This is a genomic window from Mycobacterium gordonae, assembly GCF_002101675.1.
GTDB classification, from domain to species: domain Bacteria; phylum Actinomycetota; class Actinomycetes; order Mycobacteriales; family Mycobacteriaceae; genus Mycobacterium; species Mycobacterium gordonae.
Map to the genome: position 1 here is coordinate 1 of NZ_LQOY01000015.1, position 115,343 is coordinate 115,343.

96 protein-coding genes, 4 pseudogenes and 1 riboswitch (1 of these 101 running past the window's edge) are annotated in these 115,343 nt (G+C 67.9%); of the genes and pseudogenes, 50 read left to right on the top strand and 50 right to left on the bottom strand.

All coding sequences use genetic code 11. The features are described 5' to 3' along the window. The coding region (locus tag AWC08_RS38910; RefSeq protein ID WP_419196904.1) for a PGRS repeat-containing protein at nucleotides 1-2,853 on the top strand (2,853 nt) is incomplete at its 5' end. Here AWC08_RS38910 and AWC08_RS02010 read toward each other — a convergent pair. After that, nucleotides 2,850-3,512 carry a TetR/AcrR family transcriptional regulator gene (locus tag AWC08_RS02010; protein WP_065135578.1) on the bottom strand — a complete coding sequence of 221 codons (663 nt, stop codon included), beginning with the start codon at nucleotides 3,510-3,512 and terminating at the stop codon, nucleotides 2,850-2,852. The two genes, AWC08_RS38910 and AWC08_RS02010, sit on opposite strands and share 4 nt — an antisense overlap. A 310-nt stretch (nucleotides 3,513-3,822) precedes the next feature. Here AWC08_RS02010 and AWC08_RS02015 point away from each other — a divergent pair, with 310 nt between their 5' ends. Continuing rightward, the gene (locus AWC08_RS02015) at nucleotides 3,823-6,051 is read left to right on the top strand and encodes a SulP family inorganic anion transporter (protein WP_065135579.1); all 2,229 of its coding nucleotides are present in this window, start codon (nucleotides 3,823-3,825) and stop codon (nucleotides 6,049-6,051) included. Here AWC08_RS02015 and AWC08_RS02020 read toward each other — a convergent pair. The 6 genes from AWC08_RS02020 to AWC08_RS02045 form a co-directional block, all read right to left on the bottom strand. Then, nucleotides 6,037-6,477, bottom strand: a complete 441-nt coding sequence (locus tag AWC08_RS02020) for a response regulator (protein WP_065135580.1) — start codon at nucleotides 6,475-6,477, stop codon at nucleotides 6,037-6,039. The two genes, AWC08_RS02015 and AWC08_RS02020, sit on opposite strands and share 15 nt — an antisense overlap. Further along, nucleotides 6,474-8,006, bottom strand: a complete 1,533-nt coding sequence (locus AWC08_RS02025; RefSeq protein WP_083271136.1) for a sensor histidine kinase — start codon at nucleotides 8,004-8,006, stop codon at nucleotides 6,474-6,476. Before AWC08_RS02025 ends, AWC08_RS02020 begins: the two co-directional genes overlap by 4 nt. 74 nt (nucleotides 8,007-8,080) lie before the next feature. Then, nucleotides 8,081-9,271, bottom strand: coding sequence for a PP2C family protein-serine/threonine phosphatase (locus AWC08_RS02030; protein WP_069433638.1), 1,191 nt, complete (start codon nucleotides 9,269-9,271; stop codon nucleotides 8,081-8,083). A 254-nt stretch (nucleotides 9,272-9,525) separates the two neighbouring features. Next, the gene (locus AWC08_RS02035) at nucleotides 9,526-10,695 is read right to left on the bottom strand and encodes an acyl-CoA dehydrogenase (RefSeq protein ID WP_069433637.1); all 1,170 of its coding nucleotides are present in this window, start codon (nucleotides 10,693-10,695) and stop codon (nucleotides 9,526-9,528) included. Nucleotides 10,696-10,716: 21 nt separating this feature from the next. Then, the gene (purE, locus tag AWC08_RS02040; RefSeq protein WP_174900749.1) at nucleotides 10,717-11,238 is read right to left on the bottom strand and encodes a 5-(carboxyamino)imidazole ribonucleotide mutase; all 522 of its coding nucleotides are present in this window, start codon (nucleotides 11,236-11,238) and stop codon (nucleotides 10,717-10,719) included. Between the two features lie 100 nt (nucleotides 11,239-11,338). Continuing rightward, nucleotides 11,339-12,613: a 5-(carboxyamino)imidazole ribonucleotide synthase gene (locus AWC08_RS02045; protein ID WP_069433641.1), complete on the bottom strand. Its 1,275-nt coding sequence runs from the start codon at nucleotides 12,611-12,613 to the stop codon at nucleotides 11,339-11,341. Between the two features lie 99 nt (nucleotides 12,614-12,712). Between AWC08_RS02045 and AWC08_RS02050 the strand changes: the two genes are divergently transcribed. Then, the gene (locus AWC08_RS02050; RefSeq protein ID WP_065131901.1) at nucleotides 12,713-13,414 is read left to right on the top strand and encodes a GtrA family protein; all 702 of its coding nucleotides are present in this window, start codon (nucleotides 12,713-12,715) and stop codon (nucleotides 13,412-13,414) included. On the opposite strand, the gene AWC08_RS02055 is transcribed toward AWC08_RS02050, so the two are convergent. From AWC08_RS02055 to AWC08_RS02070, 4 genes are all read right to left on the bottom strand, one after another. After that, nucleotides 13,369-13,887 (bottom strand): PH domain-containing protein, encoded by a 519-nt coding sequence (locus AWC08_RS02055; protein ID WP_065131900.1) that lies wholly within the window; start codon nucleotides 13,885-13,887, stop codon nucleotides 13,369-13,371. The genes AWC08_RS02050 and AWC08_RS02055 overlap by 46 nt on opposite strands. A gap of 11 nt (nucleotides 13,888-13,898) precedes the next feature. Continuing rightward, nucleotides 13,899-14,711 (bottom strand): biotin--[acetyl-CoA-carboxylase] ligase, encoded by an 813-nt coding sequence (locus tag AWC08_RS02060; protein ID WP_069433635.1) that lies wholly within the window; start codon nucleotides 14,709-14,711, stop codon nucleotides 13,899-13,901. 48 nt (nucleotides 14,712-14,759) lie between these two features. Continuing rightward, nucleotides 14,760-16,493 (bottom strand): PE family protein, encoded by a 1,734-nt coding sequence (locus AWC08_RS02065; protein ID WP_069433634.1) that lies wholly within the window; start codon nucleotides 16,491-16,493, stop codon nucleotides 14,760-14,762. A gap of 102 nt (nucleotides 16,494-16,595) precedes the next feature. Further along, a complete protein-coding gene (locus tag AWC08_RS02070) occupies nucleotides 16,596-18,176 on the bottom strand; it encodes an FAD-binding protein (RefSeq protein WP_069433633.1) in 1,581 nt (526 codons plus the stop codon). Between the two features lie 63 nt (nucleotides 18,177-18,239). Here AWC08_RS02070 and AWC08_RS02075 point away from each other — a divergent pair, with 63 nt between their 5' ends. The 5 genes and pseudogenes from AWC08_RS02075 (at nucleotide 18,240) to AWC08_RS02095 (ending at nucleotide 21,850) form a co-directional block, all read left to right on the top strand. After that, a complete protein-coding gene (locus AWC08_RS02075) occupies nucleotides 18,240-19,880 on the top strand; it encodes an acyl-CoA carboxylase subunit beta (RefSeq protein ID WP_065133672.1) in 1,641 nt (546 codons plus the stop codon). A gap of 59 nt (nucleotides 19,881-19,939) precedes the next feature. Continuing rightward, nucleotides 19,940-20,155 (top strand): annotated as a pseudogene (locus AWC08_RS02080) (acyl-CoA carboxylase subunit epsilon); the annotation flags it as partial. Beyond that, the gene (locus AWC08_RS02085; protein ID WP_069433632.1) at nucleotides 20,152-20,793 is read left to right on the top strand and encodes a Maf family protein; all 642 of its coding nucleotides are present in this window, start codon (nucleotides 20,152-20,154) and stop codon (nucleotides 20,791-20,793) included. The pseudogene AWC08_RS02080 and the gene AWC08_RS02085, both read left to right, overlap by 4 nt. A gap of 27 nt (nucleotides 20,794-20,820) precedes the next feature. After that, a complete protein-coding gene (locus tag AWC08_RS02090) occupies nucleotides 20,821-21,294 on the top strand; it encodes a hypothetical protein (RefSeq protein WP_069433631.1) in 474 nt (157 codons plus the stop codon). Between the two features lie 67 nt (nucleotides 21,295-21,361). Further along, nucleotides 21,362-21,850, top strand: coding sequence for a hypothetical protein (locus AWC08_RS02095; protein WP_065133668.1), 489 nt, complete (start codon nucleotides 21,362-21,364; stop codon nucleotides 21,848-21,850). A gap of 54 nt (nucleotides 21,851-21,904) precedes the next feature. Here the strand turns inward: AWC08_RS02095 and AWC08_RS34825 are convergent, their stop codons facing one another. Beyond that, nucleotides 21,905-23,086, bottom strand: a complete 1,182-nt coding sequence (locus AWC08_RS34825) for a hypothetical protein (protein ID WP_142283371.1) — start codon at nucleotides 23,084-23,086, stop codon at nucleotides 21,905-21,907. After that, the gene (locus AWC08_RS02105; RefSeq protein ID WP_065133666.1) at nucleotides 23,087-23,383 is read right to left on the bottom strand and encodes a hypothetical protein; all 297 of its coding nucleotides are present in this window, start codon (nucleotides 23,381-23,383) and stop codon (nucleotides 23,087-23,089) included. It abuts the gene before it with no gap. Between the two features lie 59 nt (nucleotides 23,384-23,442). Between AWC08_RS02105 and AWC08_RS02110 the strand changes: the two genes are divergently transcribed. From AWC08_RS02110 to AWC08_RS02130, 5 genes are all read left to right on the top strand, one after another. After that, nucleotides 23,443-23,931: a pyridoxamine 5'-phosphate oxidase family protein gene (locus AWC08_RS02110; RefSeq protein ID WP_065133665.1), complete on the top strand. Its 489-nt coding sequence runs from the start codon at nucleotides 23,443-23,445 to the stop codon at nucleotides 23,929-23,931. A 14-nt stretch (nucleotides 23,932-23,945) separates the two neighbouring features. After that, nucleotides 23,946-24,836 (top strand): sulfurtransferase, encoded by an 891-nt coding sequence (locus AWC08_RS02115; RefSeq protein ID WP_065133664.1) that lies wholly within the window; start codon nucleotides 23,946-23,948, stop codon nucleotides 24,834-24,836. Then, complete coding sequence (locus tag AWC08_RS02120; RefSeq protein WP_065133663.1) at nucleotides 24,836-25,255, top strand: SufE family protein; 420 nt, start codon at nucleotides 24,836-24,838, stop codon at nucleotides 25,253-25,255. Before AWC08_RS02115 ends, AWC08_RS02120 begins: the two co-directional genes overlap by 1 nt. Before the next feature lie 128 nt (nucleotides 25,256-25,383). Continuing rightward, entirely contained in the window at nucleotides 25,384-27,177 is a 1,794-nt protein-coding gene (locus AWC08_RS02125) for an acetyl/propionyl/methylcrotonyl-CoA carboxylase subunit alpha (protein ID WP_065133662.1), read from the top strand. Between the two features lie 299 nt (nucleotides 27,178-27,476). Continuing rightward, nucleotides 27,477-27,863 (top strand): STAS domain-containing protein, encoded by a 387-nt coding sequence (locus tag AWC08_RS02130; protein WP_069433630.1) that lies wholly within the window; start codon nucleotides 27,477-27,479, stop codon nucleotides 27,861-27,863. Here AWC08_RS02130 and AWC08_RS02135 read toward each other — a convergent pair. The 3 genes from AWC08_RS02135 to AWC08_RS02145 form a co-directional block, all read right to left on the bottom strand. Next, nucleotides 27,834-28,622 carry an RNA polymerase sigma factor SigF gene (locus tag AWC08_RS02135; protein WP_065133660.1) on the bottom strand — a complete coding sequence of 263 codons (789 nt, stop codon included), beginning with the start codon at nucleotides 28,620-28,622 and terminating at the stop codon, nucleotides 27,834-27,836. The genes AWC08_RS02130 and AWC08_RS02135 overlap by 30 nt on opposite strands. Before the next feature lie 7 nt (nucleotides 28,623-28,629). Continuing rightward, on the bottom strand, nucleotides 28,630-29,067 hold the full coding sequence (locus tag AWC08_RS02140; protein WP_065133659.1) for an ATP-binding protein: 438 nt from the start codon (nucleotides 29,065-29,067) through the stop codon (nucleotides 28,630-28,632). Between the two features lie 518 nt (nucleotides 29,068-29,585). Further along, nucleotides 29,586-29,975 (bottom strand): hypothetical protein, encoded by a 390-nt coding sequence (locus tag AWC08_RS02145; RefSeq protein WP_065133531.1) that lies wholly within the window; start codon nucleotides 29,973-29,975, stop codon nucleotides 29,586-29,588. 230 nt (nucleotides 29,976-30,205) lie between these two features. Between AWC08_RS02145 and AWC08_RS02150 the strand changes: the two genes are divergently transcribed. From AWC08_RS02150 to nei2, 3 genes are read left to right on the top strand one after another with little or no spacing between them, the layout of a single operon-like run. Continuing rightward, nucleotides 30,206-30,883 carry a TetR/AcrR family transcriptional regulator gene (locus AWC08_RS02150; RefSeq protein WP_065133530.1) on the top strand — a complete coding sequence of 226 codons (678 nt, stop codon included), beginning with the start codon at nucleotides 30,206-30,208 and terminating at the stop codon, nucleotides 30,881-30,883. 33 nt (nucleotides 30,884-30,916) lie between these two features. Next, a complete protein-coding gene (locus AWC08_RS02155) occupies nucleotides 30,917-35,455 on the top strand; it encodes an ATP-dependent helicase (RefSeq protein WP_069433629.1) in 4,539 nt (1,512 codons plus the stop codon). 4 nt (nucleotides 35,456-35,459) lie between these two features. After that, nucleotides 35,460-36,209, top strand: a complete 750-nt coding sequence (gene nei2 / locus AWC08_RS02160) for an endonuclease VIII Nei2 (protein WP_065136204.1) — start codon at nucleotides 35,460-35,462, stop codon at nucleotides 36,207-36,209. Nucleotides 36,210-36,219: 10 nt separating this feature from the next. Here the strand turns inward: nei2 and AWC08_RS02165 are convergent, their stop codons facing one another. The 3 genes from AWC08_RS02165 to pstS form a co-directional block, all read right to left on the bottom strand. Then, the gene (locus tag AWC08_RS02165; protein WP_069433628.1) at nucleotides 36,220-37,137 is read right to left on the bottom strand and encodes a CE1 family esterase; all 918 of its coding nucleotides are present in this window, start codon (nucleotides 37,135-37,137) and stop codon (nucleotides 36,220-36,222) included. 23 nt (nucleotides 37,138-37,160) lie between these two features. Further along, nucleotides 37,161-38,372 carry a PPE family protein gene (locus tag AWC08_RS02170; RefSeq protein ID WP_069433627.1) on the bottom strand — a complete coding sequence of 404 codons (1,212 nt, stop codon included), beginning with the start codon at nucleotides 38,370-38,372 and terminating at the stop codon, nucleotides 37,161-37,163. Nucleotides 38,373-38,471: 99 nt separating this feature from the next. Continuing rightward, on the bottom strand, nucleotides 38,472-39,545 hold the full coding sequence (pstS, locus tag AWC08_RS02175; protein ID WP_069433640.1) for a phosphate ABC transporter substrate-binding protein PstS: 1,074 nt from the start codon (nucleotides 39,543-39,545) through the stop codon (nucleotides 38,472-38,474). Nucleotides 39,546-39,822: 277 nt separating this feature from the next. Here pstS and AWC08_RS02180 point away from each other — a divergent pair, with 277 nt between their 5' ends. After that, the gene (locus AWC08_RS02180; RefSeq protein ID WP_069433626.1) at nucleotides 39,823-40,149 is read left to right on the top strand and encodes a DUF732 domain-containing protein; all 327 of its coding nucleotides are present in this window, start codon (nucleotides 39,823-39,825) and stop codon (nucleotides 40,147-40,149) included. Nucleotides 40,150-40,237: 88 nt separating this feature from the next. Next, a complete protein-coding gene (locus AWC08_RS02185; RefSeq protein WP_069433625.1) occupies nucleotides 40,238-40,450 on the top strand; it encodes a hypothetical protein in 213 nt (70 codons plus the stop codon). A gap of 2 nt (nucleotides 40,451-40,452) precedes the next feature. Here the strand turns inward: AWC08_RS02185 and AWC08_RS02190 are convergent, their stop codons facing one another. The 3 genes from AWC08_RS02190 to AWC08_RS02200 all read right to left on the bottom strand — a co-directional run bounded on the left by AWC08_RS02190 (nucleotide 40,453) and on the right by AWC08_RS02200 (nucleotide 45,318). Then, a complete protein-coding gene (locus tag AWC08_RS02190; protein ID WP_085087333.1) occupies nucleotides 40,453-43,356 on the bottom strand; it encodes an arylsulfatase in 2,904 nt (967 codons plus the stop codon). Continuing rightward, nucleotides 43,353-44,219 carry a pseudouridine synthase gene (locus tag AWC08_RS02195; RefSeq protein WP_069434467.1) on the bottom strand — a complete coding sequence of 289 codons (867 nt, stop codon included), beginning with the start codon at nucleotides 44,217-44,219 and terminating at the stop codon, nucleotides 43,353-43,355. Before AWC08_RS02195 ends, AWC08_RS02190 begins: the two co-directional genes overlap by 4 nt. A 100-nt stretch (nucleotides 44,220-44,319) precedes the next feature. Beyond that, nucleotides 44,320-45,318 (bottom strand): magnesium transporter CorA family protein, encoded by a 999-nt coding sequence (locus AWC08_RS02200; protein ID WP_069434468.1) that lies wholly within the window; start codon nucleotides 45,316-45,318, stop codon nucleotides 44,320-44,322. 222 nt (nucleotides 45,319-45,540) lie between these two features. Between AWC08_RS02200 and AWC08_RS02205 the strand changes: the two genes are divergently transcribed. Further along, nucleotides 45,541-46,152, top strand: a complete 612-nt coding sequence (locus AWC08_RS02205) for a DUF5994 family protein (RefSeq protein ID WP_069434458.1) — start codon at nucleotides 45,541-45,543, stop codon at nucleotides 46,150-46,152. Here AWC08_RS02205 and AWC08_RS02210 read toward each other — a convergent pair. The 3 genes and pseudogenes from AWC08_RS02210 to AWC08_RS02220 form a co-directional block, all read right to left on the bottom strand. Then, nucleotides 46,149-47,678 carry an FMN-binding glutamate synthase family protein gene (locus AWC08_RS02210; RefSeq protein WP_069434459.1) on the bottom strand — a complete coding sequence of 510 codons (1,530 nt, stop codon included), beginning with the start codon at nucleotides 47,676-47,678 and terminating at the stop codon, nucleotides 46,149-46,151. The two genes, AWC08_RS02205 and AWC08_RS02210, sit on opposite strands and share 4 nt — an antisense overlap. A gap of 49 nt (nucleotides 47,679-47,727) precedes the next feature. Beyond that, a complete protein-coding gene (locus AWC08_RS02215) occupies nucleotides 47,728-49,476 on the bottom strand; it encodes a glycerol-3-phosphate dehydrogenase/oxidase (RefSeq protein WP_065136196.1) in 1,749 nt (582 codons plus the stop codon). Nucleotides 49,477-49,494: 18 nt separating this feature from the next. Continuing rightward, nucleotides 49,495-50,972, bottom strand: a pseudogene (locus AWC08_RS02220) (NAD(P)H-quinone dehydrogenase); the annotation flags it as partial. Between the two features lie 58 nt (nucleotides 50,973-51,030). Here AWC08_RS02220 and AWC08_RS02225 point away from each other — a divergent pair. Continuing rightward, entirely contained in the window at nucleotides 51,031-51,516 is a 486-nt protein-coding gene (locus AWC08_RS02225; RefSeq protein ID WP_065136194.1) for a gamma-glutamylcyclotransferase family protein, read from the top strand. 103 nt (nucleotides 51,517-51,619) lie between these two features. Here AWC08_RS02225 and AWC08_RS02230 read toward each other — a convergent pair whose 3' ends face one another. The 4 genes from AWC08_RS02230 to AWC08_RS02245 all read right to left on the bottom strand — a co-directional run bounded on the left by AWC08_RS02230 (nucleotide 51,620) and on the right by AWC08_RS02245 (nucleotide 55,674). Further along, nucleotides 51,620-52,507, bottom strand: a complete 888-nt coding sequence (locus AWC08_RS02230) for a PDDEXK family nuclease (protein ID WP_069434460.1) — start codon at nucleotides 52,505-52,507, stop codon at nucleotides 51,620-51,622. Between the two features lie 122 nt (nucleotides 52,508-52,629). After that, on the bottom strand, nucleotides 52,630-53,799 hold the full coding sequence (locus tag AWC08_RS02235) for a M20 family metallopeptidase (RefSeq protein WP_065136192.1): 1,170 nt from the start codon (nucleotides 53,797-53,799) through the stop codon (nucleotides 52,630-52,632). Further along, entirely contained in the window at nucleotides 53,796-54,980 is a 1,185-nt protein-coding gene (locus tag AWC08_RS02240) for a M20 family metallopeptidase (protein WP_069434461.1), read from the bottom strand. Before AWC08_RS02240 ends, AWC08_RS02235 begins: the two co-directional genes overlap by 4 nt. Before the next feature lie 22 nt (nucleotides 54,981-55,002). After that, nucleotides 55,003-55,674, bottom strand: a complete 672-nt coding sequence (locus tag AWC08_RS02245; RefSeq protein WP_232008000.1) for a cutinase family protein — start codon at nucleotides 55,672-55,674, stop codon at nucleotides 55,003-55,005. Between the two features lie 48 nt (nucleotides 55,675-55,722). Here AWC08_RS02245 and AWC08_RS02250 point away from each other — a divergent pair, with 48 nt between their 5' ends. Beyond that, entirely contained in the window at nucleotides 55,723-56,511 is a 789-nt protein-coding gene (locus tag AWC08_RS02250; RefSeq protein ID WP_069434462.1) for a purine-nucleoside phosphorylase, read from the top strand. Between the two features lie 3 nt (nucleotides 56,512-56,514). Then, nucleotides 56,515-58,074: a phospho-sugar mutase gene (locus tag AWC08_RS02255; protein WP_069434463.1), complete on the top strand. Its 1,560-nt coding sequence runs from the start codon at nucleotides 56,515-56,517 to the stop codon at nucleotides 58,072-58,074. A 1-nt stretch (nucleotide 58,075) separates the two neighbouring features. On the opposite strand, the gene upp is transcribed toward AWC08_RS02255, so the two are convergent. Then, on the bottom strand, nucleotides 58,076-58,699 hold the full coding sequence (upp, locus tag AWC08_RS02260; protein ID WP_065136187.1) for a uracil phosphoribosyltransferase: 624 nt from the start codon (nucleotides 58,697-58,699) through the stop codon (nucleotides 58,076-58,078). A gap of 91 nt (nucleotides 58,700-58,790) precedes the next feature. On the opposite strand from upp, the gene AWC08_RS02265 reads away from it, so the two are divergent. The 4 genes from AWC08_RS02265 (at nucleotide 58,791) to AWC08_RS02280 (ending at nucleotide 62,332) form a co-directional block, all read left to right on the top strand. Further along, nucleotides 58,791-59,654, top strand: a complete 864-nt coding sequence (locus AWC08_RS02265) for an alkaline phosphatase family protein (RefSeq protein ID WP_065136186.1) — start codon at nucleotides 58,791-58,793, stop codon at nucleotides 59,652-59,654. 33 nt (nucleotides 59,655-59,687) lie between these two features. Further along, nucleotides 59,688-60,998 (top strand): protein export chaperone SatS, encoded by a 1,311-nt coding sequence (gene satS, locus AWC08_RS02270; RefSeq protein WP_069434464.1) that lies wholly within the window; start codon nucleotides 59,688-59,690, stop codon nucleotides 60,996-60,998. A gap of 229 nt (nucleotides 60,999-61,227) precedes the next feature. Beyond that, the gene (locus AWC08_RS02275) at nucleotides 61,228-61,752 is read left to right on the top strand and encodes a PE family protein (RefSeq protein WP_069434465.1); all 525 of its coding nucleotides are present in this window, start codon (nucleotides 61,228-61,230) and stop codon (nucleotides 61,750-61,752) included. Nucleotides 61,753-61,843: 91 nt separating this feature from the next. Beyond that, nucleotides 61,844-62,332 (top strand): PE family protein, encoded by a 489-nt coding sequence (locus AWC08_RS02280; protein WP_069434469.1) that lies wholly within the window; start codon nucleotides 61,844-61,846, stop codon nucleotides 62,330-62,332. Here AWC08_RS02280 and AWC08_RS02285 read toward each other — a convergent pair. After that, a complete protein-coding gene (locus AWC08_RS02285) occupies nucleotides 62,329-63,216 on the bottom strand; it encodes an alpha/beta fold hydrolase (protein ID WP_069434470.1) in 888 nt (295 codons plus the stop codon). The genes AWC08_RS02280 and AWC08_RS02285 overlap by 4 nt on opposite strands. Before the next feature lie 17 nt (nucleotides 63,217-63,233). After that, nucleotides 63,234-63,383: a hypothetical protein gene (locus AWC08_RS37785; RefSeq protein ID WP_156781413.1), complete on the bottom strand. Its 150-nt coding sequence runs from the start codon at nucleotides 63,381-63,383 to the stop codon at nucleotides 63,234-63,236. A gap of 229 nt (nucleotides 63,384-63,612) precedes the next feature. On the opposite strand from AWC08_RS37785, the gene AWC08_RS02290 reads away from it, so the two are divergent. Continuing rightward, nucleotides 63,613-66,870, top strand: coding sequence for a helix-turn-helix transcriptional regulator (locus tag AWC08_RS02290; RefSeq protein WP_085087336.1), 3,258 nt, complete (start codon nucleotides 63,613-63,615; stop codon nucleotides 66,868-66,870). Between the two features lie 3 nt (nucleotides 66,871-66,873). Here AWC08_RS02290 and AWC08_RS02295 read toward each other — a convergent pair whose 3' ends face one another. The 3 genes from AWC08_RS02295 to AWC08_RS02305 are packed head-to-tail and all read right to left on the bottom strand — an operon-like array spanning nucleotide 66,874 to nucleotide 69,637. Continuing rightward, complete coding sequence (locus tag AWC08_RS02295) at nucleotides 66,874-67,956, bottom strand: adenosine deaminase (RefSeq protein WP_069434908.1); 1,083 nt, start codon at nucleotides 67,954-67,956, stop codon at nucleotides 66,874-66,876. Then, nucleotides 67,956-69,239 (bottom strand): thymidine phosphorylase, encoded by a 1,284-nt coding sequence (locus tag AWC08_RS02300; RefSeq protein ID WP_069434909.1) that lies wholly within the window; start codon nucleotides 69,237-69,239, stop codon nucleotides 67,956-67,958. The genes AWC08_RS02295 and AWC08_RS02300 overlap by 1 nt, the downstream gene beginning before the upstream one ends. Then, entirely contained in the window at nucleotides 69,236-69,637 is a 402-nt protein-coding gene (locus AWC08_RS02305) for a cytidine deaminase (RefSeq protein WP_065136180.1), read from the bottom strand. Before AWC08_RS02305 ends, AWC08_RS02300 begins: the two co-directional genes overlap by 4 nt. 275 nt (nucleotides 69,638-69,912) lie before the next feature. On the opposite strand from AWC08_RS02305, the gene sdhC reads away from it, so the two are divergent. The 5 genes from sdhC (at nucleotide 69,913) to AWC08_RS37305 (ending at nucleotide 73,859) form a co-directional block, all read left to right on the top strand. Further along, nucleotides 69,913-70,251 (top strand): succinate dehydrogenase, cytochrome b556 subunit, encoded by a 339-nt coding sequence (gene sdhC, locus AWC08_RS02310; protein WP_065136216.1) that lies wholly within the window; start codon nucleotides 69,913-69,915, stop codon nucleotides 70,249-70,251. Beyond that, entirely contained in the window at nucleotides 70,248-70,715 is a 468-nt protein-coding gene (locus AWC08_RS02315; RefSeq protein ID WP_069434910.1) for a succinate dehydrogenase hydrophobic membrane anchor subunit, read from the top strand. The genes sdhC and AWC08_RS02315 overlap by 4 nt, the downstream gene beginning before the upstream one ends. Nucleotides 70,716-70,761: 46 nt before the next feature. Then, entirely contained in the window at nucleotides 70,762-72,516 is a 1,755-nt protein-coding gene (gene sdhA, locus AWC08_RS02320) for a succinate dehydrogenase flavoprotein subunit (RefSeq protein ID WP_065136215.1), read from the top strand. Next, on the top strand, nucleotides 72,516-73,310 hold the full coding sequence (locus tag AWC08_RS02325) for a succinate dehydrogenase iron-sulfur subunit (RefSeq protein ID WP_065136178.1): 795 nt from the start codon (nucleotides 72,516-72,518) through the stop codon (nucleotides 73,308-73,310). Before sdhA ends, AWC08_RS02325 begins: the two co-directional genes overlap by 1 nt. Before the next feature lie 84 nt (nucleotides 73,311-73,394). Further along, complete coding sequence (locus tag AWC08_RS37305) at nucleotides 73,395-73,859, top strand: hypothetical protein (RefSeq protein ID WP_069434911.1); 465 nt, start codon at nucleotides 73,395-73,397, stop codon at nucleotides 73,857-73,859. A gap of 7 nt (nucleotides 73,860-73,866) precedes the next feature. On the opposite strand, the gene AWC08_RS02335 is transcribed toward AWC08_RS37305, so the two are convergent. Further along, nucleotides 73,867-76,329, bottom strand: coding sequence for a serine/threonine-protein kinase PknD (locus AWC08_RS02335; RefSeq protein WP_142283372.1), 2,463 nt, complete (start codon nucleotides 76,327-76,329; stop codon nucleotides 73,867-73,869). Nucleotides 76,330-76,372: 43 nt separating this feature from the next. Here AWC08_RS02335 and AWC08_RS02340 point away from each other — a divergent pair, with 43 nt between their 5' ends. After that, complete coding sequence (locus AWC08_RS02340) at nucleotides 76,373-77,233, top strand: SCO6745 family protein (protein WP_065136176.1); 861 nt, start codon at nucleotides 76,373-76,375, stop codon at nucleotides 77,231-77,233. On the opposite strand, the gene AWC08_RS37790 is transcribed toward AWC08_RS02340, so the two are convergent. Continuing rightward, a complete protein-coding gene (locus AWC08_RS37790; RefSeq protein ID WP_232008072.1) occupies nucleotides 77,145-77,702 on the bottom strand; it encodes a condensation domain-containing protein in 558 nt (185 codons plus the stop codon). The two genes, AWC08_RS02340 and AWC08_RS37790, sit on opposite strands and share 89 nt — an antisense overlap. A 59-nt stretch (nucleotides 77,703-77,761) precedes the next feature. Between AWC08_RS37790 and AWC08_RS02350 the strand changes: the two are divergent. From AWC08_RS02350 to AWC08_RS02360, 3 genes and pseudogenes are all read left to right on the top strand, one after another. Next, nucleotides 77,762-78,379: pseudogene (locus tag AWC08_RS02350) on the top strand (carboxymuconolactone decarboxylase family protein); the annotation flags it as partial. Between the two features lie 361 nt (nucleotides 78,380-78,740). After that, the gene (locus tag AWC08_RS02355) at nucleotides 78,741-80,144 is read left to right on the top strand and encodes a PE domain-containing protein (RefSeq protein ID WP_069434912.1); all 1,404 of its coding nucleotides are present in this window, start codon (nucleotides 78,741-78,743) and stop codon (nucleotides 80,142-80,144) included. A 495-nt stretch (nucleotides 80,145-80,639) separates the two neighbouring features. Then, complete coding sequence (locus AWC08_RS02360; RefSeq protein ID WP_069434913.1) at nucleotides 80,640-81,590, top strand: ABC transporter ATP-binding protein; 951 nt, start codon at nucleotides 80,640-80,642, stop codon at nucleotides 81,588-81,590. 151 nt (nucleotides 81,591-81,741) lie between these two features. On the opposite strand, the gene AWC08_RS02365 is transcribed toward AWC08_RS02360, so the two are convergent. Further along, nucleotides 81,742-82,653, bottom strand: a complete 912-nt coding sequence (locus AWC08_RS02365; protein ID WP_085087351.1) for a sigma-70 family RNA polymerase sigma factor — start codon at nucleotides 82,651-82,653, stop codon at nucleotides 81,742-81,744. Between the two features lie 75 nt (nucleotides 82,654-82,728). On the opposite strand from AWC08_RS02365, the gene AWC08_RS02370 reads away from it, so the two are divergent. Together AWC08_RS02370 and AWC08_RS02375 are read left to right on the top strand one after the other, a co-directional pair. After that, complete coding sequence (locus AWC08_RS02370; protein ID WP_085087339.1) at nucleotides 82,729-85,329, top strand: helix-turn-helix transcriptional regulator; 2,601 nt, start codon at nucleotides 82,729-82,731, stop codon at nucleotides 85,327-85,329. 22 nt (nucleotides 85,330-85,351) lie between these two features. Continuing rightward, the gene (locus AWC08_RS02375) at nucleotides 85,352-86,677 is read left to right on the top strand and encodes an aspartate aminotransferase family protein (RefSeq protein WP_069435127.1); all 1,326 of its coding nucleotides are present in this window, start codon (nucleotides 85,352-85,354) and stop codon (nucleotides 86,675-86,677) included. Nucleotides 86,678-86,813: 136 nt separating this feature from the next. On the opposite strand, the gene AWC08_RS02380 is transcribed toward AWC08_RS02375, so the two are convergent. From AWC08_RS02380 to AWC08_RS02400, 5 genes are all read right to left on the bottom strand, one after another. Then, the gene (locus tag AWC08_RS02380; RefSeq protein WP_082986625.1) at nucleotides 86,814-87,263 is read right to left on the bottom strand and encodes a YqhA family protein; all 450 of its coding nucleotides are present in this window, start codon (nucleotides 87,261-87,263) and stop codon (nucleotides 86,814-86,816) included. Between the two features lie 5 nt (nucleotides 87,264-87,268). Further along, nucleotides 87,269-88,483, bottom strand: coding sequence for a cytochrome P450 (locus AWC08_RS02385; protein WP_065136171.1), 1,215 nt, complete (start codon nucleotides 88,481-88,483; stop codon nucleotides 87,269-87,271). Further along, nucleotides 88,480-88,935, bottom strand: a complete 456-nt coding sequence (locus AWC08_RS02390) for a 2,4'-dihydroxyacetophenone dioxygenase family protein (protein WP_065136170.1) — start codon at nucleotides 88,933-88,935, stop codon at nucleotides 88,480-88,482. Before AWC08_RS02390 ends, AWC08_RS02385 begins: the two co-directional genes overlap by 4 nt. 105 nt (nucleotides 88,936-89,040) lie before the next feature. Then, the gene (locus AWC08_RS02395; protein ID WP_083271377.1) at nucleotides 89,041-91,314 is read right to left on the bottom strand and encodes a VIT domain-containing protein; all 2,274 of its coding nucleotides are present in this window, start codon (nucleotides 91,312-91,314) and stop codon (nucleotides 89,041-89,043) included. Next, the gene (locus tag AWC08_RS02400; RefSeq protein ID WP_069435128.1) at nucleotides 91,311-91,877 is read right to left on the bottom strand and encodes a MerR family transcriptional regulator; all 567 of its coding nucleotides are present in this window, start codon (nucleotides 91,875-91,877) and stop codon (nucleotides 91,311-91,313) included. Before AWC08_RS02400 ends, AWC08_RS02395 begins: the two co-directional genes overlap by 4 nt. Nucleotides 91,878-92,005: 128 nt before the next feature. Between AWC08_RS02400 and dacB1 the strand changes: the two genes are divergently transcribed. The 3 genes from dacB1 (at nucleotide 92,006) to AWC08_RS02415 (ending at nucleotide 96,763) form a co-directional block, all read left to right on the top strand. After that, a complete protein-coding gene (gene dacB1 / locus AWC08_RS02405; protein WP_065136168.1) occupies nucleotides 92,006-93,241 on the top strand; it encodes a D-alanyl-D-alanine carboxypeptidase DacB1 in 1,236 nt (411 codons plus the stop codon). 196 nt (nucleotides 93,242-93,437) lie between these two features. Continuing rightward, the gene (locus AWC08_RS02410; RefSeq protein ID WP_069435130.1) at nucleotides 93,438-93,854 is read left to right on the top strand and encodes an MmpS family transport accessory protein; all 417 of its coding nucleotides are present in this window, start codon (nucleotides 93,438-93,440) and stop codon (nucleotides 93,852-93,854) included. Further along, nucleotides 93,851-96,763 carry an MMPL/RND family transporter gene (locus AWC08_RS02415; RefSeq protein ID WP_085087343.1) on the top strand — a complete coding sequence of 971 codons (2,913 nt, stop codon included), beginning with the start codon at nucleotides 93,851-93,853 and terminating at the stop codon, nucleotides 96,761-96,763. The genes AWC08_RS02410 and AWC08_RS02415 overlap by 4 nt, the downstream gene beginning before the upstream one ends. A gap of 23 nt (nucleotides 96,764-96,786) precedes the next feature. On the opposite strand, the pseudogene AWC08_RS02420 reads toward AWC08_RS02415, so the two are convergent. Next, nucleotides 96,787-97,995 (bottom strand): annotated as a pseudogene (locus tag AWC08_RS02420) (MFS transporter); the annotation flags it as partial. Nucleotides 97,996-98,214: 219 nt separating this feature from the next. On the opposite strand from AWC08_RS02420, the gene AWC08_RS02425 reads away from it, so the two are divergent. From AWC08_RS02425 to nagA, 3 genes are read left to right on the top strand one after another with little or no spacing between them, the layout of a single operon-like run. Further along, nucleotides 98,215-98,538: a hypothetical protein gene (locus AWC08_RS02425; RefSeq protein ID WP_065136165.1), complete on the top strand. Its 324-nt coding sequence runs from the start codon at nucleotides 98,215-98,217 to the stop codon at nucleotides 98,536-98,538. Further along, nucleotides 98,538-99,890, top strand: a complete 1,353-nt coding sequence (locus tag AWC08_RS02430; RefSeq protein ID WP_069434922.1) for a sugar porter family MFS transporter — start codon at nucleotides 98,538-98,540, stop codon at nucleotides 99,888-99,890. The genes AWC08_RS02425 and AWC08_RS02430 overlap by 1 nt, the downstream gene beginning before the upstream one ends. Continuing rightward, nucleotides 99,887-101,002 (top strand): N-acetylglucosamine-6-phosphate deacetylase, encoded by a 1,116-nt coding sequence (gene nagA, locus AWC08_RS02435; RefSeq protein ID WP_069434918.1) that lies wholly within the window; start codon nucleotides 99,887-99,889, stop codon nucleotides 101,000-101,002. Before AWC08_RS02430 ends, nagA begins: the two co-directional genes overlap by 4 nt. A gap of 18 nt (nucleotides 101,003-101,020) precedes the next feature. Here the strand turns inward: nagA and yhjD (AWC08_RS02440) are convergent, their stop codons facing one another. Genes yhjD (AWC08_RS02440) through trpS form a run of 3 tightly spaced genes read right to left on the bottom strand, consistent with a single transcriptional unit; the run spans nucleotide 101,021 to nucleotide 103,960 of the window. Beyond that, the gene (gene yhjD / locus AWC08_RS02440; RefSeq protein ID WP_069434917.1) at nucleotides 101,021-102,052 is read right to left on the bottom strand and encodes an inner membrane protein YhjD; all 1,032 of its coding nucleotides are present in this window, start codon (nucleotides 102,050-102,052) and stop codon (nucleotides 101,021-101,023) included. Continuing rightward, a complete protein-coding gene (yhjD, locus tag AWC08_RS02445) occupies nucleotides 102,049-102,933 on the bottom strand; it encodes an inner membrane protein YhjD (protein ID WP_065136162.1) in 885 nt (294 codons plus the stop codon). Before yhjD (AWC08_RS02445) ends, yhjD (AWC08_RS02440) begins: the two co-directional genes overlap by 4 nt. A 7-nt stretch (nucleotides 102,934-102,940) precedes the next feature. Then, nucleotides 102,941-103,960, bottom strand: coding sequence for a tryptophan--tRNA ligase (trpS, locus tag AWC08_RS02450; protein WP_065136161.1), 1,020 nt, complete (start codon nucleotides 103,958-103,960; stop codon nucleotides 102,941-102,943). Between the two features lie 271 nt (nucleotides 103,961-104,231). Between trpS and AWC08_RS02455 the strand changes: the two genes are divergently transcribed. From AWC08_RS02455 to AWC08_RS02475, 5 genes are all read left to right on the top strand, one after another. Next, nucleotides 104,232-105,029, top strand: a complete 798-nt coding sequence (locus AWC08_RS02455) for an alpha/beta fold hydrolase (RefSeq protein WP_065136209.1) — start codon at nucleotides 104,232-104,234, stop codon at nucleotides 105,027-105,029. Between the two features lie 57 nt (nucleotides 105,030-105,086). Further along, a riboswitch (SAM riboswitch) is annotated at nucleotides 105,087-105,203 on the top strand. Nucleotides 105,204-105,323: 120 nt separating this feature from the next. After that, a complete protein-coding gene (locus tag AWC08_RS02460) occupies nucleotides 105,324-106,676 on the top strand; it encodes a bifunctional o-acetylhomoserine/o-acetylserine sulfhydrylase (protein ID WP_082986622.1) in 1,353 nt (450 codons plus the stop codon). Nucleotides 106,677-106,687: 11 nt separating this feature from the next. Beyond that, on the top strand, nucleotides 106,688-107,827 hold the full coding sequence (gene metX, locus AWC08_RS02465; protein ID WP_065136160.1) for a homoserine O-acetyltransferase MetX: 1,140 nt from the start codon (nucleotides 106,688-106,690) through the stop codon (nucleotides 107,825-107,827). Then, a complete protein-coding gene (locus AWC08_RS02470) occupies nucleotides 107,824-108,555 on the top strand; it encodes a class I SAM-dependent methyltransferase (RefSeq protein ID WP_069434921.1) in 732 nt (243 codons plus the stop codon). The genes metX and AWC08_RS02470 overlap by 4 nt, the downstream gene beginning before the upstream one ends. Nucleotides 108,556-108,820: 265 nt before the next feature. Further along, complete coding sequence (locus tag AWC08_RS02475) at nucleotides 108,821-110,281, top strand: PPE family protein (RefSeq protein WP_069434916.1); 1,461 nt, start codon at nucleotides 108,821-108,823, stop codon at nucleotides 110,279-110,281. Here AWC08_RS02475 and AWC08_RS02480 read toward each other — a convergent pair. Together AWC08_RS02480 and AWC08_RS02485 are read right to left on the bottom strand one after the other, a co-directional pair. Beyond that, nucleotides 110,262-110,822 (bottom strand): carboxymuconolactone decarboxylase family protein, encoded by a 561-nt coding sequence (locus tag AWC08_RS02480; RefSeq protein WP_069434915.1) that lies wholly within the window; start codon nucleotides 110,820-110,822, stop codon nucleotides 110,262-110,264. The two genes, AWC08_RS02475 and AWC08_RS02480, sit on opposite strands and share 20 nt — an antisense overlap. After that, the gene (locus AWC08_RS02485) at nucleotides 110,819-111,133 is read right to left on the bottom strand and encodes a hypothetical protein (RefSeq protein WP_232008074.1); all 315 of its coding nucleotides are present in this window, start codon (nucleotides 111,131-111,133) and stop codon (nucleotides 110,819-110,821) included. Before AWC08_RS02485 ends, AWC08_RS02480 begins: the two co-directional genes overlap by 4 nt. Nucleotides 111,134-111,192: 59 nt before the next feature. Here AWC08_RS02485 and AWC08_RS34835 point away from each other — a divergent pair, with 59 nt between their 5' ends. Further along, entirely contained in the window at nucleotides 111,193-111,531 is a 339-nt protein-coding gene (locus AWC08_RS34835) for a hypothetical protein (protein ID WP_142283373.1), read from the top strand. A gap of 178 nt (nucleotides 111,532-111,709) precedes the next feature. On the opposite strand, the gene AWC08_RS02490 is transcribed toward AWC08_RS34835, so the two are convergent. Further along, on the bottom strand, nucleotides 111,710-115,343 hold the 3' portion of the coding sequence (locus AWC08_RS02490) for a serine/threonine-protein kinase (protein ID WP_085087346.1). Its footprint extends 1,136 nt past the window's final position; 3,634 of the gene's 4,770 nt are visible here — the last part of the coding sequence; its start codon lies off the right edge, out of view; its stop codon occupies nucleotides 111,710-111,712.

Consider the following 115,343-nt stretch of genomic DNA (forward strand, 5'->3'; position numbering starts at 1 on the left):
AGCGGTGGCTGGCTCTACGGCGACGGCGGGGCCGGCGGGGCCGGCGGCCGGGGCGGTACGGCCGGCGTCGGCGGCGAGGTCAGCGGAAATTCGGGCGCCGTCGGCGCCGACGGCGGAAACGGCGGTGCCGGTGGAACGGGCGGCGCCGGCGGCTCCACGGGTCTATTCGGCGACGGCGGGGCCGGTGGCCAGGGCGGCCGCGGCGGAACCGGCGGGGCCGGCGGCGTCGCCACCGACCAGGAAGCCGTCGGAGGCGGTGGCGACGGCGGCACCGGTGGGCTCGGCGGTGGCGGCGCGATCGGCGGCGCCGGTGGGTGGCTGCTGGGCACCGGCGGGGCCGGCGGCGGTGGCGGTGCCGGGGGCGACGGTGGAGCCGGCGGCGTCGGCAATGTCGGTGCGCAGGGCGGCTACGGGGGTAACGCCGGCGCCGGCGGCAGCGGAGCGACCGGCGGCGCCGCCGGGCGGCTGTACGGCACCGGAGGAGCCGGCGGCGGTGGCGGGAACGGCGGCAACGGCGGGGCCGGCGCCCTCGGCGGCACCAGCACCGTCGGTGGCGGCGGCACCGGTCCTGAAGGAGGTGGCGGCGGCGACGGCGGGGCCGGCGGCTTGGCCGGCGCCGGTGGTGCCGGGGGCTGGCTGTTCGGCGACGGGGGCGTCGGCGGCGGCGGCGGCAGCGGCGGCCACGGCGGGGCCGGCGCCCCGACCAACAGCAACTTCGACACCGGCCGCACCGGCTTCGGCGGCGCTGGCGGCGACGGCGGCGACGGGGCCATGGGCGGCGCCGGCGGGGCCAGCGGCTGGCTGATCGGCGACGGCGGTGCCGGCGGGAGCAGCGGCCTCGGCGGCGGTGGCGGGAACGGCGGTGCGGGCAACGGCACCAACACCTACGGCGGCGACGGTGGCAACGGCGGCAATGGCGCGACGGGCGCGGCCGGCGCGGACGCCGGACGGTTGTTCGGCAGCGGCGGGGCCGGCGGGGCCGGCAGCGACGGTGGCGCCGCCGGACAGGGCGCCTCGGGTAAGGCCGGCGGTGGCTCCGCGGGCAACATCGGCGCCAACGGCGACGGCGGGGCGGGCGGGTCGGCGACGCTGTTCGGCGATGGCGGCAACGGCGGCTACGGCCCGGCCAACGGCGGCGCCGCCGGTAGAGCCGGGCAGCTGGCCGGTGACGGCGGGGCCGGGGGCAGCGGTGGACGTGGTGCGGCCGGTGCGGACGCCGGAGCGCTCTTTGGCACCGGCGGCCGCGGTGGCGACAGCTCCGCGTCTGGGACGGCCGGCGCCGCGGGCGGTCGCGGCGGCTATCTGTACGGAGTCGGCGGCGACGGCGGAAATGCCGGGGCCGGCGCGAACGGCGGCGCCGGCGGCAACGGCGGCGTGCTGTTCGGCGACGGCGGCAACGGCGGCAACGGCGGGGCCGGTGACACCGGCGACGGCGGCAACGGTGGCGCTGCGGGCAGCGCCGGGCTGCTGATCGGCGATGGCGGGTCCGGCGGAAACGGCGCCTCCGGCGCCTACGGCTTCGACGGTGGGCTCGGCGCCCAGGGCGCGAGGGCCGGATACCTGATCGGCAACGGCGGCAACAGCGGCAACACCTTCGCCGCCGGGGTGGCCGGCAACACCGGCGGGGCCGCCGGCTTCATCGGCGGCAACGGCGGCAACGGCGGCGACGCCGGTGCGGGCGCGGCCGGCGGGGGCGGCGCGGACGCCGGCTGGTTGATCGGCGCGGGCGGCGACGGCGGCAACGCGGGCAACCTTGACGGCTCCAATCCGTCCGGCGCGAACGGCGCTGACGGGGGCGCGGGCGGGCGCGGCGGCTACATCTACGGCGTGGGCGGCGACGGCGGCGACGGCGGGTCGGTGGAATTCTCCGGCCGCGGCGGTAACGGGGGTCAGGGCGGTTCCGTCGGGCTGTGGGGCAGCGGCGGTGACGGCGGCAGCGGTGCGCGGGGCGGTGACGGCAGCGACACCGCCGGCGGCGCTGGCGGGACCGGTGGCGCCGGCGGCAACGCCGGGCTGATCTACGGCGCGGGCGGCAACGGCGGTGACGGCGGCGCGGGCGGCCTTACCTACTACACCGCCGGAACCGGCGCGACCGGCGGCCTCGGCGGGTCCGCGGGTAACGGCGGCCACGGCGGATACCTGTGGGGTGTGGGCGGAGCCGGCGGTGACGGCGGCGATGGCGGTTTCGGGGTCGCCGGCTTCGGTGTTCAGATCGCCGGCGGCAGCGCCGGGGCCGCGGGCGCCGGCGGCGATGTCGGCCTGATCGGTGTCGGCGGGGCAGGTGGCGCCGGCGGCGCGGGCGGCGGCGCCTTCAATTTGTCCGGAAACCCCAGCCAGGCCGCGGGCGGCGCCGGCACCGACGGAGGCGACGGCGGCCACGGCGGATACCTGTGGGGCGTCGGCGGGGCCGGCGGAAACGGCGGCGACGCCGGGCGCGGCGGCAACGTGAGCTCGGTCAATGCCGCCGGCAACGGCGGCGACGGCGGGGGCGTCGGCTTGGGCGGCATCGGCGGCAACGGCGGAGCCGGTGGTCACGGCAGCGACGCCGGCCTGGCGAACGGTCAGGGTGGGGCCGGCGGAAACGGCGGAAACGGCGGCCAGTCCCTCGGGCTGATCGGCTACGGCGGAGACGGCGGGGTCGGCGGCGCCGGCGGCAACGGCGGCAGCAACAGCCAAAGCGGCGCCGGCGGCAACGGCGGCAACGGCGGCAACGCCGACAGCCTGGTCGGGATCGGCGGCGACGGAGCGGCCGGCGGCGTCGCCGGGACCGGCGGGGCCGCGGCGGACGACGGAACGGCCGGCTCCGGCGGCACCGGCGGCAAACTGGCCGGGATCGCCGGCAAGGCGGGTTAGCTCAGCTGGTCGAGGTCCACGTCGGCGACCCACGCGATATCCGGCAGCGGCGATCGGGCGATCCGCTGCGCCTCGTCGGCCGGCATCCCGAACAGCCTGAGCAGGCTTTCGGTGACGTCGTCGACCGTTTCGGCATCGTCGCGCTCCGGCTGGCCATGCAGGAGTTCGCCCAGCGCCAGTAGCGAACCCGCACTGATCACCATGGCCAGCTCGGGGTCTTTCACCGTGAAGCGGCCGGCGGCGGCGGCCGCGCCGATGTCGCGGATGCCGCGCGGCCCCAGGCCCTTCTCCGCCATGATCAACCGCATGCCCAGGGTGACCGCGATCCGGCTTTCCTTGGGGCGCAGCCGGATCAACCGTCCCGTCAGTCGGTAGCGGGCGGCGAACTGCTCCGCGGGGTCCTCGATCGCGTCGGTCAGCGCGTCCAGCAACGTCCCCTGGGCGTCGATGACATCGTTGATCGCCGCCTGGAACAGTTCTTCCTTGCTGTCGAAGTGGTTGTAAAACGATCCGACGCCGACGTCGGCGGCCTGACAGATGTCCTGCACGGGCACCTCCAGCTGGCCGTCGGCGATGAACGTCTGGGCGGACTTGATCAGCGCGGCACGGGTGCGCTGCTTGCGCAGGTCCATCCGGCTAGGCGAGTTGTCGGTGGCCATTTCCTCTCCCGGTAGACAGCGAACCCACCTTAGATCAGGAGGAGGGACTCTCACCGACCCCCAACGTTGCGCACAGCAAGTCCGACGCGGGGGCAACCTTTCTTTGAATTGCGAATGAATCGGCGTGGGATTTGCCGCATGTCCCAGAGCCACATGGACGATTTGGTCAGACGTCGATTGCGGGATTCAAAGAATTTGCTGATCACAAATATATGGCGAATCCGGGTTGCCGACGCCCGGTGGACACCCGATGCACCCCACCCGTTCACGCCCGTCCGTTTGCCTGAGCGGACCGGCTACGAGGAGTCTCATGCGGAAGATCTTGCCTGACCTGCGGTACGACCTCCCTGCGTCCTTGGTCGTATTCCTGGTGGCGCTGCCCTTGTCACTGGGTATCGCGATCGCCTCCGGGGCGCCGCTGATGGCCGGTTTGATCGCGGCGGTCAGCGGGGGCATCATCGCCGGCTCGGTCGGTGGATCGGTGCTGCAGGTCAGCGGGCCGGCCGCCGGCCTGACGGTGGTGGTGGCCGGGCTCATTGACGAGTTCGGCTGGGAGATGACGTGTGTGATCACCGTCTGCGCGGGCGCGGTGCAGATCCTGCTGGGCCTGGTGCGGGTGGCCCGTGCCGCGCTCGCCGTCGCTCCGGTGGTGGTGCACGCCATGCTGGCGGGCATCGGCGTCACCATCGTGCTGCAGCAGATTCACGTGCTGCTGGGCGGATCGTCGCGCAGCTCCGCATGGGCGAATATCGAGGCGCTGCCGAGCGGCATCCTGAACCACGAACTGCATGAAGTGATCGTCGGCAGCGTCGTCATCGCGATCCTGTTGTTGTGGCCGAAGCTGCCGCCCAAGGTCAGGTTCATTCCGGGCGCCCTGGTGGCGATCGTGGCGGCTACCGCGCTGTCGTTGCTGGTGGACCTGCAGGTGGAGCGAATCCAACTGTCGGGCAACTTCTTCGAAGCCATCGGCCTGCCGCACCTGCCACCGATGGCGCCGGGTGGGCAGCCATGGACGCAGGAGATCGGCGCCATTGCGCTCGGCGTGGTGACGGTCGCGCTGATCGCCAGCGTCGAGTCGCTGCTCTCCGCGGTCGGCATCGACAAGCTGCACAGCGGACCGCGCACCAACTTCAACCGCGAGATGCTCGGTCAGGGCAGCGCAAACGTCGTCTCCGGACTGCTCGGCGGGCTACCGGTCACCGGCGTCATCGTGCGTAGTTCCACCAACGTCGCCGCCGGTGCCCGCACCCGCGCCTCGGCGGTGCTGCACGGTGTCTGGATCCTGCTGTTCGCATCGCTGCTGACCAATCTGGTCGAGCTCATCCCGAAGGCCGCGCTGGCCGGGCTGCTGATCGTGATCGGGATTCAGCTGATCAAGCTGGCCCACGTCAAGGTCGCGGTGCGCACCGGCAACTTCGTGATCTACGCCATCACCATCGTGTGCGTGGTGTTCCTGAACCTGCTGGAAGGCGTGGCGATCGGTCTCGCCATCGCCATCCTCTTCCTGTTGGTGCGCGTCGTCCGTGCGCCCATCGAGGCCCGGCCGATCGGCGGGGAGCCCAAGCGGTGGCACGTGGACATCGACGGCACCCTGAGCTTCCTGCTGCTGCCCCGGCTGACCAACGTGCTGTCGACACTGCCGCCAGGCAGCGATGTCACCCTCAACCTCAATGCCGACTACATCGATCACTCGGTCTCCGAAGCGATTTCGGACTGGAAAACCGCCCACGAGGCGACCGGCGGATCGGTGCACATCGTCGAGACGTCGCCCGCCAATCTGTCGAGCGCACACAGCAGTCCACCCAAGCGTCACTACACCGCGCGGTCGCTGCGCGAGGCGCCCTGGCCGTCGCGCCGCGACACCAACAAAGACGGTGCCGACGCGTCGATCCTCGACGGCGTCAGGCATTACCACCGCAACGGCGTCGGGGCCCTGCACCACCATGTTGCCGAACTGGTCGGTTCACCCAACCCCGACACACTCTTCCTCACCTGCGCCGACTCCCGGATCCTGCCGGACACCATCACCGCCAGCCGGCCCGGCGATCTCTACATCGTGCGCAACGTCGGCAATCTGGTGCCCACCAATCCAGCCGAGCGCTCGGTGGACGCCGCGCTGGACTTCGCGGTCAACCAGCTGGGCGTGACTTCGGTTGTCGTGTGCGGACATTCGTCATGCCGCGCCATGCAGGTGGTGCTCGACGACGACGCCGAGGTGGCGGACCGCCCGATCGGTCGGTGGCTGCAGTACGCCAAGGACAGCTTCAGTGCATTCCGGGCCAATCACCCGGCCCGGGTCAGCAGCACATCGAATGGTTTCACTTTCAGTGAGCTCGACCAGCTGTCGATCGTTAACGTCGCCGTCCAGGTGGAGCGGCTCACCCGTCATCCCTTGCTGGCGCCGCTGGTCGCGACCGGACAACTGCGGGTCGTCGGCATCTTCTTCGACTTCGCCACGGTGCACGTGCACGAAGTCAACGAGCACGGGATCGTGCCCACCACGCAAGCGGCCCGCGAAGCGGTGTCAGCCTTGGGGTAGGCGCACGACCTGCACGAAAAACTCGTCGATCTGCCGGACCGCGTTCATGAACTGGTCCAGGTCGACCGGCTTCGTGACGTAGGCGTTGGCGTGCAGTTTGTAGCTGCGCAGAATGTCTTCCTCGGCCGAGGAGGTGGTCAGCACGACGACCGGGATGCGACTCAGGTCGGGGTCGGACTTGATCTTCTCCAGCAGGTGCCGGCCGTCATACTTCGGCAGATTGAGGTCGAGCAGGATCAGGTCCGGCCGCGGCGCGTGCTCGTAGGCGCCCCGGCGGTACAGGTAGTTGAGGCCTTCCTCGCCATCGTGCGCCACGTGCAGCCGATTGTTGAGTTTGTTGTGTTCGAATGCTTCCCGGGTGATGAGCTCGTCGCCGGGGTCGTCTTCCACGAGCAGGATGTCGATAGCGCGGCCGGGTGATGTCATGCGTCTGCTCCTTCAGGGATGGCCTCGGCGTCGGGTTCAGCCTCAGATTCAGCAATGGGCAGCGTGAATTCGAACCGCGTCCCATCCGTGTAAGAGGTGTCGATCCACACGGTCCCGCCGTGGTGTTCGACGATCTTCTTGCACATCGCAAGCCCCAGCCCGGTTCCACCATAGTTGTCGCGGCCGTGCAAGCGCTGGAAGATGATGAAGACCTTACCGACGAACTCCTCCGGGATCCCGATGCCGTTGTCGGACACGCTGAAGACCCAGCTGCCGTCCTGATTGTCGACACCCTGGCGGGCGGCGATCTCGACGCGCGGGGCGCGGTCTTCCCGGCGGAACTTCACGGCGTTGCCGATGAGGTTCTGCCAGAGCATCGTCAGCAACGTCGGATCACCACACACCTGCGGCAGCGGGTGCTTCGGGCGAACGATCTCGGCCCCGGATTCCTCGATCGCCGTCGCGAGGTTGGCCACTGCCGAATCCAGCGCCGTCTCCAGCTCGACCTCGGTGTACTTGGTGTTCAGCCGCCCGACGCGGGAGAAGCTGAGCAGATCGTTGATCAGCACCTGCATGCGCTTGGCGCCGTCGACGGCGAACTCGATGTATTGAATGCCGCGTTCGTCGAGCTTGTCGCCGTAGCGCTTCTCCAACAGCTGACAGAACGACGCCACCTTGCGCAGCGGTTCCTGCAGATCGTGGGAAGCGACGTAGGCGAACTGTTCTAGTTCGGCATTGGACCGGCGCAGCTCGTCCGCCTGCTCATCCAGTTGCACTTGAGCCGACTGCGAGGCCTCCAGTTCGGCCACGATCCGCTGCCGCATGTTCTCCACGTCCACGGCGATGCCCCGGATATCCGCCGGCCGGCGCGGCGGCTCGATGACGTCGGTGAAGTGGCCGTCGGTGATCTGCCGGCACGCCGCGGCCAGTCTGCCCAGCGGACGGGTGACCGCACGCTGCACCAGCACGCCCAGCAGTGCAGCCGTGGCAACGAAGATGAGAACCATGGCGCCCAGGACGCGGTCGCGCCAGCCGTTCATGCGCATGAGCTTGGCGGCGCCCGTTTCGCGGGCCGCGGTGAGGTGGTCGTTCTGGGTGGCGAAAAGTTGTCGGATGTAGTCGAATTCGGCCTTGCCCAGCGCCGCCGTCGCGCCGGGGACGACCGTGGGGGTGTTCGGGGTCACGCGCCCGATGAGCGGCTCGGCATAGTCACGGCGCCAGTTGGCGGCGGTGGTTTCGATGGCATCCAGGTCCGCAGCCAGGTCGGGACGCTTGGCGAGCCGCCCCCGGAGTTCCTCTGCAGCCAGCCGTTCGGCGGCCACGCCCTCGTAGTACGGGCCGAGAAACTGCCGGTCAGCCGAGATGAGGTATCCGCGCAGCCCCGTCTCCTGATCCCGCAGCGCCGACTGCAACTGGTACGCCGACACGCGCGACGGCTGGATCTCATCCCGGAGCTCGCGCGCCAGCTTGTCGGTGCGGTCCAGCAACACGGCGCCGATGACGGCGCCCAGCAGGACCAGCATCCCCATCGTGGACAGCACCAATGCCAGCCATCCCCGGACGGTGAGCCGCTTGTTCGGCAGGGAACCCGACGCGTCCGTTCTCACGAGCGGCCGGTCCGCTCCACCCGCAACACCGCAATGTCGTCGGTGAGCCCGCCCTGGGGCTGCGCCAGCTCCTGAGCCCCGTCGATGAGCGCATCGACGAAAGCCGCACCGGCCAGCCCCGCGTGCCCACGCGCCAGCGCCAGCAACCCGTCTTCGCCCAGCCGTCGCGCACCCCGGCCCGCGTAGCCCTCGAAGAGCCCGTCGGTGAGCAGCAGCAACCCGTGACCGGCCGGGATCTCCAGCTGGTGTTGTGGCCAGTCTCCGCCACGGAGTCCCAGCGCCGGACCGTACGGGGGTTCGATCCAATCCACCGAACCCGGGCCGTGCAGCAACAGCCCGGGGTGGCCCGCGCGGGTGGCGGTGACCGAGCCTTCCGCCGGGATCGCCAGGCTCAGCACGGTGGCGAAGACGCCGTTCTCGGCACGTTCGGCGTTGAGCACCCGGTCCAGCTGACGCATCTGTTCCATCCCGTGTATACCGGCGAATGTCAGTGTGCGCCAAGCGATTCGCAGTGCCGCACCGAGCGCGGCCTCGTCCGGCCCGTGTCCGGCGACGTCGCCGATCAGCACGTGGGTGACCCGGTCGGGCGTCTGCACCACGTCGTAGAAGTCGCCGCACAACAGGGCGTTCTCCCGGCTCGGCCGGTACCGGGCCACGATGTCGACGCCGGGGTCGTCCAGCAGCAACGGGGACGGCAACAGGCCCCGCTCGAGCAGCGCGTTCTCCCGGGCCCGCAGCTGGCTGGCGCGCAGGTCGGCGGCGATCAACTCGGCACGCTTGCGTTCGATCGCGTAGAACAGTGCGCGGCGCAGCATCTCCGGTTCGACGCGGCCCTTGACCAGATAGTCCTGCGCACCGGCGGCCACCGCCGAGGCGCCGAAATATTCGTCGTTCAGTCCGGTGAGCACCACGATCGGCACGGTGGCGTCGCTCTTGAGGATGCGGTCCAACGCGTCGATGCCGTTGGCGTCGGGAAGGTTCAGATCGAGCAGGACGCAGTCGGGTCGGGCGCAAGCGAGCTGGCGTTCAGCGTGCTCGAGGGACTGCGCCCACACCACCTCGATGTCGGCCACGGTGTCGGCGATCAGTTCCTCGACGAGCACGGCGTCGGCGCGGTCGTCCTCGACCAACAGCAAAGACAGCGATTGCCAACTCGCTGCCGGGTCTAGCGGACCAGCCACCGTCATGAAGAACCTGTCACTCTTGGGTGCGCAGGCGCGACTGCGTCAATCACCTCACACCCCCTGGGCAGTGGGAAACTTCTGAGCGGCACGACAGCGCGACGGCGACGGCGAGTTCACCGACACCGGCCCTGCGCGTTCATTGCCACCCCGACTGGCTGCTCAATCGCGGGGACTTGGTCGTCAGCTGGATACTAGGCGGTTGGGCTGGGGTTTTCTCCCCAGTTGAGGAAAGTGTATGACGTATACCTGACGTGCATTCAGCGCAACAGCGCCCGTGACATCACCACGCGCTGAATCTGGTTGGTGCCTTCGTAAATCTGAGTGATCTTCGCGTCGCGCATCATCCGCTCGACCGGGAAGTCGGCGGTGTAGCCGGCGCCGCCGAACAGCTGCACCGCGTCGGTGGTGACCTCCATGGCCACATCCGACGCCAGGCACTTCGACGCCGCCGAGATGAAGCCCAGGTTTCCTTCGCCCCGCTCGGCGCGTGCGGCCGCGGAGTAGACCATCAACCGCGCGGCCTCCACCTTCATCGCCATGTCGGCGATCATGAACTGCACCGCCTGGAAGTCGCTGATCGACTGCCCGAACTGCTTGCGGTCCTTGGTGTAGGCGATCGCGGCGTCCAGCGCGCCCTGGGCGATGCCGACGGCCTGAGCGCCGATCGTCGGCCGGGTGTGGTCGAGGGTGGCCAACGCCGTCTTGAACCCGGTGCCGGGCTCGCCGATCATCCGGTCGCCCGGAATCCGGCAGTTCTCGAAGTACAGCTCCGTGGTTGGCGAGCCCTTGATGCCGAGCTTGCGTTCCTTGGGGCCGACGGTGAAGCCCTCGTCGTCGATGTGAACCATGAACGCCGAGATGCCGTTCGCGCCCTTGTCCGGGTCGGTCACCGCCATCACGGTGTACCAGGACGACTTGCCGCCGTTGGTGATCCACGCCTTGGCGCCGTTGAGAATCCAGTCGTCGCCGTCGGCCTTGGCCCGGGTGCGCATGGACGCCGCGTCCGAGCCAGCCTCGCGTTCGCTCAGCGCGTAGGAGGCCATCGCCGACCCGTCCGCGATCGAGGGCAGCACCTGCTTCTTCAGGTCGTCGGAACCGCGCAAAATGAGCCCCATGGTGCCCAGCTTGTTGACCGCGGGAATCAGCGAAGCCGACGCGTCGACACGCGCCACCTCCTCGATGACGATGCAGGCCGCCACCGAGTCCGCGCCCTGACCGCCGAACTCCTCGGGCACGTGCACGGCGTTGAAGCCGGATGCATTGAGCGCATCCAGTGCCTCTTGCGGGAACCGGGAATTCTCGTCCACGTCCGCCGCGTGCGGGGCGATCTCCTTTTCCGCCAGCCCGCGGATCGCCGCCCGCAACTCCTGGTGTTCCTCCGGCAACTGGAACAAATCGAACGACGCGTCTCCGGCCCAACCAGCCATCTTCGCCAGCCTCCTCTTTCCCTATTCGCGGGCTAACTTACCCGCAAGTCTCTGCAGTTCCGCATCCTTGGCTCGCACGGTCTCGGCCAGCTGATTCTGAAACGCGACAATGCGCGCCCGTAGTTCCGGGTCCGCCGATCCCAGCATCCGCACCGCCAGCAGACCGGCGTTGCGGGCCCCGCCGATCGAGACGGTGGCCACGGGTACACCGGCGGGCATCTGCACGATCGACAGCAGCGAATCCAGGCCGTCGAGCCGGGCCAACGGTACCGGCACCCCGATGACCGGCAGGGGCGTCGCGGAGGCCACCATGCCGGGCAGGTGGGCGGCGCCGCCCGCCCCCGCGATGATCACCTCGATGCCCCGACCGGCCGCTTGACGCGCGTAGTCGAACATCACCTCGGGAGTGCGGTGCGCGGAGACCACCCGGACCTCGAAAGTGACGTCAAATTCAGCCAGCGCGACGGCGGCGTCCTGCATCACCGTCCAGTCGCTGTCGCTGCCCATGATCACGCCCACCCGGGGTTGCTCAGTCATGGTCATTGACGCCGCTCCTCCTCATCGCTGCGCTCTGCATCGTCGCCGGCGTACTCATTAACGCCGCTCCTCCTCATCGCTGCGCTCTGCATCGTCGCCGGCGTGGTCATTGACGCCGCTCCTCCTCATCGCTGCGCTCTGCATCGTCGCCGGCGTGCGGATCCCATCCGTCCATCCATTGCGCGTGGGACAACCAGTGTGCGGCCAGCTCGGCCCGTTGGCGCAGCTCGGCGAGGTCGTGCGGCCCGTCGGCGTGCGTGCCGAGGAAGTTGATGTGCCCCACTTTGCGGCCGGGTCGTTCGGTCTTGCCGTAGAGGTGTACGCGCGCGTCAGGCATCCGGGCGAACAGGTGGTGCAGCCGTTCGTCGACGCTCATCTGCGGTGTCTGGGCCGCACCCAGGACGTTGGCCATCACCGTCACCGGCACGGTGGCGTCGGTGTCGCCCAGCGGGTAGTCCAGCACCGCCCGCAGGTGCTGTTCGAACTGGCTGGTCCGGGACCCGTCCATGGTCCAGTGGCCGGAGTTGTGTGGCCGCATCGCGAGCTCATTGATTAGGAGGGGCCCACCAGCGCTCCCCGTGGTCTCGAACAACTCGACCGCCAGCACCCCCACCACGCCCAGTTCCCCAGCTAGGCGCAACGCGAGCTGCTGCGCCTCGGCCGCGACGTCCGCCACCAGATCCGGCGCCGGCGCGATCACCTGCACGCAGATGCCGTTCTCCTGCACAGTTTCCACCACGGGCCACGCCGCGCCCTGGCCGAACGGCGAGCGGGCGACCAGCGCCGATAGCTCGCGACGCAGCGATACGCGCTCCTCGACCAGCACCGACACGCCGCCGGCCAGGTATTCGCCCGCGATGTCGCGGGCGTGGGCAAGATCACGTGCCATCTGCACGCCGCGCCCGTCGTAGCCACCGCGCGCCGCCTTGACCACCAGCGGGCCGCCGATCTCCGCCGCGAATGCGTCCAGCTCACCGAGAGCGTCCGGTTCTTCGATGCCGAGGTAGCGCGGCACGGGGGCGCCCAGAGCCGCCAAACGCCGGCGCATCACCAGCTTGTCCTGAGCATGCACCAGCGCTTCGGGCGGCGGCAGCACGTTGACACCCTCGGCGACCAGCTTCTCCAGCAGTTCGGTGGGCACGTGCTCATGGTCGAAGGTCAGCGCGGTGGCGCCGGCGGCCACCCGGCGCAGGTCTTCCAGATCGGTGTGCGAGCCGACCACCACGTCCGGGCTGACCTGCGCGGCCGGCTCGTCGGTGGTGTTAGCCAGCACGCGCAAGCTCTGCCCGAGCGCGATCGCGGCCTGATGGGTCATCCGGGCAAGTTGCCCACCGCCGACCATGGCCACCAGCGGGGTACGGGGTCTCGGCACGGCCATCATGTTGTCACGGCACCTGACCGGCGTGTTTTCCGGCTCTCGTACCAAATCGTTATGTACCATTTTGCGCCGAATTCGAGATCGTCCGTAGACTGGCGTGCTGTGTCCTTTGCCGATGCCACAATTGCGCGCCTCCCCGGGGTGGTTCAACCCTTTGCGATGCGCCACCACGAGCTGATCAAATTTGCCATCGTCGGCGGCACCACATTCATCATCGACTCGGCCATTTTCTACACGCTGAAGCTCACAATTCTCGAACCGAAGCCGGTCACCGCGAAGGTGATCGCCGGGATCGTCGCCGTCATCGCGTCCTACGTGCTGAACCGGGAATGGAGCTTCCGGGACCGCGGCGGCCGTGAGCGCCACCACGAGGCCTTGCTGTTCTTCGCGTTCAGCGGCGTCGGCGTGCTGTTGAGCATGGCGCCGCTGTGGTTCTCCAGCTACGTGCTGCAACTGCGGGTGCCGAACGTCACCCTGACGGTGGAGAACTTGGCCGACTTCCTGTCGGCATACATCATCGGCAACCTGTTGCAGATGGCCTTCCGGTTCTGGGCGTTCCGGCGCTGGGTGTTCCCCGACCAGTTCGCGCGCAACCCGGACAAGGCGCTGGAATCGGCGCTGACGGCCGGCGGGATCGCCGAGGTCTTCGAAGACGCGCTGGAAGAAGGCGGCTTGGAAGAAGGCAACGTCACGCTGCTCAAGTCCTGGCGCAACCGCCGCGGCAAGGGCACCGGCCGGCTGGCCGCGCCCGGGTCAGCTCAGCTGGGCGACTCTTCCGAGCCCAGGGTGTCGAAGACTTCGTGATACAGCAGCGCGTGCACCTCGCGTAGCCGCGGAATGTTGTAGAACTCCAGCGGGTCCTGCGACGCCGACTCGATGATCAGCGTGCCGGTACGGAACATCCGTTCGAGGATCTTGTCGCGGAACTCCACGCTGTTGATCCGCGCCAGCGGGATGTCGATGCCGCTGCGGGTCAGCACGCCGTGCCGGTACATCACCCGCCGGTTGGTGACGACGAAGTGGGTGGTCAGCCAGGTCAGGAACGGCCACACCGTGAGCCAGCCGATGATGATTAGCCAGATCCCCCAGACGACACCCTGCAGGATGTTCTTGGTGAGCTGCGCCCACTGCGTCGAATTCACGAATCCCGAGCCGAGCCCCGCCAGGCCCGTCACCAGCAGCAGCGTCAGAACCGGCAGGATCAGCCGCTTCCAGTGGGGGTGGCGGTGAATTACGACCTGCTCGCCGGCGGCCAGCGCGTTGTCCGGGTAGCTCATGTCGCGCGAGATTACCGCAGGTGCACCACGTCACCGGCGGAAACCACCACGGTCTCGCCGGACTTGGCGGCGTCGCTGTCCCAGGTTTCCAGGCAGAGCCGGCCTTGGTCGTCGATGTCGCGCGCGATACCGGTGATCTGCCGGCCACCGGGGAGTTCGGCGCGCACCCGCGAGCCCAGGGTCAGGCTGCGGGCCCGGTAGTCGCTGGCGAGCCGGGGGTCGGCGCCGTCGGCCGCCCGCCAGCCGGTGATCCGCTCCCCCAGTTCGCGCAGGATCCGGCCGATGAGCTCGTCGCGGTCGGGCTGCCCGACGCCCTCGTCCTGCAACGACGTCGCGCCGGGCACTCCCGGCGGCGCCGCGGTGACGTTGAGGCCGATCCCGATCACCGCGAACGGCTGGGCCACCTCGGCCAGCACGCCGGCCAGCTTCCCATGCCCGGCCAGCACGTCGTTGGGCCACTTCAGGCCCGCTTCGACGGTGGTGGCGGTGGCCACTGCGTCCGCCACCGCCAGGCCGGTGGCCAGTGACAGCCAGCCCCAGCCGGCGGTTGGGACGTCGTCCACCCGCACCCCGACGGACATGGTGATCTGCTCTCCTGGGGACGCCCACTGGCGGTCATGGCGCCCACGCCCGGCGCTCTGGTGCTCGGCGATCAGAACCTGCCCGTCGATGTCGGTGCCGTGCGCGGCGCGCGCTAGCAGGTCGGCGTTGGTGGAACCGGTCTGTGCGACGACGTCGAGGCGACGCCAGTAGGAGGTGTCGCCAATCACCTGGGCACGCAGGGCGGCCTCGTCGAGCTGCCTGGGTTGATCACCGTCGGTCATCCGCCCAGCTTAGAGAGTTGGTCCAGCATCCAGCCCGCTCGCGTGGTGTCAGAACCGGCCGTCCGGGCCGCCGATGCCAGCCGACCCCGAGCCAGCCGTCACGCTTCCGCCGTTGGCCGACCCGGCCGCGGCACTGCCGCCCACCGCGCTGCCGGAGGGCGGCGAAGCGGTTCCGGGGGTGACCTCCGGGCTGCCGCCGGCACCGCCGACGCCTCCGGTTCCGAGTCCGCCGGCACCGCCGGCCCCTCCCTCGCCCCAGTACGCCCCGCCCGCGCCGCCTCGTCCACCCGCCCCGCCTGTCACAGTCACGGCGCCACCGTCGGCCCGGCCGGCCACGGCATCGCCACCATTGGCTACACCGCCTGCTTCGGATGCGTTGCCGCCGCCGGCGATGGGCTTCCCGCCTTGGCCACCGTTGCCTGCAGACGCGGCTCCCCCGCCGCCTCCGGCGCCCCCGTCACCCTTTAACAAGCCGCCCGCTCCACCGCTGCCGCCGGCTCCGCCGGTGACCGTCACCGAACCACCGTTGGCGTCACCGACTTCGGCCCGGCCACCGGTGGCAGCCGCCTGCGCGGTCGGGGTCGTGGGTGCGGTGGCGGCTTCGCCGCCGATGGCCGCCGGCTCGCCGCCCTGCCCGCCATTTCCGCCGGCGGCCGCCCCGCCGGCCCCTCCGCTGCCGCCATCACCCCACAGCAGCGCGCCCACTCCACCGGTTCCACCGGCCCCGCCAGTGACCACCATGGCACCGCCGTTGGTACTGCCGGCGGTCGCGTCGCCGCCAGTCGCCGTGCTGCCGTCAGCGAGCACAGTGGCAGAGCCACCGATCGTCAATGAACTGCCACCGGATCCTCCGTTGCCACCCTGTGCCGAACCGCCGGTTCCGCCGGATCCACCGTCACCCCACAGCAGCCCGGCGTTACCGCCTTGGCCGCCGGCCCCGCCGGTAACCGTCGTGACCGCAGCCACGAAGCTGCCCCCCTCAGCATTCCCGCCGAAAGCCTCCGTATTTGGCTGGTCGATCGTGGCGTCGCCCCCGAAACCACCAATGACGCCGCCGTTCTGACCGTTCCCGGCCTCCGCGCGCCCACCGGCGCCGCCGGCTCCGCCGTTGCCGCCCAGCCACCCGCCGTGACCGCCATTGCCGCCGGCACCGCCGACAGCCGTGGTCGGGCCGGGGGCAGCCACAACATTCCCGCCGGTCCCGCCGGCACCCCCGTTACCCCACAACCAGCCGCCGTTGCCTCCGGCCCCTCCGACCGTGGTGCCGCTGCCGCCGGCACCGCCGGCACCGCCATTGCCGAACAACCCGGCCGACCCGCCAGCACCCCCCGCCTGGCCGGCTGCCCCGGATCCGCCGGCACCACCGTTGCCGTACAACAGCCCACCGGGCTGCCCGGACTGTCCGGTGCCGGGGAGGCCATCGGCGCCGTTTCCGATCAAGGGCCGTCCCAGTTCCTGTTGGAAAGGCGCATTGATGGCAGTCAAGAGGTTCTGCTGGACGTTGGCGGCCTCGGTGGCGACATAGGAGCCGATGCCGCCGCGTAAAGCCCCCACGAACTGGTCGTGGTACTGCGCCGCCTGCCCGCTGAGCGCTTGATACGCTCGCGCGTGCGCCCCGAACAAGGCCGCGATCGCCGCCGACACCTCGTCTTCGGCCGCAGCCAAAATCGCCGTCGTGGGCGCCGCGGCCGCCGCACCCGCCCTGCTTATTGTTTGACCGAGTGTCGACAGCTCGCCCGCCGCCGCCAGCGCCGCCTCCGGGACCACGTTCACAAAGGACATCAGCTACCCCTGGTTGAAGCACCACCCATTGCTGCCGCAGCCCGATACGGCGTATAAAACGGTACTCAACCGGGCGTATCAAACCCGCTGTTTCGTTTAAATTCAGTGAGGCCGTCGCGCGGCGAGCATGTCCCGCACGGCCAGGTGACTAAACAACATGCTGGTGCCGATCGGGTTCCCGCCCCCCGGGTACGCCGTCCCGCTGGGCGCGGCCATGGTGTTGCCTGCCGCGTAGAGACCGGCAATCGGGTTGCCCGACGTGTCGAGCACGCGGGCGGCGACATCCGTGCGCAGCCCGCCCTTGGTACCCAGATCCGAGATGCCGAACGCCGCGGCGTGAAAGGGCGGCGCGTCGAGAGGCACCAACGGTGAGGCGCCTTGGGAGAAGGCCCGATCGAAGGCCTCGTCACCGCGGCCGAAATCCTCGTCGACGCCGGCGGCCGCGAAGTCGTTGAAGCGCGCCACCGTCGCCGCCAGCCGATCACCGGGCACGCCGATCTTGGCGGCGAGGTTCTCGAGGGTGTCGGCGGTGTGCCACAACCCGGCGTCGACGTACTTCTGGGTCTCGACGATGGAGACGTTGGCCGCCTTGACCGGGGGCCGCTCGCCCTCTTTGTCGTCGTAGATCATCCAGTACGGCAGGGTCAGGGAACCGTCCCGCAGTTGCGCGATGATCTCGCGGCCGGCGCGGTCGTAGGCCCGGGACTCGTTGACGAACCGGTTGCCGTCCTGGTTGACGAAGATGCCGCCGGTGAACCACAGCGCGAAGGCGGAACGGCCGTCGGGATGGGTCATCCCCGGCGACCACCACGCCTGATCGAGTAGATCGGTATCGGCGCCCGCCGCGATGCCCGCCTGCAGGGCCTTGCCGAGGCTGCCGGGACCACCCATGGTGTCGCGCGCGACGCCGGGCACGCCGTATCGGCGGCGTAGGTCGTCGTTGTTCTCGAAACCGCCGGCGGCCAGTAATACTCCGCGGCGGGCGCGGATGGCCCTGCGCTCGCCGCCGGTTTCGACGATGGCGCCCTCGACGGCGCCGTCGGTGACGACCAGCTCGACCAGCGTCGTGTCGCGGCGCAGCGCGGCATTGGGATACTGGCCGATGGCCTTGAGGAACCGCGCGATCAGCGCCCGGCCCCCGATGTAGTAGTCCGGCGGCGTCGGCGCCCCGAGCCGGTCGGTGTCCAGCGGCCCGCGGATGGCGTCGCGCAGTTCGGGGGCGGCAGCCACCTTCAGCGGCTTCGCGGCGATGTGGCGCTGCCCGTCCAGGCGCGCCTTGGGCGCCTTGCCGTAGTAGTCGGGCCAGGGCAGCGGCACGAACTTGAGGTCGGGATCCTGCTCGAGATATTCGATCAGCGGCGCACCGCCGCGCACGAAGGTTTCCTGCAGCTCGCGGGGTGTCCGGTCGCCGACCACCGCGTGGTAGTAGGTGAGCGCGTCTTCGATGGTGTCCTCGCTACCGTTCCAGCTGCCGGCGCGCTGCAGCACCGGATTGCACGGGAACCACACGCCGCCGCCGCCGGAGTACGCGGTGGTGCCCCCGAACTTCTCGGTCGCCTCGATCAGCAGCACGTTGAGGCCTTCGCGGGCGGCGGTGTAAGCGCCGGTGACCCCTCCTCCGCCGGACCCGGCGACCAGGACATCGTGTTCCTCTGACCAGTCCACCGCCGCGTGGTCGCCCATGAGCGGAGACTACTTAAGGGCTCATTAAGGGCCGAGGCAGGGCTGCCGATAACATCGACTCCCATGACAAGCGTTGCCGACCACACGGCCGAACCCGCTGCCGAGCACACCATCGATATCCACACCACCGCGGGCAAACTCGCCGAACTGCACAAGCGCAGGGAAGAGTCGCTGCACCCGGTCGGTGAGGCCGCCGTCGACAAGGTACACGCCAAGGGCAAGCTGACGGCCCGCGAGCGCATTACCGCGCTGCTCGACGAGGACTCGTTCGTCGAGCTGGATGCGCTGGCCAAGCACCGCAGCACCAACTTCGGCCTGGAGAAGAACCGTCCGGTCGGCGACGGTGTGGTCACCGGTTACGGCACCATCGACGGGCGCGACGTGTGCATCTTCAGCCAGGACGCCACCGTGTTCGGCGGCAGCCTCGGTGAGGTGTACGGCGAGAAGATCGTCAAGGTGCAGGACCTGGCCATCAAGACCGGCCGACCCCTGATCGGCATCAACGACGGCGCCGGCGCCCGCATCCAGGAGGGCGTCGTCTCCCTGGGCCTGTACAGCCGGATCTTCCGCAACAACATCCTCGCGTCGGGCGTCATCCCGCAGATCTCGCTGATCATGGGCGCCGCGGCCGGCGGGCACGTGTACTCCCCCGCCCTGACCGACTTCGTGATCATGGTCGACCAGACCAGCCAGATGTTCATCACCGGTCCCGACGTCATCAAGACCGTCACCGGCGAAGACGTCACCATGGAGGAACTCGGCGGCGCCCACACGCACATGGCCAAGTCTGGGACGCTGCACTACGTGGCTTCCGGCGAGCAGGACGCCTTCGACTGGGTGCGCGACCTGCTGAGCTACCTGCCGCCCAACAACGCCACCGACGCCCCGCGTGAACCCTTCCCCGTTCCGGTCGGGGCGATCGAGGACAACCTCACCGACGAGGACCTGGAGTTGGACACCCTGATCCCGGACTCGCCGAACCAGCCCTACGACATCCACGAGGTGATCACCCGGATCCTCGACGACGACGAGTTCCTGGAGATCCAGGCGGGTTACGCGCAGAACATTGTGGTGGGGTTCGGGCGCGTCGACGGACGGCCGGTCGGGCTGGTCGCCAACCAGCCCACCCAGTTCGCGGGCTGCCTGGACATCAACGCCTCGGAGAAGGCGGCGCGATTCGTCCGGACCTGCGACTGCTTCAACATCCCGATCGTCATGCTGGTGGACGTTCCGGGCTTCCTGCCGGGCACTGGCCAGGAGTACAACGGCATCATCCGGCGCGGCGCCAAGCTGCTGTATGCCTACGGCGAGGCCACCGTCCCCAAGATCACCGTCATCACCCGCAAGGCTTACGGCGGCGCCTACTGCGTCATGGGGTCCAAGGACATGGGGTGTGACGTCAACCTGGCCTGGCCGACGGCGCAGATCGCGGTGATGGGCGCCTCGGGTGCAGTCGGGTTCGTGTACCGCCAGCAATTGGCCGAGGCCGCCAAGAACGGCGAGGACGTGGACGCGCTGCGGTTGCAGTTGCAGCAGGAATACGAGGACACGCTGGTCAACCCGTATATCGCCGCCGAGCGCGGCTACGTCGACGCGGTGATCCCGCCGTCGCACACCCGCGGGTACATCGGGACGGCACTGCGGCTGCTGGAACGCAAGATCGCGCAGACGCCGCCGAAGAAGCACGGGAACATTCCCCTGTGAGCGAGGACATTGACGTGACCGACGTGAGCGAGGCGAGTGAAGCCGTCGAGGCGCAGGCACCGCACCCGCACGAGCCGCACCTGCAGATCCTGCGGGGACACCCCACCCACCAGGAATTGGCCGCGCTGGTCGCTGTGCTGGGCACCATCGGCCACGCACCCGAGCCGGCACTGCCCGAGCCCAGCCGGTGGGGGCTGCCGGTGGACAAGCTGCGCTATCCCATGCACAGCTGGCAGCGCATCACGCTGCAGGAAATGACGCACATGCGGCAATGACGCGGCTGGTGCTCGGGTCGGCCTCTTCGGGCCGGCTCAAGGTGCTGCGTCAAGCGGGCGTCGAACCGCTGGTGCGGGTCTCCGGCCTCGACGAGGACGGGCTCATCGCGGCGATGGGTCCTGACGCCGCGCCCGATGAGGTGGTGCGCACACTCGCCCGCGCGAAGGCCGAACACGTGGCCGGGATGCTCGGCGACCAGCACGTGACCGCGGATTGCGTTGTGCTGGGCTGCGATTCGATGCTGTACCTAAACGGTCAGTTGTGCGGTAAGCCGGCGTCGACCGACGACGCCCGCCGGCAGTGGCGGTCGATGGCCGGGCGCGCCGGGCAACTGCACACGGGGCATTGCCTGATTCAGCTCCGCGACCACGACGTCGTGCGGGTGGAGGCTCAAACGTCGATCACCACAGTGCATTTCGGCACGCCGTCGGATTCCGACCTGGAGGCTTACCTGGCCAGCGGCGAACCGTTGCGGGTGGCCGGAGCGTTCACACTGGACGGCCTGGGCGGCTGGTTCATCGACGGCGTGGACGGCGACCCGTCGACCGTGATCGGGGTGAGCCTGCCGCTACTGCGCTCGCTGCTGGCCCGCTGCGGGTTGTCGGTGACTGACCTGTGGGCAGGAAACGTCGCCTGAAGGGGCGACGGCCGTACGATCGACCCGATGGCGAATTCTGGTGAATTGGTGGCAATTGATCTGACCGAGAGAGAGCGCGCTTTCATCGGGCAGGCTCTGCAGGAATGGCAGAACACGGCCGCATGGAAGCCCTTTCCCATTCAAGTCTTGGGTTTGTCTGAATGGAGCGAGTTCGACGTTCTTACCGAGCGGCTTGCTCAGGCCGTCACTGGACGCCAGTCGCTGTCTGTCCTGGACTGGGCGCGTGTCCTCTATCTCGCCGAATGTTCATGGGCCAGTAGTCTTGTCGGCGCGGCCCTCGACTTCTCCACCGTTAGCGGGTTTACCGACACTGAGGCGCTGGGCTTGCTCCGTGGTCTGCAGCGCAAGATTGGCGGCATGAAGTACGCCGATGCCCTGTTTCCGGGCCGCGGCCGGCATCGCCCAGTCGAAGAATGGAAACGCGAGAGCGAGAAGATCATCGAGGAGCAGCGGGGCCGCCGGTATCCCCCTGGGCTGTGAACAGGGCCCCCGAGCGTGGCCCCGAGCTGAGTTTTCGTGGTGGCGTACGGGCCGTACCATCGAGGCGATGAGAAAGCCTGCCGACTTGGTGTCGATCGAATTGACCGACAGGGAGCGCGAGTTCATTCAGCAGGCGCTGCGGCAGTGGGACGGGTCTGCGTCGGACGCGCCGTTCCCATTTCAGATTCTCGGCTTGTCGAGGTGGGAGGAGTTCGGCGAACTCGCGGTTCGTCTCGACCGCGCTCTTCAAAAGCACGAGGCGTTGACTGACTTGGACTGGGCGCGCGTGCTGTTCTTAACCGAAATCAGTTGGGCCAGTGACTTGGTCGGTGCCGGTTTGGACTTCGCTACTGTCACCGGGTTTTCCGACAACGAGGCGCTGGGCTTGCTACGCCGTCTGCAGCGGCGCGACAAGATCGGCGGCTACGACCGGGCCAAGCTGCTGTTTCCGAACGGTGGTCGTACCGCGACCGCCGCGGAAATTGATGAACGTCAACGGTGGGCGGAGGCGGTGCGCCTGGAACAGCAGGGTCGCCAGTATCCTCCTGGGCTTTGAACACCGCCCAGCGCACTCGACCGTGACAATGGCGAACAGTCAACTGCTACAAGCCTATTGAAAGTCCTGATAATTCTCCCATGGGTCGTCTTCACCAAGAATCGGCAAGTGGTGAGGAATGCTGTGCGGCGGGTGCACGACATGCGGCCCGAGGGGCGTGGCTGGTCCGCCGGGTAGGGCAGGACCTCCGCCGCCTTTGGGCTGGGGCGCTGATCGAGGCGCTGGCGGGGGCTCGACCCTGGGCGGGGCTGCGGGCGGCGACATTTCGCCTGGCGTCAGCGGCGGTAGTCGTCCCCGCGTTGGAGGGGCAATCGGCACCATCGATCTGGTCTGCTGCTCGAAGTACTCAAGCGGAGTCCGCCACGTACTGGTGGGAGTCGGTGTAGGTCGGTAAGCGGTTCCGTAGTCGCCATCGTGCGGATTGATGAAGATCACGGTGCCGTCAGGCCGCAACAGCGCTAGACCACCGGAGTCGATGCTCGTCGCGACACGAGTGTTCGGATCCTTCATCCCGTCGTAGATCAATCTGGCCAGGTCTCGCGGGGATAAATCGGGGAAATGTTTCAAGGCATGCCCGTGCGCGATTTCCGTTGCAACTTGGGCCATCTGCTCGTCAGTCCACCCCGCGAACGGATCGCCCGGCGGCCCGGGCGGCGGGGGTGGATCTTGTTTGAAGGTGTGCTGGTCGACGGATTGGATTCGCGGCGCGAATTGGTGATCTGTTGTCGGAAAGTCCGTTGTGGCGATTCCCGCTGCAGCGGCGGTAATTCTGCCGGCCACTTGTTTTTCGATGTCGACGAGCTGGGTAGCACGTTGCCGGATCTCGCTCGCGAAAGCTGTTGCCTCGGTCTGTCGATACGCGCGCTCTGCCGCCGTGGGGCTGATTCGGGTATCGGTGACGGAGAGATTTTCAATGACCTGGAAGCCCCCGTCGCGGGCGTCCTCAATGGCGTAGATGACCCTCCGATGAGCTGCACCAATACATCCGGCCCCGTCTCTGGCGACCGCACTCGCCTGACGAAGCTGGTCGACTTTGCCGCTGACGATTGACAGGTCGTCACTAGTTCGTTGTCGCAATCCTTCACCGCCAGCGCCCTCCCATACGAGGAAGTGGGCTTCGTTTCGCATGTCCAGGAAAACGTCTTCCCACCGGTCGGCGGTCGTGGTCCAGTGCCGGGCCGCCGCGATGAGATGTTCGGTGTCCCATGCGCTTATCTCCGACAGGGTGGGCGCCAATTACGACACCACCGTCGGGTGCACCACTCCCGCCAGTTTTCCCGCAGCGGAATCCTCGTTCTCGACATAGTGATCAACACCCGCCGCCACCAACCCGACCGTGGCGCCTGTGCGGTCGGCCAGAATGGTCTCGGCAAGGTCAACCGCAGCATGCACACCGACCACCGCAGCCGTCGTAGGCTGAAACGCCTGGCCTGGCCAAGGCGCCGCAGGGGCGGCCAATTCACTATTCCATCCGCTCCAGCGCCCGGCCGCGGCTTTCAGCTGATGAATGTCAACCCGCACCTCGGCGCCCATCCTGCGGAAGTTAAATGACGGACCGGCGCTCGGCAATTCACCGCACGTAGCCTCACACCATGGCCACCTGGACCGAGTTCATCGCGCAGGCACCACAGATCGCCGACACCTTCATCCGTCGTCATCGCGCCGCCCGCAACCTGTGCATGCTGGCGACCCTGCGCTCGGACGGCTTCCCGCGGATCAGCCCGATGGAGCCGCGGATCTTCGAGGACGCGTTGTGGATCTCCGGCATGCCGAGCACCACGAAATACCTCGACCTGCAGCGTGATCCGCGGTTGTGTCTGCACACGGCCACGGTGGACACCGAGGTCAAGGACGGCGACGCGAAGTTGTTCGGCCGGGCTTACGTGGTCCCGTACGGCGAGCAGCACCAGCGCTTCGCCGACGCATTGTTCGACGAGATGGGGCTGGACCTGCGCGGCCAGCAGTTCGACCTGATCGGCGTCGACATCACCGGGGCGTCGTCGGTCAGTGTCGTCGACGACCACCTGGACATCACCATCTGGAAGCCAGGCGAGGCCGAACGGGTGGTGCGCAAGCACTGAGTAGGCTTTGAAACGTGCCGCTACCTCCGGATCCCAGCTCCACCCTGCAGGCCTACGCCCATCCCGAACGGCTCGTCACGGCCGATTGGCTGTCCGCCCACCTCGGCTCCCCCGGTCTGGCGATCGTCGAATCCGACGAGGACGTGCTGCTGTACGACGTCGGCCACATCCCCGGAGCCGTCAAGATCGACTGGCACACCGACCTCAACGATCCCCGCGTGCGTGACTACATCAACGGCGAACAGTTCGCCGCGCTGATGGACGCCAAGGGCATCGCCCGCGACGACACCGTGGTGATCTACGGGGACAAGAGCAACTGGTGGGCCGCCTACGCGCTGTGGGTGTTCACCTTGTTCGGCCACCCCGACGTCCGGCTGCTCAACGGCGGACGCGACCTCTGGCTATCCGAGCGGCGCGACACCACGCTCGACGTACCCCACCGGACCTCGTCGGGCTACCCCGTCGTGCAGCGCAACGACGCACCGATCCGCGCTTACAAAGACGACGTGCTCCAAGCGCTGGGCAGTCAGCCACTGATCGACGTGCGCTCTCCCGACGAATACACCGGCAAGCGCACCCACATGCCCGACTACCCCGAGGAAGGCGCGCTGCGCGCCGGCCACATCCCCACCGCGCGCTCCATCCCGTGGGGCAAGGCAGCCGACGAGAACGGCCGCTTCCGCAGCCGCGAAGAGCTGGAGCAGCTCTATGACTTCCTGGATCCCGACGACAAGACCATCGTCTACTGCCGCATCGGCGAGCGATCCAGCCACACCTGGTTCGTACTGACCCATCTGCTGGGCAAGCCGGATGTGCGCAACTACGACGGTTCGTGGACCGAGTGGGGCAATACCGTGCGGGTGCCGATCGTCGCCGGTGAGCAGCCAGGAGCGGTTTCCGGCTGATGAGCATGCCTGCGCCCCTGGCTGAGGTGGTGTCCGACTTCGCAGAGGTCCAGGGCCAGGACAAGTTGCAGCTGCTGCTGGAGTTCGCGAACGAGCTTCCGGCGCTGCCGGCCGATCTGGCCGAGGCGGCGATGGAGCCGGTGCCCGAGTGCCAGTCGCCGCTGTTTCTGCATGTCGACGCCAGCGACCCGCAGCGCGTGCGGTTGCACTTCAGCGCTCCCGCCGAAGCGCCCACCACCCGCGGCTTCGCCGCCATCCTGGCGGCCGGATTGGACGAGCAACCCGCCGATGCGATCCTCGGGGTACCCGAGGATTTCTACACCGAGCTGGGCCTGGCCGCTCTGATCAGCCCACTTCGGCTGCGCGGCATGTCGGCGATGCTGACCCGAATCAAAAGGCGCCTGCGCGAAGCGGCCTGAAGGGGGAACCGCGTGACCGGCCCCGCGGCGCGCCGCATAAACTTCCCCCGATAAGACTTGTAAGAAAATTTCTTAAAGAGAAATTTTCGCTACGCCATACGAAGAAGACGTCGATACAGGAGGCGCCAGTGCCCAGTCACGCCAGCTCGAGGATCTCCAAAGTTCTTGTCGCCAACCGCGGCGAGATCGCAGTCCGCGTGATCCGGGCGGCCCGGGACGCCGGACTGGCCAGCGTGGCTGTCTACGCCGAACCCGACGCCGAGGCCCCGCACGTCCGCCTGGCCGACGAGGCGTTCGCATTGGGCGGCCAGACCTCGGCCGAGTCCTACCTCGACTTCGGCAAGTTGCTGGACGCGGCGGCGAAGTCCGGCGCCAACGCCGTGCACCCCGGCTACGGCTTCCTGTCGGAGAACGCCGACTTCGCCCAGGCGGTGATCGATGCCGGGCTGATCTGGATCGGGCCCAGCCCGCAGTCGATCCGGGACCTCGGCGACAAGGTCACCGCCCGGCACATCGCCGCCCGCGCCCAGGCGCCGCTGGTGCCCGGCACGCCCGACCCCGTCAAGGACGCCGACGAGGTGGTCGCTTTCGCCGAAGAGTACGGCGTGCCGATCGCGATCAAGGCGGCCTTCGGCGGCGGCGGGCGCGGCATGAAGGTGGCCCGCACCATCGAGGAGATCCCGCACCTGTACGAGTCCGCGGTACGCGAGGCCGTCGCCGCCTTCGGCCGCGGCGAATGCTTCGTGGAGCGCTACCTGGACAAGCCCCGCCACGTCGAGGCCCAGGTGATCGCCGACACCCACGGCAACGTCGTCGTCGCCGGCACTCGCGACTGCTCGCTGCAGCGCCGCTTCCAGAAGCTGGTCGAGGAGGCGCCGGCACCCTTCCTGACCGACGCGCAGCGCAAGGAGATCCACGAGTCGGCCAAGCGGATCTGCAAAGAGGCGCATTACTACGGCGCCGGCACCGTCGAATACCTGGTGGGCCAGGACGGCCTGATCTCGTTCCTCGAGGTCAACACCCGGCTGCAGGTCGAGCACCCGGTCACCGAGGAGACCGCGGGGATCGACCTGGTGCTGCAGCAGTTCAAGATCGCCAACGGCGAGAAACTGGACATCACCGAGGACCCGACGCCCCGCGGCCACGCCATCGAGTTCCGGATCAACGGCGAGGACGCCGGCCGCGGCTTCCTGCCCGCCCCCGGCCCGGTCACCAAGTTCCACCCGCCGAGCGGCCCCGGTGTCCGCCTGGACTCCGGCGTCGAGACCGGCTCGGTGATCGGCGGTCAGTTCGACTCGATGCTGGCCAAGCTGATCGTGTACGGCGCCGACCGCCACGAGGCCCTGGCTCGCGCCCGTCGCGCCCTGGACGAATTCCAGGTCGAGGGCCTGGCCACGGTGATCCCCTTCCACCGCGCCGTGGTCTCCGACCCGGCGTTCATCGGTGACGACGACGGTTTCACGGTGCACACCCGCTGGATCGAGACCGAGTGGGACAACCAGATCGAGCCCTTTACCGGCGGCGAACCCATCGAAGAAGACGAAAGCCGTCCGCGCCACAAGGTCGTTGTCGAGGTCGACGGCCGCCGCGTCGAGGTGTCGCTGCCCGGCGACCTGGCACTGTCCAACGGCGCGCCCGACGCCGTCGGTGTGGTGCGCCGCAAGCCCAAGCCACGCAAGCGGGGCGCGCACGGCGGCGCCACCGCATCCGGTGACGCGGTGACCGCACCGATGCAGGGCACCGTCGTCAAGGTCGCCGTCGAGGAAGGCCAGGAGGTCGCGCAGGGCGACCTGGTGGTGGTCCTGGAGGCGATGAAGATGGAGAACCCGGTCACTGCCCACAAGGACGGCGTCATCACCGGCCTGGCGGTGGAGCCCGGCGCCGCCATCACCCAGGGCACGGTGCTCGCCGAGATCAAGTAGGCGCCGTCCCGCCTGGTGGGTGTGCGCTCACTGCGCTGGGTGTGCGTCCACTGCGGGCGACACGCCGGGGACGGCGCTGCAGCCGCACAATCAAACCGGGGCGGTGACGGGACTGCCCTTTCTGTGAATACGGCTCCCACGTTTGTCGAGCCCGTCCACCGCGGGTAGGGTTTGAAGTAGGTTGAGTTCACAGCCGCCCCGGAAACAACGTCCGGTAGGTGCGATTTCTTAAACGCGGCATCTCGCCCACTTGATGTGATCCACAGCAACGAATGATCGTCGACTGATGGAGTTCACAAATGTCTGTGACCCAAGCATGGCTGAAAAGCGGAAACGCAGAGTTCAACGCTCAGTGGGAACACGGTTCGGGCATGGTCAGCGCGCACGGCGAGCTTGATGCCGCCAACGCCGACCAGCTGGCCGAATACGTCGGACGCTGCATCCAGCACTGCCGCTGGCTGACACTTGATCTGACTGGCCTCAAATTCATTGGCACCGCAGGGTTTTCGGCCCTGCACCGAATCAATGTGGCGTGTTCGGCGGCCGACGTGCGCTGGGCGCTGGTGCCCAGCGTGGCAGTGTCCCGGCTACTGCGCGTCTGCGACCCCGACGGTGTGTTGCCGACGGCCGAGCCGAAGCGCCGCACGCAGGCGGGCCTACTCCAGTTGATCCCGGAGTCGAGCTAGCGATTTGGCTAGCAGGCGGGATACGTGCATCTGTGAGATGCCGACCCGCTCGGCGATCTGCGTCTGCGTCATCGACTCAAAGAACCGCAGTACCAAGACCATTCGTTCCCGCTCCGGCAGCGCCTCCAGCAGCGGGCGCAGCGCCTCGCGGTTCTCGATGCGGTCCAGGCCCTGGTCGACGTCGCCCAGGGTGTCGGCGATCGCGCGGGCATCGTCGTCTTCGTTGCCGCCACCGCTGTCGATGGACAGCGTGTTGTAGGAGCTGCCGGCGACCAGACCCTCGACCACCTCGGCGCGGTCCATGCCCAGTTCGGCGGCAAGCTCGGTCGCGGTCGGCGCCCGGCCCAGTCGCTGGGACAACTCGGCGGTGGCGGTGCCCAGGCGCAGGTGCAGTTCTTTCAGCCGGCGCGGAACCTTGACCGACCAGCTGTTGTCGCGGAAGTGCCGTCGTACCTCACCCATGATGGTGGGCACGGCGAAAGAGACGAAGTCCGAACCGGTTTCGACGTCGAAGCGGACGACGGCGTTGACCAGGCCGACGCGCGCCACCTGAATCAGGTCGTCGCGCGGTTCGCCACGGCCCTCGAACCGCCGGGCGATGTGATCGGCCAACGGTAGGCAGCGCTCCACGATCTTGTCCTGATGGCGCTGGAACTCCGCCGAGCCGGCGGCGAAGCCGGCCAGCTCACGGAACATGTCCGGGACATCGGCGTATTCGTTGGGACGCGAACTGGAACCGCCGGCAGTTTGCTCTGTCAACTGGCAGTCACTTACTGGGGGCCGCCCGTCGCGCGGTCAGCGAGATGCCGAAGACACTGCCCGCGGCATCAGGCTCGCGACCGTCATGGAAAGTCTGGACATCGTCGGCCAGAGAGGTCAGGACATGCCAGCTGAAGCTGCCCGGAGCCACCACGTCGTGGGTGTCGCAGGCCGCGGACGCCTCCACCACAAGCTCCTCGTCCCGTGGGTCGACCACCAGGGTCAGGATCGCACCGGGTGTCGCCGAGCGGATCAGCCTCGTACACGCCTCGTCGACCGCCAGGCGCAGGTCCGCGACGGCGTCGAAGTCCAAGTCCTCGAAGGTGCCGATGGCACCGACCAGGGTGCGCAGCATCGCCAGGTTCTCCAGGCGTGCGGCAACGTTCAGTTCGACGGCGCGGTAACCGCGTTGGCGCCCGTCAGCGCGCTGATCCGCATCGGTCATGTGGCCTCCCGGCAATATTCGGCCGACACTACTCCTGGCAGGGGTCCGGGCAGCGGCGCCGGATTGCGGCCCGCCGTGGACCAAGGGGTCGAGCCGGTTGGTCATGATCGCCACCGGGTATTCAACCAGTTGCGGGCGACGTAGACATAACCGACACAGTCCGTACGCGCCGCATTGAGCGCGACGTGGTTTTTGCCGGGGTGATGCTGGTCGTTCTGATCGTGGTCGCAATAGGGGTCTGTGTCGGTGCTGTCGTGATTGTGTTCCCCATGATGGGGTAACCACGCTGGCGCAAGACTGCCGGTACTCATCATGGTCCAGACCTGATACCCAGTTGTCGCCGCTGATAAAACTACGCCGACCAGGTTTTCCGGTGTGACCTTGCCGACGCAACCCGACGCTACCGCGGATGCGGGGCCGAAGAAACCGGCGCTTCGCCGGCCGGCCGAGACAGCCCTGCAGGCCCGCCCTGCGAGTGATGCCCGGCGCCGAACGCCGCACGGGACGCAGGCAGATATCTACAGCGCCAGCGCCAGAGCCGGCCCGGCGATGTGCGGCATGCTCATGGAAAGGGCCACCAGCATCAGCGTCAGCAGGAACCAACCGGCACCGTGCCAACCCCACCAGGTGCCGTGGTGTCGCCAGACCCGGTAGGTACGCAGGAAAGCCCACAGTCCGGCGATCAGCAGGATCAGCGGACCGCCGACTGCCAGCATCGTCCGTTCCGGCGGACCGCATGCCACGGTGTCCGTGCTGGCCCCGCCGCAGGTGCTCACCCACAAGGCCGCTATCACCACGAATCCCACGCCGGCGGCAGTGGCCAGTGCGGCGAAGCGGATGGCGGCATGAACCTCTTTATCGTCCGCAGCCGCGCGGTCACCGCGCAACCTCTCGTCTGCTGTATGCATCGGAGCACCTCTGTATCTCGCCAATCGTTCGCGGCAGCTGCCCTTTTCCTTCGCCGCAATGCGTTTTCGTTCAGTACCCCAAGCGGTCGCCGAGCAAACCGGCTGCGGCCCATTTCACAGCGCCGGCCCGCGCCGGACGCATCCGGGTAGGGGCAAGAAAACGGAACCAGATTCGGCTTAACCGTCCGCCCCGGCGGCGGCGATATCCACCGTGAGTAATATCGATCCTTATGGCGACAGCCAGGAGGCGGTTATCCCCCGAGGATCGACGCGCCGAACTGCTCGCTCTGGGGGCGGAAGTCTTCGGTAAGCGACCCTACGACGAGGTGCGGATCGACGAGATTGCCGAACGCGCCGGTGTTTCGCGCGCGCTCATGTACCACTACTTCCCGGACAAGCGGGCGTTCTTCGCCGCGGTGGTCAAGGACGAGGCGGACCGGCTCTACGCGGCAACCAACACCCAGCCTTCCCCCGGCATGACGATGTTCGAGGAGATCCGGATGGGCGTGCTGGCCTACATGGCCTACCACGAACAAAATCCGGAGGCCGCCTGGGCGGCCTACGTGGGGCTAGGCCGTTCCGACCCGGTTCTGCTCGGCATCGACGACGAAGCCAAGAACCGCCAGATGGAACACATCATGACCCGCATCGGGGAAGTCGTAGGCGGGATTCCGGGGCAGGCCGCCCTGGAACCCGAGGTGGAGCGCGACCTGCGCGTCATCCTCAACGGCTGGCTGGCCTTCACGTTCGAAACCTGTCGGCAGCGGATCATGGATCAGACGCTGGAGGCCGACCGGCTCGCCGATGCCTGCGCGCACACCCTGCTCGACGCGATCGCCCGGGTTCCGCAGATCCCACCGCAACTGGCCGAGGCCATGGCCACCGCACGGTTCAAGCCGCAGCTCTGATCACTTGTCAGTGCCCATTGGCACCATGACAAGGTGAGCACTTTTTCGCCGCCGCCCGGGCTGGTGCAATTCAGCGCGATCACCCGCGACTGGTTCACCAGCACCTTCGCCGCGCCCACCACCGCGCAGGCGCAGGCCTGGACCGCGATCGCCAACGGCGACAACACCCTCGTCATCGCGCCGACCGGTTCGGGTAAGACCCTTGCCGCATTCCTGTGGGCTTTAGACAACCTCGCCAGCCTCGCCGCGCCGGAGCGGCCGCGCGGCACCCGCGTGTTGTACGTGTCGCCGCTTAAGGCGCTCGCGGTAGACGTCGAACGAAACCTTCGCACCCCGCTGGCCGGACTTACCCGGCTCGCCCAGGTCCGCGGTCTGCCCGCGCCCGCAATCAGCGTGGGCGTGCGGTCCGGAGATACGTCGCCCGCGCAGCGCCGCCAGCTCATCACCTCACCGCCCGACGTATTGATCACCACACCGGAGTCGTTGTTCTTGATGCTGACCTCTGCGGCCCGGGAAACCCTGGCCGGCGTGCAGACGGTCATCGTCGACGAGATTCACGCCATCGCGGCCACCAAGCGGGGCGCACATCTGGCTCTATCGCTGGAACGGCTGGACGAGCTGCGGGAGGGGCGGGGAGCCCAGCGCATCGGCCTGTCGGCCACCGTGCGCCCGCCCGAGGAGCTGGCACGGTTCCTGTCCGGGCAGGCGCCGACCACGATTGTGGCGCCGCCGTCGGCCAAGACGGTTGAGCTGTCGGTGCAGGTGCCGGTGCCCGACATGGCCAACCTGGCCAACAACTCGATCTGGCCCGACGTCGAGGCCCGGCTGGTCGACCTGGTCGAATCGCACAACTCGACCATCGTGTTCGCCAATTCGCGGCGGCTGGCCGAACGACTTACCGCCCGCCTCAACGAGATTCACGCCGAGCGCGCCGGTGTGGAGCTGTCGACGGGCGGCAATCCGCAGGTGGCCGGTGGTGCGCCGGCTTATGTGATGGGCAGCGGCCAGAGCTTCGGCGCGCCCACGCTGCTGGCCCGCGCCCACCACGGATCGGTCAGCAAGGAACAGCGGGCGATCGTCGAGGAGGACCTAAAAAGCGGGCAGCTCAAGGCGGTGGTGGCCACCTCCAGCCTCGAACTGGGCATCGACATGGGCGCGGTCGACCTCGTGATCCAGGTAGAGGCACCGCCGTCGGTGGCCAGCGGCCTGCAGCGCATCGGGCGGGCCGGTCATCAGGTCGGCGAGGTCTCCCGCGGGGTGTTGTTTCCAAAACACCGCACCGACCTGATCGGCTGCGCGGTGAGCGTGCAGCGGATGCTCACCGGGCAGATCGAGACCATGCGGGTGCCCACCAACCCACTCGACATCCTGGCCCAGCACACGGTGGCCGCGGCAGCGCTGGAGCCTCTGGACGCCGACCGCTGGTTCGACACCGTGCGGCGCAGCGCGCCGTTCGCGACGCTGCCGCGCAGTGTGTTCGAGGCGACCCTGGATCTGCTGTCCGGCAAGTACCCGTCGACCGACTTCGCCGAGCTGCGGCCGCGGCTGGTGTACGACCGCGATAACGGCACGCTCACCGCGCGCCCCGGCGCCCAACGGTTGGCGGTCACCTCCGGTGGCGCCATTCCGGACCGCGGGCTGTTCGCCGTCTACCTCGCCACCGATTCCGAAAAGCCGTCGCGGGTCGGCGAACTGGACGAGGAGATGGTGTACGAGTCCCGCCCGGGCGATGTCATCGCGCTGGGCGCCACCAGTTGGCGCATCGTCGAGATCACCCACGACCGGGTGCTGGTGGTCCCCGCGCCCGGGCAGCCGGCCCGATTGCCGTTCTGGCGCGGCGACAACGCCGGCCGCCCCGCCGAGCTCGGCGCCGCACTGGGTGCGCTCACCGGTGAACTGGCCGCCCTGACTCGAGAAGAATTCGATAAGCGTTGTGCGGGTTGGGGTTTCGACGAGTACGCTCGGGACAACCTGTGGGGGCTGTTGGACGAGCAGCGCGCCGCGACCCGGGTGGTGCCCACCGATACGACGCTGCTGGTCGAGCGGTTCCGGGACGAGCTGGGGGACTGGCGGGTGGTGCTGCACTCGCCGTACGGTCTGCAGGTGCACGGCCCGCTGGCGCTGGCGGTGGGCCGGCGGCTGCGGGAACGCTACGGCATCGACGAGAAACCGACCGCCTCCGACGACGGCATCGTGGTGCGGCTGCCCGACACCGAGGAAGCACCGCCGGGAGCCGAGCTGTTCGTATTCGAACCCGATGAGATCGACCCGATCGTGACCGCCGAAGTCGGCGAATCCGCGCTGTTCGCCTCGCGGTTCCGGGAATCGGCCGCCCGTGCCCTGCTGCTGCCCCGCCGCCATCCCGGCAAGCGGTCGCCGCTGTGGCAGCAACGGCAGCGCGCCGCGCAACTGCTGGAGGTCGCGCGCAAGTACCCCGATTTTCCGATCGTGCTAGAGACCATCCGGGAATGTCTGCAAGACGTCTACGACGTGCCGACGCTCACCACCCTCATGGCGCAGATCGCCCAGCGAAAGGTTCGGGTGTTAGAAGCCGAGACCGACCGTCCGTCACCGTTCGCCGCGTCGCTGCTGTTCGGTTACGTCGGCGCGTTCATGTACGAGGGCGATGCCCCGCTGGCCGAGCGGCGCGCGGCGGCACTATCGCTGGACAGCACCCTGCTGGCCGAGCTGCTCGGTCGCGTCGAACTGCGCGAGCTGCTCGATCCCGACGTCATCGCCGGCACCGGGCGTCAATTGCAGCACCTCTCGTCGGACCGGGCCGCACGCGACGCCGAGGGCGTCGCCGACCTGTTGCGGCTGCTGGGGCCGCTGACCGAGGAGGAGGTCGCCGCGCGCGCGAGCGCGCTGGACGTCGGGGGCTGGCTGGAGGGATTGCGCGCCGCGCGCCGGGCGCTGACGGTGTCCTTTGCGGGGCGCAGCTGGTGGGTCGCTGTCGAGGACATCGGTCGGCTCCGCGACGGGGTGGGAGCGGCGGTCCCGGTGGGCCTGCCGGCGGCGTTCACCGAATCGGTGGCCGACCCCCTGGGCGAACTACTGGGCCGTTACGCGCGCACCCACACACCGTTCACCACCGCCGAAGCCGCCGCGCGGTTCGGCTTGGGGTTGCGGGTAACCGCCGATGTGCTGGGCCGCCTGTGTGCCGACGGGCGGCTGGTCCGCGGCGAGTTCGTCGCCGCGGCGGCCGGGGGCGTGGGCTCGGAGCAGTGGTGCGATGCCGACGTGCTGCGGATTCTGCGGCGCCGTTCGCTGGCCGCGCTGCGCGCCCAGGTCGAGCCGGTCAGCACGGCCGCCTACGGACGCTTCCTGCCGGCCTGGCATCAGGTGGGCGCCACCGATACCGGAGTGGACCGGTTGGCGGGGGTGATCGATCAGCTGGCCGGGGTACGGATCCCGGCGTCGGCGCTGGAGCCGCTGGTGCTGGGACCGCGCGTGCGCGACTACTCCCCCGCGATGCTCGACGAGCTGCTGGCCACGGGTGAGGTCACCTGGTCGGGTGCTGGGTCGATTTCGGGCAGCGACGGCTGGATCGCCCTGCATCCCGCCGACTCCGCGCCGCTCACGTTGTTCCCCGCCGCGGAGATCGAGTTCACCGACGTGCACCGCGAGATCCTGAACACGCTGTCCGGTGGCGGCGCGTACTTCTTCCGCCAGCTTGCCGGGGCGGCTGGTTCCGAGGCTGAGCTGAAAGCCGCGCTCTGGGAGCTGGTCTGGGCGGGCTGGGTCACCGGCGACACTTTTGCTCCGGTGCGCGCGCTGCTGGGCGGCAGCGCGGGCCCGCGTAAGCGGTCGGCGCCGGCGCACCGCATGCAACGCGCGCCGCGGCTGAGCCGCTACAGCGTGGCGCACGCGCAGGTACGCAGCGCGGATCCGACGGTGGCCGGGCGGTGGTCGGCGCTACCTCCGCCGGAGCCCGACTCGACGCTGCGCGCCCATTTCCAGGCCGAGTTGCTGTTGAACCGCCACGGCGTGCTGACCAAGGGCGCGGTGGCCGCCGAGGGCGTTCCGGGCGGCTTCGCGACCCTCTACAAGGTGCTGAGCGCTTTCGAAGACGCGGGGCGCTGCCAGCGCGGCTATTTCGTCGAGTCGCTGGGCGGTGCGCAGTTCGCGGTCGCCTCAACCGTGGACCGGCTGCGCAGCTACCTCGACGGGGTGGATCCGCAACGACCGGATTACCGCGCGGTCGTGCTGGCCGCCACCGACCCGGCCAATCCGTACGGCGCGGCGCTGCCCTGGCCCACGGCCCACGCCGAGGGTTCGGCGCGGCCGGGCCGCAAAGCCGGGGCGCTGGTGGTGTTGGTCGACGGCGAGCTGTGCTGGTTCTCCGAACGCGGCGGACGGTCGCTGTTGACGTTCACCGACGACCCCGATGCCAGCCATGCCGCGGCCGTCTCCCTGGCCGAACTCGTCTCGGCCCGGCGGGTGGCATCCCTTCTGGTGGAGCGCGTCAACGGGGTGTCGGTGCTGACGCCCGACGGGCCGGCCGCGGTGGCCCTCGACGCCCTGGTGGACGCCGGGTTCTCCCGCACCCCACGCGGATTGCGGCTGCGGTAGCGCGATGCCCGAAGGCGACACCGTCTGGCACACCGCCGCCATGCTGCGAGAGCACCTGGTCGGTCGCACCCTGACCCGCTGCGATGTGCGGGTGCCCAAGTTCGCCACCGTGGACCTCACCGGGCAGGTGGTCGACGAAGTCCTCAGCCGGGGCAAGCACCTGTTCATCAGGGTGGGGCCGGCCAGCATCCACTCCCATCTGAAGATGGACGGGAGCTGGCGGGTCGGCCGTCAGCGGGTGGATCACAGGGCGCGAATCATCCTGGAAGCCGGCGACATTCGAGCCGTCGGCATCGATCTGGGGGTGCTGGAAATCCTCGAGCGTGACCACGACGACGCCGCCGTCGCGCATCTGGGACCGGACCTGCTCGGCGACGACTGGAACCCGCAGCTCGCCGCCGCCAATCTCATCGCCGACCCGGACCGCGCGATCTCCGTTGCCTTGCTGGACCAGCGGGTCATGGCCGGGGTCGGCAATGTTTACAGCAACGAGCTCTGTTTCGTCTTCGGACACCTGCCCACCGCGCCGGTGCGCGACATCGCCGACCCGCTGCGGCTTGTCTCCCGCGCTCGGGAGATGTTGTGGGCCAACCGCTCGCGTCGCAACCGCACCACCACCGGCGACACCCGGGCGGGCCGGCAGGTATGGGTGTACGGGCGAGCCGGGCAGCCGTGCCGGCGCTGCGGCACACCCATCGCCTACGACGGTGACGCCGAGCGGGTGCAGTACTGGTGCCCCTGCTGCCAACGCTGAGCGGTAGCACTCAGTCGCGGCCGTGCGACAGGAAGAACTCCGCAATCACCTGTGAGCCGTCGAAGACCCGGGTGGTGGCTCCGATCACCGTCTTCGGCAGGTACTGCTTGCCGCCTGGCCAGGTGTGCCCGCCCTTCTCGATCTGGTACAGGATCACTTCGGTGCCGTCGGCGCACCCTTCGGAGTTGTAGCGGCGCACCACGGTCCCGTCGTTGACCGGCGGCATCTCCTCAACCGTCGGAGGGCCCTGGCAACGGTCGACGGCCCGCCACCGGTCCAGGAGGCTGGTGACCGAGATGGCGTGGCTCAGCCCGCCGCGGCCCCGGACGTCGCCGCCGTTGTAGGGCACCACCGGATCGCCGGTGCCGTGCGCATCCAGCACCGACACCGGACGCGACGGGTTGCAGCCCACGCCGACGCCGAGCGTTCCGGAGATCGGCGCGATCGCCGCGAACACGTCGGCGCGCTCGCAGGCCAGCCGATTGGACATGAATCCGCCGTTGGACATGCCGGTGGCGAAGACATGCCCCACCGGGACCTTGAAATCATCACGCAGCTTAGTCACTAGGGAGACCAGGAAACCGACGTCGTCGAGACGTTTCCGGTCGGCCGGTGCCGCGCCCCGCCCGTCGGCCCAGCTCTTGTCGTAGCCGTCGGGGTAGACCACCAGCAAACCGTTGGCGTCGGCGACGGAGTCGAAATCGGTCAGCCCGCGCTGACCCGCGCCGGTGCCACCGCCGCCGTGCAGGTTGAGCACCAGCCCGACCGGCGGGCCCGGCGGTACGTGCACCAGGTAGGTCCGGTTCAGGCCGCCGTAGGGGAATATGCCCGCCTGATCGCGCGCACGCGCCGCCGCCACCTGCCGCTCGTTACATCCGACCAGACAGGCGACCAGAACGGCCAGCGCGAGAAATCGCGGCCAGAGCATGCCGTCAAACGTACCGACTCTGCTCACCCCGCTGAGGGCGGACGGGTCATGAAGGTGCCCTTGAGCTCCAGACCCATCGCAAGGTCTTCATACTTGGGCTCCTTGCGCTTGCGCCAGCCGCTACCGGCCGAGATGGGCGGCGCCATCAGCGGCGGCAGCATGGGGAATCCGGCATCGGCATCCGCGGCGGGCAATGGCGAGGCCGCCGACGCTAGTTGCACCGCCGGCATGTGGGCCCCGGTCAGCACCGCGGTCGCCGCCGGCGGCGCGGAGAGATTGCCCATGGACACGGCGACGCCCATCGCAGCCGCCGGTTCGGCCGAACCCAGGGCACCGGCCGCGTCGGACAGTGACGCCGCCGAGGCCGTCAGCGCCGACTCGCCCTCCGACAGGCCCTCGGCAATGTCGGGAGCCACCGACTGCAGCGCCTGGGCCGAGCTGAACTGCGCGAAGTAGCTCAGCAAGTTGATCGGGAAGCCCGACGAGATCCACTGGTTCATGTAGGTGTTGGCCAGCCCGAACCAGCCCTGGTTGGGATCGAAGGTGACGCCGATCGCCTGCAGGATCGTGTCGATCGGGGACACCGGCGGCGGCACCGCGTCCGCGGGTGCAGCGGCGGCGGCGGCGTTGGCGAGCGCAGAGGACACATTGGTGGACGTCGCCGACGCGGACGCGGTCTGTACGGCCTCGGCCTGGGCCGCGGGCCCATCCGGCGTGGTGATCGACGGCGGAGAGGTGAACATCGGCAGTTGCAGGGCCTGCGCCGAGGCGGACTGGTAGCGGTACATGGCGGCGGCGTTGCTGACCCATATCCGTTCGTACTGCGCCTCCGTTTCGGCGATCGCGGCCACGTTCTTGCCCATACCGTTGGTGGCGAGCAACTGCGCGAGCCGGACCCGGTTGGCGGCGACCACCGACGGGTGCACCACCGCGGCCAGCACAGAGCCGACCGCGCCCGCCGCGGCCTGCGCTGAGGCGCCCAGGGCCAGACACTGCTGCGCGGTACTGCCCAGCCAGCTCAGATACGTTCCCACCGCCTGGATCATCGCCGTGGACGCCGGGCCGTCCCAGGCCTCGGCCACGGCCGCCAGCACCGGAGAATAGGCGCGGATAGACTCCTCGAGGTCGTAGCCGAGCCGTTGCCACGCATAGCCGGCGTCGACCAGCGGTGCGGCTCCCGGACCAGAGTGGATCAGCGTCGAGGTCACCTCAGGTGGCAGTCCGATGAAATCCATGCCATACACAATGTCAACTCAGGTAAATTTTTGCGAAACATTGCGTTGTATGGCAGAGGAAATACCCGCCAACATTGCGCGTCGGACCCCGGCATCCGGTCATGAGACGGCGTCGATCGCCGCCGTCAGGCGGGGCCGGAACTCCTCGGGAACGGGCGCGTATCCGTTGTCAGCCAGGCCGGTCTGCCCGGCGCCGGTGGCACTGTGCAGAAACGCCTTCACGGCCGCCCCCACCTGCGCGTCGGGATACTTCGAGCAGACGATCTCATAGGTGGCGAGCACGATCGGGTACGCACCGGTCTGATTGGGCCGGTAGAACGAGATCGTGTCGAAGGCGAGGTCGTTGCCTTCCCTCATGAACCACGCCGACGAGATTGTCTTGCCCACCGAGGCGGGGTCGATGCCCACCGGATCGGGGCCCGCGGAGGTGATGACCTTCGCCACGCTCAGGTGCTGCGCGAGGGCGAAGGACCATTCGACATAGGTCACGGACCCCTCTGCGTTCGCCACCGCCGCCGCGACGCCGTCGCTGCCCGCGGCGCCCTCCCCCACACCACCGTTGAACACCTTGCCGGCGCCCCGGCCCCAGGCGTCACCACCGGCGGTGTCGAGGTATCGCTGGAAGTTGTCGGAGGTGCCGGACTGGTCGCTGCGGAACACCACCCGGATCGGCTCGGCGGGCAGCGCAACGCCCGCGTTCAGCGCCGCGATCGCCGGGTCGTTCCAGTGGGTGATGGCGCCATTGAAGACCCGGGCCGCAGTCGGCCCGTCCAGGTTCAACGCCGGTACGCCACCCAGGTGGTAGGCGATGGCGATCGGTCCGAACACCACCGGCAGATTCCAGACCGGCGACCCACACCGCTGTTGCGCCCTGCCGTACTCGACCTTGCTCAGCGGCGAGTCCGAGCCGGCGAAATCGGTTTGGCCGCCCAGGAATTCACTGATTCCGGCACCGGAACCGTTGGCGGTGTAATTCAACGAATGCCCCGCGCAGTCGTGCTCGAATGCCTTGGCAAAGCGGGTCATTGCGTTTGCCTGGGCGGTGGAGCCACTGGCTTTCACTGTCGGCCGGCCGCTGCAGCCCTGGGCCTGAGTGTCACCGCCACATGCCGACACCATCGCCGCAGCCAACGCCAACACAGTCAGCCCGGCGCCAAATTGATTGCGTTTCAATTCAATTCCTTGGCCAATACCGCCCGGCACCCGGCGTGCTTCGCCGGCCATGCGGAATGCTAACAAGTTCTGACCACCGGGATTTGTTCTCCAGCAGGCGGCACCCATCCAGATTTGATGATTTCAGCCGCAGTTCGCGGGCGGTTCACGAACTGGACAATTCGCCCATCCACCGTCAGCCTCGAACGGGATTTTGCCCATCCATCTGCGTCACATGCGATGATCCAGAATGTAAGCATCGTGTTACGCCACTACTGTCTGCGGGGAGGTTTCAGCGATGGCCGTCTGCCACTCACTCTCGCGCAGCCTGGTGCTGGCCGCGCTGCTCACCCTCGCGACGGTGGCGGCAGCGCCGGCCGCCCAGGCCGACGGAGTCGACAACCAGTTCCTCAACGCCCTGCAATCCCACGCCATCAACTTCGGGTCACCACAGGCGGCGATCCAGGCCGCACACAAGGTGTGCGACGAACTCGATTCCGGCCGGCAGAAGGCCGAAGTGGCCAACGAGGTGACCGGGAGCAGCAACCTGGACGGCTATCACGCCGGGTACTTCGTGGGCGTCAGCGTCGCCGCATACTGCCCGCGGCATCACACCACGGGCTAGCAAACGTTTTACTGAGTCGTAACGCGCGCGGGCCGTGCCGGTGCCTGATCGGCACTTACACTTTCGCTACGCCTATTGGGAGTGATGAGTGATCACGAAAGCGTTGTTCAGCGTGGCGATTGCGGTGGGTGCTGCAGTAGCGACCGCCATTCCGGGGGGTGCCGATCCCAGTCCGTTCAGTGTCCTGAGCTGCAGCTGCGACGGCAGCGGTACGTTCTTGCACCAGGGCCCCACCGTACGGGAGCAAATCGATACCGGGATCGAGAACGGTTTGGCTGACCTGCTGGGCAGCGGCGGCTGACGCTAGCCGGCGGCCCCGCGCCCGACGGCCTGCACCGAGTTGTGTTCGTGCAGCGCCATTTCGGTCTCCGGTGCCACCGGCATGAGGTCGAAGACAACTTCACTGACGACACCGGTGAACGGATAGGGCGCCTTGTCCTCGTAGTCGCGGTCGACCACCAGCCCGTTGTCGCGGCCGACGTCCAGTCCGGCGTACGACGTGAACGACAAGCTGACCGTCTGAGGTAGTTCGCCCTCGCCGATCTGCCGGTCACCGGCCCACAACGTCACCCGGCCACCCGAGCCGACGACGGGCTGGGCGGACTCGAACAGCATCCGTACGGTGACCTCACCGGTGGGGATCGGTTCGGTGGATACCTGCCGGTAGGTCTCCACCCCCAGGAACGAGTAGGTGTGGTGCAGACGGCGCTCCTCGTCGACCCACAGGGCGAATCCGCCCATGAAGTCGGCGTTGGCGACGATGACGCCCTGGGCGTCCTCGGGCACCGTGAGTCGGGCCTCGATCGCATAGGAACGGCCGTAGATGCGGGGGACCATGCCCCGCTGGATGTTCTGCACATCGCCCTTGAAGGTGAACCGCGTGGTGGTGGGCAGCGGCGGCAGATCGCCGAACATGACGGCGAGGCCACCCAGCAGCGGTAGCACCCGGTTGCGCTCGGCTTCTTCCCACCACAGCTCCTGCAGTTCGGCGAGCTTGTCCGGATGCTCGGCCGCGAGGTCGTGGGCCTGAGAGAAATCGTCGGGCAGGTAGTAGAGCTCCCAGACGTCCTTGTCCGGGTCGTAGTTGCCGGGCGCGAACCGCTGCATGGTTTCCGGCGACAGATCCCAAGGCGCCCGGTCCAGGCGGGCCGATGCCCACCAGCCGTCCTGGTAGATGGCGCGGCTGCCGAACATCTCGAAGTACTGCACGGTGCGGTGCTCGGCGGCGGCCGCGTCTTGGAAGGTCGGCAGGAAGCTGCTGCCGTCCATCGGCTCCTGCTCGACCCCGTCGACACTGGTGGGGACCGGTAAACCGATGGCCTCCAACACCGTTGGAGCGATGTCGATGCAGTGCGTGAACTGGCCGCGCAGCTTGCCGTCGGGGCGGATGCGGCTCGGCCAGGAGATCACCATCGGGTCGCGGGTACCGCCGAGGTGGCTGGCCATCTGCTTGCCCCACTGGAACGGTGTGTTGTTGGCGTGCGCCCAGCCCGAGGCGAAATGCGGTGCGGTGAACTCATCGCCCAGCGCCTCGATGCCCCCGTACTGCTCGATCAGCGCCAATTGCTGATCAGCGTCGAGGTCCAGGCCGTTCAGGAACGTCATCTCGTTGAACGAACCGGTGTTGGTGCCTTCCATGCTGGCGCCGTTGTCGCCCCAGATGTAGATCACCAGCGTGTTGTCGGACTCGCCCAGTTCGTCGATGGCATCGAGCAGGCGGCCGACGTTGTAGTCCGCGTTCTCGGAGAATCCGGCGAACACCTCCATCTGGCGCGCGTAGAGCTTGCGCTGACTGTCGGTGAGGCTGTCCCAGGCCGGGAAGAGGTCCGGCCGCTCGGTGAGTTCGGCCTCCGGCGGGATGATGCCCAGCTGCTTCTGGCGTTCAAACGTCTTTTGCCGGTAGACATCCCAGCCCTCGTCGAACTGTCCTTGGTACTTGTCCGCCCATTCCTTGAACACGTGGTGCGGTGCGTGGGTGGCGCCGGTCGCGTAGTACATCATCCAGGGCTTGGTGGCGTTCTGGGCGCGCACGGTGTGCAGCCATTCGACGGCCTTGTCGGTGAGGTCGTCGGGAAAGAAGTAGGGCCGGTCACTTGACGGCGCCTCCGGTATGCCGATGACCGTGTTGTCCTGGGTGATGATCGGGTCGTACTGGCCCGCCGCGCCGCTGGGGAAACCCCAGAAGTGGTCGAATCCCCAGCCCAGCGGCCAGTTGTCGAACGGCCCGGCCGCGCCCTGCACGTTGTCCGGTGTCAGGTGCCACTTGCCGAAAGCCCCTGTCACATAACCGTTGTCGCGCAATATCCGGGGCAGTGCGGCGCAGCTGCGGGGCAGCACCGTGGCATAGCCGGGGTAGGGGCCGGGGAATTCGCAGACCGATCCGAATCCGACGCGGTGGTGGTTGCGTCCGGTCAGCAGTGCCGCGCGGGTCGGCGAGCACACCGCGGTGACATGAAATCGGTTGTAGGCCAGACCGTTTTCGGCCACGCGGCTCAGAGCCGGGGTACTGATGCCGCCGCCGAAGGTATCGGGGCCGCCGAAGCCGGCATCATCGATCAGCACGATCAGCACATTGGGTGCGTTGTCCGGCGCCGCGGCGCCGGGCACGATGGTCCAGTCCCCGACTGACTCGGCGACGGTGCGGCCGATGGTGCCGCCGAAGTTGCGTTGCGGGATGGGCAGTTTGGTGCGATCGGGGTTGAATTTGCCCATCGCTTCGGCCAGTGCCGAACCCAGCGCCCGCAGCGTCGAGCGACTGAGCTCGGCCACCGACTTCATCGGCGAGCCCGCCATCGTCTGTTCCACCGGGAGCCGGCCGTGGGCAGGCGTCACAGCGATGATCAGGGCGCTGCCCGCCGCCAGGGCCTCTCCGATCTTGTCGCCCAGCCCGCTGGTGATCCGGTGGTGGGCGAAGGTGCCGGCCAGCGCGCCGGCGGCGGCGCCGAACGCGGCAGTGGCCAGCAGCGCCGGCGAGAACAGGCCTACGGCCAGACCGGCGCCCGCACCCCACGCGGCGCCGCGCCGGCCGAGCTTGTTGCCGGTGTCCAGCAGCACCCCGTTGCCCTCGGCGTCCTTGCCGACCAGCACCGCCCCCTGCAACGGCAGCGTCTTGGCGTTGGCCCGCCCGGTCAGGTTCTCGAAATCGCTACGGGCGGTGTCGATGTCCTGATACCCGGCGACGATGACCAGCGCGTTGTCTTCACTCATAACCAGAATTCCTCTCGGCGGCTGACGAACTCGCGGTGCGACCCGGTGACCGGGTCGTCGAATTCGATGCGGTGGGCCAACAACTGCAGCGGGGTGCTGAAGTCGTCGGGATGGACGTCGATGACCTTGGGATACAACGGGTCTCCATGGATTGGCACACCGAGGCCGGCCATGTGGACGCGCAGCTGGTGGGTGCGTCCGGTGCGCGGCGTCAAGCGGTACAGGCCGTCGGCGGACAACAGCTCGATCAGCGTCTCGGCGTTGGGTTCGCCAGCCTCGGTGACCGCCTGCAGGTTGCCGCGGCGCTTGACGATTCGGTTGCGGACCACGCGCGGCAGCACCAGCGCGGGGTGCACGTCGGCCCGCGCCAGATAGGTCTTGCGCACCAGGCCGCGGGCGAAAAGCGTTTGATACCTGCCCCGGAGCTCCCGGCGGGTGGTGAACAGCAGCACCCCCGCGGTCAGGCGGTCCAGCCGGTGGGCCGGACTCAGTTCGGGCAGCGCGAGGCTGCAACGCAGCCGCACCAACGCCGTCTGCGCAACGTGGCGCCCGCGCGGCATGGTGGCCAGAAAATGCGGCTTGTCCACGACCACGATGTCGTCGTCGCGGTGCAGCACCGGGATGTCGAAGGGCACCGGCACTTCGTCGGGCAGGTCGCGGTAGAGGTACACGCTGGCACCGGGGGGCAGCACAGTCGCGTCGTCGACCACCGCTCCGTCGGCGTCCACCACTTCACCGGCCCGCACCTTCGCCCCGGCCTGGGACCCGAATCGGCCGACGAGTTCGGCCAGTACCGGTCCGCCGTGCAGACGCACTCGAACCGGTCCCAGCGCGTCGCGAACGCCGATCACCGCGGGCTTCATCGCGAGCAGATTATCCACCCGGCGAGGGGCGTGCGGCGAAATCGGCTAGACACGGTTGGCGTGCGGCGCGTCGCCGGATGCGGTGGGCGCGTCCCCGGGCTCACAGCCAGTCCCGACGCCGGAACATCACGTACAACACGACCATCATGACGACGATGACGCTGCTGCTGGCAAGGAAACCGGCGATCGTGCCGAAGCCGGGGTATTGGACGTTCTGTCCGTAGAAACCGGTGATCGCGGTGGGGACGGCGATGATCGCCGCCCAACCCGTCAGCTTCTTCATGACGGTGTTCAGACGAGCATCTTGCAGGGACAGGTTCGTCTCGAAGATCGTGGTGATCATGTCGCGCAGCGACTCCGTCCATTCAGAGACGCGAAGCACGTGGTCGTACAGGTCGGCGTACAGCGGGTCGAGTTCCCGTGCGGAGTCACCGTGCAGGCGGCGGTGCTGGATGGAGTTGATGACTTCGCGCATCGGCAACGCCACTCGCCGCAAGTTGACCAGGTCTCGGCGCATCTGGAAGGTGCGGCGCTGAAAGCCCCCCTTGGGCGATGCGCCGTCGAACAGTTCGTCCTCGATGGCTTCGATGCAGTCGTCGAGCGCTTCCACGGCGGCGAAATGGCTGTCGACCACTACGTCGAGCAATCCGTGCACCAGCGCGCCGATACCGTACTGCTGCCCGCCGATCTCCTCCCAGCGGCGCGTGACCTGCGTCATGTCGAAGTCGGGCGTCAGCCGCACCGTGATCAGCCCTCGCGGAAGTACGAACGCCGAAATCCGGCGCATCGCCAGCATCCGCGCTGACGCATCGGCGGCGTCCGCGACTACGTCGACGGCGTAAACCGTGCAGAACGTGTGGGTTTCGTAGGCGGTGGTCTTGACGCGTTCTGCGGCCGCGACGGCATCTTCGACCGCCCAGTGGTTGAGGCCGAGTTCTTCCGCCAGTTCTCGCAACGCGTCGTGGTCCGGATCACACAGGTCGACCCACACCAGGGTGTCATCGTCGCCGAGGTATTCGGAGAGCTTGTCGAACTCGAAGTCATCCTGCGGCTTACCCGAACGCCACAGGCGGCCCTTGACACTCGGCGCGACCTGCACGACCACATCTTGTCAGGCGGGTGGCGGAGCCGCGCGGGAGCCGGGGTGCGCCCATGGCGACGTTGGCCTCGGCGGGGGTAAGCGTGTCACCGAATGTTCGGCCAGCCGCTACCCGGAAGACGGCTTTTCGAGTCGCGGGCGGAGCTTGGCGGCTTTACCGTTGGCCGCAGCATTTCGGGGGGATGGCATGGCCGCCCCACACTCAGCGGACAGGTGGTTGGGATGGAGCAAGAAACCAGGTTGGAAATCAAGCCATTTCGCCCTCTGTCCGAGCATGTCGACGGCGCTTGGTGGCCGAGGTCGAAGAACTTGGTCCACGAGCTGCCCGACTTGCTGGCGTCGGTGTCCGAGCAGCTCGGACCAATCGTGATGGTGGGCTACCGCCACAACGGCTGGGACGAGACGCCGCCCTTGGCGGACATCGGCGGCCGCACCGTCGAACTGCTCGGCTTCAGCAGTGACGAACCGACCAGTGTCATCCTGATCGGAGAAGAAGGTCATCACCTGACGCTGCACGTCATTTCGCCGGATGTCAGCGAGCAGAGCGGCCGCCAAGCCCTGGATGAGGCACGAGGCGCCGACGGCACCCGGGCCGACTCGGCTCCAGCCAGTCGGTCGTTGACCGCGCGGTCGGTGGCCGACGTCGCGGAGAAGTTGGCCAAGCACGAGGGCCGACACGACGAGCAGCGGACCGCCCAGATACGCAGCTGGTGCGAAGAGGCCGCCGAACAATTCGTCGACGCGCCCGTCCAGACCTTCATCCCCGTCCTGGTCGAACACATCGTTCGCAACCGCATGATGGAGTCTCGCGCCGCGGCCGGGTCGGCGCTCTAAAGCGTCATCAGCGCGGTGATCGCCTCCACGTCGGCCGGCCCCGGTAGCCCCCAGTCCGGCTTGTAGTCGAACAACTCCTCGGCCGGCGCCGACTGCAGGTCCACGTCGAGCACCTCGATGGCATTCAGCGGAACCAGGGCGGGGTGCACGTGGCCGCAGGCGCGTGCCAGGGACAGTAACTCGAAGCGCAGGGTGGCCAGGTAGTTGGCGCAGCGCACCGACTTCAGCGCCGGGTCCAGTCCGTGCTGCAGCCAGGCCGACTGGGTCGCGACCCCGGTCGGGCAGCGGCCGGTGTGGCAGCGCTGGGCCTGGATGCAGCCGATGGCGAACATCGCGGTGCGGCCCACGTTGATCAGGTCGCAGCCCAGAGCCAGGGCCAGCAGCGCGTTCTCTGGGATGCCCAGTTTGCCCGACCCGATGAACACCACGTCGTGGTGCAGGCCCTGCTCGGCGAAAGCGCGGTAGACCCGCGGGAAGGCCCACTTGAACGGCAGCGCGACGTGGTCGCTGAACACCAGCGGTGCCGCTCCGGTGCCGCCCTCACCCCCGTCGACGGTCACGAAGTCGACGCCGCGGCCGGTGCGGGCCATCCGCGCGGCCAACTCCGGCCAGAACGCGGACTCCCCGACCGCCGACTTGATGCCCACCGGAAGCCCTGTCTCGGCGGCGATCGTCTCCACGAACTCCAGCAGGCCGTCGACGTCGCGGAAGGCCGAATGCCCGGCCGGGCTCTTGCAGTCGACTCCGACCGGAATGCCGCGGATCTTGGCGATTTCCTCGGTGACCTTGGCGCCGGGCAGCATGCCGCCCAACCCGGGCTTGGCGCCTTGGCTGAGTTTGATCTCGATGGCCCGGATCGACGGCGTGGCGGCCACCTGGTCGACCAGCCGCGGCAGGCTGAAGCTGCCGTCGTCGTTGCGGCAACCGAAATAGCCGGTGCCGATCTGCCAGACGAGGTCGCCACCGCACCGGTGGTAGGACGACGCCCCGCCCTCACCGGTGCTCTGCAGGGCGCCGGCCATCGCGACGCCCTGGTTCAGCGCGGTGATCGCCGCCCCGCCCAGCGCCCCGAAACTCATCCCCGACACGTTGACCATCGACGGCGGCCGAAAAGCCTTGGCGCGGTTGCGGGCTCCGCCGAGGACCTTGGCCGCCGGCAAGGGCACCTTAGGGTCCGGATGTCCCGGTTCGCCGTCCGGGGCCGACACCGGGAACGCCGCATGCTTGATGATCGGGTAGTTGTGGGCGCGTTCCAGATCGTTGTCGGTGCCGAAACCGAAGTACCGGTTGTCCATCTTCGACGAGCTGTACACCCAGCGGCGTTGGTCGCGGCTGAACGGTTTCTCCGCGTTGTTGTCGGTGACGATGTACTGGCGCAGTTCCGGCCCGACCGCTTCCAGGACGAACCGCAGGTGGCCGATGATCGGATAGTTGCGCAGGATGGTGTGCCGGCGTTGCCATAGGTCCCAGCCGGCCAGCCCGGCCACGCCCGAACCCAGGACAGCACCCACGGAGCGTTTCTTCACGCCCCCATGCTCACCCGGGCCACCGACAGATTGCTAGTGACCTGAGTCCTCAGTTCAGCGGCACCGGCTCGAGGATCTCGGCGCGTGCCTCGGGTGCGCTGGCCCGCAGTTCGTCGGCGGAGACGTCGTCGGGCTGGGCCTGCGAGAGCACCTCGGCCTCGACCCGCGCCTTGTAGTTGGCGACCTCGCGGTTGACGTCCTCAGCGCTCCAGCCCAGCACCGGCGCGACCAGGTCGGCCACCTCGCGGGCGCAGTCGACGCCGCGGTGTGAGTACTCGATGGAGATGCGCATCCGGCGGGCCAGGATGTCCTCGAGGTGCAGCGCCCCCTCGGCGGCCGCCGCGTAGACGGCCTCGACCTTGAGGTAGCCGGGCGCGTCCTTGATCGGGCTGAGCAGGCTGGAATCTTTCGTCGCCAACCCCAGCACCTCGTCGATCAGCGAGCCGTAACGGTCCAGCAGGTGTCGGACCCGGTACGGGTGCAAACCGCGCATCGCGCCGACGTTCTCCGTTTGGTTGATCAAGGCGAAGTAGCCCTCGGCGCCGATCAGCGGCACCTTCTGGGTGATCGACGGCGCAACCCTGGTAGGGATGAACTCCGCCGCGGCGTCCACGGCGTCGGCTGCCATCACCCGGTAGGTGGTGTACTTGCCGCCCGCGATGGCGACCAGTCCAGCCGAGGGCACCGCAACGGCGTGTTCCCTGGACAGCTTGGATGTTTCTTCGCTTTCGCCGGCCAGCAGCGGCCGGAGTCCGGCATAGACGCCATCGATATCGGCGTGGGTCAGCGGGGTGGCCAGAACGGCGTTGACGGTGGTCAGGATGTAGTCGATGTCGGCCTTGGTGGCGGCGGGGTGGGCCAGGTCCAGGTTCCAGTCGGTGTCGGTGGTGCCGATGATCCAGTGGCTGCCCCACGGGATGACGAACATCACCGACTTTTCGGTGCGCAGGATGATCGCAACGTCGCTGACGATGCGGTCCCGCGGCACCACCACGTGCACGCCCTTGGAGGCGCGAACCTGGAACCGGCCGCGCTGCTTGGACAACGCCTGAATCTCGTCGGTCCACACTCCGGTCGCGTTGATCACCACGTGGCCGCGTACCTCGGTGGTCGCGCCGTCCTCGGAGTCGCGCACCCGCACGCCGGTGACCCGATCCGCTTCGCGCAGCAGCGCGACCACCTGAGTGGACGATCGAACCACCGCCCCGTAGTGCGCCGCCGTGCGCGCGACCGTCATGGTGTGGCGAGCGTCGTCGACAACGGTGTCGTAGTACCGGATGCCGCCGATCAACGAGCTGCGCTTGAGGCCCGGGCTCAGTCGCAGCGCACCGGCGCGGGTCAAATGCTTCTGCGCGGGAACCGATTTCGCGCCACCCAGGCTGTCGTACAGGAAGATGCCGGCGGCCATGTACGGGCGTTCCCACCCTCGCTTGGTCAGCGGGAACAGGAACGGCAGCGGCTTCACGAGATGCGGCGCCAGTGTGGTCAGCGAGAGTTCTCGTTCGAACAGCGCCTCGCGCACCAATCCGAACTCGAGTTGCTCGAGGTAGCGCAGACCGCCGTGGAACATCTTCGACGAGCGGCTCGACGTGCCCGAGGCCAGGTCCCGCGCCTCGACCAACGCCACCTTGAGCCCCCGGGTGGCAGCGTCCAGCGCGCACCCGCAACCCACCACACCGCCGCCGATGACCACTACGTCGAATTGCTCGGTACCAAGACGGTCCCAGGCCTCTGCCCGCTGCTCAGGTCCCAGCCATGCGGCGGGCTCGTTCTCCGGTCCGTGGTTCGGGTGGCTCACGACGAAGGTCTCCTGTCGGTTACTTGTCGGTAGGCGTTCGCCCAACCAGGCTAGTTCGTCCGCGGCTTTTGAGTCGCTTATCAGTCCAGATCGTCGTGCGCCATCAGGCGCCGCGCGGCCTCGGTGATCGAACCGGACAACGAGGGGTAAACGGCAAGCGTCTGGGCCAACTCGTTGACCGTGATCCGGTTGGTCACGGCCACCGCGATCGGCAGGATCAGCTCCGAGGCGATGGGAGCCACCACCACGCCGCCGATGACGACGCCGGTGGACTTGCGGCAGAAGATCTTGACGAAACCCTGCCGCAGCCCGGACATCTTCGCCCTGGCGTTGGTGTGCAGCGGCAGCATGATGGTGCGCGCGCTGAACTCTCCGTCGTCGATCGCCGACTGCGGCACCCCGACCGCGGCGATCTCGGGCCGGGTGAAGACCGTCGCCGCCACCGTGCGCAGCCGGATCGGGTTCACGCCCTCGCCGAGCGCGTGGTACATCGCGATGCGGCCCTGCATAGCGGCGACCGAGGCCAGCAGCAGCAGTCCGGTGCAGTCTCCGGCCGCGTAGATACCCGGCACCGAGGTGCGCGACACCCGGTCCACCTTGAGGTAGTCACCGGGGCTGAGCTCGATGCCGACGCGTTCCAGCCCCAGGCCGGCGGTGTTGGGGATCGAGCCGATTGTCATCAGGGCGTGGCTGCCCTCGATGGTGCGGCCGTCGGTCATCGTCACCAGGACGCCTTCGTCGGTGCGGGTGACCGACTCGGCTCGGGCGTTCTTGAACAGGTTGACGCCGCGTTCGGCGAACGACTCTTCCAGCACCGCGGCGGCGTCGGCGTCCTCGTAAGGCAACACGCGGTCACGGCTGGCCGCCACCGACACCTGGACGCCAAGTTCGGTGTAGGCGTGTACGAACTCCGCGCCGGTGACCCCGGAGCCCACCACGATCAGGTGTTCGGGCAGGGTTTGCAGATCGTAGAGCTGGCGCCAGGTGAGGATGCGTTCGCCGTCGGGCTGGGCCGAGGGCAGGACCCGCGGGCTGGCCCCGGTGGCGATCAGCACGAAGTCGGCGTCATGCTCGGTGACCGTGCCGTCAGGGGCCGTCGCCTTGAGCCGGTGCCGGGCCAGGCCGGGGGTGGGGTCGACGAGTTCGCCGCGGCCGTGGACCAGCTTCACCCCGACGTTGCGCAGTTGTTCGGCGATGTCCGCGGACTGCTCTGCGGCGAGCTTTTTGACCCGGGCGTGGATCTGCGGCAGGTCGATCTTGGCGTCGTCGATGTCGATCTCGAAGCCCAGCCGTGGGGCCCGGCGCAGCTCGGTGCGCAGCCAGGTGGAGGCGATGAACGTCTTCGACGGCACGCAGTCGTCCAGTACGGCCGCACCGCCCACACCGTCGGAATCGATGATCGTGACTTCGACGTCGTCGGGCTTTGCGTTGGCGGCCACCAGGGCCGCCTCGTATCCGGCCGGGCCTCCACCGAGGATCACGATGCGGGTCACCACAGCCCATAACCTAGTCCGGCGATGCGGTGGCCCGCAAGGCGGAGTTTAAGCTTTCCCCGTGCCGCTCTACGCCGCCTACGGGTCGAACATGCATCCCGAGCAGATGCTCAAGCGTGCACCGCACTCGCCGATGGCCGGAACTGGCTGGTTACCGGGGTGGCGGCTGACGTTCGGGGGCGAGGACATCGGCTGGGAAGGCGCACTGGCGACCATCGTCGAAGACCCGGACTCGCGGGTGTTCGTGGTGCTCTACGACATGACCCCGGCCGACGAGATGAATCTGGACCGGTGGGAGGGCTCCGAGTTCGGCGTCCACAAGAAGATCCGCTGCCGGGTGGAGCGCGAATCGTCGGACACCGACATCGACCCGGTGCTGGCCTGGCTCTATGTGCTGGACGGCTGGGAGGGTGGCCTGCCGTCCGCGCAGTATCTGGGTGTGATGGCCGATGCCGCCGAGATCGCCGGCGCGCCGGCGGATTATGTGCACGACCTGCGCACCCGGCCGGCCCGCAACATCGGCCCGGGGCCCAGTAGTCCGGAGTAGCGGGCCCTCGCGCGCCAGCGTCCCGCCCCCCCACGCCGAGCGCCCGCATGTTGCCACCAACACGCCGCCACAGCTGACAATTCGCGGCCCCTCGCGGCCAGACCTACGCGGCTCGGACACCATCGAGTCGTGACTGCAGCCGCCTGACGAGCTGTTCTGGCCGGCGTCTGACGTCCTCCGCGATGATCGGCACAACGACCCACGACAGATCCTGCAGCGCAGCGGCCCGGGCGCGGTCTCGACGGAATGCGTCGGGCCCGCTGTGCCAGTCGACGCCGTCGTACTCGGCGGCAACCCGGTATTCCGGCCAGGCGAAGTCGAGCCGCCAGAGCCGGCCGCTCGCATCTACCACCTCGTACTGCAACTCTGGGGGCGGCAGTCCTCCGTTGAGCATGACGAGGCGGGCCTCACTCTCCATCGGAGATTCGGCCAAAGGTGAAGCAATGGAAAGTAATTCGCGCACAGCAACGACGCCACGGCGGCCCGACTGCAGCTCAAGAGTACGCGTCAGTTCGTCGCGGCCGCAGGTCCCGCTGCGCAGCGCCGCGTCCAAAGTCGCCAGTGCCCGCGGACGACGTAGTCCGCGGGCCACCTCGATCGCCGTCCAAGCTGGGGTGGTGGCCGGACGCCCCGCGAACACGTGCAGCGGCGCGCCCTCGCGCCGATGGACAACCAGCCCATTGGTCGAACGCAGTCGCCGACCGGCAGGACTGAGGATGTGCAATTCGTCGCGTTGCTCGGTATCGAACCCGTACGCGCTCGCGGCGGTGCTGAGGCAAGACGCGACGGTTGTTCCGGCAAACAAGTCAAGCCCCCGCAGCCGCAAAGCGGTGGTTACTTGACCGCGGCCGTAGACGCCGTGCCAAACCTTCGTCAGCGCACCAAGATTCAGTTGCGCCTCAAGGCCGCGACGCGTCAGAAACGGCAGGAGCTGGGCACTGGTCACCACGCCACCCTGCGCATCGAGTAGCCGGCTGAGCTCCGCGTGCATGCCACCTATCGTCAATTGGCGTGGCTACGCCCACAATTCACCTCGCGACCGGCCGCAAAATGTCAGCAAACACGGCGTGTCGAAGGCAAAATGCGGGCGCTCGCGGGACGCAAAGAAGCCCCCTAGAACTCCGCGGACTGCTCGATGATGTTGACCATCACCCGCACACCGATAGCCAACGCCCGCTCGTCCAGGTCGAACGTCGGCTGGTGCAGATCCAGCTGCGGCCCCTCGCCCGACCAAACCCCCAGCCGTGCCATCGCGCCGGGGACTTCCTCGAGGTACCAGGAGAAGTCCTCCCCGCCGCCGGACTGCCGGGTATCGGCCAGCACATCAGGGCCGACGGCTTCGATGGCGTGGGTGAGGATGCGCGTCGAGACGTCCTCGTTGACCACCGGCGGCACGCCACGCCGGTACTGCAGGGTGTGCTCGATGGCCAGCGGCGAGAGCAGGCCGGTGACGGCCTCGCGGATGATCGCCTCCAGGTCTATCCAGGTCTGGCGGCTGGCCGTGCGCACGGTGCCGGCCAGCACGCCGGACTGCGGAATCGCATTGGGCGCCACCCCCGCATTGACCGCGCCCCACACCAGCACGGTGCTGTTGCGGGGATCGATGCGGCGAGACAGCACCCCGGGTAGCCCGGTGATCAAGGTGCCCAGCCCGTAGACCAGGTCGGCGGTCAGGTGCGGGCGCGAGGTGTGCCCGCCGGGCGAATACAGCGTGATCTCGAGCTGGTCGGCCGCCGACGTGATGGGCCCCAGCCGGACCGCGACCTTGCCCACCTCCAACCGGGGATCGCAGTGCAGCGCGAAAATTCGCGACACCCCGGTCAGGGCACCCGCCGCGATCGCGTCAATAGCGCCACCCGGCATCAGCTCTTCGGCGGCCTGGAAGATCAACCGCACCCCGACCGGCAGTTCGGGCACCGAGGCCAGCGCCAGCGCCGTCCCCAGCAGGATCGCGGTGTGCGCGTCGTGACCACAGGCGTGCGCGATGTTGGGCATCGTCGAGGCGTAGGGCGCGCCGGTCCGCTCGGCCATCGGCAGCGCGTCCATGTCGGCGCGCAACGCGATCCTGGGCGCATGCTCGGGACCGAAATCGCAGGTCAGCCCAGTCCCGCCGGGGAGCACCTTGGGATTGAGCCCGGCGTCGGCCAACCGCTCGGCGACGAACTGGGTGGTGGCGAACTCCTGGCGGCCCAGCTCGGGATACCGGTGGATGTGGCGCCGCCAGTCCACCAGGTCGTCGTAGTGGGCGGCCAGCCACGACTCGGCACTGTCGACCAGGCTCATCGCACCGCCGCCCGCGCCTGCGCAGCCAGCAGCACCCGGTCCCGCTCACCAGCGTCCGTCGCCAGAGCAACGACGGTGCGCGCCAGCATGATGGCTCCCTCAACCACGGCCCGGTCGGCGCTGGGTCCCGCCGCCGCCGCCGCGAAGGCACGCTGGTGCACCGTCGCACCTCCGGCGTCGACACCGATCACCGGGTGGATACCGGGCAGCACGTGCGTCACGTTACCCATGTCGGTGCTGCCCAACGGCAGCGCAGACTCCACGGCGGCCGACACCGGTTCGCGCCCGAGGCGGCACATCTCCGCACGAAAGACATCGGCCAGCCACTGGTCGGGCCGCAGTTCGGCGTAAGCCGGGCCGGCCTCGTCGATCTCGTACTCGCACCCGGCAGCCAGCGCGCCGGCGGCGAAGCAGGAGTACATCCTGCCCTCCAGCTGGCGCAGCGAGTCGTACTCGACCGCCCGCATCGCGTACTTCAGCGCGGCCTGGCCCGGAATGACGTTGACCGCCTGCCCCCCGTCGGTGACGATGCCGTGCATCATCTGCCCGGGCGCCAACTGCTGACGCAGCAGCCCGATGGCCACCTGCGCGACGGTCACCGCGTCAGCCGCGTTCAGCCCCGCGAACGGAGCGACAGCCGCATGCGACTCCTTGCCCCGGTAATTCACCGTCACCTCGGACAACGCCAGCGATCGCGCCCCGGCGATGTCGGTGGGCCCGGGATGCACCATCACGGCCGCCGCGATGTCGTCGAACGCCCCGGCCTGCAGCATCAGCGCCTTGCCGCCGCCCGATTCCTCGGCGGGCGTGCCGAGCAGCGCCACCGTCAGACCCAGTTCGTCGGCCACCTCGGCCAGCGCCAACGCGGTGCCCACTCCAGAGGCGGCAATGATGTTGTGGCCGCAGGCGTGACCGATCTCGGGCAGCGCGTCGTACTCGGCGCACACGCCGACAACCAGCGGCCCGCTGCCGAAATCCGCGCGGAACGCGGTATCCAGGCCGGCCACCGGCGAGATCTCGAAACCGCGCTGAGCGACCAACTCCTTCGCCTTGGCGCAACTGCGGTGTTCGGCGAACGCCAACTCGGGCTGCGCGTGGATGGCGTGGGACAACTCGACGAGGTCACCGCTGCGGCGCCGCACTGCCGCCTCGACATGGTCCAGTGGGCTAAGGGCGGGCATCCACGCAGTATCTCACCGACGGTCAAACCCGTCCGGCGATGAACCCGGCAGCCTGGCCGGGATAGGGCGGGTCCGCGTATTCGCGGTGCGCCAACCGGTCGCGCCCACCGACCGTGCACACCGGGTCGCCGGGACTGCACAGGTCGATCGCCCGTCCGGCAAATTGGCCGGTGGACGACAGCGGGACGTTGAAACGGATGCCGGGATTCCCGAATACCGCGACGGCGGCGACGCGCTGAGCCAGCACCGGATCGAGCGAGGGAGCCGAGCCGAATTCGCCGACGGTTTCCCCCAGCGGCGGCACCCCCGCGAGCATCGACACCGCGGCGGCGCCCTGCGAGAAGCCGCCCAGCACGATCCGCGTCCGCGGGCACTGATCGGCCATGAAGGCGATGTGGTCGCGTGCGTCGTTGGCCCCGTCAGCCGTCGTCAGAAAGTTATAGCTGGCCGCGTAGTTGACCGGATAAACGCCTAGGCTCCGGGCGCCCAGCGCCGGCCGCAGCGCGGCCTCCAGTGCATCGCCGACCACCCCCAGTCCGGGCGGCTCGGCGGTTCCCCTGGCGAAGACGAGCTCGACGTTGGGACAGTCGTCGGCGCCCGCCTTGGGGAGCGGGGCACCGACCGCCGCGGCAGTGGCCAAGACGGCGGCCGCGGCAAGAAGGAAGGGCGATTTGTAGTGCCGCACAAGGCAGATCATCACACACCCCGAGCACCGTCGCCTCGGCAAGTAGTCTCGCCGAGTGTGACCAGCGAACTCGCACTCCGGGCGGCCCAATTCATCGCCGAACGCACCGGCATCGCCAGCCACGACGTCGCCGTGGTGCTGGGCTCGGGCTGGTCGCCGGCCATCGCCGCCCTGGGCTCCCCGACCGCCGTGTTGCCGCAGGCCGAGATCCCCGGATTCGCACCGCCCAGGGCGGCGGGGCACGCCGGAGAGATCCTGTCGGTGCCGATCGGCGAGCGCCGGGTACTGGTGCTGGCCGGGCGCATCCACGCCTACGAGGGACACGACTTGCAACACGTGGTGCACCCGGTCCGGACCGCGTGCGCGACGGGTGCGCAGATCGTCGTGCTGACCAACGCCGCGGGCGGACTGCGCACCGACATGGAAGTGGGACAGCCGGTCCTGATCAGCGACCACCTGAACCTGACCGCGCGATCGCCGCTGGTCGGCGCGCAATTCGTCGACCTGACCGACGCTTACGCGCCGCGGCTGCGAATGCTGGCCCGCGACTGCGACCCGGAGCTGGCCGAAGGTGTGTACGCCGGCCTGCCGGGGCCGCACTATGAGACGCCGGCCGAGATCCGGATGCTGCGGACCCTCGGCGCGGACCTGGTGGGAATGTCGACGGTGCACGAGACCATCGCGGCGCGGGCGGCCGGCGCCGAAGTGCTGGGGGTATCGCTGGTGACGAACCTGGCGGCCGGGATCACCGGTGAGCCGCTGAGTCACGCCGAGGTGCTCGCCGCCGGGGCCGCTTCGGCCGCCCGGATGGGTCAGCTGCTGGCCGACGTGATCGCGCGGTTCTGAACCGTGACGCCCGAGGACTGGATCGCTCACGACCCGGATCCGCAGACGGCCGCGGAGCTTGCGGCGCTGGATCCCGACGAGCTCGCCGCGCGGTTCGCGCGCCCACTGACCTTCGGCACCGCGGGCCTGCGCGGGCCCGTCCGCGGCGGGCCGGACGCGATGAACCTGGCGGTGGTGCTGCGGGCCACCTGGGCGCTGGCGCAGGTGATCGAGCGGCCCGCAACGGTGATCGTGGGCCGCGACGCCCGGCACGGCTCGGCCCAGTTCGCCCACGGTGCTGCGGAAGTTCTTGCAGCGCAGGGTTTTTCGGTGCTGCTGTTTCCGGACCCGGTCCCCACGCCGGTGGTCGCCTTCGCGGTGCGGGCCACCGCAGCGGCGGCCGGGGTCCAGATCACCGCGTCGCACAACCCCGCCACCGACAACGGCTACAAGGTGTATTTCGACGGCGGCGTTCAGATCATCTCTCCTGCCGACCGCGAGATCGAAGCCGCCATGGCGGACGCTCCGCCGGCCGACCAGATCCCCCGCACACCGGTGACACCCGCCGATACCGATCTCGTCGACCGGTACGTCCGCCGTGCGGCGGGGGTGCGGCGCGGCGCCGGTTCGACACGGGTGGCGCTGACCGCGATGCACGGCGTGGGCGGCGCGATCGCCGTGCAGACCCTGCGCCGGGCCGGTTTCGACGACGTCCACGTGGTCGACGCGCAGTTCGCACCGGACCCCGACTTCCCCACCGTCGCGTTCCCGAACCCCGAGGAACCCGGCGCCGCCGACGCGCTGTTGGCCCTGGCCGCCGATGTCGGCGCCGACGTCGCGATCGCGCTGGATCCCGACGCCGACCGCTGCGCGGTGGGAATCCCGATGGCGGCGGGTTGGCGCATGCTCTCCGGTGACGAAACCGGTTGGCTGCTAGGCGATTACATCCTGTCGCAGCCCGCCCATGGACCCCGGACCGTGGCCAGCACCGTGGTGTCGTCGCGCATGCTGGCCGCGATCGCCGCGCACTACGGCGCGGTGCACGTCGAGACCCTCACCGGCTTCAAATGGCTGGCGCGTGCCGACTCCGACCGCCCCGGGACACTCGTCTACGCCTATGAGGAGGCGATCGGACACTGCGTAGACCCGCAGGCGGTGCGCGACAAGGACGGCATCAGCGCCGCGGTGTTGGTGTGCGACCTGGTGGCCTCGCTGGCGGGCGGTTCGGTGCCTGAACTGCTGGACGAGCTGGCCCGCCGGTACGGCGTGCACGAGGTGGCCGCGGTGCCGCGTCGCGTCGCCGACCCGCAGCAGGCCGCCGCCATCCTGCGCCGGTTGCGCGAGACGCCGCCGGATCGGCTCGCCGGTTTCGCCGCTACCCACACCGACATCGCCGACGCCCTGATCCTGCGCGGCGGCGACGACGACACGTCGGTGCGGGCGGTGGTGCGCCCGTCGGGTACGGAACCAAAACTGAAGTGTTACTTGGAAGTTCGATGCGCCACGAATGGCGATCTGGCGGCAGCGAGGCAGCGGGCCCGAGCCTTGCGCGAGGAGCTCATCGCGCAGGCCGGGCGCTGGTAGTTCAGCGTGGGCCGAACTGACGGTCGCCCGCGTCACCCAACCCGGGCACGATGAAAGCCGTCTCGTTGAGTCCCTCGTCAATCGCGGCGGTGTACAGCCGCGCGTTCGGCGCCACCTTCTCGACCTCCGCGACACCCTCCGGCGCCACACACACGCACAGCACGGTGATGTCCGCCGCGCCGCGCGCCAATAGCAACCCAATCGTGTAAACCATCGACCCGCCGGTGGCCAGCATCGGGTCGAGGACCATCACGGGTAGCTCGCTCAGGTCGTCGGGCAACGACTCCAAATAGGGCACGGGCTGATGGGTTTTCTCGTCGCGGGCGACCCCCACGAACCCGACGTGAGCCTCGCGCAGCACGCCGTGCGCCTCGTTGACCATGCCCAGCCCGGCGCGCAGCACGGGGACCAGCAGCGGCGGCCTGGCCAGGCGGACACCGACCGTCTCGCCGACCGGCGTGCGGATCTGCACCGGCTCGGTGGGCGCGTCGCGGGTGGCCTCGTAGACGAGCATCAACGTCAGTTCCCGCAGCGCGGCCCGAAAAGCGGCGTTGTCGGTGCGCTCGTCACGCAGCACGGTCAATCGGGCTGCGGCCAACGGATGCTCGATGACGTGGACGTCCACGGGGTGACCTTATATAACAATCGGGTGCAGGCCCCCTGACACACGCGTTTCTGTCCCGGAGGCGGGCCGAACCCGCCCATATACTCCCGGCATGCGGCGGCTCAAACGGCATCTGACCAGCGTTTTTTGCGCTCTGGCCGGGTTGAGCTCGGCGCTGCTGCCGATTCCCCGGCTGGCGCTTGCCGCCGCGACGCTGCCGGCGTACACGCACGTGGTGGTCGTGATCGAGGAGAACCGCTCTCAGGCCAACATCATCGGCAACAAGGCGGCGCCGTTCATCAATGCGCTGGCCGCCGGCGGAGCCATGATGGCGCAGTCGTTCGCCGAGACCCATCCCAGCGAACCGAACTATCTGGCGTTGTTCGCCGGCAGCACCTTCGGGCTCACCAAGGACAGCTGCCCGGTGGACGTCGGCGCGCAGCCCAACCTCGCCTCGGAGTTGCTGGCCGCCGGCCGCACCTTCGGCGGTTACGCCGAGGATCTGCCTGCGGTCGGATCGACGGCGTGCAGCGCGGGCAAGTATGCCCGCAAGCACGTGCCCTGGGTGAACTTCAGCAACGTCCCCGCCTCGGTCTCGGTGCCGTTCTCCGCGTTCCCGGGGCCGGGCAACTACGCGAGCCTGCCGACGGTGTCGTTCGTCATCCCCAACAACGACAACAACATGCACGACGGCTCGATCGCCCAAGGGGACGCCTGGTTGAACAGCCGGATGGCGGCCTACGCCAACTGGGCCAGGGCCAACAACAGCCTGCTGATCCTCACCTGGGACGAGGACGACGGCGGTCCGCGCAACCAGATCCCCACAGTGTTCTACGGAGCCCACGTACAGCCGGGCAGCTACAACGAAACCATCAGCCACTACAACGTGCTCTCGACGCTGCAGGAGATGTACGGGCTGCCCAAAACGGGTTACGCGGCAACCGCTCCGGTGATCGCAACTATTTGGGGCGGATAAGCGCCAACAGGCCGGGTCGCTATTGTGTGCCGCATGGCTGCTGACCTCGTGCCCATCCGCCTGAGCCTGTCCGAGGGTGACCGCTACACGCTGTGGGCGCCCCGCTGGCGCGACTCCGGGGACGAGTGGGAGGCGTTTCTGGGCAAGGACGAAGACCTCTACGTGTTCGACAGCGTTGCCGACCTGGTCGCGTTCGTCCGCAGTGACGACGACAACGACTTGACGGACCACCCGGGGTGGCAGGACATCACCGAGGCCCACGCGCACAAGCTGGACCCCGCCGAGGACAAGCGGTTCGACCTGGTGGCCGTGGAGGAACTGGTGGCCGAGAAACCCACCGAGGAGTCGGTGGCAGCGCTGGCCGGAACGCTGGCGATCGTGTCGTCCATCGGGTCGGTGTGCGAGTTGCCGGCGATCTCGAAGTTCTTCAACGGCAACCCGACCCTGGGCACCGTCTCCGGCGGAATCGACCACTTCACCGGCAGGGCCGGCCAGAAGCGATGGGACGCCATCGCCGAGATCATCGGACGTAGCTGGGACGACGTCCTCAAGGCCATCGACGACGTGGTGAGCACGCCGGAGGTGGACGAGAAGCTGTCCGAGCAGGCCGCCGAGGAACTCGAGGAGGAAGTCGAGGAGGACGAAGAGGCGGCTCAGGACTCCGACGGAGACGAAGACACCGACGAGGAGACCGACGAGACCGAGGAGAGCGCCGAGGAGTCCACCGAGGAGGTGGACGAAGACGAGGACGAAGAGGAGGGGCGCGCCGAAGGCGACACCGTCGTTCTGGGCGGCGACGAGGACTTCTGGGCGCAGGTCGGAATCGACCCGATCCGCATCATGACCGGTTCCGGCACGTTCTACACGCTGCGCTGCTACCTCGATGACCGCCCGATCTTCCTGGGTCGCAACGGCCGCATCAGCGTGTTCGGCTCGGAGCGGGCCCTAGCCCGCTATCTGGCCGACGAGCACGACCACGACCTGTCGGATCTGGCCACCTACGACGACATCCGCACCGCAGCGACCGACGGCTCGCTCAAGATCGACATCACCGACGAGAACGTCTACGTGCTCAGCGGACTGGCCGACGACTTCGCCGACGGACCGGAGGCGGTGGATCGCGAACAGCTCGACCTGGCCGTCGAACTGCTGCGCGACATCGGCGACTACTCCGAAGAGAGCACCGTCGACAAGGCCCTGGACAAGGGCAAGCCGCTGGGCAAACTGATCGCCTATGTGTTGGAGCCCGAATCGGTGAGTAAGCCCGCCGGCCCGTACGCCTCGGCGGTGCGGGCGTGGGAGAAGCTGGAATCGTTCGTCGAGTCGCGGCTGCGGCGCGAGTAGCGCCGCGGGCCGGCGACGACATCCAGCGTGAGCGTCGCGGCTGCGGCGCGAGTAGCGCCGCGGGCCGGCGACGACATCCAGCGTGAGTGTCGCGGCTGAGGCGCGAGTAGCGCCGCGGGCCGGCGACGACATCCAGCGTGAGCGTCGCGGCTGCGGCGCGAGTAGCGCGCAGAATTTAAGTAGCCGACTACGCAAGACGGTCCGAGCCAACCTGGCGCATCGTAGTCCCATGCTCGCGACACCAGAGTTGATCGCCCAGGCGGCGACGGACTTGACGGCCATCGACGCGAATGTCACTGCGGCTCAAGCGCGAGCGTCGGGTTTCACACAAGCGCTGCTGCCGCCCGCGGCTGACGAGGTTTCCGCGGGTATTACGCGGCTGTTCGCTCAGCATGCCGAGGACTTTCAGAAGGCGGCCGCACGAGCCTCGGCTTATCACGACCAGTTCGCGCAGAAGATGGCCACCTCCGCCGAATCGTATGCAAGCGCAGAAGCGGTAAACGCAGAGTTCCTGCAAAGCGTAGGCACGATCATCGCGCCGACGATCGAGAACGGGTGGTCGCTTTTTTCTCGACTATACGTCTGGTCAGCTTCATTGCCGCAGCCATATAACGAAATTCTGATGATTTTATTGACGTTGCCCCTCTACCTCTTAGTATTTTGTCTGCTCACCTACATTTTTTTGATTCGCCCATTGATTTTGTCCGGCATGGCATCTTTAGGACTTCCCATAGCTCTGCCCTATCTTCTTTGAAGTCTCGAGTAGATGACATTCGCAACACGACTGAATTGCTGACTCGCGCCCCGCTTGCCGCGATCGACCCGGCACTGATTCCATGATCGCCATGTCCGCGGTAGTCGCCGTGCCGGACCTGCTCGCCCAGGCCGCAACCCAGGTGAGCGCGATCGGGCATGCGCTCGGCGCGGCGAACGAGACGACGGCGGCCTCGACGCAAGCGGTGTTGCCCGCGGCCGCCGATGAGGTGTCGGCGGCCGTAGCACAGCTGTTTTCCCGATTCGGCCAGGACTATCAGACGGCTGCCGGGCAGGCCGCGGCCTACCAGGACCAGTTCGCCAGGCACCTCTGCGCGGCGGCCAACTCCTATGCCACCGCGGAAGCCGCCAACACCTCGTTGTTGCAGCCAGCGCCCGCCGCCGGCCTCCCCTCACTCGATCAAGTGTTCGCGTCGCTGATCAGCACGGTGACCGGACTGTTCTGGCAAACGCTGGCCTCTCTCTATTACCTGGGCTTTCTGATGCTCATCCCGATCTATGCCGCACTGGCGCTGTGGCTGCCCATCGCCTTTGTGGGTTCGCTTTTCGGGCTGACCTAAATGTCGGCCGCACAAGCCGCCAAGATAGCGTCCCAGTCCTCGATATTGAAGTGGTCCTTGCCCTGCGACCAGTGCAGATCCACATTTGGGATCGTGCGTTCGAAGTAATAACCCATGGCCCGCGGGATGAAGGAGTCGCGGTCACCCTGCCAGATGTGGGTAGGAACGGCGATTTCTTCGACCCCGAATGTCCACGGCCGGTAATCCAGGAAGGACTCATAAGCTCCACCGCGACCGCCTTGCCGGAAGGCTTCGAGCTGACTGGCGCGAAAGTGCTGCAGGAACAGTTCGTCACGCAGCTGCCGCCGCTCCGGCTCTGGCACCGATGCCGTCAACAACCGGCAGAACAAGCCGGGCGAGTACTTCGCGCACCAGCCCAGCGGGACGAACGCGGCGTGGAAAGGCCACGCGCCCAACCGCGCGAGACGGCGGTAGACGCGGTCGGCCGAGTTCAACGCGCGGACGATCTCCGGCGTCGCCAGCGGACCCCACGGCGCGAACGCGCCGATGAAGCGAAGGCGCGCCGGCGGTATCAGGGCCCCGCAGGCAAACAGGTGCGGCCCGGCTCCGGAATGCCCGACCACACCGAATTCGTCCAGGCCGAGGGCGTCGGCCAGCTCGCAGACGTCAGCCGGCCAATCGCCGAACCTGCGTCCCGGCTGAAAAGTCGAACGGCCGAATCCCGGACGGTCGACCGCGATCAGCCGGAAGCCGTTCCGCTTGGCGGCGTCGTCGACGAACGCACCCTCGAGGCGGGAGCTCGGCGTGCCGTGGAAGTAGAACGCCGGATAACCGGTGGCGTCGCCCCACTCCTGGTAGGCCAGCTCGCGGCCGTCGGGCAGAATATGCAGCTGCGACTCGTCGGTGCGGAGACGCTCGGGCAGCACAGCGCCGATGTTAGTCAGAGACGGTCCATCGCGCGTGACATGCTCGAGGACTCGAGGAACGCATAGCGCCGCGGCTGAGCCTGCCGCTTGGCGGCGCGCTTCTGGGACGGGCCCTCGCCGTCCAGGCCGAGGATCGCGGTGGCACGGGTGCGGATCTTGCTCATTGGAGTTTCCTTCCGGTTGTCGGCTCGAAAAATTCGATGAACCAACTGTCGCGGTCGGGCCGTCTGCAGGCATCGGCCGTAATACGTATTTCCGCTGGGGGGTGGTCGTAGGTTTGCGTACGTACGGGGCCGCCCCATACGTATTTCCGCGTAGATCTCGCGCTCAGACCGGTTCACGGCTGGCTAGCATGAGCGTGATCCACCCTCTCTGCGACGGGCCAAAGGGAGCGTGAACGAGTTGCTGCTGACCGGTACGGTGACGCTGCTGGTAGCTGACATCCAGGGTGTTACCCGGCTGCAGCCGGGGCAGCCTGAGGAGGCGTCACGCGCGTTTGCGCTGCTGGACAGCACGCTTTGCGACCTGATCACCCGCCACGGCGGTGTCCGGCCGACCGGGCAGTCCGATGACCACGGTTTCACGGTCGCCTTTGGTCGCGCCGGGGACGCGGTGGCCTGCGCGCTGCAGTTGCAGCTGAGTGAGCTGGACCCGATCCGGCTGCATATCGGCCTGCACACCGGCGATGCACAGCTCAGCGACGACGCCACCAGCTACGTCGGCACCACCGTCACCCGCGCCGGCCGGCTGCGGGAGCTGGCACACGGCGGCCAGACGCTGCTGTCGGCCGTCGCCGCCGACATAGTCGCCGACCATCTTCCGGCCAAGGCCTGGCTGAGCGACTGCGGCTCACACCAGCTACGCGACCTGGCGCCCCCGGAACCGGTGCACCAGCTGTGCCACCCCGACCTGCGCAACGACTTCCCGCCACTGTGCACGGCACACGGCGGTGCGGCAGCCCCGCTGCCGGTGCACCTAACCAACTTCGTGGGCCGCCGCCGCGAGCTGGCCGAGGTAACCCCGATCCTGCTGGAGAACCGCCTGGTGACGCTGATCGGCGGGGGCGGGATCGGCAAGAGCCGGCTTGCCGTCCAGGTGGCCGCCCAATCGGCGTCGGCGTTCCCCGACGGCATGTACTACGTCGACCTGGAACCGGTTGCCAGTCCCGAGTTCGCGCCGGCCGCGGTGACACGAGCGCTGGGAGTGCCGGACCAATCCGGCCGGTCCGTGGACGAAGCGGTGCTGCGTCACCTCGGCCGGCGCCGGGTGCTGATCGTGCTGGACAATTGCGAGCATTTACTCGACAGCGCCGCCCGGCGGATCGGTGGGCTGCTCCGCTCCTGCCCCGGGGTGACGATGCTTGCCACTAGTCGCGAGCCACTGGGGGTGGCCGGCGAGGTGACATGGCGGGTTCCGTCCTTGGCGTACGAGGACGACGCAATCGCCTTCTTCGCCGACCGCGCCCGTTCGGCTCGGCCCGATTTCGTCGTCACCGAAGACGATGCGGCCCTGGTCGGCGAGATCTGCCGCAGGCTGGACGGGATGCCGCTCGGGATCGAGCTCGCGGCCGCACGGGTGCGGGCGCTCTCGCTCCCGGAGATCGTCTCGGGCCTGGACGACAAGATCCGGCTGCTCACCGGCGGTTCTCGAACCGGTCTGCGCCGCCACCAGACATTGCGGGCGTCGATCGCCTGGTCGCACGGGCTGTTGAGCGATGCCGACCAGGTGCTGTTCCGCCGGCTGGGGGTGTTCAGCGGAACCTTCGACCTCGATGCGGCGCACGCCGTCGCCGGCTCGCCGGAGATATCCCGCTATCAGGTGCTCGACGGCTTGTCATCGCTGGTCGACAAGTCGCTGATCGCGGCGGAGAGTTCACCCGGCCGAACCCGTTATCGGCGGTTCGAAGGAATTGGCCAGTTCGCAATGGAGCGGCTCACCGAAGCCGGAGAGGCCGAAGCCGCGCGCACACGGCATGCCGCCCACTACCTGTCGAGGGCGGCGGTACTCGACAGTCCGGGCCGCACCGACTACCAGGAACTGCTGCACGAGATCGAGACCGACATCGACAACCTGCGCGCCGCCCTGGGCTGGTACCGGGACAGTTCGGAAATCGAATCGGCCCTCGTGATGGCGTCGTCCCTGCAGCCGCTGTGGCTTGCCGGAGGACGAATCGCCGAGGGCCGAGATTGGTTCGAATCCCTTGTCGCGCAAGCCAACCGAGACGGCTTCGAGGTGGGCGCCGCGGTGTGGGCGCGCGCGCTCGCCGACAAGGCCGTCCTCAGCATGTTCGTGGATGCGCCGGCAAGTATCGAGGAGGCCCAGCAATCGCTGAAGATCGCCCGCGAACTCGACGATCCGGCACTGACGGCACGTACCCTGACGGCGTGCGGCCTGGCCGCAGGCTTCAATTATCAGACCGACGTCGTCGAAAACTATTTCGCCGAGGCGGCCGGCGTCGCGCGGGAGTTGGGGGATCGCTGGCGGCTCAGCCAGATCCTCAGCTGGCAGAGCAGCGCCGCGATAGTCGCCGGTGACGCGAACGCGGCCCACGCGCTGGGCAGCGAAGGACGGGACCTGAGTGACCTGATCGGCGACCGGATCGGCTCGCGTCAGTGCCGCCTGGCGGTGGCCTACGCACAGTTGTGGCAGGGCGACCTGACCGGAGCCGCAGCACGATTCGGCGATCTTGTCGAGCAGGAGCCCGACGCAGACGTGTTCACCTCGTTGAGCCTGAAGGGGCTGGGCGATGCGCTGGCCTATCAGGGCGACGTGAGCGGCGCGCGGGCGGCCAGCGAGGCCGCCATTGACGGTGCCGCCGAGCTCGGCGAATACTTTGTCGGACTTGGCTATTCAACGCTGGTGCTGGCCGCACTGGCCAGCGGCGACATTGGCACGGCCACCGAGGCGGACCAGAAAACCTGGCAGAATCTCAATGCCCAACCGCTGACCGCGACCTTCTGGCGCGCCGTTCGGGCCGAGGTCCAACTGGCGAACGGAGACGTCGCCGAGGCTCGGCGATGCGTCGAGGAGGGTGTGGCGACGACGTCGGGCTGTCACCTGTCCGCAGCGCTGACGACACGCTGCCGCGTTGCCATGGCAGAGGGTGAGCCCGAACAAGCCCGGCGAGACGCGTACGACGCGCTGACGTGCGCCACCGAGGCCGGGGCCCACAATTATGTTCCGCCAGTGCTGGAATGCCTTGCACGACTGGCCCTCGACGACGGCAATCACCGTGAGGCTGCCCGGCTGTTCGGTGCGGCCGACGCGCATCGGGGGCGCACCGGTGCGCTGCGCCTGAAGATTTACGACGGCGAGTACGAAGCATCGGTCGAAGCCCTGCGCGCCGCGATGGGCGACGAGGAAATGGCCGGCGCCTGGGCTGAGGGCGCTGCGCTGTCCATCTCCGAGGCGATCACTCAAGCGCAACGCGGGCGCGGCGAACGCAGACGCGCAAGCAGCGGCTGGCCGTCCCTGACCCGGGCCGAGCTGGACGTGGTGCGCCTTGTGGGAGAAGGACTTTCGAACCGCGACATCGCCGAGCGGCTCTTCGTTTCACCACGCACCGTGCAGACCCACCTCACCCACGTCTACACCAAACTCGGTTTCAATTCACGGGTGCAACTCGCCCAGGAGGCGGTTCGGCATTCGTGAACATCACCCGATCAGCACCGCATACCGCGGCTTGATCACCTCGTCGATGATCGCCAACCGCTCGTCGAAGTGGATGAACGCCGACTTCATCGCATTGATCGTGAAGCGCTGCAGATCGGTCCAGCCGTAGCCGAACGCCTCCACCAGCCGGTGCATCTCCTGGCTCATCGTGGTGTCGCTCATCAACCGGTTGTCGGTGTTGACGGTCACCCGAAAGCGACTGCGCGCCAACAGGTCGAACGGGTGCTCGGCGATGCTGGCCACCGCACCGGTCTGCACGTTGGAACTCGGGCACATCTCCAGCGGAACCCGCTTATCGCGCACTATCGCGGCCAGGCGGCCCAACGCGACCGCGCCGTCGGGGTCAACCTGTATGTCGTCGACGATGCGCACCCCGTGGCCCAGCCGGTCCGCCCCGCAGAACGCGATCGCCTCGTGGATGGACGGCAATCCGAACGCCTCACCCGCATGAATTGTGAAGCGCGCGTTGTGATCTCGCATGTATTCGAAAGCGTCCAGGTGCCGGGTGGGCGGGTGCCCGGCCTCGGCGCCGGCGATGTCGAATCCGACCACGCCCCGGTCGCGGAACCGTACCGCCAGCTCGGCGATCTCGCGCGACATCGCGGCATGGCGCATCGCGGTCACCAGACACCGGACTTTGATCGGCGTACCGGCGGCGGCGCACGCCTTCTCCCCCGCGGCGAAGCCGGCCAGCACCGCGTCCACGACGTCGTCGAACGACAGCCCGCGGTTGATGTGCAACTCGGGGGCGAACCGGATTTCGGCGTACACCACCGAGTCGGCGGCCAGATCCTCCACGCATTCGTAGGCGACCCGGTACAGCGCGTCGGGGGTCTGCATGACGGCCACGGTGTGCGAGAACGGCTCGAGGTAGCGCTCCAGCGAACCGCTGTGCGATCGGGTGCGAAACCAGGTCGCCAGCTCCTGCGCGTCGGTGGCCGGCAGCTCGTCGTAACCTACCTCCCCGGCGATCTCCAGCACCGTGGCGGGGCGCAGCCCGCCGTCCAGGTGATCGTGCAGCAGGGCCTTGGGGGCCTGCCGAATCTGTTCGAGGGTCAGGTTCATCACGTGATCCGATCCATGATCAACGGCCTGGGCGCGGGCGGGTTGTCGACCACGCTGAAGGCATCGTCCAATTCCGCCAGCGCGGGAGCCAAGCGTTCCGGGGTCTCGGTGTAGAGCGTGAACAACGCCTCGCCCGCCGCGACCGGCTCGCCCGGTCGACGGTGGATCCTGATGCCGGCGCCGTGCTGGACCCGCGCCCCCGGCCGGGATCTGCCCGCACCGAGACGCCAGGCCGCCAGCCCCACTGCCATCGCGTCGATGTCGCCCATTGTGCCGCTCCGGGCGGCCGTAACGGTGTCCGAATACCGACCAATCGGCAACGGTTTCGACAAATCACCGCCCTGGGCGGCCACCAGTCGGGCAAACCGGTCCATCGCGGTGCCGTCGCGCAACGTCTGTGCCGGATCCACACCGTCGACGCCGGCCAGCTCCAGCATCTCGGTGGCGAGCCGCAGGGTCAGTTCCACCACGTCCGGTGGGCCGCCGCCGGCGAGCACCTCCAGCGACTCCTGGACCTCGACGGAATTACCGACACTGCGGCCCAGCGGGCACTGCATGTCGGTGAGCAGGGCACGGGTGGGCACGCCGTGCGCGATGCCCAACTCGACCATGGTGTGGGCCAGTTCCCGGGAACGCGCTTCGGGCTTGAGGTAGGCGCCCGAACCGACTTTGACGTCGAGCACCAGCGCGCCTGCTCCCTCGGCAAGCTTTTTGCTCATGATCGAACTGGCGATCAACGGCAGCGACTCGACGGTGCCGGTGATGTCGCGCAGCGCGTACAGCTTGGCGTCGGCCGGCGCCAGTTCGCCCGCGGCGAAGATGGCGGCACCGACGTCACACAACTGTTCGCGCAACCGCTCGTTGGACAGGTTCGCGCTGAACCCGGGGATGGATTCGAGCTTGTCCAGGGTGCCCCCGGCGTGCCCGAGGCCGCGCCCGGCTGCTTGCGGAACCGCCGCGCCACAGGCGGCGACGACGGGCACTACCGGCAGCGTGATCTTGTCGCCCACTCCTCCGGTGGAGTGCTTGTCGACGGTCGGCAACCCGAGATCGGTGAAATCCATCCGAGGGCCCGACGCCAGCATGGCCGCGGTCCAGCGGGCGATCTCGTCGCGATCCATGCCACGCAGAAAGATAGCCATCAGTAGTGCCGACATCTGTTCGGGCGCCACCGTGCCGTCGGTGTAGGCCGCGATCACCCAGTCGATCGCCGCGTCGGACAACCGGCCGCCGTCCCGCTTGGTACGGATCACCGTCGGCGCATCGAATGCGAACTCGCTCAACGGGAGTCCCGAAAAAGATCGTCGGGACCGAAGGCGTCGGGCAGCAGTTCGCCGAGCGGACGGGGACCGGCCGGATGGTCGATCAGCATCTCCGGGCCGCCGTGCTCCAGCAGCACCTGCCGGCATCGTCCGCAGGGCATCAACGGCGAGCCGTCTCCGTCCACGCACGCCAGCGCCTGCAACCGGCCGCCCCCGGTGGAATGCAGCGCGCACACGACGCCGCATTCGGCACAGAGACCAAGACCATATGAGACATTCTCCACATTGCAGCCGGTCACAATCCGGCCGTCGTCGACCAGCGCCGCCGCACCCACCGGAAACCGCGAATACGGCGCATAGGCACCCCTGGAAGCGTCAATCGCCTTCTTGCGCAACGTATTCCAGTCGACTTCCGGCATCTCGCAAACCCGCTCACGGTTGGGCTGATTCAACAGGCCCACCCTATCCCGGCCTGGACACGGGATGTGGATCACATCGTGGCGCTACCGCGGGCAACCCCCGCCGAGCTAAGCTCGCGAATGCCCGGCGATAGCCGTTTATCAGCCGGTTTCCCAACGGCGTGAATGAGGTGAGCACTCAGGTGGCGTTGAAGACGACAACCACGGATCCGCCCGTTTCGGACTCGTCGCGCAAGCGCAAACCACCGCGGACGCTCTACCGCGGAGACCCCGGCATGTGGGCGTGGGTGCTGCACCGCATCAGCGGCGCCACCATCTTCTTCTTCCTGTTCGTCCACGTCCTGGACTCGGCGGTGCTGCGGGTCAGCCCGCAGGCGTACAACACCGTGCTGGCGGACTACAAGACACCGGTTGTCGGGCTGATGGAGTACGGGCTGGTGGCCGCCGTCGGCTTCCACGCACTCAACGGGATCCGGGTCATCTTGATCGACTTCTGGTCCGAAGGTCCCCGGTATCAGCGGCGGATGCTGTGGATCGTCGCGGTGACGTTCCTGGTGATGCTGGTGATGGCCGGCGTGGTGACCGGCATCCACATGTGGGAGCACTTCAAATGAGCAGTCCTGACCTCCAGCTCGGGCCCGGCCAGACCGCGCCGGTGAAGCAACGCGCCTACTACCGCCCGGCCAGCCTGGACAACCCGCGTTCACCGCGCCGCCGCGCCGGCATCCCCAACTTCGAGAAGTTCGCCTGGCTGTTCATGCGGTTCTCCGGTATCGCACTGGTGTTCCTGGCCGTCGGGCACATCTTCATCATGCTGATGTGGGACAACGGCGTGTACCGCGTGGACTTCAACTTCGTGGCACAGCGGTGGGCCTCGCCGTTCTGGCAGGTGTGGGACCTGCTGCTGCTCTGGCTGGCACAGTTGCACGGCGGCAACGGCATTCGCACGATCATCGATGACTACAGCCGCAAGAACATCACCCGCTTCTGGCTCAACGCCCTACTGACGGTGTCGATGGTGTTCACGCTGATGCTCGGCACCTATGTGTTGATGACGTTCAACCCCAACATTTCGTGAAAGGCCACATTTTCGTGAAAGGCCACATTCTCGTGAAAGGCGCGTGGTGATCGAGCAACACCGATATGACGTGGTGATCGTCGGCGCCGGCGGCGCCGGAATGCGTGCCGCGGTGGAGGCGGGCCCGCAGGTCCGCACGGCGGTGCTCACCAAGCTCTACCCGACCCGCAGTCACACCGGCGCGGCCCAGGGCGGCATGTGCGCCGCCCTGGCCAATGTCGAAGAGGACAACTGGGAGTGGCACACCTTCGACACCGTCAAGGGCGGCGACTACCTCGCCGACCAGGACGCGGTCGAGATCATGTGCAAGGAGGCGATCGACGCCGTCCTGGACCTCGAGAAGATGGGGATGCCGTTCAACCGCACCCCCGAAGGCCGCATCGACCAGCGCCGCTTCGGCGGCCACACCCGCGACCACGGTAAGGCCCCGGTCCGCCGCGCCTGCTATGCGGCCGACCGCACCGGCCACATGATCCTGCAGACGCTCTACCAGAACTGCGTCAAGCACGACGTGCAGTTCTTCAACGAGTTCTACGCGCTGGATCTGGCTCTCACCCAGACCCCCACCGGCCCGGTGGCCACCGGGGTGGTGGCCTACGAACTGGCCACCGGCACCATCCACGTCTTCCACGCCAAGGCGATCGTGCTGGCCACCGGCGGCTCCGGGCGGATGTACAAGACCACCTCCAACGCACACACCCTGACCGGTGACGGCATCGGCATCGTGTTTCGCAAGGGACTTCCGTTGGAGGACATGGAATTTCACCAGTTCCACCCGACCGGCCTGGCCGGGCTGGGCATCCTGATCTCCGAAGCGGTGCGCGGCGAGGGTGGCCGGTTGCTCAACGCCGACGGCGAACGCTTCATGGAGCGCTACGCCCCCACGATCGTCGACCTGGCGCCGCGCGACATCGTCGCGCGCTCGATGGTCCTGGAAGTGCTGGAGGGCCGCGGCGCCGGACCCAACAAGGACTACGTCTACATCGACGTCCGCCACCTTGGTGAAGACGTGCTGGAAGCCAAGCTGCCGGACATCACCGAATTCGCCCGCACCTACCTCGGGGTGGACCCGGTGAAGGAGTTGGTGCCGGTCTACCCGACCTGTCACTACGTGATGGGTGGCATCCCGACCACGGTCACCGGACAGGTGCTGCGGGACAACACCAACACCGTGCCCGGGCTGTTCGCGGCCGGCGAGTGCGCATGCGTGTCGGTGCACGGCGCCAACCGGCTGGGCACCAACTCGCTGTTGGACATCAACGTCTTCGGCCGCCGTGCCGGCATCGCCGCGGCCCACTACGCAAAGAGCCACGACTACGCCGACATGCCGCCGGACCCGGCGGCGATGGTGGTCGGCTGGGTGCGCGACATCCTGTCCGAGCACGGCAACGAACGCGTCGCCGACATCCGCACCGCTCTGCAACAGTCGATGGACAACAACGCCGCAGTGTTCCGCACCGAGGAGACGCTGAAGCAGGCGCTCACCGACATCCACGCGCTCAAAGAGCGGTACTCCCGAATCACCGTGCACGACAAAGGGAAACGGTTCAACAGCGACCTGCTGGAGGCCATCGAGCTGGGCTTCCTGCTGGAGCTGGCCGAGGTCACCGTGGTGGGTGCGCTGAACCGTAAGGAGTCGCGCGGTGGCCACGCCCGCGAGGACTACCCCAACCGCGACGACGTCAACTACATGCGGCACACCATGGCGTACAAGCAGGGCACCGACCTGCTCAGCGACATCAGGCTCGACTTCAAACCCGTCGTGCAGACCCGCTACGAACCGAAGGAGCGGAAGTACTGATGACCGAGGCCCCCGAGGTGACCGAAACTCTCGACCCGCCCTTGCCGCCGGTTCCCGAAGGCGCGGTGATGGTGACCCTGAAGATCGCCCGGTTCAACCCTGACGACCCCGAACGGTTCGCGGCCACCGGTGGGTGGCAGAGCTTCCGCGTGCCGTGCCTGCCCAGTGACCGGTTGCTGAACCTGCTGCTCTACATCAAGGGCTACCTGGACGGGACGCTGACTTTTCGCCGCTCCTGCGCGCATGGCGTGTGCGGCTCGGACGCGATGCGGATCAATGGGCTGAATCGGTTGGCCTGCAAGGTGTTGATGCGCGATCTACTGCCGAAAAAGCCGGGTAAGAAGTTGACCATCACCGTCGAACCGATCCGCGGCCTGCCCGTGGAGAAGGACCTGGTGGTCGACATGGAGCCGTTCTTCGACGCCTACCGGGCGATCAAGCCGTACCTGATCACCACCGGCAATCCACCCACGCGGGAACGCATTCAAAGCCCCACCGACCGCGCCCGCTACGACGACACCACCAAGTGCATCCTGTGCGCCTGCTGCACCACCAGCTGCCCGGTGTTCTGGTACGAGGGCAGCTATTTCGGTCCGGCGGCGATCGTCAACGCACACCGGTTCATCTTCGACAGCCGGGATGAGGCGGCCGCTCAGCGCCTCGACATCCTCAACGAGGTCGACGGGGTGTGGCGCTGCCGCACCACGTTCAACTGCACCGAAGGCTGCCCGCGTGGCATCCAGGTGACCAAGGCAATCCAGGAAGTCAAGCGCGCGGTGATGTTCTCGCGTTAACTTGCGCGAGAAGACGCAAAAGCCCGTGATTTCGGTGCGTGAGAGGGGTTTTTGTGTCTGTTCGCGCCGACTCGGGAGGGTCTGATGAGCAGAACCGCTGCACTGCTGATAGTTCTGTTTGTCGGGCTGGCCATGATGGTCGGCGGCGTCTACCACGCCACGGTTGGCCCAGTGAAGTGCAACGACAAGACCGTCATGCACGACGGCGATGTCTGCAAGGGGCGTTTCAGACACCCATCGGGCACGTACGACGAGTTGCACACCACCCAGCAGGTGGTGGGAGGGATAATTGCCGGGCTGGGTTTGGCTGTGATCGTTTGGGCCATCGTGAAAACAGTCAAATCCAGCCGCCGCCGTTCCACTGCGCCGCAGCCGTACCTGCCACCGGGAAATCCTCCGCCGGGCGTTGGACCGCAGCACTACCGACCGCAGCCTGGTGGCCAGTACTACTACCCACCGCAGCATCCGCCACCGGGGCGACCACCGGGCCCGCCGCACTATCCCCCGCCGGGACCCGGGCAGTATCGCCCGCCGCCGCCACGGCGATGAAGTCGAGTCAGCTCGCCGGCAGCTTCAGCACACGGTTGTTGCCGGCGTCGGCGACGTACACGTTTCCGGCGGAGTCCACGGCGACGCCCTGCGGTCCCTTCAATCCGTTGAACGGCAACGTGATTGACGCCGTGGTGTCCTTTCTCAGCCTCATCACTCGATTGGCATGACTGTCGGTGACGTAGAGGTCGCCGGCGCCGTCGACCGCGACGAAGTCGGGGTGGCCGACCGCATACGGCAACACCGTCGCCACCGACGCCGTCCACGGCAGCTTCAGCACCCGCTCGTTCGCGCGGTCGATGACGAACAGGCCACCATCGTTGCCCACCGCCACACCCGAGGGTTCATCCAATCCGGTGAAGGGTAGTTCGCGCGGGCTGGGGGAACGCGTCTCGCTCAGGGCCAGCACCCTGTCATGCCCGGAGTCGGTGACGACGATCCGGTGGGTGCCGGGGCTGCGTGTGTACAGGGCCACACCCGCGGGGGCGGCAAGGTCGGTGAACGGCAGCACATTCGGGTCGGTCGATCCCGCGGGGAGTTCGAGCACCCGGTTGTTCGCCGGCTCGGTGACCGCCAGATTGCCCTGTTCGTCGACGGCTATCCCACCCGGATGGTCCAGGGCGCCAAAGGATTCGGCGGTCTGGGCGCTGGTACCCGCGGCGAGTTTCAGCACCCGGTTGTGGCCGGTGTCGGTGACGTAGATGTTGCCGTTGGCGTCGACCGCGACACCCTGGGGTCCGTCCAGACCCGTGAACGGCAGGACAATCTGAGCCTCAGCGTTACCGGGGCGGAACGGAAATCCGTTGGTGAGCGCCAAGATTGCGGCACCGGCCAGGAGCACGACCACGACCGCGGCCGCACCCAGGGCAACGGTACGGCGACGACTGCGCGCCGGGGACGGAAGAGTGCGGGCATCCTGCGTCGAGCGCAGGGCGTCGGCGGCGACGGATCGCGTGGCTGGTTCGGTGGTGAGGGCCGCGCGGGCAGCGACGGCCAATTCGTGCGCGGACTGGTATCGGTCATCGGGTTGCTTCGCCATGCCGCGCGCGATCACCTCGTCGAACCCGGCCGGCAGCGCCGGATCGACGCTGCTGGGCCTGGGTGGCTCGTCGAACAGATGAGCGGCGGTCAAGCCCTCCACCCCACCACCGCTGAACGGCGGCCGCGCGGTCAGGCACTCGTAGAGCACACAGGCCAGCGAGTACACATCGGCGCGGGCGTCGGCGATCGTCCCTGCCTTGAACCTCTCCGGAGCCATGTAGGCCGGGCTGCCCGGAGCGATGTCGGTGCGCGTCAAGCGCGTGGCCGTAGCCTCGTGAACCAGCCCGAAATCGATGAGATACACGAATTCCTCACCGACCATCAGTAGGTTCGACGGCTTCACGTCGCGGTGCACCAGCCCCGACTTGTGAGCCGCATCCAGTGCCACGGCCACCTGTTCGACCACGCGCACCGCCCGCTGCGGATTCATCGGTCCCGCATGGTCGAGCACATGGTGCAGATCGACGCCGTCGACGATCGGCATCGCCAGGTACAGCCGCCCGTCGATCTCGCCGGCCTCATAGATCGGAATGATGTGCGGGTTGGCCAGTCGGCCCGCGGCATACGCCTCACGCCGGAACCGCTCCTGGTATCCGGGCTCGGTGGCCAGTTCCGGTCTCAAAACTTTGACCGCCACGTCACGTTCCAGCAGGGTGTCGTGTGCCCGGTACACCGAGCCCATGCCACCGGCCCCGAGCAGTTCGAACAGCCGGTAGCGCCCGAACTCCGTTGCGTCGGGGGTCGCTGGCATCGCCACGGGCGCAAGTGCTTGCCTGGCGGCCGCCGCCAACTCGCGCGCGCTTTGATAGCACTCGGGGTCGTCGGCCAGGCCACGCGCGACGACTTCGTCGAATCCCGCGGGCAGAACACTGTCGCGGTCGGCCGGCCGACCGATGAGGCACGCCTGCAGCACGCGGGTCAACGCGTGGATATCGCCACGCGGATCACCGGGGACGGAGCTGTCGACGTCGACGCCGAAATCCAACAGGTACACGAAATCGCCGCCGACCACGAAGATGTTGGACGGTTTGACGTCACCGTGCACCAGCCCGCACGCGTGGGCGGCTTCCAGAGCCGAGGCGGCCTGCTCGACCACGCGCACGGCGAGCGTCGGGCTCATCGGCCCGTCACGCTGCAATAGGGTCTGCAGATCGACACCGTCGATGACCGGCATCACCATGTACAGGCGGCCATCGATGTCCCCCGCCTCGTAGATGGGGATGATGTTCGGGTTGTGCAGCCGCGCCGCGACAGCCACCCCTTGGCGGAACCGATCCTGATATGCCGGCTCGGCCGGAATCACCTTGATGGCCACTTCGCGCGCCATCAGTGTGTCGCGGGCTCGGTAGACGGTGCCGATGCCGCCCCAGCGAAGCACCTCGAGCAGCCGGTACCGCCCGAAGACTTCCCCTTCCTCATCCCCCGTCACCAGGCCTCCTCCGAAGCGGTGTCTGGATGCTATCAACGCAGGTATGCAAAGAACCCCCGCTCTCGCCCGGCAGTTCTACGACCGCTTCGAGCCGATCCACGCCCTGACGTATTTCGCGCCCGAGGTCCGGTCGGCACTGGACGATCTTGGTTACCGCGGGTTCTGGATGGGGTACTTCGCCGCGCGTTCAGCGCCCCTGGGTGTGGTCGCGCCGGAGGTGGTGACGGCGGTGTTCTACAACTTCGCGCACGCGCGGGTGGCAAAGTCACTGCCGGCCGCCTGGGAAATCGCCGGGCCGGATGCCGCGTTACGCGCCCGCTTGGACTCCACCGTCGCGGCACTGCGCCGGTGCGGCGTGCGTGAGGACGAAAATCTCTGTATCGCAGCCGAATTGGCTGTCCGCACCGCGCGGGCGGCGCCGGTCGACGGCCGAGCGCTGTTCGCGGCCAACGTCGCCCTGCCGATACCGGCCGAACCAGTCGCCGCGCTCTGGCACGCGACGACCCTGCTGCGGGAGAACCGCGGTGACGGGCATGTGGCGGCGCTGGTCGCCGCGGGCATCTCGGGACGCGAATCGAACGTTTTCCACACCGCGGCCAGCGCGGTGTCCGAGGAGTTCATGAAACGTTCGCGGCACTACGACCAGGACGAATGGGAAGCCTGCCGCCAAAGCCTGGCCGACCGCGGACTGCTCGATGCCCAAGGTTCGTTGACACCGCAGGGACGCGACCTCAAGGACCACCTGGAGACGACCACCGACGGGCTTTCACTAGCTGCTTTCGACGTTCTCGACGACAACGAACTGGACGCCCTGTTCAGCGCGCTGACGCCGGTCGCACGGACGGTGATCGCCGCCGGCGATGTGCCCGCCGCCACACCCATGAGCGCCCGCCTCGACTTCTAGCGTTGAAGTCGGTGTCGGGAGCCAGCGACGCTCCCTCTTTGGACGCCGCATATGCCGCTACCAGTGCCTCGATCACGCCGTTCCACGACTCCTCGTCCACGCACAACCGGCTGGCGGTCAGCACGAGCCGATCGGGCGTGCCGGGCAGCAGCGACACCGCGAACAACCGGCCGGTCCGCATGTCGTAGCCGGCGCGCTGCCGGGCGATGACCTCGGGCACCGTGTCGCCGGGCGGCTCCACCGCCCAGCTCCAGCTGCCGCCGGGCCGGGACAGCCACCGGTCGCGACTGGGTTCGAACACCGCACCCAGGGCGGGGTTGGCTTCGAAGACCGCGTCCACCGCGGCGCGGATGCCGGTCTGGTCCAGCCTTGAGTCGGCGATAAGCACCTCCTCATGTGCCCAGTCCTCGAGTTCGGTCAGCTGCGGGTATTCGGTAAAAGCCCAGTACGACGACGTTGTGTGCTCCACCCACCCAGAGTCCGCCGTGACCCTTGGAGAATTCTTGGCGATTTCTTGTCGGCCGCCTGTCACACCCGGGCCGCCTGTCTCGTCTGAGGGGTATGACACAGAAAACACGCATCGAACCCCTGCCTCCCAAGCGCGCCGGACTGCTGGTACGCACCATGTACCGGGTCGCCAAGCGGCGATTCGGCGAGGTGCCCGAGCCGTTCACCGTGGCCGCGCACCACCCGCGGCTCCTGGTCGCCAACGCAGTGCACGAGACGATGGTGCAGAGCGCTTCGCGGATACTGCCGGCCAGCGTGCGGGAGTTGGCGGTGTTCTGGACGGCGCGGACCGTCGGGTGCTCGTGGTGTGTGGACTTCGGGACGATGCTGCAGCGGCTGGACGGCCTGGACACAGAGCGGCTCAGGGACATAGATGGATATGCGACTTCACCGCTCTACTCCGACGACGAGCGCGCCGCCATCGCTTACGCCGACGCCATGACCACCGACCCGCATTCGGTGACCGACGAACAGGTCGAGGATCTGCGAGTCCGCTTCGGCGAGGCGGGGGTGATCGAGCTGACCTACCAGATCGGCATCGAGAACATGAGGGCGCGGATGTACTCGGCGCTGGGCATCACCGAACAGGGCTTCAACTCCGGGGACGCGTGCCGGGTGCCGTGGGCCCCGAGCGCCTGATCACCGATGGTGCGGTCCCATCATGCCGCCGGGGCCCATCATGCCGCCGCCCATCATCTCCTGCATCGTCGCCGGCGTCCCGTCGCGAACGAAGCCACTGACCTCGCGGCGCGGGCGGTGCGGCCAAACTGCGGACCACGTAACCCGCACCGCCGGCCGCCAGCGTCGCGAATACCGCAAGCGGCTCGGCGATTCAGTGCCATGCGCACATGGTCACGCGCCCAGAAGCGCTTCGATAGGGCCATTCGGCCTAGAGCGCGGCGCCATAAATTCGTTCAATTTGTGAACTAAATCCTTCCTGACCTCGTAGCATTTGGCAGCAGCCCTTAGGTTGTCGGGCCACCGGGGATGGGAGCCGCTTATGTCGTCGTACGTGATCGCCGCGCCAGAGGCTTTAGCGCTGGCGTCGGGAGACCTGGCCGGCATTCGGGAGGCGATCGAAAAGGCCGCCGCGGCAGCAGCGCCCTCGACGACGGGTATTTCCGCGGCGGCAGCCGATGAGGTGTCGGCGGCTATCGCGACCTTTTTCGGCAGTTACGCCGACGAGCTGCAGACGCTGACCGCTCGGACGACAACCCAAATCCAGTCAGCATTCGAGCAGGCAGTAAGCGCCGCCGGTGCCGCCTATGCGGCCGCCGAGGCCGCCAATGCGGCGCCGCTGCAACAACTCGGCAGCGTGTTCTCGCCCCTGTCCACGTGCCCTCTGTTCAACGGCACGGGTGCCGCGACGGTGGGAGCGCTCCTCAACTTCGCCACAAATTCCGTGGGCCTGGGCAAATACATCAACTTCCCCTCCACGTTGCCAGTCACAGGCACGAACGGAGTGACCGGCGTGCGGGTCGGCTTCTCGTTCCTGCAGATCCCCATCGGGCCAACCTCTTTCCTCGGGTTCCCGATTCCTCAGTTCAATTACCCCGCTCCCGCATTCTGGTACTTCCCGACGCAGGCGAACGGATCGGTTGCCCCCAACGGCACGGTGTATTTCTCGCACGGCTTCGGCGCGTTCGGTTGGTTGTACCAGCCGCTTGCCATCGAATTGGCAGGGCAGACAAACAGCGTCGTAGTGACTCCGACCGTGCCGTCGATCCCGTTGCCATTGGGTCTGTGGATCGGCAGCCCGGAGATGCAACAGGGCGTGGCGTCTCTGTTCCAGGGTCCCCAGACGGCGCTGAACCTCAGCGCGCAACGCGCGGGATTCTTCGGCACCCTGCCGCAGGACTTCATCCTGTCCGGGCACTCCGCCGGAGGTGGCCTCACCTCCATCGCCGCCGGCAACTACCTGGCGAATCTCGGTGGTGGCACCAACCACCTCAAAGGCGTGGTGATGTTCGACGGCGTGGCCAACAACAACGCGGCATTCGCCGGCGCGATCACGCAACTGAAGGCGGCGAGCGTTCCGATCTACACCGTCGCTGCGCCGCCTCAGGCGTGGAATGCCTTCGGCAACACCACAAACCAGTTGGTCAGCCTGTACCCGGGCCAATTCGTCGGCGCCGAGATCGCGGGCGGCTCACATGTCGACTCGATGCTGGGCCGCGGCCCGCTGATCGACTTGGCTCTGCAGGTGATCACCCAGTTCTCACCGCCGGGCGCCACCGCGGCGGTGTACACGCTGTCCACGGGATGGATCAACGACATGTGGGCCGGAGCGACCCCGGCCGCGCCCCAATACGGCATCTACGGGCTCGGGCCCAATAACAGCTACCAGACCGGTGGTCAGGCGATCGTGCTCGGACCGGCCACGGCGATCATCCTGCCGGTGTAGCGCGGAAATCCCATCCGCAGGGTCATGGGACTCATGGTGCCTCCACGCGGGCGTCAGAGGTCGTGAGCACACCGTCGCGTTTGGGCGCCGTGGCCACCCGCTGAGTCCTTGCCGCCCGGACGCTCAGCGCTATACCCCAGATGTTTTCGCGTTACGGCTATGGCGTCCGCGCCGGAGTCGGTCTGTCGACGTAATCGATTGTCGCCAAAACCTCCGCAGCAGAATGGATTTCGCGGACAATGGCCGCCGAATCGCAAATGTTTCGCAACCGGCCGTTTGGGGGAACGTGGTGGACTGAACCGGAAGTCCCTGAGGAATTGGCGACGAGGAAGGAACCCGGAGGTGCTGTTGGCGGCCCTACGCGAGCTGCGGTGGCGTGCGGCCGGTGCACGACGCGCGGTGAAGAGCGAGCCCGCGCCGGCGTTCGGAGGTCCCTGAGCCGTGGATTTACACGTCGACGACCTGGTGGTCGAGTACTCCAGCGGCGGGTACGCGATGCGCCCTATCGACCACTTGAGCTTCAAGGCGCCCGCGGGCTCGTTGGTGATTCTGCTGGGGCCCAGTGGGTGCGGGAAGACCACTCTGCTGTCGTGCCTGGGCGGCATCCTGAGTCCGACGTCCGGACGGATCGCATTCGGCGATGTCGCCGTGACCCGATTGGGCCCCCACGCGCTGTCGGACTACCGGCGCCAGGTCGGCATCGTCTTTCAGGCGTTCAACCTCGTGCCCAGCCTCACCGCGGTCGAGAATGTCATGGTGCCGCTGGTCGCGGCCAAAGTGTCGCGCTCGGCCGCCCGGACGAGGGCCGAGGAACTGTTGACGCGCGTCGGGCTGAAGGACTGCATGACGCGTCGGCCCGGTCGGCTGAGCGGCGGACAGCAGCAGCGCGTCGCGATTGCCCGGGCCCTCGCGCTCGATCCGCCGTTGATACTGGCCGACGAACCCACCGCACACCTCGACTTCATCCAGGTGGGTGAGATCCTGCGACTCATCCGGGGCCTGGCCCACGACGATCGCGTGGTCGTGGTGGCGACGCACGACACCCGGATCCTTCCGATCGCCGACCAGGTAGTCGACCTGGTGCCGCAGAGCGTGCCAACCGATCACACCCCCCAGAGCGTCCGACTGGCGCCGAACTCGGTGCTGTTCGAGCAGGGCACGATGGGAGACCTGATCTACGTCGTCGAGGACGGCGAACTCGACATCGTCCGCCTCCTCGCCGACGGCGGCGAGGAGCTGCTCAAGGTCGCCCGCCCGGGCGACTACTTCGGCGAGCTGGGACCGCTGTTCGGCATCCCCCGTGCCGCGACGGTGCGCGCACGCACCGAAGCGATCGTGACCGGGTACACGGTCCAGGCCTTTCGGGAGGAACTCGGCCACGGAGCCGTGCATCGGCTGATCTCCGGCCACCAACTGCCCGCCCCGGGGGCGGCCGCCGCCATCTGATGCCGTCGGCCTCCCGGCAGGAGAGAACCAACGGCGGCCACGAGGGGGCGCTGACGCCGGGGAGAGAGACCGGGGTATGACATTAAGTCCCGACCACCCAATTCGGAAAGCGGACAATCGTTCCAGTCCGGCAGCCAGCCGAGCGGCGCGATCAGGCTTCCGGTATCACCCGCAGCGGCGACCCGGTGAACTTCTCGGGATTGGCGATATCCCAGAGAGCTACTACCTTGCCGTCGCGCACCGTCATCGCCGTGATCCGCGGCGCCATCTCGCGATGGCCGTCTTCGGCCGGGAATCCCGTTGTGTAAGCACCCAATTCGCCGTTGACCAAGGCCAGGTGATTCGCGGTGTAGAACGCGTCACCGTAACGGCGGGCCAGGCCCATCATGAACCGGACCACCTTGTCGGCCCCGCGGATGATCTGCACCGCCGTCGGGGCCTTGCCGTTGGAGTCGCCGGTGAAGGTCACGTCGGGGTGCAGCAGCGAAACGACGGTGTCCAGATCGCCGGCGGCCATCGCTGCCATCAGCCGGCCGACCACCTCGGCATGCGCCGGGTCGGGTTCGGGCGGCGGCGCCGCTGAGACGGCCTTGCGGGCGCGCGACGCCAATTGACGCGCGGATGGCTCGCTGATGCCCAGCACGTCGGCCACTTCGGCGAACGGCACCGCGAAGCCGTCGTGCAACACGAAGGCCACCCGCTGATCGGGGCTCAGGCGCTCCAGCACCACCATGGCCGCGAACCGGGCGTCCTCGGCGGACACCACGGCCGACAGCGGGTCGGCGGTGTCGAAGCCCGTAACGACCGGTTCCGGCAGCCAGTTGCCGGTATAACTTTCGCGCCGGTGCGCCGCCGAGCGCAGCTTGTCCAGGCCGAGGCGGCTTACCACGGTGGTCAGCCAGGCCCGCAGGTCGTTGATGACGCCGTCCTGCGTGCTCCACCGCAGCCACGCTTCCTGCACGATGTCCTCGGCGTCGGCCACGGTACCGGTGAGCCGATAGGCAACCGACATGAGATGCGGTCGCAGCGCCTCGAATTCGTTGACCTGCGTGGTCGCGACCATAACCCGAGCGTAGCGCCGAGCCTCGGTGCTGCTCATTCTCCCCAACGAATTCAGCGCCTTGGATAAGGTCGATCCATGGTCGATCCCTGGCCGATGATCGGCCGACAGGGCGATGTCGACGCGATCATGCGCTCGATCGTCGACGCCCGGGGAGTGGCGCTGGCCGGCAGGGCCGGGGTGGGTAAGTCGCGGCTGGCTCGCGAGGCCATACGAGCCGCGGCGGCGGACGGCTGGACCGTGCGAACCATCGCCGCCACTGCCACCAGCCGGCCCATCCCGCTCGGCGCCTTCTCACAGTGGACCGACGATGTGGAGAACGCGCCACTTGCGTTGGCACGCCGCGTCATCGGCGCGTTGACCGACGGCGCGCAACGGGACCGCCTGCTGGTCTTCGTCGACGATGCCCACCTGCTGGACGATGTCTCCGCCCTCGTCGTGCATCAACTGGCACATTCGCGGGCCGCTGCCCTGATCCTGGCGATCCGTACCGGCGAGCCCGCCCCTTCGGCGGTGACGGCGCTGTGGAAGGACGGCCTGTTACTGCGCCACGACCTGGAGCCATTGACGCGCCGCGAGATTGACGACTTGGTGGCGGAGGTTTTCGGTGCGCCCCCCTATCAGCAGTGCGCGGAGCGGCTGTGGCACCTCACGAGCGGCAACGTGCTGTATCTGCGTCAGCTCATCGAACAGGAACGCCGGGCCGAACGGATGACGATTCAGGACGGCGCCGTGCGCTGGCACGGAAATACCGAGATCTCCGGATCCCTGGCCGAACTGTTGGACGCCCATATCGGCGCGATTCCGGCGGCCGTACGTGACGTTGTCGATCTAGTTGCCGTGTCCGAACCGGTGGACTGGCAATGTCTGCGGTTGATCGCCGATCAGGACGCCATCGAAGACGCCGAACAGCGTGATCTGATTCGGGTGTCGGGCGGCGACGTGTACATCGGGCACCCGTTGTACGCCGAGAGCCGCCTGAACCGTTGCGGCTCTTCGCGGCTGCGCCGCCTTCGCGGTCAAGTCGCCGCGGCGATGAAGGACGGCGGAGGCATCGCCAAGACCGTCAAGCGGGGCCTGCTGTGGCTCGAATCCGACCTGCCGCCCGAGCCGGGCGTGCTCTTGTCGGCCGCCACGGCGGCCAGTTCGCTGCTCGATTTCGAAACGGCGGAGCGGCTTTTCACCGCGGTCGCCGCCACGGGCGTCGGGTCACAGGCCCGAATACCCCTGGCCTACTCGCTGTTCATGATGGAAAAGGGCGAGCTGGCCCTAGAAGTCCTCGACGGGGTCGAGGTCGACGAGGCCACCGAGTCCGCATTCATCAACTACATGGTGATGCGTGCGTCCAACCTGCTGTGGGGAATGCGATCACCCGAGCGGTCCTGGCGGCTGATCGACGAGGCGCTCGAAACGGCGCAGGGAGCACGACGGCAGCAGTTGCTGATTTTCCGCGCGAATCAGCTCGCGTTGGCCGCCCAGCCGGTGCAGGTCCTCGAGACGACGGCCGAGGTGGACTACGAGCAACTCGATTGGTACGGCGTGACAATGGGCTACAGCGCCGAGAGCTTGGCCCACGCCGAACTCGGCCACCTCGACCGGGCCGTGCTGAGGGCCGTCGACGCATCGGAGGCGCTCGTCTTGAGCGAGCAGGGCAAATTCCTTCAGCAGCCGGTGACGGAGTTCCACACGTTCGCCCTGGCGGCTGCCGGACGGATTCCCGACGCCGTCGAGATCGCTGAACGGCATTGCCGTGCCCAGCGCGACGAACCCGTCGCCATCCGTGCGGTGGCATCGGAAATCCTCGGCATGGCGATGCTGGCCGCGGGCGATCTCCAGGCGGCCCTGCGCCTGCTGCCCGACGAGATCACCGACGAGATGACTAACAACTTCAATGTGGCCAACAGTTTCTACCGGTTCCACCTGATGCGCGCCCAGGCGCTGGCCCGCTCCGGTGACGCCGACGCGGCCGAGCGCGCGCTGACCACCGCCCGCACCCACCGCCATCCGGCCTACGTCTACGTCGCGTCCACCGAAATGCTCACCGCGGCATGGCTGGGGGCGGTGCGTTCACGCACCACCGAAGCACGCCGACTGGCCCGGGAGGCGGCCGAGTTCGCCCGCGCACACCATCAGTTCGCGCGTGAAGTGTGTTACCTGCAAACCGCGGTGCAGTTCGATGACGTCGATGCGGCCGGGCGACTGGCCGAGTTGGCCACGCAGGTGCAAGGACCCCGGGCCACCGTCGCCGCGCGTTACGCGGCGGCGCTGAGCGCTGACGATGCCGCCGAACTTGAAGGTGCCTCAACGGATTTCGAAGACATCGGTGATCTGCTGGCCGCCGCCGACGCCGCGGGGCAGGCCGCGGTGTCATACCGGCGGGCAGGCCGGGCGGGGAGCGCGATGACCGCCGCGTCGCGCGCGCGCAGTTTGGCGGCCCGATGTGGCGGGGCGACCAGTCCGGCGATCGCGGCCGCCTCGTTCACGCCGCCGTTCACGGCCCGGGAACGCGAGGTCGCGGTGCTGGTGGCTCGGGGACTGTCGAACCGGGAGATCGCCCAGACGGTGTCGTTGTCGGTGCGGACCGTCGAAAGTCATATCTACCGGGCCAGCATCAAGGCCGGCGTCAGCGGGCGTGCCGCACTGGCGCAGCTGATGCGCGGCGCTGAGCAGTTGCGCTGACGGCATCCCTACCATCGGTGAGATGAGCAACCTCTGGCTGCACTTCACCCGGCACGGCCCGGACTTTGCCCCGCCGGTGATCACCCGGGGCGAAGGCGTCACCATCTTCGACGACAGCGGCAAGAGCTACCTCGACGCGCTGTCCGGTTTGTTCGTGGTGCAGGTCGGGCACGGCCGAGCCGAACTCGCCGAAGTCATGGCGCGCCAGGCTCAGACGCTGGCCTTCTTCCCGCTCTGGGGATACGCCACTCCCACGGCGATCGAACTCGCCGACCGCGTGGCCGGCTACGCGCCCGGCGATTTGAACCGGGTGTTCTTCACCACCGGCGGCACCGAAGCCGTCGAAACCGCCTGGAAAGTCGCCAAACAATATTTCAAGCTGACCGGCAAACCCGGTAAGTACAAGGTCATTTCGCGTTCGGTCGCCTACCACGGCACCACCCAGGGCGCGCTGGCGATCACCGGCCTGCCGAAGTTCAAAGCACCCTTCGAGCCGGTGACGCCGGGCGGTTTCCGGGTGCCCAACACGAACTTCTACCGAGCACCCGAACCGTATGCGGCAGATGCAAAAGTCTTCGGCCAGTGGGCCGCCGACCGGATCGCCGAGGCCATCGAGTTCGAGGGTCCTGACACCGTCGCGGCGGTGTTCCTGGAACCCGTGCAGAACGCCGGCGGCTCCATTCCCCCGCCGCCCGGCTACTTCGAGCGGGTCCGCGAGATCTGCGACGCATACGACGTGCTGTTGGTGTCCGACGAGGTGATCTGCGCCTTCGGCCGGATCGGATCGATGTTCGCGTGCAACGACTTTGGCTACGTGCCCGACATGATCACCTGCGCCAAAGGCCTGACGTCAGGCTATGCGCCGCTGGGCGCGATGATCGCCAGCGACCGGTTGTTCGAGCCTTTCAACGACGGCAAGACGATGTTCCCGCACGGCTACACCTTCGGCGGGCATCCGGTGTCCACGGCCGTGGCACTGGCCAACTTGGACATCTTCGAGCGCGAAGGCCTCAACGACCGCGTCAAAGAGCTGTCCCCCGCCTTGCGGGCCACGCTGGAGAAGCTGTACGACCTGCCCATCGTCGGAGACGTCCGCGGCGAGGGATTCTTCTTCGGCATCGAGCTGGTCAAGGACCAGGCGACCAAGCAGACGTTCCCCGAAGACGAACGCTCCGCGCTGCTCGGCCGGGTGTCGGCGGCGATGTTCGAGGCCGGGTTGTACTGCCGCACCGACGATCGCGGCGATTCGGTGATCCAGCTGGCACCGCCGCTGATCAGCGGTCAGGCCGAGTTCGACGCCATTGAATCGATCTTGCGCGGGGTGCTCAGCGACATCGACGTGGACTGATGCCGCATGCCAATCTCGCCTGACACGCAGTGGCGATCGCGGTAGGACGCGCGATTGTCGTCACCGGCTAATAACGGTTGATCTCGCCGCTCAGGAAGCAGCGGAGCGCGCCAGAGCAAATCCGAGGAGCCGGATGTCAGGTTTCCTCACCGAAGCGGATGAACAATGCAAGGGCCAGGGTGACCACTGCGGTCGCCGTACCGAAGTACAAGGTGTCCAATGCGCCTGTGAGCATCATGCGTTCGACGAACTTGATCACGATGACCACCACCAATACCTGAATGATCGGTCGCTTCAAGTCGCCCAGGTTGCGGACTGTCAACCAGGCGGGGAGATGGAGGTCAGCCACAAACAGTTCGAAGAGTCCCATCGCCACGATGAGTTGCACCGTCGCCACCAGAAACAGGTCGACGACTTCGAGCAGGCTTATCACTGCGGAATCCTGCCGCCAGCCCCCATGCGCCAATACCACGATGAGTTCTACCGCACGTCCCGACGCCCATAGCAGCGTAATTGCGGTCGTCACGGCCAACCCACAAACCGCGATGACGATGAGGAAGCGGAGTCGTTCAAAAGCTGACCTCACCGCGGCTACCTCAGCCGTACCGGCAGGCGCTTGAGCGAGTTGTTGAGGTTCGAGCGAATCCGCACCGGCTCGCCGCTGAGCTCGATGCGCGGAAACGCGGCGAGCAACTCTTCGAAGAAGACACGGCCCTCGAGTCGGGCCAGGTGTGCACCGAGGCAGAAGTGAACGCCCATCCCGAACGACAGGTGGGGGTTGGGGTGGCGGTGGATGTCGAAGGCCTGGGGATCTTCGAAGACGGCCTCATCGCGATTGGCGGACGTGTAGTACATCGCCACCTTGTCGCCGGCCTTGATGCGGGTTCCGGCGAGCTCGGTGTCCACCAGAGCGGTGCGCCGAAAGTAGTGCAGCGGGTTGTCGTATCGGACGATCTCCTCGACCGCACGCCCGATCAGCGACGGGTCTGCCCGTAGCTCGGCCAGCTGGTCGGGATGCCGCAACAAGGTCAACAGGCCCGAGGACAGCATGCCTTTGGTGGTGTCGTTGCCCGCGGTGACCAGTTGCACGAAGAAGCCGCCGAATTCCACGTCGCTCATCGGCCGGCCGCCGAAGTCCCCGTTCAGGATCGCTCCGGTCAGATCGTCGGCCGGGTCGGCGCTCCGGCGTGCGGCGGCGAATTCGATGGCGTACGCGGCCATTTCGGCCCCGCCCTCACCGTCGCCGTATTCCGGGCCCGTCACCTCCGGGTCCTGACTGGATGTGATGCGCTCAGCCAACTGCTGCAGGTACGGCCAATCGGGGCGCGGAAGTCCGAAGAACTCGCCGATCACATGCGTCGGCAACCGGGCCGCCACCTGGTGGACGAACTCGACCTCCTCCCGTTCGCGCGCCTGCGCCATGATGGCGCGACAGATGTCGCGCACCCGCTGTTCCATCCCAGCTATCGCGCGCGGGCGAAAATGGGGCGACAACGGCGCTCGGTAGGCGTGGTGGCGGGGCGGATCCATGGCCGCCAGCATGTTGCGCATTCTGCCGAGGGTCTCCGGCGGCAGGTCTTCGATGACGATGCCGCCCTTGCCGGCCGAGAAGATCTCGGGATGACGGGCCACCTCGACCACGTCGGCATGACGCAACACGGCCCAGAAGCCGGGCTCCCCGACCATCGGTTGCCAGTGCACCGGGTCGGTGCGCCGCAACACGGCCAGCGCCTCATGCGGCACACCGTCGACGAAGGCGTCCGGACCGGCCAGGTCGACGAGACCCGATGCGGTCGGCACGCTCATCCGAGCACCACGTTCGGCCGCGGCAGACCGGCGGCTTCGCACAGTGCGAGATAGCTCGCCAGGGTGCTGGTTCCGTCGAAGACGCTCTCGATGTTGCCGTCCGCGTCGAGGTTGAGGTTGGCCCCGTAGATCTGGAACCAGACATGCGTGTCGTCCTCGAGCACCTGCAAGGTATGGATCGAACCCGCAGGTTCGTACAGGAATGACCCCGCGCGGTTGACGTAGCTGTACTCCTTGTAACGCCACGCTCCCGAGGTGGTGTAGGCGTACACCGGCCCGGTGTGCTTGTGTCGCTGCACCTCATAGCCGGCCCGGAACACGTTTTCGACGATCCAGAGCCCCTCGGCTTCGCGCACCTGGATCACCTTGAGCAACGAGCCGTCGCCCACGTCGACGAACGGCAATTCGTCGGCGCCGACATGGATGGCGGCTGGGACATCGACCATCGTCATCTGCAAGCCTCTCGGTGAGACGCGATGAGAACACCATATATGCAATCTATTACGTGTCAATATTTTCGTGAATTAAGGAGCGCTTGTCCCGGCGGCCGACCCCAGTCACTGCCAGAAGCGCCGCTTGACCGGTCGGTCCGCACCGGTCATGGCCCTTCTGACCGCGTCGAGTTTGACCAGCACCTGCCGGCTTTGCGGCCCGGTCGGGTGCTCCAGGAAGTGCGCCAGCGCGGCGCACAGCTGGTCGAGCGCGGCCCGCAACTCGGGGTCGGTGGCGGTGTCGCGATGCCGCTTCAACTCGTCGAGCACCGCGTCCAGGCCGGAACGGCGCACCTGGGTCGCCTTCTCCACCTGCTTGAGCAGCTTGTCCAGCGGCCGCAGCGGGGCAGGCTTGGCGGGGGCCGCCTGCTCGGGCGCCGCACCGGCCGGCGGCGGCATCGCGCCCGCGGGGGCGGGCATGACGAATTCCGCTGCGGCCGAGTAGGCCCCGCCCACCCGGGCAAACCCCACATTCGTCGCCCAACCGGAGGGCTGCTCGACGGGCTGGACCACCTCGGTCAACGGCCCGGCGTCGGTGCGCTCCGGGTCGACGGCAACGAAGGCGGTGAACCGCGACAGCACCCCGAACCGGATCGAGTGCGCCACCAGCCGCGCGGCCAGCTCGTCGTCGGCGGCATACGACGCGTAGTCGTCCTCCAGGTCCCGCACCACCGACCGCGCCCAAATCGTCCGTACCGCAACCGCTTCCGGAGCGAGCTGGGCGGGCAGCGTTATCGTGACCGAGTCGTCGGCCTCGACGTGGAACGTCGCGTCGCCGGCACAGCGGTAGCGCCCGGAGATGACGCAGGGTATGCCCGCGAACGCGTCGGGAGAGCGGCCGGGGGTGACGGTGCCCCCAAGCAGTGAAACTCCCTCGGCGCGCACCCGCACCGAGGTCAGCGCCGGACGCCCGATGGTCCGGGCCAGGCGCGCCATCACGTCGTCGAGACGCTCCTCGGATTCCACGAGTTCCGAACGGCCGTGACCCAGCCCCGCGAGCCGATCGAGAAAACCCGCGTTGACGGCACGGTCGATGCCCACACAGTAGATGCGGGTCCGCCCGACCGCAGGCGCCAGCATCCGCAACAGATGGTCCTCGCCGGTGATCTGACCGTCGGTCACCAGCACGATGCTGGCCTGGCGGTCCTCGCCGGTCCCGGCCAGGATGCCCGCCGCCTGGTACAACGGCTCGGCCATCACCGTCCCGCCGCGACTTTCCAGTGAGCCCAGCCACGACGCGGCGGCGAACCGGTTGCGGTCGGTTGCCTCGACCAATCCGTCGGCCAGGCCGGTGGGTGTGTCGATCCGGTCGTCGAAGGCCAGCACGCAGAACCGGTCGGCGGCATCGAGCATGTCCACGATCCGGCCGGCGGCCCGTCGCGCGGCGATCATCTTCCAGCCATGCATCGAACCGGAGCGGTCCAGCAGCACCACGACATCGCGTGGCGCGCTGGCCGTCTGCACGGGCGGCACCAGCGTCACCGACCAGGTGCCCTCGTCCCCCTCGGCGTCCGGGACCAGCAGCGCCGACGACGACAGCTCGCTGCGGTCGACCCGGAAGCGCAGCACGAAGTCGCGGTCCGCGCGGGCGCCCGGCTGCACCTGCAAGCGGGTGGTCCCGTCGGCTTCGCTGACCGCGGTAGGCAGCGACGACCGCAGGTCTGAGACCGCGAATCCGGCGCCGTCCAGGCTCAGCGAGATCTGCAGGTCCGGACGCTCGTCGGACTCCAGCAGGCGTGGCGGTGTCACCCGGGATGCGTCGGGAACCGCGTCGGTGTCGGCCGCGGTGCCCGCGCCCGTCTGGTCGCCGGGCAGCGGCGTCCCGGCGGTGTAGCGCGGCGCCACCACCAGCGGGAACCGGAACGTGGCCTCGCCGTCCTCGAAAGACAGCGGCCCGGTCAGCCGCATCTCGATGGTGGCTTCCTCGCCGGGGCCCAGATTGCCCACCCGCACCGAAAAGACGTCGGAGCGGTCCTCCTCCACGATCGCGGCGCGCTGCCCGGACACCAGCGCCTGCTCGTAGTCCGCCCTGGCCTGCCCGCGTTCCTTGAGCACGCCGATCACCCGCCGCCCGGCCAATTCCGCGGAGAACTCGGTGACGCCGGCGCGGGCCGGCAGTGGGAACACGTAAGTGGCCTCGATCGTGGTGTCGCCGGCGTTGACGAACCGCTGCCGCACCGTCGAACTCGCCGTCATGCCGACCAGCGCGGAATCGACGTGCAGTGCCTTCAGCGGCAGCGGTCGGCCGTCGTCGGCGCTCAGCTGACCACAACCCGGCCGGCCGGTCCGAACCGGTTGCGCGGGTTCGACGGGAAGCAGCGGCAACAACTCAGCACTCATCGGGATTCCTTTCCTGGATTGGCGAGCAGGTCCAGCAGCGGCGCAGCGGCGCGGCGCAGTGCGTCGATATCGGGCAACGGGCCGTCGACGAGCAAGGTGACACTGTCGGAAAGCCGGACGGCCTGCAGTCGGGTGACGGTCGGCGCCGGGGGCCCGGCGGAGACGGTCTCGGGGACGGCGCGCCAGAACGCGCCGGCCGCGCGGGCGGGTTCGGGAGCGGGCTCCGGATCACCCAGTCCGGCGGGCATGGCGCCGTCCGGGATGGCGGCCAGCGCCTCGACCTGGGCAGCCGACATGCCCGCCAGCTGCTCCGCGATCTCGTCCAGCGACAGGCCCTGGCCCTGCAGGCGCTTGATGGCGACCAGTCGCACCAGGTGGGTGCGCCCGAACGTCAGGGCCCGGCCCCGGTTTCCGGGACGCGGCAGCAAACCGCGCGAGGTGTAGTAACGCACCATCCGCTCGGCGGGGACGGCCTTGGCCTGACGGTTGTCCGGCGCGGCGCCGGAGGCGCGCACGGCCTCGGCGGCCGCGGCGGCGAACTCGGGCAGGGTGAGCAGTTCCATACTATTTGACAGTGTCACTCAGTTTTCCGACACTGTCAAATAGCTGCCGTCCAATTGGCAACTTCCGCACCACCAGTCACAGCGCGCCATCCTGCGATCGGCGCGGCGATCCCTTAATCTGCACAGCGATGCCCTTCACACGGACCTCTCTACGCGCAGCGTCGTGCCTGGCCGCGGCGCTTTTCGCGATCGGCGGCTCAGGCGCGCTTGCCAACGCCGAGCCCAGCGCCGAGGTGAATCCGCAGGCCGCCAACTGCCCGTACAAGATCAACACCCCACCCGCGGTCGACTCCTCCGAAGTGCCCCGCGCCGGCGACCCGCCCCTGCCGCTGGCTCTGCCGCCGACTCCGATCGGCGGCAACGCGTTGAGCGGCTGCGGGATCATCGCGGCCCCCGACACTCCCCCGGTGCCGGGCGACGTCTCCGCCGAGGCGTGGCTCGTCGCGGACCTCGACAGCGGCGCCGTCATCGCAGCCCGTGATCCGCACGGCCGGCACCGCCCCGCCAGCATCATCAAGGTGCTGGTCGCGATGGCGTCCATCAACGCGTTCAGCCAGAACAAGGCCGTCGCGGGAACCGATGACGACGCAGCCGCCGAGGGCACCAAGGTCGGCGTGGACGCCGGCGGCACCTACACCATCAACCAGCTGCTGCACGGCCTGTTGATGCACTCCGGCAACGACGCCGCGCACGCTCTGGCGATGCAGCTCGGCGGCATGCAGCAGGCACTGGAGAAGCTCAACGTGCTGGCGACGAAGCTGGGCGGGCGGGACACCCGGGTGGCCACGCCGTCGGGGCTCGACGGGCCCGGCATGAGCACTTCGGCCTACGACATAGGTCTGTTCTACCGATACGCGTGGCGCAACCCCGTCTTCGCCGACATCGTCGCGACGCGGACCTTCGACTTCCCCGGCCACGGCGACCACCCCGGCTACGAACTGGAGAACGACAACCAGTTGCTCTACCACTATCCGGGAGCGATGGGCGGCAAGACCGGCTACACCGACGACGCGGGCCAGACCTTTGTCGGCGCCGCCAACCGCAACGGCCGGCGCCTGATGGCGGTGCTGCTGCACGGCACCCGGCTGCCGATCGCGCCGTGGGAGCAGGCCGCGCACCTGCTGGATTACGGATTCAGCACCGCGCAAGGCACTCAAGTGGGATCGCTGATCGAGCCAGACCCATCTCTGGTACCCGTTAGGGAGAGTCCGGCCAGCCGGGCGCCCGACAACAACCAGGCGGCGGGTCTGATGTCCTCGGCCGACTCCCTGCCGATCCGCGTCGGGGTCGCCGTCGTCGGCACCGTCGTCGTCTTCGGGCTGATCCTGATAGCGCGGTCGATGAACGGCCGCGCACAGCACTGAGAGCCCCTGCCTCTCGCCGCGCGGCTCATCGCGAAGCGCATTGCCGGCTGATTTCGGACAGGCCACCGTCATGGTGCTTCCCGCGCAGTCGATCGCAAGATAACGATTACCTCAAAAGTGTTCGGTATCAGCCCATCAGGGGTGTACGTTCGCCGCGGTGGACCAACGAGCCAGGACGTCGCCGATCACCCGCGTTCTGCGAAGAACGTGGTTGCTGCTGGCTGTCTTCTTCGTGGCCCTGGTGGCAACGCTGGGCATCTACCGCCTGCACAGCATGCTCGGCGTGCACCCACTGCCGCCCGTGCGGGTCGCGGCGGACGACGACGTCCCGCAGTTCGCCCCGAAACGCGTGACCTATGAGGTCTTCGGCCCGGCGCCCACCGGAAAGATCGCCTACCTGGATCCAGACGCCAGGGTGCAACGACTAGAAAGCGTGCCCTTGCCCTGGTCGCAGACGATCACGACGCCGCTGCCTTCGGTGACGGTCAACCTGCTGGCTCAGAGCAACAGTGACATGATCGGCTGCCGGATCGTGGTGAACGACGCGGTCAAGGACGAGCGGTCTGAAACGGGTCCGAAAGCGTTGACCTTCTGCCAGGTGATGTCCGCATGACGCCGGTGGACAGCACACCGGCGTCCCGCCCGCCGTTGCTGCCCCGGATGCTGCGCCGGTTCGCGGTACTCATCATCCTGATCTGGCTGGGCCTGACCGCTGTGGTCAATCTCGTCATCCCGCAATTGGAAGTGGTCGGAAAATCGCGGTCGGTGTCGATGAGTCCCGAAGACTCGATTTCAATCCAGACGGTCAAACGCATCGGTCAGTTGTTCCACGAGTTCGATTCCGATTACGCGGTCACGATTGTGCTGGAGTCCGGCAAACCGCTCGGCGACGACGCTCACCGCTTTTATCACGACCTGATCGCAAAGCTTTCCGCCGATACCCGGCATGTCGCCCATATCCAGGACTTCTGGGGCGATCCATTGACGGCGGCGGGGTCGCAGAGCGCGGACGATAGGGCCGCCTACGTCGTCGTGTATCTCCTCGGCAGCGACGAGACAGCGGCGTACAACTCGGTGCACGCCGTTCGGCACACGGTGGAAAGCGCGACGCCACCGAGCGGGCTGAAGGCATATGTCACCGGTCCCACCGCGTTGAACGCCGATCAGGCGGAGGCGGGAGACAAGAGCGTCGCCAGGGTCACCCTGATCACCAGTGTCGTGATCGCGGTGATGTTGCTGTTCATCTATCGGTCAGTGGTCACCATGATTCTGGTTTTGGTGACGGTAGGCATCAATCTCGGCGCGATTCGGGGTGTGGTCGCCTTCCTGGCGTATCACCACGTTTTCGGGCTTTCCACCCTGGCGGTAAATCTGCTGACGCTGCTGGCCATTGCGGCCAGCACCGATTACGCGATATTCATGCTCGGCCGCTACCACGAGGCGCGCTATGCCGGACAGGATCGGGAAACGGCGTATTTCACCATGTTTCACGGGACCACCCACGTGATCCTGGGCTCGGGTCTGACGATTGCCGGCGCCATGTACTGCCTCAGCTTCGCGCGCCTTCCCTACTTCCAATCACTCGGGGCTCCCTGTGCCATCGGCATGCTGGTTGCGGTCCTGGCCGCGGTCACGCTAGGCCCCGCGGTACTGGCCGCGGCCAGTCTGGTGGGACTCTTCGAGCCCAAACGCAGGATGAACACCCAGCGCTGGCGACGGGTGGGGACCGCGATCGTGCGTTGGCCCGGACCCGTTCTCGCGGCCACCTGCGTCGTCGCATTCATCGGCCTGCTGGCCCTGCCCAGCTACCGGACCACCTACGACCTCCGCAAGTTCATGCCCGCCAGCATGCCCTCCAATGTCGGCGATGCCGCGGCCGGACGCCACTTCCAGCAGGCGCGTCTGAATCCCGAGGTGTTGTTGATCGAATCCGACCACGACATGCGCACCCCGGTGGACATGCTGGTGCTGGACAAAGTCGCCAAAGGGATTTTCCACAGCCCCGGCATCGCACAGGTGAAGGCCATTACCCGGCCGTTGGGTACGTCCATGAAACACACGTCCATTCCCTTCATCATCAGCATGCAGGGCGTCACGAATGCCGAAAACATGCAGTTCATGAAGGACCGCCTGGACGACATGGTGGTGCAGGAGCAGGCAATGGATTTATCCATCCAGACCATGCAGCACATGTATGAACTCATGGGTCAGGTCATCGACAACACCGTCGATATGGATCACCTCACCCATGACATGTCGAATATCACCGACGGGCTGCGCGACAAACTGTCGAACTTCGAGGATTTCCTGCGCCCGATTCGCAGCTACTTCTACTGGGAAAAGCACTGTTTCGACATTCCGGCCTGCTGGGCGATCAGATCGATATTCGACATGTTCGACAGTGTCGACCAGCTGAGCGAGAAGCTCGAATATCTAGTCAAGGATATGGATATCCTGGTCTCCCTGCTGCCGCAGATGCGCGCCCAGATTCCGCCCATGATTTCCACGATGACGATCATGCGCGACATGCTGGTGGTGTGGCACGGGACGCTGCAATCGTTCTACAAACAGTCGGAGATCAACAGCAAGGACCCCGGTGCGATGGGCCGGGTATTCGACGCGGCCCAAATCGATGATTCGTTCTATCTTCCGCAGTCTGCTTTCGAGAATCCGGATTTCAAACGGGGCCTGAAGATGTTCCTGTCCCCGGATGGGAAGGCGGCCCGATTTATCATCGCTCTGGACGGTGACCCGGCGACGCCGGCCGGCATCTCTCGCGTCGAGCCGATCAAGCAGGCAGCGACCGAAGCCTTGAAAGGAACCCCCCTGCAGGGCGCCCTGGTCTCCCTGGGCGGCACCGCGGCGACATTCAAAGACATTCAGGAAGCCGCCGTCTACGACCTGCTGATCGCCGGCGTGGCGGCGATCAGTCTCATCCTGATCATCATGATGATCGTCACCCGCAGCGTGATCGCCGCCGCGGTGATCGTCGGAACGGTGCTGGTGTCGATGGGTTCCTCGTTCGGCCTGTCCGTGCTGGTCTGGCAGGACATCCTCGGCGTCGACTTGTACTGGCTGGTGCTCGCGATGTCGGTCATCCTGCTGCTGGCCGTCGGGTCGGACTACAACTTGTTGCTGATTTCGCGACTCAAAGAGGAGATCGGCGCCGGTCTGAACACCGGAATCATCCGCGCGATGGCCGGAACCGGCGGAGTGGTGACGGCCGCCGGCATGGTGTTCGCCGTCACCATGTCGCTCTTCGTGTTCAGCGACTTGCGGATCATCGGGCAGATCGGCACCACGATCGGCCTGGGCCTGTTGTTCGACACCCTGATCGTGCGCTCGTTCATGACGCCGTCCATCGCCGCATTGCTCGGCCGCTGGTTCTGGTGGCCGCAACGGGTGCGCCCGCGCCCGGCCAGTCAGATGCTGCGGCCGCACGGGCCTCGGCGGCTGGTTCGAGCGTTGTTGCTGACGCCGACCGACCGGTCAGCTCAGACGGATCGCCTCAGGGCCCCTTAAGACTCCTGCTGTGCCTCGGGTCCCGGGGCGCCCAGCGCCGCCACCGCGGCGAGGATGGACAACAACAGGACGATCAGGTCCGGCCAGATCGCGGAGCGTTGCTGCGCGAATCCACCGAGGATCCCTCCCAGCACCGCGGACTCGACCGCGACCAGCGTCGCGCAGAAACCGATCAACGTCCCACGGTGCTGAACCGGGGCCATGACGCTGATCCACGAGATCGCCGCGACGAAGACGGCCTGAGCGGCGATGGTCGCCAAGAAGAACACGGTGCCGTACGCCCACAGCTGACTCCACTGCCCGCATGACTCGGCCGCCACGCACAGCAGGGCCGAAGCGGCGCTCAGCACAGCGCTGCCCAGCAACACCCCACGCACGCCGAAGGCGGCGAAGATCTTGCGCCATAGTGTCGAACCGATCACCAGCGCGCCGCTGGAAAGGATGACCAGCACGTGCAGACTGCCGTTGTGGTGGGCGATGCGCAGCGTGTAGAACGTGGTGCCCAGAGCGACCGGAGCGAACAGCAGGTAGGTGACGGCGTACCGGCGAAACCACGGCTGTGACCGGGCGACGGCGAAACCCTGCCGGTAGGTGTCGCGCAACGACAGCCGCGCCGGGACGGAGGTGGATCGCACCGGGCCGACGAACAGCGCCACGACGCCGGAGACGGCGAGTCCCGCGGCGCCCAGCCACAGCAGGTCGCGACGGAACGCCATCTCGTCACCGTGAGCCAGCGCGGGCACCACCAGCAGCGCAACTACCGTCGCCAGCACCGACCCCGTCGCGCCCTGCACCAGTAACAGCTCCCCGCGCCGCACGGCGCACAGTTTGCTGGAGATCATGTCGGAGTAGGCGACGCCAGAGATCGCGATGACGAATCCGCCTCCCGCGCTCGTCGTCAGGAAAACCGCGCCGGCGGTAACCCCGTTCCAGGGGACCACGGCGTCGCAGACGAACAGCGCGGCCGCGCTCACCGCGATGGCCGCCAACAGCAGATGCCGCATCGCCCCTACCCGCTGCAGCACCGCCGGCGACACCGAATTTCCCACGATCGACCCGAGGCCGTATGCCGGAAAGAGCAATGCCGCCGCCCACCCGATGCCCTGGTGTACGCAGATGTACGGCAGCACCACCGCGCCATTGCTGAGCTGCATCCCCGCGGTGTAGAAACTGCCCTGCGAAAGCAGCCGCCCGTACGGTTGGGTCCGTCCCCGAGGCATCACCGCTACCATGCGAAGAGTTTATTGCCGCCTGACCAGGCAAAACCATCCACCGATCGGATGAGGACGGAGGAGCGAGTTGTCCCCCAATCGGTGGACAACCGTAACCGAATTTATACTTGTGTCACATTCGTCACACATTTGATATCGCCACTGAGGGTTTTGACCCGGCCCGGCAGCACGCCCGGCGAATCGCCGGTCCGAGCGGCGGGAAGCACTACAATCTGCCGGATGACCGCCCTGTACGACGATGCCGGACTCACGCTCGATGAGGACGGAATGACCGTCAAGCGCTACTACTTCCCCTTCGCCAACGCGAAGCGGGTCGCCTACTCCGACATCCAGGGCATCAGGCGAGAGAAGATGAGCTGGGCAACGGGCAAGGGCCGGATCTGGGGAGCCGCCGACCCCCGCTACTGGTTCCCGCTGGACCCCCGCCGTGGTCGCAAGTCCACCCTGCTGGTCATCGACGTAGGCCGTCGGGTGCGGGTGTGCATCACACCGGAGGACCCGGCCAAGGTCATCGAAATCCTCAAGGCCAAGGTGAAGGTCTGATCGGCAAAGGTTTGCTGGTCGGGCTCACCGCGGCCAGCGTCGGAGTCATCTACGGCTACGACCTTTCCAGCATCGCGGGCGCGCTGCTGTTCATCGCCAAGGAGTTCGACCTCACCACCCGCCAGCAGGAGCTGGTGACCACCACCGTGGTGATCGGCCAGATCGGCGGCGCGCTGGGCGCCGGTGTGCTGGCCGATGCGATCGGACGCAAGAAGACAATGGTGCTGATCCTCGTCGGCTACGCGCTGTTCGCTCTGCTGGGCGCCTCGGCGATTTCCCTGCCCATGCTCTTGGGCGCGCGGCTGCTGCTCGGGGTGACCATCGGGGTGTCGGTGGTGGTGGTCCCGGTGTATGTGGCCGAATCGGCGCCGGCGGCGATACGCGGGTCACTGCTGGCCGGCTATCAGCTGGCGACGATCAGCGGCCTGATCCTGGGTTACCTGACCGGCTACTTCCTGGCGGAATACGAGAGCTGGCGCGCGATGCTGGGGCTGGCCGCCGTGCCCGCCCTGGTGCTGCTGCCGCTGCTGCTGCGGATGCCCGACACCGCTCGGTGGTACCTGATGCGCGGCCGCACCGATGACGCGCGCCGCGCATTGCTCCGGTTGGAACCCGAAGCCACCGTCGACACCGCGCTGGCGGACATGGCCGCCGCGCTCGCCGCCGACCGCAGCGGCACCGGCGGCTTCTCGGAGATGATCAGGCCGCCGTACCTGCGGGCCACCCTGTTCGTGGTGACCCTCGGCTTTCTGGTCCAGATCACCGGCATCAACGCGATCGTGTACTACAGCCCACGGTTGTTCGCGGCCATGGGCTTTCAGGGCTACTTCGCGCTGCTGGCCCTGCCGGCGCTGGTTCAGGTGGCCGGGCTGGCGGCGGTGGGCACGTCGCTATTCCTGGTGGACCGAGTGGGCCGTCGGCCAATCCTGTTGTCGGGCATAGCGATGATGATCGCGGCCGATGCGGTGCTGATCGCCGTGTTCGCCAGGAATCCCAACGGGCCGCTGGTGCTCGGGTTCGGTGGCGTGCTGCTGTTCATCATCGGGTTCAGCTTCGGTTTCGGCTCCCTGGTGTGGGTCTTCGCCGGCGAGAGCTTCCCCTCGCACCTGCGCTCGAAGGGATCGAGCGTGATGCTCACCTCGAACCTGACGGCCAACGCGATCGTGGCCGGCTTCTTCTTGACGACATTGCACTTCCTGGGTGGCGCCGGCGTTTTCGCGATGTTCGGGGCCTTCTCGATACTCGCGTTCTGGGTGGTGTACCGCTTCGCACCGGAAACCAAAGGCCGCCAGCTCGAGGACATCCGGCAGTTCTGGGAGAACGGTGGCCGCTGGCCCACCGAAGCCTCGTGACGCTGATCCGGGCCGGCACCGTCGTCGTCGGCGGCGAAGTCTGCCGCCCGGGCTGGGTGGACATCGACGGGCCGTCGATCCGTGACTGCGGCGCCGGTACGCCGCCCGCCGAAGCCGACGTCGACCTCCCCGATTCCGTTGTGGTACCGGGATTTGTCGACATGCACGTGCACGGCGGCGGCGGCGCGTCGTTCAGCGACGCCCCCGTTGCGGCCGCACGGTTCCACCGGCGCCGCGGCTCCACCACCACCCTGGCCAGTCTGGTCACCGCCGCCCCCGCCGAATTGCTGTCCGCCGTCGAGCTGCTGGCCGACGCGACCAGGCAGGGGACGGTGGCGGGCACCCATCTGGAGGGTCCTTGGCTCAGCGCGGCGCGTTGCGGCGCCCACGACCCCACCCAGCTGCGGCCTCCCGAGCCCGCCGAGATCGACGGCCTGCTCGCCGCAGCCGACGGCACCATCCGAATGGTCACCCTGGCCCCGGAGTTACCGGGCAGCGACGACGCAATCCGGCGTTTCGTGGACGCGAATGTCGTTGTCGCCGTTGGGCATACCGACGCGACGTACGAGCAGATCCAGCACGCGCTGGCACTGGGCGCCACCGTCGGCACCCACTTGTTCAACGCGATGCCGCCGATGGATCACCGCGAACCCGGACCGGTGCTGGCGCTGCTGCGACACCCGGGGGTGACCGTCGAACTGATAGCCGACGGCGTACACGTCCGCCCCGAGATGGTGGATGCGGTGCTGGGATGGGCAGGCCCGGACCGCGTCGCGGTGATCACCGATGCAACCGCGGCCGCCGGCTGCGGGGACGGTGAGTACCGGCTGGGCGCGGTGCCCGTGGTCGTCGCCGGCGGAGTGGCCACGGTGCGCGGCACCTCCACCATCGCTGGCAGCCTGGCGACGATGGACCAGCTTTTTCGCGCGGTCGCCAGCAGCGCGGGACTGACCGCCGCGGTTCAGGTGACCGCCACGACCCCGGCCCGGACGCTCGGGCTTGACCGGGTGGGCGCCATCCGCGCCGGCAAAGATGCGGATCTTGTTGTGCTGCAAAAGGATCTGCAGGTGAGCGCGGTCATGGTCGGCGGCGCGTGGCTGGATCCCCGGTAGTCGGGTGGCGCGCTTTGATCAGCGCCGGCGTCCGAACAATCGCGAAAGCGTCAGCGCCCCAACGGCTCCCGCCACCATGGCGGCCACCGTCTGGCGCGGGCGCAGACCTTCTTCGACCACGATCCGCGGGCTGATGACCGCCGGCGGCGGCGGGTCGACATGCTTGTCCCGGGGGTCCTCCGGCGCCGCCGTCGCCGCCCACGCGGTGGCGAACAGCAACAACGACCATGTCACGAACGCGAAGACCATCAATCCCAGCACCGGACCGAATGCCGCGCCCGCCGGGCTGCGGACCACCGTCTGCAGGTAGATGGAACCAACCTGCTTGAACACTTCGAATCCCAGCGCGGCCATCAGCCCGGCCCGTACCGAGGTGGAAAAACGCACCGACTCCCGCGGTAGCCGGGCGATCATCCAGGTGAACAGCAGCCAGGTCACCAGTACCGCAACGAGTACGGACACGCCCCGGAAGATCTCGTCGAACACCGAATAGTCCGGTATGTGAAGCCATCTCAGGACGGCCGCCATCGGCCTCTTCTGCCCCAGAGCGCTCAGCAAGACGGTGGCCATCAGCACCAGGAAGGTTCCCACCATCGCTCCCAGGTCGGAGAGTTTGGTGCGCACATAGCCGTCCGGCTCGACGTGCTGCTCCCACATTTCGCTCAGCGCTTCGCGCAGGTGCCACATCCAGCCCAGGCCGGCCCAGGCCGCCGTGGCCAGACCGATCACGCCGACCGACGCGCGCGCATCGATCGCCGAATTGATCAGGTCGACCAACTGCTGTCCAAGCTCGCCCGCGACCGCCGACCGGATGCGGCCGTCGATCGTGTTCAGCAGTGCCGGCCGGCTCGCCAGCACGTATCCGGCGGCCGCGAAACTGACCATGAGCAACGGGAATAACGCGAAGATGGTGTAGTAGGTCAGGCCGGCCGCGAAGAAGGTGCCCTTCTGCGCAGCGAAGCGTTTGTAGGCACGCAGCATGTGGTCGAGCCACGGATGGCGGCTGCGCAGCCGTTCCAGAAAGCCCGGCTTGTCCGTCGGCCTGGTCATGCCGCACCCGGGGCGGTGGCGGCCCAGGCGGTGCTGTACAGCACCAGCACCCAGGTGACGTAAGCGAACACCAGCAGACCCAGCAGCGGCCCGAACGTCGCCCCGGCCACGCTGCGCAGCACCATTCTCAGGTACAGCGAGCCAACCAGTTTGAACAACTCGAACCCGACAGCCGCCATCAGACCGGCCCGCATCGAGGTGGCCACACCAACCGACTCCCTCGGCAATCGAACGATGACCCAGCTGAACACCAGCCAGGACACCAGGAAAGATATCAGCACCGACACGGCTCGGAAAGCCCAGTGGAATACCGAAAGCTCGGGTATGCCAAGTAGTTTCAGTGCCACCTTCATCGGCTCGGCATGGGCCAGGGCAGCCAGCGTCATGGTGGCCACGACCACCGCGAAAGTGCCGACCACGGCGGTCAGATCGGAGACGATGGTGCGCGCGAAGCCCAGTGAGTCCACCTGATGGCCCCAGATCCTGCACAGCGCTTCCCGCAGCCGGTACATCCAGGTCTGGCCCATCCACGCGGCGAAGATCAGCCCGATCACCCCGACGGACGTGTGCGCCGAGATCGCCGAATGCATCACACCGACCAGTTGTTGACCGAGTTCGGGAGACACCCACGACCGGGTGCGGTCGTCGATCGCGTCCACCAGCTCCGGACGGCGCGACAACGCGAAGCCACCCACCGCGAAACCGATCATCAGCAAAGGAAACAACGCGATGAGTGTGTAGTACGTGAGGCCCGCCGCGAACAGGTTGCCGTTGCATGCTCTGAAGTGCAGGAAGGCGCGGATCACATGGTCCAGCCAGCCATATCGGCGCCGAAGCCGGCCGAGAGCCCCCGGCTCGACCTGCTCATCGTGCTTGTTCAGGGCCCACTCATTCCCTTTGCGGAAGGAAACCTAACCGATCGTAGACCCGCTGCAGGGTTTTGCTGGCGACATCGTTGGCACGCTGCGCGCCGGCGGCGAGCACCGACTCCAGTTCGGCCGGATCGGCCGTGAGCTCCTGCACGCGGGCCCTGATCGGGCTGATGTATTCGACGACGGCCTCGGCGGTGTCCTTCTTCAGGTCGCCGTAACCCCGCCCGGCATAGCCGTCGACCAGTGCGTCGATCGCGACCCCGGTGACCGCCGACTGGATGCTGAGCAGGTTCGACACGCCGGCCTTGGCTTGCGGGTCATACCGGATCTCGCGTTCGCTGTCGGTGACCGCCGAGCGAATCTTCTTGGCGGAGCGGGCCGGATCGTCGAGCAGGCTGATCAGCCCGGCGTCGGTGGACGCCGACTTGCTCATCTTCGACGTCGGGTCCTGCAGGTCGTAGATCTTGGCGGTGACCTTCGGAATGAGCACGTCGGGAACTACGAAGGTGTCCGGGAAGCGGCTGTTGAACCGCTGGGCGACGTCGCGCGCCAGCTCCAGATGCTGGCGCTGGTCCTCGCCCACCGGCACCAGGTCAGTGTCGTAGGCCAGCACGTCGGCGGCCTGCAGCACCGGGTAGGTGAACAGGCCGACGGTGGTGGAATCGGCGCCCTGTTTACTCGACTTGTCCTTGAACTGCGTCATTCGCGAGGCTTGGCCGAAGCCGGTGAAGCAGCCCAACACCCACGCGAGTTGGCTGTGGGCGGGCACGTGGCTCTGCACGAAGATGGTGGCGCTGTTCGGGTCGATGCCCAGCGCCAGGTACTGCGCCGCGGTGATCAGGGTGCGGCGCCGCAGCGCTTCGGGGTCCTGGGGAATGGTGATGGCGTGCAGGTCGACGACGCAGAAGAACGCCTCGTACCCGTCCTGCAGCCCCACCCACTGGGCGACCGCGCCCAGGGCGTTGCCGAGGTGCATGGAGTCGGAAGTGGGCTGCACGCCGGAGAAGATCCGGCGGGTTCCGTTAGGGGTGCTCATGATGCCCCGATCTTTTCACGCGCGGTGCAGCGGCGCGGCAACACGGCGGCGCCCGCTCCGGCGAGTGTGACACCACAGTCACGTTCGACGTCGAGCGTGACACCACATTCACGTTCGGCGCCGGCGGGCCGCCCACCCGGGGGCAGCTTGCGGTACCGGCGGTACCGCATTTACTGTCGGAAATATGCGACGTCTGCGTAGACCGTCACCGGCGGGGGCCACCAGAGAACCGATCCACCTAGGACCCACTGACGGGTCCGCGGAGCCGGTCCTGCTCCTGCACCCGTTCCTGATGTCCCAGACGGTGTGGGAGGTGGTCGCCCGCCAACTCGCCGACACCGGCCGCTACGAGGTCTTCGCGCCCACCATGGCCAGCCACAACGGGGGTCCGCGCGCCGGCACCTGGTTCCTGTCGTCGTCGGTGCTCGCCGACCACGTCGAACGCCAGATGGACGAGCTCGGCTGGGAAACCGCCCACATCGTCGGCAACTCGCTGGGCGGCTGGGTCGCGTTCGAGCTGGAACGACGAGGCCGCGCGCGCAGCGTCACCGGCATCGCGCCGGCCGGCGGCTGGACGCGCTGGAGCCTGGCCAAGTTCGAGGTGATCGCCAAGTTCATCCTCGGCATTCCGCTGTTGATTTTCGCCTGGTTGTTCGGGCCGAAGGTCATGCGGGTTCCGTTCAGCCGTCAACTGGCCACGTATGCGATCAGCGCGAAACCCGAGGGCGTCAGCGAACGCGAACTGAGCATCATCATCGACGACGTCGCGCACTGCCCGGCCTACTTCCAGCTGCTGCTCAAGGCGTTGCTGATGCCCGGCCTGCAGGAACTGGCCGAGAACGCCGTCCCGGCTCACCTGGTGATCTGCACCAAGGACCGCATCGTCCCCTCCCCCAGGTTCAGCAAGCACTTCCGCCACCATCTGCCCGATGATCACCAGTTCACCGTGCTGGAGGACGTCGGGCACGTGCCCATGTTCGAGGCGCCGGGGCGTGTCACCGAGGTGATCCTGGAATTCCTCGAGGAAGTCTCGCCACCGGTTCGCGTCCTCGAGCCGCCGGCCGGCTGACCCCGCCTCGCCAGTCGATTTGGCAGGACACAGCAGCAATACGATAAGCTGCGAATCGGTCATGAGCGCCAGCGTCAAGCCCCGGCTTGCTGGCCGGCAACCCTCCAACCGCGGTGGGGTGCCCCGGGTGATGACCAGGTTGAGTAGCCAACGGCTACGCGGCAAGCGCGGGTCCGCCGTGATCGGGCCCCTGAGCTGACAGGGAAACGAGATGCGCATTCTCCTCACCGATACAGCTCTGTCCGCTGTGCCTTTCTTTGCTAACCGCCGTTTCCAGAGCAGAAAGCGATCAGAGTGAGCTCCGACAACGACATCGACCCGACCGCGCAGTGGTCTTTCGAGACCAAGCAGATCCACGCCGGTCAGCGCCCGGACCCGACGACCAACGCGCGCGCCCTGCCGATCTACCAGACGACGTCCTACACCTTCGACAACGTCGCGCATGCCGCGGCACTGTTCTCCCTCGCCGAGCCGGGCAACATCTACACCCGCATCGGCAACCCGACCACCGACGTGGTCGAGCAGCGCATCGCCGCCCTCGAAGGCGGCGTGGCCGCCTTGTTCCTGTCCTCCGGGCAGGCGGCGGAGACGTTCGCCATCCTCAACGTGGCCGGCGCGGGCGATCACATCGTGTCCAGCCCCCGGCTCTACGGCGGGACCTACAACCTGTTCCACTACTCGCTGGCCAAGTTGGGCATCGAGGTCAGCTTCGTCTCCGATCCCGACGATCTGGAGTCCTGGCAGGCCGAGGTCCGGCCCAACACCAAGGCGTTCTTCGGTGAGACCATCTCCAACCCGCAGATCGACATCCTGGACATCCCGGGCGTGGCCGAGGTCGCGCACCGCAACGGGGTGCCGCTGATCGTCGACAACACGATTCCCACTCCCTACCTGATCCAGCCGCTGGCGCACGGCGCCGACGTGGTGGTCCACTCGGCCACCAAGTACCTGGGCGGGCACGGCTCGGCGATCGCCGGGGTGATCGTCGACGGCGGCACCTTCGACTGGACGCAGGGCCGATTCCCCGGCTTCACCACCCCCGACCCCAGCTATCACGGTGTGGTGTATGCCGAGCTGGGACCGCCCGCCTACGCACTGAAGGCCCGGGTGCAGTTGCTGCGCGACCTGGGTTCGGCGGCGTCGCCGTTCAACGCGTTCCTGGTGGCCCAGGGCCTGGAAACGCTGAGCCTGCGCATCGAGCGGCACGTCGCCAACGCCCAGCGGGTGGCCGAGTTCCTGGAAGCCCGCGACGACGTGCTGTCGGTCAATTACGCGGGGCTGCCGAGTTCGCCGTGGCACGAGCGGGCGAAGAAGCTGGCACCCAAGGGCGCCGGCGCCGTCCTGGCGTTCGAGCTGGCCGGCGGCGCGGAGGCTGGCAAAGCGTTCGTCGACGCGCTGCAGTTGCACAGCCACGTCGCCAACATCGGTGACGTGCGTTCGCTGGTGATCCACCCGGCGTCGACCACCCACGCCCAACTCAGCCCGGCAGAGCAACTGGCCACGGGTGTAACACCCGGTCTGGTGCGGTTGGCGGTGGGCATCGAGGGTATCGACGACATCCTGGCCGACCTGGAGCGTGGATTTGCTGCCGCCGGGGTATATAGCGCCTCTAAGACCAGCGACCCGCAGACCGTGGCGGCCTTCTGAGGAGACCTGACATGACGATCTCCGACGTGCCCACTCAGACGCTGCCCGCGGAAGGCGAGATCGGCGTCGTCGACATCGGCCCGCTGAGGCTGGAGAGCGGCGCGGTGATCGACGATGTCCACATCGCCGTCCAGCGCTGGGGTGAGCTGTCGCCGGCGCGCGACAACGTCGTCATGGTCTTGCACGCGCTCACCGGCGACTCGCACATCACCGGGCCCGCCGGACCGGGGCATCCGACCCCCGGTTGGTGGGACGGGGTCGCCGGGCCGGGCGCGCCCATCGACACCGACCGCTGGTGCGCGGTGGCCACCAACGTGCTCGGTGGGTGCCGCGGCTCCACCGGTCCGAGTTCGCTTGCCTGCGACGGAAAGCCTTACGGCTCAAGGTTTCCGCAGATCACCGTGCGCGACCAGGTGGAGGCGGACCTGGCCGCGCTGGCCGCGCTGGGAATAACCCAGGTGGCCGCGGTCGTTGGCGGTTCCATGGGCGGTGCCCGGGCTTTGGAGTGGATGGTCGGTCACCCGGAACGGGTGCGGGCAGGGCTGCTGCTGGCGGTCGGCGCGCGCGCCACCGGCGATCAGCTCGGCACCCAGACCACGCAGATCGCGGCCATCAAGGCCGACCCGAACTGGCAGGGCGGCGACTACTACGAAACGGGTCGGTCACCCGACGACGGGCTGCGGATCGCGCGCCGCATCGCGCACCTGACCTACCGCGGTGAGGTCGAACTCGACCGGCGGTTCGGCAACGACGCCCAAGACGGCGAAGACCCGACGGCCGGCGGACGCTACGCGGTGCAGAGCTACCTGGAGCACCAGGGCGACAAGCTGCTGGCCCGCTTCGACGCGGGCAGCTACGTGGCCCTGACCGAGGCACTCAACAGCCACGACGTCGGGCGCGGGCGCGGCGGGCTGCACGCGGCGCTCACCCGCTGCCCGGTGCCGGCGGTGGTCGGCGGGGTCACCTCCGACCGGCTCTACCCATTGCGGTTGCAGGACGAGTTGGCCGAGCTGCTGCCGGGTTGCGCCGGGGTGCGGGTGGTCAAGTCGGTCTGCGGGCACGACGGCTTCCTGGTGGAATCCGACGCCGTCGGGGTTTTGATCCGCGAGACCCTCGATTTGGCGCTCGCACAGGGCGCGTGTTCGCGGTGACCCGCTCCCGGCGTGACCGCTCCCTGTCGTTCGGCTCGGCGGCGGCCGCCTACGAGCGGGGCCGCCCGACCTATCCGCCCGACGCGATCGACTGGCTGCTGCCCAGCGGTGCGCGCCAGGTGCTCGACCTGGGCGCCGGCACCGGCAAGCTGACCACCCGGCTGGTCGAGCGTGGGCTGGACGTGGTGGCCGTCGACCCGGTGCCCGAGATGCTCGAAGTTTTGACCGCATCGCTGCCCGACACTCGCGCACTGCTGGGCACCGCGGAAGAGATTCCGTTGCCGGACAACAGCGTTGATACGGTACTGGTTGCCCAGGCGTGGCACTGGGTGGATCCGGCCCGCGCGATTCCGGAGGTGGCTCGGGTGCTGCGGCCGGGGGGACGGCTCGGCCTGGTGTGGAACACCCGTGACGAGCGACTGGGCTGGGTGCGCAAGCTGGGCGAAATCATCGGCCGCGACGAGGACCCGCTGCGCGACAGCGCGACCCTGCCCGAGCCCTTCACCGACGCGCAGCGCCACCAGGTGGAGTGGACGAACTACCTGACGCCGCAAGCGCTTATCGATCTGGTCGCGTCCCGCACCTACTGCATCAACTCGCCCGCCGAGGTACGCACCAAGACCCTCGACAAGGTCCGCGAGCTGCTGGCCACCCACCCGGCGCTGGCAAACTCCGCCGGGCTGGCGCTGCCGTACGTCACGGTGTGCGTGCGGGCCACCCTTTCCTGATTGCCCTCGGCCGCGTGCGGCATGCCGATCAATTCGGGGTGCCCAGAAATTGACCGGCACGGCGGTCGCTTTCTCGAAATGGACAACAACTGCCATGTTGTGCCTTTGATAGACAAATGCTGAAATTTGGTTCAGAGTTAATCTCGAAAAGGTAACGTTTGCATTTTATTTCGACAATTGGATCCAGCCAATTTCGGGCTCCGCCGTATGTCGGTCGGCGTCGCGGACATGCCGCGACCGACGACGACGAGAGAGGCGGAGGCCGATGAGCTTCCTAGCGTTGCCGCCGGAGGTCAATTCGGGCCTGATCCTGGCCGGCGCGGGTTCGCAGCCGATGCTGGCTGCGGCGACGGCCTGGAGCGGGTTATCGGATGAATTGTTCATCGCTGCAGATTCTTTCGGTTCCATCGTGGCCGGTTTGACGGCCGCGGCCTGGCAGGGTCCGGCGGCGGCGGCGATGGCGGCCACGGCCCTCCCGTTTCGGAACTGGCTCTCCGCAGTCGCTGCGGAGGCAGGGCAGGCAGCCGGGCAGGCTAACACCATGACCGCGCTGATCGAGACAGTGCGTTCGGCGGTGGTGCCGCCGGTTATGTTGGCGGCCAACCGATCTGAACTGGTCTCGCTCGCTCTGTCGAATCTCTTCGGGCAGAATGCGCCGTCGATTGCGACGGTCGAGGCCGCCTACGAACACATGTGGGCTGCCGACGTGTCTGCGATGTCGGCATACCACGCCGGCGCGGCGGCGGTGGCTTCGGCGCTCACGCCGTTCGCCGAGCCGATGATCAATTTCAGTGCGGGTGTGGCTAATTCGGGCTCAGGGAACATCGGCAACGCCAACCTGGGCATCTTCAATGTGGGCAGCGGGGACGTCGGCGACCTCAACCTCGGCGCCGGTAACGCCGGGAGCACCAACATCGGCTTCGGCAACTTGGGCACGGACAACCGCGGTGTGGGGAACGTCGGCGTCGGGAACGTCGGCTTCGGCAACTCGGGGCTCGGCATGACCGCGGCCCTGAGCAACATCGGCTTCGGGAACACCGGTAGCAATAACGTCGGGTTCGGGAATTCCGGCGTCGGAAACATCGGCTTCGGCAACACCGGTCCGTTCACCATCCCCGGCTTGACCATTGACGAGCTCGGCTTCAGGGTGCCGCTGAGCGGCAGTACCGCCCCGTTCACGATCACCGGTTTCAGCGTGGACAGCTTGGGGGTAAGCCTGCCGCTGCAGGGAAGTACGGACCCCTTCGTCATCCGTGGATTCACCATTCCGCGATTCGATCTCAGCCTGCCGCTGCACGGCTCCACCGGTGACGTGACAATTCCGGGATTCACCATTCCCGGGTTCCCGCTACACGTCTCCCTGGCCGGCGGCCTGGGGTCGATCGAAGTGCCGATCACCATTGCCGGTGGCCCCGGGTACGGAAACTCCACCACCGCACCGTCTTCCGGCTTCTTCAACAGCGGCGCCGGCAGCACCTCGGGTGTCGGAAACATCGGGTCCGCTATTTCGGGCTTCTGGAACCAGGTACCTGACTCGTTGCCCGGAGGACTTTCGGGCTACTACAACGTCGGGCAACTCACCTCCGGCCTGCTGAACGTGGGCAACACCGTCTCCGGCGTCTACAACACCAGCGCCCTGAGTCTCCTGGCACAGGCCTTCGACTCGGGTGTGAGCAATATCGGCCGGCAGCTCTCGGGTTACTTCTTCACCGGTAGCCGCGCTTGAGCAGGTGTTTGGCTCCGGCGTTCATCGCCTCCGGTCCGGCGACGTCGAAACCGAAGGCATTGGCCAGCCGGTTGGTGATGCCGAAGACCAGGGCGACGTTGAGCGCGTCGGTAATCTGCTGCGGAGTAACGCCTTCGGCCAGCGCGGCGCGGATGTCGTCCGGGGTGCAGGGCTTCGTCAACATGCGCAACGTGGCGCGCAGCGGCTCGCTGATGGGTGCGGTGTCCAGGTCTGCGAGGACGGCTTGCACGGTGGCCGGATCACCGTATGCCTGGCTGGATGTGGCGGAGTGCGCGGCGACGCAGAATGAGCACTGGTTGGCCTGAGAGACGACGGCGGCCATCAGCTCGCGGTCGCCGACGGACCATTGCGACGGTCCGCGCATGGCCTCGTGCGTCAGTGGCCCGGCGCCATAGAAGTCGGCGCGGTACAGCGCCAGCTTGACGGCGTCGACCACGGGCTGGCGGGTCATCAGCCGGATCACCGCGAACAGTGCCTTGGTCGGAAGGGAATGGCCCCGGTCCAGGACGGTCAGCCTCATCGGTCCGTCGCCTCTGCGAGAGCGGCCAGTGCGCTGTCGTACTGGCGGCTGGCCTGGCCGACGGCGGCGCAGACGGCGATCTCGAAAATCTGGTCTTCGCTGTACCCCGCGGCCCTGACGGCGGCGACGTCGTCGTCGGTCACCTGGTAGCAGCGGTGGGCGACCTTGTCGACCAGCCTGCTTAGCGGCCCGCTGGGTGCGGTGTTGTCGAACGCGGCCCGGCGCAGCTCAGCGGGTGTGTGCGCGTCGCTGTCGAGGATGCGGGCGATCAGGGCCCGATGCAATTGGCTGATGTCAGTCATCGTGGTCATATTCCCCCTTTCTGTCATGACGACGAATGGCCAGCCACTGATGTGACGAGACCCGCGTGATGACCGAGAATTGGCCGGTGGCTCCGCTCGATGTGAACCCGGCCGAGTTGTCGGCTGCGGGGCAGGAGCTGGCCGGAGACGAGAACGGCCTGGTCGCCGCCCTGTCAGCGTTGACGGCCGGGCTTTCGGGGGTGAATCCCGGCCAAGACCCGCTGGGGCAGGAGTTTGCCCGGGGTTATCGGCGTAGGGGTGGGGGGTTGCTCATGGCGGGCGCGGCGGCGGTCAGCGCGGCTCAGCGCCTGGCGTACGGAATCAGGAAGCAGCCTGGACGACGTCGCGGACGCTATCCCGCCACTCCTTGTGCGCGAGGAGCAAATCTACGAATAGCAGCCGAGTGATATCACCGGCGATAGCACTTTCCAGAGACGGGTGCCACCCGACTCCAGGTACAGAAGTGACGCATGTAACCCCGCACGCGCGACAGCCCCGGCATCAAGCCCATGACAACAGATTCAACATCGGTTGGCCGGCAGCACTCGCGCCGTAAGCTCTCGCCTCGACCTCGACCTCGCTCCCCTACTGCGCAACCGGCAAGTCCGGGCACAACGTCATGTAGCCGACTTTGGGCGATATCCACTGCTGCCAGTCCTCGTGGCTGACGTTCGACGTCAGCTTCGAACAGAGCAGTGTGACAGTCGCATCGAGCGGGGTGGGCGAAAGTCGCACGGTGGTGTCGGCACTGCCGGAAGCCAGGCTCCGCCCGTCGGGACTGAACGCGACACTGAGGACGGCGTCGGTGTCGCTCCACAACGGTTGGCCCAGCGGGTGCGCATGGTTCAGGTCGTCCAGGTTCCACAACTGCACCGCGTGGTCCGCACTGCCGGACGCCAGCGTGTGGCCGTCGGGGCTGAAGGCCACCTGATACACGTAACCGGTGTGCCCGTGCAGCGGACGGCCCAGCGAGCTCGGGCGCGCCGGGTCGGTCACGTTCCACAGCAACACGGTGTCATCGCCACTGCCCGACGCAAGCGTGCGCCCGTCGGGGCTGAACGCCACGCTGAAAATGGAGCCCATGTACTGGCGAAAGGGCTGACTCAGCGCGACCGCATGGTTACGGTCGGTGACCGTCCATAACCGGATAGTGGCATCGTCGCCCCCGGAGGCCAGGGTGCGCCCGTCGGGACTGAAAGCGACACTGCGCACCGGCGCGCTGTGACCGGTAAGTGGCCCGCCCAACGGCACTGGGTGCGAAACGTCCGAGACATCCCACAACCGGACGGTGCCGTCGTCACCGCCCGCGGCCAGGGTGTGCCCGTCGCGGCTGAACGCGACGCTGCGCACCGGCGCGCTATGACCGGTCAACGGCCCACCCGACGGAACCGGATGCGCCACGTCCGCGACATCCCACAACCGGACGGTGCCGTCGTCGCCGCCGGAGGCCAGGGTGTGTCCGCCGGCATTGAACGCGACGCTCTGCACGGCGCCGGTGTGACCCCGCAGCGGCTGGCCCAGCGCTCGCGGGTGTACCGGGTCCGCGACTTCCCACAGCCGGACGGTGGCATCGTCGTTGCCGGAGGCCAGCACCCGCCCGTTGGGACTGAACACCACACTGTGCACCGCGCCGGCATGCGTCTGCAGCGGCAGCGCGGTGTCGAGATTCCACAGCTGGATGTTGCCGTCCTGACTTCCGGAGGCCAATGTGCGCCCGTCCGGGCTGAAGGCGATGCTGGGCACGTTTCCGCTGTGCCCCGACAGCGGTCCGCCCAACGGACCGGCGTGCGCCGGGTCTGTGACGTCCCACAATCGCACGGTGTCGTCGTCGCTACCGGAGGCCAGGACATGCCCGTCGGGACTGAACGCCAGGCTTTGCACGATGCCGCTGTGTCCGAGCAGGGGTCCGCCCAGTTGCCTGGGGTGTGCCGGGTCGGCGAGATCCCACAACTGGATGTCGCCGTCACCACTGCCGGAGGCGAGGGTCCGCCCGTCTGGGCTGAAGGCCAGATCCTGCACGAAACGGGTGTGGCCCAAAAGGGGTTCGCCCAGCGGGACAGGCCGCGCCGGGTCGGCGAGATCCCACATTCGCACCATGCCGTCGGCGCCCCCGGACGCCAGGATCCGGCCACCGGGACTGAACGCCACACTGGCCACATCGGCGCCCTGAACCTGCAGCGGCGAACCCAGCGGACCCGCATGCCCCGGGTCGGCGACGTCCCACAACCGCACCGTCCCATCACCGCCACCGGAGGCCAGCACCCGCCCGCCGGGGCTGAACGCCACACTGGCCACACCGGCGCCCCGGCCCTGCAGGGGCCCGCCCAGCGGACCCGCATGCCCCGGGTCGGCGACGTCCCACAACCGCACCGTCCCATCACCGCCCCCGGAGGCCAGCATCCGCCCGTCCGGACTGAACGCCACACTGGCCACAGCGGCGCCTGCACCGAGCGAGACCAGTGCCCGTGGGTGCGCCGGATCGGCGACGTCCCATAAGCGCACAGTGCCGTCGCCGCCGCCGGAGGCAAGGACGTGCCCGTCGGGACTCATCGCCACGGCGCCGACCGGCGCGGGCGTGGTGATGATGATGCGAGTGTTGTTCAGCACGCTGGCGGCGGTGTACAGCGCTCCGCGGCCGGCAGCAGGGTCCGAACGCAACCGCTGCGCCGCCAGCGTGGCGGTCAGCGCGCGAATGTCGCTGTCGGTGAAGGTTCCGGAAAACACCGCAGCGGCTTGGGAATCCAGTTCGGCGGCCAGAGCGTTGCGCGCTTCCCGGGTGGCTTGCCGGTACATCACCACCGCCACCGCGGCACCGATGACGGCGATGACGGCGATGACGGACGTTCCGGCCAGCACGGCGCGCAGGATGCGGCTTCGCTGTCGCAGTGCCGCCGCGCTGTCTTGAGCCTGTTCGCGCGCTTGGGTTTCCGCGGCGGCGAGCTTCTTCGCAGCGTCGAGTTCGGCTTGTTGGCGCTGCTTTTCCAGCGCGGCCTGTTCGTTCTCACGCTGCCGCGAGGCGAGCAGGTAGTCGCGGACGTGGTTGAGACGGTCCCCGAATCCTGGCTTGGCAATCAGGTTTTCGGCCGCGGTCAGGCGCGGGCCGGGCAGCAGCCAGGCATCCTCGCGGTGTTCTTTGTGCCATTCTGCGGCACTGCGTTCCAGCGCGTCGGTGGCCTTGAGGTCTTCACTCTCTTCGGCCAGCCAGCCGGCCAGCTCTTCCCATTGGCGCAGCAGGCTTTCCAGTGCGACCTCGACGACTACCTCACCGTCGCGCAGGTCCTTCATCAGCAACCGCCGGGCGATGAAACGCTCCAGCAGCGAATGACTGTCGGCCGGCAGGTCGTCCCAGCGCGCCAGCCGTCGCATCGGCTGGTCGTTGTCGGGATTGATGGTGGCCAGCCAGGGGATGAACGCCGCCCGAAGCCGGCGCAGTTGCTCGGCACGCTCACCGGGTTCCGACGACAGCAGCTCGTGGATCTCGGCTTGTACGACGCCGTCGATACCGCCCCGCTCCTCATAGGGCTTGGCGGTCAGCCGGCCCGTCGACCCGTAGTCGCGGTACAACCATGCCAGCGTCAGAGACAGCAGCGGCAGCGTGTCCGCGCCGACGGTGGTGTCGGCGAGCAGGCGGCGCACCAGATCCTCGTCGAGGTACAGCGGACGTCCACCGTCGGTAGATCGCTGCGCCGGTCCGGTGATCACGCTGTGGAACTGCGTCGCGTCCATCGGCCGCAGGTCGAACTGCCTGGTCTGCAGTCCGGCAAGGGCAGGAGCGGTCTGCATTACCTCGTAGCGGTCGGTGCGGATGGTCGCCGCCACGATGAACGGCAGCCCGTCCTGGCCGTCGCCACCGAGGGCCAGATCTCGTATCAGCGCCAGCAACCCGGCGGCCTCGCCGCCGGCGTCGGCGGTGAACAGCTCCTCGGCTTGATCCAGCGGCAACACGATCGTCGGCGGCTGGCGCTCGGCGGCCGCGTCGAGTACACCCCCGGCGTTGCGGCATTCCAGCAGCCAGGTCCGCAGCGCCGCCGCGTCACCGCGGGTACAAGCATTCTTGATGTCACCCAGCGGCGGCTCGAGAAGGCCGAGTCGTTGGCGCGTCGCGCAAATCGCCTGCGCCAGACCGCACGCTCCGGTGAGCGCCCTGAGCTCGGGCCGCACGATGTCCAGCACCAGATAGCTGCGCTTATCTCTTTGCAGCCGGGGCACGATACCGGCC

Bases quoted from the DNA above. Each gene is read 5' to 3' on its own strand.
- AWC08_RS02010 (WP_065135578.1), bottom strand. From the start codon at position 3,512: ATGGCCACCGACAACTCGCCTAGCCGGATGGACCTGCGCAAGCAGCGC.
- AWC08_RS02015 (WP_065135579.1), top strand. From the start codon at position 3,823: ATGCGGAAGATCTTGCCTGACCTGCGGTACGACCTCCCTGCGTCCTTG.
- AWC08_RS02020 (WP_065135580.1), bottom strand. From the start codon at position 6,477: ATGACATCACCCGGCCGCGCTATCGACATCCTGCTCGTGGAAGACGAC.
- AWC08_RS02025 (WP_083271136.1), bottom strand. From the start codon at position 8,006: ATGGGGATGCTGGTCCTGCTGGGCGCCGTCATCGGCGCCGTGTTGCTG.
- AWC08_RS02030 (WP_069433638.1), bottom strand. From the start codon at position 9,271: ATGACGGTGGCTGGTCCGCTAGACCCGGCAGCGAGTTGGCAATCGCTG.
- AWC08_RS02035 (WP_069433637.1), bottom strand. From the start codon at position 10,695: ATGGCTGGTTGGGCCGGAGACGCGTCGTTCGATTTGTTCCAGTTGCCG.
- purE (WP_174900749.1), bottom strand. From the start codon at position 11,238: ATGACCATGACTGAGCAACCCCGGGTGGGCGTGATCATGGGCAGCGAC.
- AWC08_RS02045 (WP_069433641.1), bottom strand. From the start codon at position 12,613: ATGATGGCCGTGCCGAGACCCCGTACCCCGCTGGTGGCCATGGTCGGC.
- AWC08_RS02055 (WP_065131900.1), bottom strand. From the start codon at position 13,887: ATGAGCTACCCGGACAACGCGCTGGCCGCCGGCGAGCAGGTCGTAATT.
- AWC08_RS02060 (WP_069433635.1), bottom strand. From the start codon at position 14,711: ATGACCGACGGTGATCAACCCAGGCAGCTCGACGAGGCCGCCCTGCGT.
- AWC08_RS02065 (WP_069433634.1), bottom strand. From the start codon at position 16,493: ATGTCCTTTGTGAACGTGGTCCCGGAGGCGGCGCTGGCGGCGGCGGGC.
- AWC08_RS02070 (WP_069433633.1), bottom strand. From the start codon at position 18,176: ATGGGCGACCACGCGGCGGTGGACTGGTCAGAGGAACACGATGTCCTG.
- AWC08_RS02075 (WP_065133672.1), top strand. From the start codon at position 18,240: ATGACAAGCGTTGCCGACCACACGGCCGAACCCGCTGCCGAGCACACC.
- AWC08_RS02085 (WP_069433632.1), top strand. From the start codon at position 20,152: ATGACGCGGCTGGTGCTCGGGTCGGCCTCTTCGGGCCGGCTCAAGGTG.
- AWC08_RS02090 (WP_069433631.1), top strand. From the start codon at position 20,821: ATGGCGAATTCTGGTGAATTGGTGGCAATTGATCTGACCGAGAGAGAG.
- AWC08_RS02095 (WP_065133668.1), top strand. From the start codon at position 21,362: ATGAGAAAGCCTGCCGACTTGGTGTCGATCGAATTGACCGACAGGGAG.
- AWC08_RS02105 (WP_065133666.1), bottom strand. From the start codon at position 23,383: ATGGGCGCCGAGGTGCGGGTTGACATTCATCAGCTGAAAGCCGCGGCC.
- AWC08_RS02110 (WP_065133665.1), top strand. From the start codon at position 23,443: ATGGCCACCTGGACCGAGTTCATCGCGCAGGCACCACAGATCGCCGAC.
- AWC08_RS02120 (WP_065133663.1), top strand. From the start codon at position 24,836: ATGAGCATGCCTGCGCCCCTGGCTGAGGTGGTGTCCGACTTCGCAGAG.
- AWC08_RS02130 (WP_069433630.1), top strand. From the start codon at position 27,477: ATGTCTGTGACCCAAGCATGGCTGAAAAGCGGAAACGCAGAGTTCAAC.
- AWC08_RS02140 (WP_065133659.1), bottom strand. From the start codon at position 29,067: ATGACCGATGCGGATCAGCGCGCTGACGGGCGCCAACGCGGTTACCGC.
- AWC08_RS02145 (WP_065133531.1), bottom strand. From the start codon at position 29,975: ATGCATACAGCAGACGAGAGGTTGCGCGGTGACCGCGCGGCTGCGGAC.
- AWC08_RS02150 (WP_065133530.1), top strand. From the start codon at position 30,206: ATGGCGACAGCCAGGAGGCGGTTATCCCCCGAGGATCGACGCGCCGAA.
- nei2 (WP_065136204.1), top strand. From the start codon at position 35,460: ATGCCCGAAGGCGACACCGTCTGGCACACCGCCGCCATGCTGCGAGAG.
- AWC08_RS02165 (WP_069433628.1), bottom strand. From the start codon at position 37,137: ATGCTCTGGCCGCGATTTCTCGCGCTGGCCGTTCTGGTCGCCTGTCTG.
- AWC08_RS02170 (WP_069433627.1), bottom strand. From the start codon at position 38,372: ATGGATTTCATCGGACTGCCACCTGAGGTGACCTCGACGCTGATCCAC.
- AWC08_RS02180 (WP_069433626.1), top strand. From the start codon at position 39,823: ATGGCCGTCTGCCACTCACTCTCGCGCAGCCTGGTGCTGGCCGCGCTG.
- AWC08_RS02190 (WP_085087333.1), bottom strand. From the start codon at position 43,356: ATGAGTGAAGACAACGCGCTGGTCATCGTCGCCGGGTATCAGGACATC.
- AWC08_RS02195 (WP_069434467.1), bottom strand. From the start codon at position 44,219: ATGAAGCCCGCGGTGATCGGCGTTCGCGACGCGCTGGGACCGGTTCGA.
- AWC08_RS02205 (WP_069434458.1), top strand. From the start codon at position 45,541: ATGGAGCAAGAAACCAGGTTGGAAATCAAGCCATTTCGCCCTCTGTCC.
- AWC08_RS02230 (WP_069434460.1), bottom strand. From the start codon at position 52,507: ATGCACGCGGAGCTCAGCCGGCTACTCGATGCGCAGGGTGGCGTGGTG.
- AWC08_RS02235 (WP_065136192.1), bottom strand. From the start codon at position 53,799: ATGAGCCTGGTCGACAGTGCCGAGTCGTGGCTGGCCGCCCACTACGAC.
- AWC08_RS02240 (WP_069434461.1), bottom strand. From the start codon at position 54,980: ATGCCCGCCCTTAGCCCACTGGACCATGTCGAGGCGGCAGTGCGGCGC.
- AWC08_RS02265 (WP_065136186.1), top strand. From the start codon at position 58,791: ATGCGGCGGCTCAAACGGCATCTGACCAGCGTTTTTTGCGCTCTGGCC.
- satS (WP_069434464.1), top strand. From the start codon at position 59,688: ATGGCTGCTGACCTCGTGCCCATCCGCCTGAGCCTGTCCGAGGGTGAC.
- AWC08_RS02275 (WP_069434465.1), top strand. From the start codon at position 61,228: ATGCTCGCGACACCAGAGTTGATCGCCCAGGCGGCGACGGACTTGACG.
- AWC08_RS02280 (WP_069434469.1), top strand. From the start codon at position 61,844: ATGTCCGCGGTAGTCGCCGTGCCGGACCTGCTCGCCCAGGCCGCAACC.
- AWC08_RS37785 (WP_156781413.1), bottom strand. From the start codon at position 63,383: ATGAGCAAGATCCGCACCCGTGCCACCGCGATCCTCGGCCTGGACGGC.
- AWC08_RS02295 (WP_069434908.1), bottom strand. From the start codon at position 67,956: ATGAACCTGACCCTCGAACAGATTCGGCAGGCCCCCAAGGCCCTGCTG.
- AWC08_RS02305 (WP_065136180.1), bottom strand. From the start codon at position 69,637: ATGCCGGAAGTCGACTGGAATACGTTGCGCAAGAAGGCGATTGACGCT.
- sdhC (WP_065136216.1), top strand. From the start codon at position 69,913: ATGTGGGCGTGGGTGCTGCACCGCATCAGCGGCGCCACCATCTTCTTC.
- AWC08_RS02315 (WP_069434910.1), top strand. From the start codon at position 70,248: ATGAGCAGTCCTGACCTCCAGCTCGGGCCCGGCCAGACCGCGCCGGTG.
- AWC08_RS02325 (WP_065136178.1), top strand. From the start codon at position 72,516: ATGACCGAGGCCCCCGAGGTGACCGAAACTCTCGACCCGCCCTTGCCG.
- AWC08_RS37305 (WP_069434911.1), top strand. From the start codon at position 73,395: ATGAGCAGAACCGCTGCACTGCTGATAGTTCTGTTTGTCGGGCTGGCC.
- AWC08_RS02340 (WP_065136176.1), top strand. From the start codon at position 76,373: ATGCAAAGAACCCCCGCTCTCGCCCGGCAGTTCTACGACCGCTTCGAG.
- AWC08_RS02355 (WP_069434912.1), top strand. From the start codon at position 78,741: ATGTCGTCGTACGTGATCGCCGCGCCAGAGGCTTTAGCGCTGGCGTCG.
- AWC08_RS02360 (WP_069434913.1), top strand. From the start codon at position 80,640: ATGCGCCCTATCGACCACTTGAGCTTCAAGGCGCCCGCGGGCTCGTTG.
- AWC08_RS02365 (WP_085087351.1), bottom strand. From the start codon at position 82,653: ATGGTCGCGACCACGCAGGTCAACGAATTCGAGGCGCTGCGACCGCAT.
- AWC08_RS02370 (WP_085087339.1), top strand. From the start codon at position 82,729: ATGGTCGATCCCTGGCCGATGATCGGCCGACAGGGCGATGTCGACGCG.
- AWC08_RS02375 (WP_069435127.1), top strand. From the start codon at position 85,352: ATGAGCAACCTCTGGCTGCACTTCACCCGGCACGGCCCGGACTTTGCC.
- AWC08_RS02385 (WP_065136171.1), bottom strand. From the start codon at position 88,483: ATGAGCGTGCCGACCGCATCGGGTCTCGTCGACCTGGCCGGTCCGGAC.
- AWC08_RS02390 (WP_065136170.1), bottom strand. From the start codon at position 88,935: ATGACGATGGTCGATGTCCCAGCCGCCATCCATGTCGGCGCCGACGAA.
- AWC08_RS02395 (WP_083271377.1), bottom strand. From the start codon at position 91,314: ATGAGTGCTGAGTTGTTGCCGCTGCTTCCCGTCGAACCCGCGCAACCG.
- AWC08_RS02400 (WP_069435128.1), bottom strand. From the start codon at position 91,877: ATGGAACTGCTCACCCTGCCCGAGTTCGCCGCCGCGGCCGCCGAGGCC.
- dacB1 (WP_065136168.1), top strand. From the start codon at position 92,006: ATGCCCTTCACACGGACCTCTCTACGCGCAGCGTCGTGCCTGGCCGCG.
- AWC08_RS02415 (WP_085087343.1), top strand. From the start codon at position 93,851: ATGACGCCGGTGGACAGCACACCGGCGTCCCGCCCGCCGTTGCTGCCC.
- AWC08_RS02425 (WP_065136165.1), top strand. From the start codon at position 98,215: ATGACCGCCCTGTACGACGATGCCGGACTCACGCTCGATGAGGACGGA.
- yhjD (WP_069434917.1), bottom strand. From the start codon at position 102,052: ATGACCAGGCCGACGGACAAGCCGGGCTTTCTGGAACGGCTGCGCAGC.
- trpS (WP_065136161.1), bottom strand. From the start codon at position 103,960: ATGAGCACCCCTAACGGAACCCGCCGGATCTTCTCCGGCGTGCAGCCC.
- metX (WP_065136160.1), top strand. From the start codon at position 106,688: ATGACGATCTCCGACGTGCCCACTCAGACGCTGCCCGCGGAAGGCGAG.
- AWC08_RS02475 (WP_069434916.1), top strand. From the start codon at position 108,821: ATGAGCTTCCTAGCGTTGCCGCCGGAGGTCAATTCGGGCCTGATCCTG.
- AWC08_RS02480 (WP_069434915.1), bottom strand. From the start codon at position 110,822: ATGAGGCTGACCGTCCTGGACCGGGGCCATTCCCTTCCGACCAAGGCA.
- AWC08_RS02485 (WP_232008074.1), bottom strand. From the start codon at position 111,133: ATGACCACGATGACTGACATCAGCCAATTGCATCGGGCCCTGATCGCC.
- AWC08_RS34835 (WP_142283373.1), top strand. From the start codon at position 111,193: ATGACCGAGAATTGGCCGGTGGCTCCGCTCGATGTGAACCCGGCCGAG.